Annotated in this window: 103 protein-coding genes and 2 pseudogenes (2 of these 105 running past the window's edge); 48 read left to right on the forward strand and 57 right to left on the reverse strand. The window is 61.5% G+C overall.

All coding sequences use genetic code 11. The features are described from left to right. The 4 genes from LB536_RS01895 to LB536_RS01910 form a co-directional block, all read left to right on the forward strand. Nucleotides 1-1,446, forward strand: the 3' portion of a protein-coding gene (locus tag LB536_RS01895; RefSeq protein ID WP_140756937.1) for an ABC transporter substrate-binding protein. The gene continues 165 nt to the left of window position 1, outside the view; only the last 1,446 of its 1,611 coding nucleotides appear in the window; its start codon lies beyond the left edge, outside the window; it ends in the stop codon at nucleotides 1,444-1,446. A gap of 86 nt (nucleotides 1,447-1,532) precedes the next feature. Next, a complete protein-coding gene (locus LB536_RS01900) occupies nucleotides 1,533-2,483 on the forward strand; it encodes an ABC transporter permease (RefSeq protein ID WP_224589916.1) in 951 nt (316 codons plus the stop codon). Further along, nucleotides 2,480-3,331 (forward strand): ABC transporter permease, encoded by an 852-nt coding sequence (locus LB536_RS01905; RefSeq protein WP_140808200.1) that lies wholly within the window; start codon nucleotides 2,480-2,482, stop codon nucleotides 3,329-3,331. Before LB536_RS01900 ends, LB536_RS01905 begins: the two co-directional genes overlap by 4 nt. Continuing rightward, entirely contained in the window at nucleotides 3,328-4,983 is a 1,656-nt protein-coding gene (locus LB536_RS01910) for an ABC transporter ATP-binding protein (protein WP_224589917.1), read from the forward strand. The genes LB536_RS01905 and LB536_RS01910 overlap by 4 nt, the downstream gene beginning before the upstream one ends. 63 nt (nucleotides 4,984-5,046) lie before the next feature. On the opposite strand, the gene LB536_RS01915 is transcribed toward LB536_RS01910, so the two are convergent. After that, a complete protein-coding gene (locus LB536_RS01915; protein ID WP_224589918.1) occupies nucleotides 5,047-7,101 on the reverse strand; it encodes an FAD-dependent oxidoreductase in 2,055 nt (684 codons plus the stop codon). A gap of 93 nt (nucleotides 7,102-7,194) precedes the next feature. Here LB536_RS01915 and LB536_RS01920 point away from each other — a divergent pair, with 93 nt between their 5' ends. Beyond that, on the forward strand, nucleotides 7,195-8,136 hold the full coding sequence (locus tag LB536_RS01920) for a LysR substrate-binding domain-containing protein (protein ID WP_224589919.1): 942 nt from the start codon (nucleotides 7,195-7,197) through the stop codon (nucleotides 8,134-8,136). 46 nt (nucleotides 8,137-8,182) lie between these two features. On the opposite strand, the gene LB536_RS01925 is transcribed toward LB536_RS01920, so the two are convergent. Beyond that, nucleotides 8,183-8,659 carry an Lrp/AsnC family transcriptional regulator gene (locus LB536_RS01925; RefSeq protein WP_140756925.1) on the reverse strand — a complete coding sequence of 159 codons (477 nt, stop codon included), beginning with the start codon at nucleotides 8,657-8,659 and terminating at the stop codon, nucleotides 8,183-8,185. 223 nt (nucleotides 8,660-8,882) lie between these two features. Between LB536_RS01925 and LB536_RS01930 the strand changes: the two genes are divergently transcribed. Beyond that, nucleotides 8,883-10,208 (forward strand): NAD(P)/FAD-dependent oxidoreductase, encoded by a 1,326-nt coding sequence (locus LB536_RS01930; protein WP_224589920.1) that lies wholly within the window; start codon nucleotides 8,883-8,885, stop codon nucleotides 10,206-10,208. A 16-nt stretch (nucleotides 10,209-10,224) separates the two neighbouring features. Here the strand turns inward: LB536_RS01930 and LB536_RS01935 are convergent, their stop codons facing one another. From LB536_RS01935 to LB536_RS01955, 5 genes are all read right to left on the reverse strand, one after another. Next, entirely contained in the window at nucleotides 10,225-11,592 is a 1,368-nt protein-coding gene (locus tag LB536_RS01935) for an NAD(P)/FAD-dependent oxidoreductase (protein WP_224589921.1), read from the reverse strand. After that, nucleotides 11,589-11,891 carry a (2Fe-2S)-binding protein gene (locus LB536_RS01940; protein ID WP_224589922.1) on the reverse strand — a complete coding sequence of 101 codons (303 nt, stop codon included), beginning with the start codon at nucleotides 11,889-11,891 and terminating at the stop codon, nucleotides 11,589-11,591. Before LB536_RS01940 ends, LB536_RS01935 begins: the two co-directional genes overlap by 4 nt. Then, nucleotides 11,888-13,873, reverse strand: a complete 1,986-nt coding sequence (locus LB536_RS01945) for a hydantoinase B/oxoprolinase family protein (RefSeq protein WP_224589923.1) — start codon at nucleotides 13,871-13,873, stop codon at nucleotides 11,888-11,890. The genes LB536_RS01940 and LB536_RS01945 overlap by 4 nt, the downstream gene beginning before the upstream one ends. A gap of 5 nt (nucleotides 13,874-13,878) precedes the next feature. Continuing rightward, entirely contained in the window at nucleotides 13,879-15,957 is a 2,079-nt protein-coding gene (locus tag LB536_RS01950; RefSeq protein WP_224589924.1) for a hydantoinase/oxoprolinase family protein, read from the reverse strand. A gap of 89 nt (nucleotides 15,958-16,046) precedes the next feature. Next, complete coding sequence (locus LB536_RS01955; RefSeq protein WP_224589925.1) at nucleotides 16,047-16,952, reverse strand: LysR family transcriptional regulator; 906 nt, start codon at nucleotides 16,950-16,952, stop codon at nucleotides 16,047-16,049. Nucleotides 16,953-17,054: 102 nt separating this feature from the next. Here LB536_RS01955 and LB536_RS01960 point away from each other — a divergent pair, with 102 nt between their 5' ends. Then, the gene (locus LB536_RS01960) at nucleotides 17,055-18,173 is read left to right on the forward strand and encodes an NAD(P)/FAD-dependent oxidoreductase (protein ID WP_224589926.1); all 1,119 of its coding nucleotides are present in this window, start codon (nucleotides 17,055-17,057) and stop codon (nucleotides 18,171-18,173) included. Between the two features lie 121 nt (nucleotides 18,174-18,294). Here LB536_RS01960 and uxuA read toward each other — a convergent pair whose 3' ends face one another. From uxuA to LB536_RS02010, 10 genes are all read right to left on the reverse strand, one after another. Further along, the gene (gene uxuA, locus LB536_RS01965) at nucleotides 18,295-19,488 is read right to left on the reverse strand and encodes a mannonate dehydratase (RefSeq protein ID WP_140808224.1); all 1,194 of its coding nucleotides are present in this window, start codon (nucleotides 19,486-19,488) and stop codon (nucleotides 18,295-18,297) included. 54 nt (nucleotides 19,489-19,542) lie between these two features. Beyond that, a complete protein-coding gene (locus LB536_RS01970; protein ID WP_224589927.1) occupies nucleotides 19,543-20,256 on the reverse strand; it encodes a GntR family transcriptional regulator in 714 nt (237 codons plus the stop codon). 10 nt (nucleotides 20,257-20,266) lie between these two features. Beyond that, the gene (locus LB536_RS01975; protein ID WP_140808226.1) at nucleotides 20,267-21,544 is read right to left on the reverse strand and encodes a TRAP transporter large permease; all 1,278 of its coding nucleotides are present in this window, start codon (nucleotides 21,542-21,544) and stop codon (nucleotides 20,267-20,269) included. Next, complete coding sequence (locus LB536_RS01980) at nucleotides 21,544-22,038, reverse strand: TRAP transporter small permease (RefSeq protein ID WP_140756907.1); 495 nt, start codon at nucleotides 22,036-22,038, stop codon at nucleotides 21,544-21,546. The genes LB536_RS01975 and LB536_RS01980 overlap by 1 nt, the downstream gene beginning before the upstream one ends. Before the next feature lie 108 nt (nucleotides 22,039-22,146). After that, nucleotides 22,147-23,136 carry a TRAP transporter substrate-binding protein gene (locus tag LB536_RS01985; RefSeq protein ID WP_224589928.1) on the reverse strand — a complete coding sequence of 330 codons (990 nt, stop codon included), beginning with the start codon at nucleotides 23,134-23,136 and terminating at the stop codon, nucleotides 22,147-22,149. Between the two features lie 28 nt (nucleotides 23,137-23,164). Beyond that, nucleotides 23,165-24,181: a Zn-dependent oxidoreductase gene (locus LB536_RS01990; protein WP_224589929.1), complete on the reverse strand. Its 1,017-nt coding sequence runs from the start codon at nucleotides 24,179-24,181 to the stop codon at nucleotides 23,165-23,167. Nucleotides 24,182-24,435: 254 nt separating this feature from the next. Continuing rightward, a complete protein-coding gene (locus LB536_RS01995) occupies nucleotides 24,436-25,500 on the reverse strand; it encodes a LacI family DNA-binding transcriptional regulator (RefSeq protein ID WP_224589930.1) in 1,065 nt (354 codons plus the stop codon). Between the two features lie 23 nt (nucleotides 25,501-25,523). Beyond that, complete coding sequence (locus LB536_RS02000; RefSeq protein WP_224590077.1) at nucleotides 25,524-27,041, reverse strand: tripartite tricarboxylate transporter permease; 1,518 nt, start codon at nucleotides 27,039-27,041, stop codon at nucleotides 25,524-25,526. Between the two features lie 26 nt (nucleotides 27,042-27,067). Next, nucleotides 27,068-27,487, reverse strand: coding sequence for a tripartite tricarboxylate transporter TctB family protein (locus LB536_RS02005; RefSeq protein WP_224589931.1), 420 nt, complete (start codon nucleotides 27,485-27,487; stop codon nucleotides 27,068-27,070). A 50-nt stretch (nucleotides 27,488-27,537) separates the two neighbouring features. Then, entirely contained in the window at nucleotides 27,538-28,581 is a 1,044-nt protein-coding gene (locus LB536_RS02010) for an ABC transporter substrate-binding protein (RefSeq protein WP_140808234.1), read from the reverse strand. Between the two features lie 211 nt (nucleotides 28,582-28,792). Between LB536_RS02010 and araD the strand changes: the two genes are divergently transcribed. From araD to LB536_RS02045, 7 genes are all read left to right on the forward strand, one after another. After that, on the forward strand, nucleotides 28,793-30,532 hold the full coding sequence (gene araD / locus LB536_RS02015) for an L-arabinonate dehydratase (protein ID WP_224589932.1): 1,740 nt from the start codon (nucleotides 28,793-28,795) through the stop codon (nucleotides 30,530-30,532). A gap of 17 nt (nucleotides 30,533-30,549) precedes the next feature. Then, entirely contained in the window at nucleotides 30,550-31,449 is a 900-nt protein-coding gene (locus LB536_RS02020; protein ID WP_224589933.1) for a dihydrodipicolinate synthase family protein, read from the forward strand. Nucleotides 31,450-31,473: 24 nt separating this feature from the next. Next, nucleotides 31,474-32,184 carry a ribonuclease activity regulator RraA gene (locus LB536_RS02025; protein WP_140808238.1) on the forward strand — a complete coding sequence of 237 codons (711 nt, stop codon included), beginning with the start codon at nucleotides 31,474-31,476 and terminating at the stop codon, nucleotides 32,182-32,184. A 389-nt stretch (nucleotides 32,185-32,573) separates the two neighbouring features. Further along, nucleotides 32,574-33,629 carry an ABC transporter ATP-binding protein gene (locus tag LB536_RS02030; RefSeq protein ID WP_140756891.1) on the forward strand — a complete coding sequence of 352 codons (1,056 nt, stop codon included), beginning with the start codon at nucleotides 32,574-32,576 and terminating at the stop codon, nucleotides 33,627-33,629. 42 nt (nucleotides 33,630-33,671) lie between these two features. Further along, nucleotides 33,672-35,000, forward strand: a complete 1,329-nt coding sequence (locus LB536_RS02035; protein WP_140506225.1) for an ABC transporter substrate-binding protein — start codon at nucleotides 33,672-33,674, stop codon at nucleotides 34,998-35,000. Between the two features lie 289 nt (nucleotides 35,001-35,289). Further along, entirely contained in the window at nucleotides 35,290-36,141 is an 852-nt protein-coding gene (locus LB536_RS02040; RefSeq protein WP_411908769.1) for a carbohydrate ABC transporter permease, read from the forward strand. A 1-nt stretch (nucleotide 36,142) separates the two neighbouring features. Continuing rightward, nucleotides 36,143-37,039 (forward strand): carbohydrate ABC transporter permease, encoded by an 897-nt coding sequence (locus tag LB536_RS02045; protein WP_140808246.1) that lies wholly within the window; start codon nucleotides 36,143-36,145, stop codon nucleotides 37,037-37,039. Nucleotides 37,040-37,141: 102 nt separating this feature from the next. Here LB536_RS02045 and LB536_RS02050 read toward each other — a convergent pair. The 5 genes and pseudogenes from LB536_RS02050 to LB536_RS02070 all read right to left on the reverse strand — a co-directional run. Continuing rightward, nucleotides 37,142-37,393: pseudogene (locus LB536_RS02050) on the reverse strand (Arm DNA-binding domain-containing protein); the annotation flags it as partial. A 493-nt stretch (nucleotides 37,394-37,886) separates the two neighbouring features. Next, nucleotides 37,887-38,759: an NmrA family NAD(P)-binding protein gene (locus LB536_RS02055; protein ID WP_224589935.1), complete on the reverse strand. Its 873-nt coding sequence runs from the start codon at nucleotides 38,757-38,759 to the stop codon at nucleotides 37,887-37,889. Between the two features lie 42 nt (nucleotides 38,760-38,801). Beyond that, nucleotides 38,802-39,185: a DoxX family protein gene (locus tag LB536_RS02060; protein WP_140756883.1), complete on the reverse strand. Its 384-nt coding sequence runs from the start codon at nucleotides 39,183-39,185 to the stop codon at nucleotides 38,802-38,804. A gap of 70 nt (nucleotides 39,186-39,255) precedes the next feature. Beyond that, entirely contained in the window at nucleotides 39,256-39,978 is a 723-nt protein-coding gene (locus LB536_RS02065; protein ID WP_140756881.1) for an SDR family oxidoreductase, read from the reverse strand. Between the two features lie 71 nt (nucleotides 39,979-40,049). After that, a complete protein-coding gene (locus LB536_RS02070) occupies nucleotides 40,050-40,625 on the reverse strand; it encodes a carboxymuconolactone decarboxylase family protein (RefSeq protein ID WP_224589936.1) in 576 nt (191 codons plus the stop codon). Between the two features lie 786 nt (nucleotides 40,626-41,411). On the opposite strand from LB536_RS02070, the gene LB536_RS02080 reads away from it, so the two are divergent. From LB536_RS02080 to LB536_RS02090, 3 genes are all read left to right on the forward strand, one after another. Then, the gene (locus tag LB536_RS02080) at nucleotides 41,412-42,320 is read left to right on the forward strand and encodes a LysR family transcriptional regulator (protein ID WP_140756877.1); all 909 of its coding nucleotides are present in this window, start codon (nucleotides 41,412-41,414) and stop codon (nucleotides 42,318-42,320) included. Between the two features lie 744 nt (nucleotides 42,321-43,064). After that, nucleotides 43,065-43,601, forward strand: a complete 537-nt coding sequence (locus LB536_RS02085) for a HupE/UreJ family protein (protein ID WP_140757061.1) — start codon at nucleotides 43,065-43,067, stop codon at nucleotides 43,599-43,601. Continuing rightward, nucleotides 43,591-44,376 (forward strand): hypothetical protein, encoded by a 786-nt coding sequence (locus LB536_RS02090; RefSeq protein WP_224589938.1) that lies wholly within the window; start codon nucleotides 43,591-43,593, stop codon nucleotides 44,374-44,376. The genes LB536_RS02085 and LB536_RS02090 overlap by 11 nt, the downstream gene beginning before the upstream one ends. Before the next feature lie 101 nt (nucleotides 44,377-44,477). Here the strand turns inward: LB536_RS02090 and LB536_RS02095 are convergent, their stop codons facing one another. From LB536_RS02095 to LB536_RS02105, 3 genes are read right to left on the reverse strand one after another with little or no spacing between them, the layout of a single operon-like run. Then, nucleotides 44,478-44,795, reverse strand: a complete 318-nt coding sequence (locus tag LB536_RS02095) for a nitrate reductase (protein ID WP_224589939.1) — start codon at nucleotides 44,793-44,795, stop codon at nucleotides 44,478-44,480. Next, a complete protein-coding gene (locus LB536_RS02100) occupies nucleotides 44,792-45,763 on the reverse strand; it encodes a CobW family GTP-binding protein (protein WP_140757059.1) in 972 nt (323 codons plus the stop codon). The genes LB536_RS02095 and LB536_RS02100 overlap by 4 nt, the downstream gene beginning before the upstream one ends. Before the next feature lie 55 nt (nucleotides 45,764-45,818). After that, nucleotides 45,819-46,265: a Fur family transcriptional regulator gene (locus LB536_RS02105; protein ID WP_224589940.1), complete on the reverse strand. Its 447-nt coding sequence runs from the start codon at nucleotides 46,263-46,265 to the stop codon at nucleotides 45,819-45,821. Between the two features lie 378 nt (nucleotides 46,266-46,643). Between LB536_RS02105 and LB536_RS02115 the strand changes: the two genes are divergently transcribed. Continuing rightward, the gene (locus tag LB536_RS02115) at nucleotides 46,644-47,117 is read left to right on the forward strand and encodes a hypothetical protein (protein WP_140756869.1); all 474 of its coding nucleotides are present in this window, start codon (nucleotides 46,644-46,646) and stop codon (nucleotides 47,115-47,117) included. 105 nt (nucleotides 47,118-47,222) lie between these two features. Continuing rightward, nucleotides 47,223-49,307, forward strand: coding sequence for a sigma-54-dependent Fis family transcriptional regulator (locus tag LB536_RS02120; protein ID WP_140756867.1), 2,085 nt, complete (start codon nucleotides 47,223-47,225; stop codon nucleotides 49,305-49,307). A gap of 101 nt (nucleotides 49,308-49,408) precedes the next feature. Here the strand turns inward: LB536_RS02120 and LB536_RS02125 are convergent, their stop codons facing one another. The 10 genes from LB536_RS02125 to LB536_RS02170 form a co-directional block, all read right to left on the reverse strand. Beyond that, complete coding sequence (locus LB536_RS02125) at nucleotides 49,409-49,906, reverse strand: DUF1097 domain-containing protein (RefSeq protein WP_181178378.1); 498 nt, start codon at nucleotides 49,904-49,906, stop codon at nucleotides 49,409-49,411. 139 nt (nucleotides 49,907-50,045) lie between these two features. Further along, nucleotides 50,046-50,735, reverse strand: a complete 690-nt coding sequence (locus LB536_RS02130) for an aquaporin (RefSeq protein ID WP_224589941.1) — start codon at nucleotides 50,733-50,735, stop codon at nucleotides 50,046-50,048. A gap of 74 nt (nucleotides 50,736-50,809) precedes the next feature. Beyond that, nucleotides 50,810-51,853, reverse strand: coding sequence for an NAD(P)-dependent alcohol dehydrogenase (locus LB536_RS02135; protein WP_224589942.1), 1,044 nt, complete (start codon nucleotides 51,851-51,853; stop codon nucleotides 50,810-50,812). A gap of 37 nt (nucleotides 51,854-51,890) precedes the next feature. After that, the gene (locus LB536_RS02140) at nucleotides 51,891-53,522 is read right to left on the reverse strand and encodes a molecular chaperone GroEL (RefSeq protein ID WP_224589943.1); all 1,632 of its coding nucleotides are present in this window, start codon (nucleotides 53,520-53,522) and stop codon (nucleotides 51,891-51,893) included. Between the two features lie 75 nt (nucleotides 53,523-53,597). Then, the gene (locus LB536_RS02145) at nucleotides 53,598-54,395 is read right to left on the reverse strand and encodes an iron-sulfur cluster assembly protein (RefSeq protein WP_224589944.1); all 798 of its coding nucleotides are present in this window, start codon (nucleotides 54,393-54,395) and stop codon (nucleotides 53,598-53,600) included. Between the two features lie 4 nt (nucleotides 54,396-54,399). Next, nucleotides 54,400-55,422, reverse strand: a complete 1,023-nt coding sequence (locus LB536_RS02150; RefSeq protein ID WP_224589945.1) for an amidohydrolase family protein — start codon at nucleotides 55,420-55,422, stop codon at nucleotides 54,400-54,402. 72 nt (nucleotides 55,423-55,494) lie between these two features. Next, the gene (locus tag LB536_RS02155) at nucleotides 55,495-55,866 is read right to left on the reverse strand and encodes an MmoB/DmpM family protein (protein ID WP_140756853.1); all 372 of its coding nucleotides are present in this window, start codon (nucleotides 55,864-55,866) and stop codon (nucleotides 55,495-55,497) included. 17 nt (nucleotides 55,867-55,883) lie between these two features. Continuing rightward, on the reverse strand, nucleotides 55,884-56,942 hold the full coding sequence (locus LB536_RS02160) for an aromatic/alkene monooxygenase hydroxylase subunit beta (RefSeq protein WP_224589946.1): 1,059 nt from the start codon (nucleotides 56,940-56,942) through the stop codon (nucleotides 55,884-55,886). Nucleotides 56,943-56,991: 49 nt separating this feature from the next. After that, nucleotides 56,992-58,053, reverse strand: a complete 1,062-nt coding sequence (locus LB536_RS02165; protein WP_224589947.1) for an NADH:ubiquinone reductase (Na(+)-transporting) subunit F — start codon at nucleotides 58,051-58,053, stop codon at nucleotides 56,992-56,994. Nucleotides 58,054-58,111: 58 nt separating this feature from the next. After that, complete coding sequence (locus LB536_RS02170; RefSeq protein WP_411966522.1) at nucleotides 58,112-59,785, reverse strand: aromatic/alkene/methane monooxygenase hydroxylase/oxygenase subunit alpha; 1,674 nt, start codon at nucleotides 59,783-59,785, stop codon at nucleotides 58,112-58,114. Nucleotides 59,786-60,350: 565 nt separating this feature from the next. Between LB536_RS02170 and LB536_RS02175 the strand changes: the two genes are divergently transcribed. The 4 genes from LB536_RS02175 to LB536_RS02190 are packed head-to-tail and all read left to right on the forward strand — an operon-like array spanning nucleotide 60,351 to nucleotide 62,502. After that, nucleotides 60,351-60,827 carry a hypothetical protein gene (locus LB536_RS02175; protein ID WP_224589949.1) on the forward strand — a complete coding sequence of 159 codons (477 nt, stop codon included), beginning with the start codon at nucleotides 60,351-60,353 and terminating at the stop codon, nucleotides 60,825-60,827. Continuing rightward, a complete protein-coding gene (locus LB536_RS02180) occupies nucleotides 60,824-61,156 on the forward strand; it encodes a hypothetical protein (RefSeq protein WP_224589950.1) in 333 nt (110 codons plus the stop codon). The genes LB536_RS02175 and LB536_RS02180 overlap by 4 nt, the downstream gene beginning before the upstream one ends. Nucleotides 61,157-61,169: 13 nt before the next feature. After that, nucleotides 61,170-62,297 (forward strand): WD40 repeat domain-containing protein, encoded by a 1,128-nt coding sequence (locus tag LB536_RS31210; RefSeq protein WP_224589951.1) that lies wholly within the window; start codon nucleotides 61,170-61,172, stop codon nucleotides 62,295-62,297. A 31-nt stretch (nucleotides 62,298-62,328) separates the two neighbouring features. Continuing rightward, on the forward strand, nucleotides 62,329-62,502 hold the full coding sequence (locus LB536_RS02190; protein ID WP_185970275.1) for a hypothetical protein: 174 nt from the start codon (nucleotides 62,329-62,331) through the stop codon (nucleotides 62,500-62,502). A 202-nt stretch (nucleotides 62,503-62,704) separates the two neighbouring features. On the opposite strand, the gene LB536_RS02195 is transcribed toward LB536_RS02190, so the two are convergent. The 5 genes from LB536_RS02195 to LB536_RS02215 form a co-directional block, all read right to left on the reverse strand. Continuing rightward, complete coding sequence (locus tag LB536_RS02195) at nucleotides 62,705-63,484, reverse strand: SDR family oxidoreductase (protein WP_140756839.1); 780 nt, start codon at nucleotides 63,482-63,484, stop codon at nucleotides 62,705-62,707. Then, a complete protein-coding gene (locus LB536_RS02200) occupies nucleotides 63,477-64,367 on the reverse strand; it encodes an aldose 1-epimerase (protein WP_224589952.1) in 891 nt (296 codons plus the stop codon). Before LB536_RS02200 ends, LB536_RS02195 begins: the two co-directional genes overlap by 8 nt. 6 nt (nucleotides 64,368-64,373) lie before the next feature. Beyond that, a complete protein-coding gene (gene araH / locus LB536_RS02205; RefSeq protein ID WP_140756835.1) occupies nucleotides 64,374-65,324 on the reverse strand; it encodes an L-arabinose ABC transporter permease AraH in 951 nt (316 codons plus the stop codon). A 10-nt stretch (nucleotides 65,325-65,334) separates the two neighbouring features. Continuing rightward, on the reverse strand, nucleotides 65,335-66,846 hold the full coding sequence (araG, locus tag LB536_RS02210) for an L-arabinose ABC transporter ATP-binding protein AraG (protein ID WP_224589953.1): 1,512 nt from the start codon (nucleotides 66,844-66,846) through the stop codon (nucleotides 65,335-65,337). Between the two features lie 70 nt (nucleotides 66,847-66,916). Continuing rightward, on the reverse strand, nucleotides 66,917-67,906 hold the full coding sequence (locus LB536_RS02215) for an arabinose ABC transporter substrate-binding protein (RefSeq protein WP_224589954.1): 990 nt from the start codon (nucleotides 67,904-67,906) through the stop codon (nucleotides 66,917-66,919). Nucleotides 67,907-68,164: 258 nt separating this feature from the next. Here LB536_RS02215 and LB536_RS02220 point away from each other — a divergent pair, with 258 nt between their 5' ends. Both LB536_RS02220 and dgoD read left to right on the forward strand, forming a co-directional pair. Next, complete coding sequence (locus LB536_RS02220; RefSeq protein WP_140757057.1) at nucleotides 68,165-68,854, forward strand: FadR/GntR family transcriptional regulator; 690 nt, start codon at nucleotides 68,165-68,167, stop codon at nucleotides 68,852-68,854. 16 nt (nucleotides 68,855-68,870) lie between these two features. Continuing rightward, on the forward strand, nucleotides 68,871-70,019 hold the full coding sequence (dgoD, locus tag LB536_RS02225; protein WP_224589955.1) for a galactonate dehydratase: 1,149 nt from the start codon (nucleotides 68,871-68,873) through the stop codon (nucleotides 70,017-70,019). Nucleotides 70,020-70,054: 35 nt separating this feature from the next. On the opposite strand, the gene LB536_RS02230 is transcribed toward dgoD, so the two are convergent. From LB536_RS02230 to LB536_RS02245, 4 genes are all read right to left on the reverse strand, one after another. Beyond that, nucleotides 70,055-70,321, reverse strand: a complete 267-nt coding sequence (locus tag LB536_RS02230) for a hypothetical protein (protein WP_210243032.1) — start codon at nucleotides 70,319-70,321, stop codon at nucleotides 70,055-70,057. Nucleotides 70,322-70,360: 39 nt separating this feature from the next. Further along, a complete protein-coding gene (locus LB536_RS02235; RefSeq protein ID WP_224589956.1) occupies nucleotides 70,361-71,902 on the reverse strand; it encodes a tripartite tricarboxylate transporter permease in 1,542 nt (513 codons plus the stop codon). Between the two features lie 38 nt (nucleotides 71,903-71,940). Beyond that, a complete protein-coding gene (locus LB536_RS02240; RefSeq protein WP_224589957.1) occupies nucleotides 71,941-72,399 on the reverse strand; it encodes a tripartite tricarboxylate transporter TctB family protein in 459 nt (152 codons plus the stop codon). Nucleotides 72,400-72,492: 93 nt separating this feature from the next. After that, nucleotides 72,493-73,467: a Bug family tripartite tricarboxylate transporter substrate binding protein gene (locus LB536_RS02245; RefSeq protein WP_140756822.1), complete on the reverse strand. Its 975-nt coding sequence runs from the start codon at nucleotides 73,465-73,467 to the stop codon at nucleotides 72,493-72,495. A 276-nt stretch (nucleotides 73,468-73,743) separates the two neighbouring features. On the opposite strand from LB536_RS02245, the gene LB536_RS02250 reads away from it, so the two are divergent. The 3 genes from LB536_RS02250 to LB536_RS02260 are packed head-to-tail and all read left to right on the forward strand — an operon-like array spanning nucleotide 73,744 to nucleotide 76,878. Then, nucleotides 73,744-74,418, forward strand: a complete 675-nt coding sequence (locus tag LB536_RS02250; RefSeq protein ID WP_224589958.1) for a response regulator transcription factor — start codon at nucleotides 73,744-73,746, stop codon at nucleotides 74,416-74,418. Then, nucleotides 74,405-75,796, forward strand: a complete 1,392-nt coding sequence (locus LB536_RS02255; RefSeq protein ID WP_224589959.1) for a sensor histidine kinase — start codon at nucleotides 74,405-74,407, stop codon at nucleotides 75,794-75,796. The genes LB536_RS02250 and LB536_RS02255 overlap by 14 nt, the downstream gene beginning before the upstream one ends. After that, nucleotides 75,793-76,878 (forward strand): ABC transporter substrate-binding protein, encoded by a 1,086-nt coding sequence (locus tag LB536_RS02260; protein ID WP_224589960.1) that lies wholly within the window; start codon nucleotides 75,793-75,795, stop codon nucleotides 76,876-76,878. Before LB536_RS02255 ends, LB536_RS02260 begins: the two co-directional genes overlap by 4 nt. A gap of 34 nt (nucleotides 76,879-76,912) precedes the next feature. Here the strand turns inward: LB536_RS02260 and LB536_RS02265 are convergent, their stop codons facing one another. The 7 genes from LB536_RS02265 to LB536_RS02295 form a co-directional block, all read right to left on the reverse strand. Then, nucleotides 76,913-78,613, reverse strand: a complete 1,701-nt coding sequence (locus tag LB536_RS02265) for an acyl-CoA dehydrogenase family protein (protein ID WP_224589961.1) — start codon at nucleotides 78,611-78,613, stop codon at nucleotides 76,913-76,915. Between the two features lie 8 nt (nucleotides 78,614-78,621). Next, complete coding sequence (locus LB536_RS02270; protein WP_224589962.1) at nucleotides 78,622-79,410, reverse strand: crotonase/enoyl-CoA hydratase family protein; 789 nt, start codon at nucleotides 79,408-79,410, stop codon at nucleotides 78,622-78,624. Next, complete coding sequence (locus LB536_RS02275) at nucleotides 79,407-81,023, reverse strand: AMP-binding protein (protein ID WP_224589963.1); 1,617 nt, start codon at nucleotides 81,021-81,023, stop codon at nucleotides 79,407-79,409. The genes LB536_RS02270 and LB536_RS02275 overlap by 4 nt, the downstream gene beginning before the upstream one ends. Then, the gene (locus LB536_RS02280; RefSeq protein ID WP_224589964.1) at nucleotides 81,020-82,123 is read right to left on the reverse strand and encodes a glycine cleavage T C-terminal barrel domain-containing protein; all 1,104 of its coding nucleotides are present in this window, start codon (nucleotides 82,121-82,123) and stop codon (nucleotides 81,020-81,022) included. The genes LB536_RS02275 and LB536_RS02280 overlap by 4 nt, the downstream gene beginning before the upstream one ends. 121 nt (nucleotides 82,124-82,244) lie before the next feature. Then, nucleotides 82,245-83,291: a glycine betaine/L-proline ABC transporter ATP-binding protein gene (locus tag LB536_RS02285; protein WP_224589965.1), complete on the reverse strand. Its 1,047-nt coding sequence runs from the start codon at nucleotides 83,289-83,291 to the stop codon at nucleotides 82,245-82,247. Beyond that, nucleotides 83,284-84,171 (reverse strand): ABC transporter permease, encoded by an 888-nt coding sequence (locus tag LB536_RS02290; protein WP_224589966.1) that lies wholly within the window; start codon nucleotides 84,169-84,171, stop codon nucleotides 83,284-83,286. Before LB536_RS02290 ends, LB536_RS02285 begins: the two co-directional genes overlap by 8 nt. 73 nt (nucleotides 84,172-84,244) lie before the next feature. Further along, complete coding sequence (locus LB536_RS02295) at nucleotides 84,245-85,198, reverse strand: ABC transporter substrate-binding protein (RefSeq protein WP_224590078.1); 954 nt, start codon at nucleotides 85,196-85,198, stop codon at nucleotides 84,245-84,247. A gap of 341 nt (nucleotides 85,199-85,539) precedes the next feature. Between LB536_RS02295 and LB536_RS02300 the strand changes: the two genes are divergently transcribed. Both LB536_RS02300 and LB536_RS02310 read left to right on the forward strand, forming a co-directional pair. Next, complete coding sequence (locus tag LB536_RS02300; RefSeq protein ID WP_224589967.1) at nucleotides 85,540-86,451, forward strand: LysR substrate-binding domain-containing protein; 912 nt, start codon at nucleotides 85,540-85,542, stop codon at nucleotides 86,449-86,451. A 394-nt stretch (nucleotides 86,452-86,845) separates the two neighbouring features. Beyond that, nucleotides 86,846-87,174: pseudogene (locus LB536_RS02310) on the forward strand (proline racemase family protein); the annotation flags it as partial. A 292-nt stretch (nucleotides 87,175-87,466) separates the two neighbouring features. On the opposite strand, the gene LB536_RS02315 reads toward LB536_RS02310, so the two are convergent. Continuing rightward, on the reverse strand, nucleotides 87,467-87,721 hold the full coding sequence (locus LB536_RS02315; RefSeq protein WP_140756800.1) for a hypothetical protein: 255 nt from the start codon (nucleotides 87,719-87,721) through the stop codon (nucleotides 87,467-87,469). 183 nt (nucleotides 87,722-87,904) lie between these two features. Then, entirely contained in the window at nucleotides 87,905-88,111 is a 207-nt protein-coding gene (locus LB536_RS02320) for a hypothetical protein (RefSeq protein ID WP_224589968.1), read from the reverse strand. Between the two features lie 522 nt (nucleotides 88,112-88,633). Between LB536_RS02320 and LB536_RS02325 the strand changes: the two genes are divergently transcribed. The 4 genes from LB536_RS02325 to LB536_RS02340 are packed head-to-tail and all read left to right on the forward strand — an operon-like array spanning nucleotide 88,634 to nucleotide 92,772. Next, on the forward strand, nucleotides 88,634-89,122 hold the full coding sequence (locus LB536_RS02325) for a hypothetical protein (RefSeq protein WP_224589969.1): 489 nt from the start codon (nucleotides 88,634-88,636) through the stop codon (nucleotides 89,120-89,122). Then, on the forward strand, nucleotides 89,119-90,333 hold the full coding sequence (locus LB536_RS02330; RefSeq protein WP_224589970.1) for a glycosyltransferase family protein: 1,215 nt from the start codon (nucleotides 89,119-89,121) through the stop codon (nucleotides 90,331-90,333). Before LB536_RS02325 ends, LB536_RS02330 begins: the two co-directional genes overlap by 4 nt. Before the next feature lies 1 nt (nucleotide 90,334). Beyond that, a complete protein-coding gene (locus tag LB536_RS02335) occupies nucleotides 90,335-91,579 on the forward strand; it encodes a glycosyltransferase (RefSeq protein ID WP_224589971.1) in 1,245 nt (414 codons plus the stop codon). After that, the gene (locus LB536_RS02340) at nucleotides 91,576-92,772 is read left to right on the forward strand and encodes a glycosyltransferase family protein (RefSeq protein ID WP_140756792.1); all 1,197 of its coding nucleotides are present in this window, start codon (nucleotides 91,576-91,578) and stop codon (nucleotides 92,770-92,772) included. Before LB536_RS02335 ends, LB536_RS02340 begins: the two co-directional genes overlap by 4 nt. A 119-nt stretch (nucleotides 92,773-92,891) precedes the next feature. Here LB536_RS02340 and LB536_RS02345 read toward each other — a convergent pair whose 3' ends face one another. Continuing rightward, nucleotides 92,892-93,563: a class I SAM-dependent methyltransferase gene (locus tag LB536_RS02345; protein WP_140808305.1), complete on the reverse strand. Its 672-nt coding sequence runs from the start codon at nucleotides 93,561-93,563 to the stop codon at nucleotides 92,892-92,894. Nucleotides 93,564-93,739: 176 nt separating this feature from the next. On the opposite strand from LB536_RS02345, the gene LB536_RS02350 reads away from it, so the two are divergent. From LB536_RS02350 to LB536_RS02360, 3 genes are read left to right on the forward strand one after another with little or no spacing between them, the layout of a single operon-like run. After that, nucleotides 93,740-96,454, forward strand: coding sequence for an ABC transporter transmembrane domain-containing protein (locus LB536_RS02350; RefSeq protein WP_224589972.1), 2,715 nt, complete (start codon nucleotides 93,740-93,742; stop codon nucleotides 96,452-96,454). Between the two features lie 34 nt (nucleotides 96,455-96,488). Next, nucleotides 96,489-96,935, forward strand: coding sequence for a cyclic nucleotide-binding domain-containing protein (locus tag LB536_RS02355; protein ID WP_140756786.1), 447 nt, complete (start codon nucleotides 96,489-96,491; stop codon nucleotides 96,933-96,935). Between the two features lie 23 nt (nucleotides 96,936-96,958). Next, the gene (locus LB536_RS02360; RefSeq protein ID WP_224589973.1) at nucleotides 96,959-97,813 is read left to right on the forward strand and encodes an MBL fold metallo-hydrolase; all 855 of its coding nucleotides are present in this window, start codon (nucleotides 96,959-96,961) and stop codon (nucleotides 97,811-97,813) included. Between the two features lies 1 nt (nucleotide 97,814). Here LB536_RS02360 and LB536_RS02365 read toward each other — a convergent pair whose 3' ends face one another. Together LB536_RS02365 and LB536_RS02370 are read right to left on the reverse strand one after the other, a co-directional pair. Beyond that, nucleotides 97,815-98,579 (reverse strand): polysaccharide deacetylase family protein, encoded by a 765-nt coding sequence (locus LB536_RS02365; RefSeq protein ID WP_224589974.1) that lies wholly within the window; start codon nucleotides 98,577-98,579, stop codon nucleotides 97,815-97,817. Beyond that, nucleotides 98,576-99,664: a glycosyltransferase family 4 protein gene (locus LB536_RS02370; protein ID WP_224589975.1), complete on the reverse strand. Its 1,089-nt coding sequence runs from the start codon at nucleotides 99,662-99,664 to the stop codon at nucleotides 98,576-98,578. Before LB536_RS02370 ends, LB536_RS02365 begins: the two co-directional genes overlap by 4 nt. A gap of 92 nt (nucleotides 99,665-99,756) precedes the next feature. On the opposite strand from LB536_RS02370, the gene LB536_RS02375 reads away from it, so the two are divergent. The 8 genes from LB536_RS02375 to LB536_RS02410 all read left to right on the forward strand — a co-directional run bounded on the left by LB536_RS02375 (nucleotide 99,757) and on the right by LB536_RS02410 (nucleotide 110,781). Beyond that, a complete protein-coding gene (locus tag LB536_RS02375) occupies nucleotides 99,757-100,917 on the forward strand; it encodes a DUF3095 domain-containing protein (protein WP_140757053.1) in 1,161 nt (386 codons plus the stop codon). Between the two features lie 114 nt (nucleotides 100,918-101,031). After that, entirely contained in the window at nucleotides 101,032-102,375 is a 1,344-nt protein-coding gene (locus LB536_RS02380; protein WP_224589976.1) for a nucleotide sugar dehydrogenase, read from the forward strand. Nucleotides 102,376-102,636: 261 nt separating this feature from the next. Beyond that, nucleotides 102,637-103,977, forward strand: coding sequence for an adenylate/guanylate cyclase domain-containing protein (locus tag LB536_RS02385; RefSeq protein ID WP_140808409.1), 1,341 nt, complete (start codon nucleotides 102,637-102,639; stop codon nucleotides 103,975-103,977). Nucleotides 103,978-104,125: 148 nt separating this feature from the next. Beyond that, nucleotides 104,126-106,021: an ABC transporter ATP-binding protein gene (locus LB536_RS02390; RefSeq protein WP_140757049.1), complete on the forward strand. Its 1,896-nt coding sequence runs from the start codon at nucleotides 104,126-104,128 to the stop codon at nucleotides 106,019-106,021. Between the two features lie 26 nt (nucleotides 106,022-106,047). Further along, entirely contained in the window at nucleotides 106,048-107,916 is a 1,869-nt protein-coding gene (locus LB536_RS02395; RefSeq protein ID WP_411908781.1) for an ABC transporter substrate-binding protein, read from the forward strand. Nucleotides 107,917-107,918: 2 nt separating this feature from the next. After that, nucleotides 107,919-108,917, forward strand: a complete 999-nt coding sequence (locus LB536_RS02400) for an ABC transporter permease (RefSeq protein ID WP_224589978.1) — start codon at nucleotides 107,919-107,921, stop codon at nucleotides 108,915-108,917. Next, on the forward strand, nucleotides 108,914-110,095 hold the full coding sequence (locus LB536_RS02405; RefSeq protein WP_224589979.1) for an ABC transporter permease: 1,182 nt from the start codon (nucleotides 108,914-108,916) through the stop codon (nucleotides 110,093-110,095). The genes LB536_RS02400 and LB536_RS02405 overlap by 4 nt, the downstream gene beginning before the upstream one ends. 206 nt (nucleotides 110,096-110,301) lie before the next feature. Continuing rightward, nucleotides 110,302-110,781 (forward strand): class I SAM-dependent methyltransferase, encoded by a 480-nt coding sequence (locus LB536_RS02410; RefSeq protein WP_224589980.1) that lies wholly within the window; start codon nucleotides 110,302-110,304, stop codon nucleotides 110,779-110,781. Nucleotides 110,782-110,871: 90 nt separating this feature from the next. Here LB536_RS02410 and LB536_RS02415 read toward each other — a convergent pair whose 3' ends face one another. Beyond that, nucleotides 110,872-112,287 (reverse strand): adenylate/guanylate cyclase domain-containing protein, encoded by a 1,416-nt coding sequence (locus LB536_RS02415; RefSeq protein WP_224589981.1) that lies wholly within the window; start codon nucleotides 112,285-112,287, stop codon nucleotides 110,872-110,874. Nucleotides 112,288-112,464: 177 nt separating this feature from the next. On the opposite strand from LB536_RS02415, the gene LB536_RS02420 reads away from it, so the two are divergent. The 3 genes from LB536_RS02420 to LB536_RS02430 form a co-directional block, all read left to right on the forward strand. Further along, on the forward strand, nucleotides 112,465-113,319 hold the full coding sequence (locus LB536_RS02420) for a hypothetical protein (protein WP_224589982.1): 855 nt from the start codon (nucleotides 112,465-112,467) through the stop codon (nucleotides 113,317-113,319). Between the two features lie 73 nt (nucleotides 113,320-113,392). Beyond that, entirely contained in the window at nucleotides 113,393-113,914 is a 522-nt protein-coding gene (locus tag LB536_RS02425) for a GNAT family N-acetyltransferase (RefSeq protein WP_224589983.1), read from the forward strand. Further along, on the forward strand, nucleotides 113,914-114,355 hold the start of the coding sequence (locus LB536_RS02430) for a hypothetical protein (RefSeq protein WP_224589984.1). Its footprint extends 932 nt past the window's final position; 442 of the gene's 1,374 nt are visible here — the first part of the coding sequence; the start codon lies at nucleotides 113,914-113,916; the stop codon falls past the right edge of the window. The genes LB536_RS02425 and LB536_RS02430 overlap by 1 nt, the downstream gene beginning before the upstream one ends.

The following is a 114,355-nucleotide window of genomic DNA, read 5'->3' on the forward strand; positions in this document are numbered from 1 at the left end:
GCCACGCCTGTTTCCGGCGGAAATTTGAAGGCGGCCGGCTGGTCGTCCTCGACCGCCGATACGCTCGACCCGGCAAAGGCGTCGCTCTCCACCGACTATGTCCGCTGCTGCTCGCTCTACAACCGCCTCACCTTCCTCGACAAGGACGGCGTCACGCAGATGGAACTGGCCGAGAGTTTCGACAGCAAGGACGCCAAGACCTGGACCGTGAAGCTACGCAAGGGCGTTACCTTTCACGACGGCAAGGACCTCACCGCCGACGACGTCGTCTTCTCGCTGAAGCGCCATCTCGACAAAGCGGTCGGCTCCAAGGTCGCCAAGATCGCCGCGCAGATGACCGGCTTCAAGGCGGTCGACAAATCGACCGTCGAGATCACGCTCGCCGACCCGAACGCCGACCTTCCGACCATCCTTTCGCTGCATCACTTCATGATCGTCGCCGACGGCACCACCGACTTCTCCAAGGGCAACGGCACCGGCGCCTTCGTGCTGCAGACGTTCGAACCGGGCGTGCGGTCCGTCGTCACCAAGAACAAGAACTACTGGAAGTCGGGCAAGCCCTATCTGGACTCCTTCGAGTTCATCGCCATCAGCGACGACAGTGCCCGCGTCAACGCCCTGCTTTCCGGTGACATCAATTTCGCGGCCTCGATCAATCCGCGCGCCATGAAGCTCATCGGGGGCCAGCCGGGCTTTGAACTCTCGAAGACGACTTCGGGCAACTATACGGATCTCAACATCCGGCTCGACATGGACCCGGGCAACAAGGCCGACTTCGTGGCCGGCATGAAGTATCTCGTCAACCGCGAGCAGATCGTCAAATCGGCACTGCGCGGCCTCGGTGAAATCGGCAACGACCAGCCTGTCTCGCCGGCGAACATCTTCCACAATGCCGACCTTAAGCCGAAGGCTTTCGACCCCGACAAGGCGAAGTTCCACTTCCAGAAGGCGGGCCTGCTCGGCCAGTCAATCCCGGTGGTCGCGTCCGACGCCGCGACCTCGTCGATCGACATGGCTGTCATCATCCAGGCCGCCGGCGCCGACATCGGCATGAAGCTCGACGTGCAGCGCGTCCCGGCAGACGGCTACTGGGACAATTACTGGCTCAAAGCGCCGGTCCATTTCGGCAATATCAATCCGCGCCCGACACCGGACATCCTGTTCTCGCTCCTTTATGCCTCCAACGCGCCCTGGAACGAGAGCCAGTACAAGTCCCCGAAGTTCGACAAGCTGCTGATCGAGGCGCGCGGCTCGCTCGACCAGGCCAAGCGCAAGGAAATCTACAACCAGATGCAGGCCATGGTCTCCGAGGAGGCGGGCACCATCATCCCGGCCTACATTTCCAACGTCGATGCCCTATCCAGCAAGGTGAAGGGTTTGGAGGCGAACCCGCTTGGTGGCATGATGGGCTACGCAATGGCCGAACACCTGTGGCTCGAAGCCTGAGAGGGTCCTGCCGGGGACCGGACAGCCGGTCCCCGGCACCTATTGCGCAACTTGGCTTGGCCGAACGCAACCGCAGGAGCGCTTCCATGACGTCTGGGGTTCTAAACCTCGTGTTGAAGCGGCTGGCGATCGCGGTCGTCACCCTTCTGATCGTCCTGTTCGCGGTTTTCTTCGCCACCAGCATGCTGCCTGGCGACACCGCGTCGATCCTGCTCGGCCAGGCGGCGACCCCCGAAGCGGTCGCCGGTCTGCGCGAGGCCATGCATCTCAACGATCCAGCGATCCTGCGCTTCCTGCTCTGGCTCGTGGGCCTGCTGCACGGCGACCTCGGCACGTCCTACGCCAACAATATGCCCGTCGCGGCACTGATTGGCGGACGCCTGCTCAACACAATGGAGCTCGCAGGCATCACCACGCTGCTCTCGGTGCCGCTGGCGCTGATGCTCGGCATCACCGCCGCGATGCTGCGGGGTTCCGTCTACGACCGCACCGTCACCATCCTTTCGATCGGCGTCATCTCCGTACCGGAATTCATGGTCGCGACTCTCGCGGTGCTGCTGTTCGCCGTCTATCTCAGATGGCTACCTGCGTTGTCCTCGGTCAACGAGGCTCATTCGCTGACCGACCTCTTGCGGATCTATGCGATGCCTGTGATCACGCTTACCTTCGTCATCTCCGCCCAGATGATCCGCATGACCCGCGCCGCGGTGATCGAAACGCTCTCCACGCCTTATGTCGAGATGGCGCTTCTCAAGGGTGCTTCGCGCAGCCGCATGGTGCTGAAGCACGCGCTTCCCAATGCGCTCGGGCCGATCGTCAACGCGGTCGCGCTGTCGCTGTCCTACCTGGTCGGCGGCGTCATCATCGTGGAGACGATCTTCAACTATCCCGGTATCGCCAAGCTGATGGTGGATGCGGTGGCGACCCGCGACCTGCCGCTGATCCAGAGCTGCGCAATGATCTTCTGCCTCGGCTATCTCCTGCTCATCACTGCCGCCGACATCGTCGCCATCATGTCCAACCCGAGGCTCAGATGATGGTGGCACGCGTCGCAGCCTCCCGACGGTCCTTCCTGGGCCACAGCTACAATCTCGTGGGCGTGATCGCGGCGCTGGTCATCCTGGCATGGACGCTGATTGCCATCTTCGCGCCCTACATCATTCCCCATTCGATCGGCGACATCGTCGACGACGATTATTTCGGCCCGATGCGCCAGGGGCTGTGGCTCGGCTCGGACTATCTGGGGCGCGACATGCTCTCGCGGGTGCTGATGGGCGCGCGCTATACCGTCGGCATATCGCTTGCCGCCGTCGTCATCGCCTGCTTTTCCGGTGTCGTGCTCGGCATGATCGCGGCCGTCACCGGCGGCTGGCTCGACACCTGCCTCAGCCGCTTCCTCGACGCCATGAACTCCATTCCCAGCAAGCTGTTCGGCCTTGTTGTCGTTGCGGCGGTCGGCTCGTCGATACCGGTGCTGATCCTAACGCTCGCCGTCATCTACACCCCGGGCGCCTACCGCTTCGCACGGGCGCTGGCCGTCAACATCAACACCATGGACTTCATGACCGTCGCCCGTGTCCGTGGCGAAAGCACCATCTATCTCATTGGCTCCGAGATCCTGCCCAACATCATCCGCCCGGTGCTGGCCGATTTCGGCCTGCGCTTCGTTTTCATCGTGCTGTTGCTCTCCGGCCTGTCCTTCCTCGGGCTTGGGCTGCAGCCGCCGCTCGCCGACTGGGGCGCGCTGGTGCGCGAGAATATCGGCGGCCTGCCGTTCGCGGCGCCCGCTGTCATCGTGCCCTCGCTGGCGATCGCCAGCCTCACTATCAGCGTCAACCTGCTGATCGACAATTTGCCGAAGAAGATCAGGGACAGGGACGCATGACCAATCTCGTTGAGGTCAGGAACCTGAAGATCGAGGCAACGACCGATGCCGGGCGGATTGTCGAGATCATCAAAGGCGTCAGCCTCGATATAGCCGACGGCGAGATTGTCGCCCTCATCGGCGAGAGCGGCTCCGGCAAGACGACAGTGGCGCTCTCGCTCATGGGACACGCCCGGCCAGGCTGCCGGATCACCGGCGGCGAGATCAACGTCAACGGCAAGAACATGGCAGCACTTTCCGAAAAGGAGCGCGCCAAATTACGCGGCACCGACATCGCCTATGTTCCGCAAAGTGCCGCCGCGTCCTTCAACCCCGCGTCCACGATCATGGAGCAGGTGATCGAGGTGACGCGGATCCACAGACTGATGCCTCCCGAACAGGCTCGAAAGCGCGCGGTCGCGCTGTTCAGGGCCTTGTCGCTGCCGGATCCCGATGGGATCGGCGCCCGTTATCCGCACCAGGTTTCGGGCGGGCAATTGCAGCGGCTGTCGGCGGCCATGGCACTCATCGGCGATCCCAAGCTGGTCATATTCGACGAGCCGACGACAGCCCTCGACGTGACGACGCAGATCGATGTGCTGAAGGCATTCAAGTCAGTGATGCGGGCGGGCGGCATAGCGGGCGTCTACGTTTCCCACGACCTCGCGGTCGTCGCCCAGATCGCCGACCATATCGTTGTGCTGAAGGGTGGCGAAGTGCAGGAGACCGGCACCACGGCTCAAATCCTCTCGGCTGCCCAGCACCCCTATACGCGCGAACTGCTGGCCGCGTTCGAACCGAAGCGGCGGCAAGCGCATGCGGACGCGAATGCGGCAACCAAGCTGCTGCTGCGCATCGACGATTTGACGGCCGGCTATGGCGCGGTTCGGGATGACGGACTGCCCCTCATCCGCGCAGTCAACTCCGTCAGCCTGGTCGTGGAGAAGGGGCGCAATCTCGGCATCATCGGCGAATCCGGTTGCGGAAAATCGACGCTGGCGCGGGTGATCGCCGGCATCCATCCGGCGGCCGCCGGCGAGATCGTCTTCGATGGCAAGGAACTGCAGCGCGCGGCGGGCAAACGAAGCCAGGACCAGTTGCGCGAGATGCAGATCGTGTTCCAGTACGCCGATACCGCGCTCAATCCAGCCAAGCCGGTGGAAGACATCATCGCCCGTCCGCTGGCCTTCTATCACGGGCTCGACAGGCAGACGCGGTCGAAGCGCGTCGACCAACTGCTCGACATGGTGCGCCTGCCCAAGGCGTTGCGCTACCGCCATCCATCGGAGCTCTCGGGCGGCCAGAAGCAGCGCGTGAACTTCGCGCGCGCTCTGGCGGCCGACCCCAAGCTGATCATCTGCGACGAAATCACCTCGGCACTCGACACGGTGGTGGCGTCCGCGGTGATCGAGCTGCTCAAGGAGTTGCAACGGGAGCTGGGGCTCTCCTATATCTTCATCAGCCATGACCTCTCCGTCGTCGAGGCCATCTGCGACGAGATCATGGTCATGTATAATGGGCAGCGCGTGGAACAGATCACGCCCGACAAGGTCAAGGCAGCTACCCACCCCTATTCCAAGCTTCTGTTCTCCTCGGTGCCGAAACTCGATCCCACATGGCTCGACGGCCTCGTCCGCGATCCCGAACTGGTCAGCCAGTACGGCCACCGCTGACTACCTCGGAAACAAACTGGGCAGCGGCATCGAGGCAAGCCAGCATGCCGGCTTTCACCCGTTCTACAATTGCGAACAGAGCCGGTAGGCTTCATAGATCGACGAGTAGATATCTCGGCTGGCAACGGCGTCTCCAATGCGGTGCAAGACGAACGATCCAGCAGCTTGGAGACCACCACCCGGCTTTGTCTTCGTTCCCGTCATGAGTGCGATGTCGGTGACGCCGTTGTTGGCGGAGCGCGCGCGCAATTCCTGGTAGGTATCTTCCATGGGCGCCGTGCCGCGCTCGACAATGAGTTGGCCTGCCGCCATTTCCGTCTCCGCGCCGGTGAGCTCATGCCGGAACCTGGCAGCGATCCCGTTGCCTTGGCCTACCGCCTTGACCAGGCGCACATCGCTGACGATCCGGATGCCGAGTTCCGAGGCAAGTTTGCGGAAACTCACCCTGTCCGGATAGGGCGTCTCGATCGCCAAGGTATCGTCCGCTATGGCCAGGCTGACCACGCGCCCCAGGCGGGCAAGATGCAGGGCGCAGGAAATGGCGGCCTGGCGTCCGGTCTCATCGTAGATGAGCACATCGTCCTTCGCCGGCACGACGCCGGTCAAGACATCCCAGACGCTGTCGCAATGTTCGGCGCCCTCCAGCCATTCCATGTCCGGAACGCCGCCGGTGGCAACGATCACCGCGTCCGGCTTCTCGGCCAGGACGATCTCTGCGTCCGCATAGGTGTTGAGACGGACGTTCACGCCGAGGCGGGCGAGTTCATCGACGCGCCAGTCGACTATGCCGATGAGATTCTTGCGGTCGACGGCGGAAGCCGCAACGAGCACCTGCCCACCGAGCCGCGCTCCGGCTTCAAGCAGGCAGACTTTGTGCCCACGTTCGGCGGCGACCCTTGCCGCTTCCATTCCACCCGGCCCCCCGCCGACCACGACCACACGTTTCGGCGTTTCGGCCCCGGCGATGGCATGGCTGATGATCGTTTCATGGCCGCTGGCCGGATTGTGAACGCACTGCACCTTCTTATACAGGCAGTAGGAAGCGCCAACGCACGGGCGAATGCGGTCTTCTTCTCCCCGCATCAGCTTGTTGACGATATGCGGGTCGGCGATATGCGCCCGCGTCATCCCAACCAGGTCGACAAGGTTCTCGCGGATGGCATGCCTGGCCGTGGCTACATCCCTGATGGCCGCGGCATGGATGACAGGCAGTCGGGTCTCTCGCTTGAACTGCCCGACCAGCGGCAGAAACGGCGCGCTCCGGGTGAACATGCCAGGCATGTTCTGCTCGGCCAGGGACAGGTCGGTGTCCATGCGGCCAAAGATGCAATTGAAGAAATCGACATGGCCTTCCCGCTCGAACAACCGGGCGAAAGCGAGGCATTCCTCGAAATCCGATCCGTCATCGACCGCCTCGTCGATGACGAACCGAATGCCGACCGCGAAATCGTCGCCAACCGCCTGGCGAATCGCCTCATGAACCATCAGGCCGAAGCGCGCGCGATTTTCGAGCGAGCCGCCAAAGCCGTCCATGCGTCTGTTGGTTCTGCGCGACAGGAATTGGCCGATCAGATGGCCGCCGGTGACAGTCTCGATGCCGTCCAGCCCACCGTCGCGGCAGCGCTTGGCGGCGCTTGCGTAATCCTTGACGATCCTGTCGATGTCGGCGGCGTCCATCTCCTTCGGGAAATTCCGGTTTCGCGTCTCGCGAACGCGTGACGGCGCAACCGGCGGGAGCCAGTTCCCGGCATAGGCGGTGGCGCGCCTGCCAAGATGCGAGACCTGGCACATGACAGCCGCGCCATGGCGATGGATTCGCTGCGACAGAGACTGAAGATGGGGGACGATGCGATCGCTCGAAAGGTCTAGCTGACCACCGCCCCAGCTCGAGTCGGGCGAGGTCATCGCCGAGCCGCCTGCCATGGTCATCGCCAGGCCGCCGCGCGCTTTCTCCTCGTGGTAGAGCTGGTAGCGCTCGAGCGGCAGGCCGCCTTCGTCCAGCATCGAGGCATGGCTGGTGCTGACGACGCGGTTGCGCAGCGTCAGACCCTTGAGCCGGAACGGCTGAAGCAGAGGATCGCCGGATGTGCTGTCTGCTTGAGATGCCGCTACGTTCACGTCCTGCTCCGTGCCATTCCTGAGAGTTATAGTCTGCCCTTTACGGGACTTCAGAAAGCTTGAAAATTGTTGGGGTGGCTATACGCTGAACGTATGGCTTATTTTGCAAAACTCGTTCCTTCCGCGCGCGGACTTCTCGTTTTCGAGGCTGCTGTCCGGTTGGGCAGCTTCACGGCCGCCGCGCGGGAGTTCAACGTCACTCAACCATCCGTTAGCCGCAGCATCGCCCAGCTCGAAGCCGATTTGGGCGCCGCTCTGTTCACCCGGGAGCCAACGGGATTGGCCGTGACCCCGGAAGGGCGCGCCCTTTATTCGGCTGTACGAGAGGGATTTGAAGGCATCGCGCAGGTGATCCGGGAGATCAGGCAGAACAGCGCTGCAAAGCCGCTGGTTACCCTTTCCCTTTCGAGTTCTCTGGCAACACACTGGTTTGTTCCCAGACTAGGAGCGTTCAACAACAGATTTCCTGATGTGGACCTGAGGTTCGAATTGATCGCCGGCGTTCTACGAGAGCCTGCCGAGAATGTAGACCTTGCCACGAGAATCCTGACCGACGACGATACGCAGTATCACCGCTGGGCGTTCTCGCCGGAAATCATCGTTCCCGTATGCAGTCCATCCTATCTGTTGGCCCACGGTCGGTTGATACATGCCGGAACCGGGGACGGTCACGTCCTGCTTCATCTCACCGACGCCAAGGAGCAGTGGCTGGACGCCTGGGGCACTATAGCGGACCGCAAGACTAGCAAGGCGAAGTGGCTCGAGTTCTCGGACTACGCGGTCGTCCTTCAGGCAGCGATGAACGGGGAAGGCGTGGCGCTCGGCTGGCTCAGCAATGTCTCAAGGGCGCTGCTTCAGGGAACGCTTGTTCCGGCCTCGGACAGGCAGATCAAGACGGGCCGGATTCATCAGCTGATTGCACCGCGCTCAAGGCCGGTACGGCCTGTCGTCTCTGACATCAGCGCCTGGATGATCGCCGAGATGCAAGCCGAATTGAAAGCATTGCACGCGATACTGCGGCTGGATATTCTGTAGCGGGCTGCGGGGCGACAGCCGTAGCGTGCGGCACGGCTACCGCTGACTACCTCGGAAACAGGCTGGGCAGCGGCATGTGCGCCTTGACGATGGGAGACTTCAGCACGACGAAGCTGAAATACTTGTCGATGCCGATATCCATGTCGGTGAGCCGCTCCATGATCGACTGATACTCGCCGATGCCGGAGGTCACGAATTTCATCAGATAGTCGTAGCCACCCGACACAAGGTGACATTCGATGACCTGCTCGATCTTGTCCACGACGGCGAGAAAACGGGCGAAGTCTACCTGGCGGTGGTTCTTCAAGGTGATCTCGGTGAAGACAGTCAATGTCTGGCCGAGCTTGGCAATATTGATTTGCGCGGAATAGCCTTCGATATACCCCTCCGATTGCAGCCTCTTGACCCGCATCAGGCATGGGCTCGGCGACAAATGCACCAGTTCGGCCAATTCCACATTGGTGATGCGGCCGTTCTTCTGCAGTTCGTGAAGAATCTTGATATCGATCCGATCGAGTTTCACGGATTGTCTCCGAGGAAGAGGGCTGCAGCACAAAATGCCGCCTTGCTGGTGACCATCGAGACTACCACAGCCCGCTGGGCTGTCCATCCGAGCGGATGCCGCTTGAAACGCACGGACTTTCGATTTCAACACGACTGCCGGAATAAAATTCTGCTCAGGTCACAACTGCAGCAGCGGCTGCCTGCACGACACGCTAGATTGGCGTTTCAAGGCAGAGGGAACCATGCGCGCGCCGCTGCAGCAAATCGAAACGTCTGGCGAACTGCCGCAATCCGCTGATGTGGTGGTGATCGGCGCAGGCATCGTAGGTGTCTTCGCGGCCTACTATCTGGCCAGGCGCGGCCTGAAGGTCGCGCTTGTCGAAAAGGGACGCATCGGCGCCGAGCAGTCCAGCAGAAACTGGGGATGGTGCCGCCAGCAGAACCGCGACGCCCGCGAGCTGCCGATGGCAACCCGAAGCCTCGACCTATGGGACAGCTTTGCGGCGGAAACCGACGAAAATACCGGCTTCAGCCGTTGCGGGCTGCTTTATCTCAGCAATGACGAGGCGGAACTTGCCGGCTGGGCGCGTTGGCGTGACTTCGCCAGAACCGCCGGCGTTACAACGTACATGCTCGACAGTGCCGCGGCCACCGAGCGGGGCCGTGCCACCGGCCGGAGCTGGAGGGGCGGCGTCTTCTCGCCGACCGACGGCACAGCCGATCCGTCGCGGGCGGCGCCCGCGGTCGCCCGCGCCATCCTCAAGCTTGGCAGCACCGTCCACCAGAATTGCGCGGCGCGCGGTGTCGAGACCGAGGCCGGGCGACTGAGCGGCGTGGTCACGGAAAGTGGAACGATCCGGACCAAAGCTGCGGTCATAGCCGGTGGCGCCTGGGCCTCCTCATTTTGCCACCAGTTCGGCTTCCGCTTCCCGCAGGCGTCGGTACGCTCGTCCATCCTGTCCGTCTCGCCCGGCGCGAAGGACCTGCCGGATGCGCTGCACACCGCGAAGATTTCGTCCACGCGGCGCGGCGACGGCGGCTATACGCTCGCCATAAGCGGACGCGGACGCGTGGACGTGACCGCGCAGCAGCTGCGTTTCTCGCCGCAGTTCCTTCCCATGTTCCTGAAGCGCTGGCGCAGCATCGGGCCTGGGGGGTTGCAAGGCATACGTTCGGGCCACGAAACGCTGCAACGCTGGCGGCTCGACCGGCCGACGCCGATGGAGCGGATGCGCATCCTCGACCCGGTTCCGGATCAGGGCACCATCCGGCTGACCCACGCCCGGGCGCTCGAGCTGCTGCCTGCACTTCGCCAGACCAGGATCAGCGCGGCCTGGGCCGGCTACATCGACAGCACGCCGGACGGCGTGCCCGCCATCGGCGAGGTCCATAGCGTTCCGGGTTTCTTCCTCGCCGCCGGGTTTTCGGGGCACGGCTTCGGCATTGGACCAGGCGCCGGGCACCTCGTTTCCGATCTGGTGACCGGGTCGGAACCGATCGTCGATCCGGCATCCTATGACCCGCGCCGCTTCGACGCTTCGGTATGGGGCAAGGTCGCCGACTTCTAGGGCCGACTAAACCGTATCAGTCTTCCCGGAGGAAGGCGCCGATGGGTGCTGGCCGGACAGGGGCTTGCGCGCGAAACCTACCGACGGCTTCGGGCATACAGCCGGTTTGCGCGGCGACCAGTTCGACGGCAGCCAACTGGCAATAGCGCCCCTGGCAGCGCCCCATGCCGGCGCGTGAAAGTGACTTCACCCTGTTGGCCTCGCCGCCGCCGAAATCCGTCCCCTCGCGCACGGCTGCGGCAGTGACGTTCTCGCAGCGGCAGACGATCGCCTCATCGGGCAGCGCCCGCACCATGGCCGCCGGCCAGGGAAAGGCGCGAGCCAGACCGCGGGCAAAGCGCTCGAGCCGCACGAGCTTGCGCAGATCGGCACTGACCGAGGGCGCCTGATATCCGATGTCGGCAAGGCACGCCGCCGCTGCAAGGCGCCCCGCAATCTCGGCGCCATCGGCACCGAGCAGGCGAACCCCATCGCCCGCAAGGTAGACGCCGTTGCCGGCCCGACCCATTTCGTCGGTCTTTGGCAGCCACTGCCGCCACTGCTCGTCATAGGTGAAGGCGCACCCCGCCAGATCGGCCAGATGGGTTTCGGCCCGCAGGTGCCAGCCCATGCCGATCATGTCGCAGGAAGTGAGCTGCTGCCGTCCGCCGGCATCGCGCCAATGCAAGGCTGCGACGCCCTGCTGGTCGGCCTCGATCCGCTCCAGTGTCACACCCGCATGATAGCGGCGGCCGAGCCGCGCCCGCAGCGCCAGGCCGCGCAACGCAACGACGGGCCGGGCGGCAAGGTCTGAGCATCCCTGCACCTGCTGATGCCAGGGAGACGTATCAAGCACCGCGGCCACATCCGCTCCAGCCTCGACGAGCTGGGCACCGACCAGCGTCAGCAAAGGCCCCGATCCCGCCAGGACGATCCGCCGCCCAAGCGCCACACCTTGCGCCTTGAGCGCGATTTGCGCCGCGCCAAGACTGTAGACGCCGGCATTCTGCCAACCGGGGATCGGCGCGACGCGGTCGGACGCGCCCGTGGCAAGGATCAAACGCTCATAGCCGACAACCTGAACGCCGTCCTCGCCCAGCACATGCAACTGGCCGCCATGCGCGGCAATGACAGAACTGCCCGCGCAATGGGTGAGTTGCCCATCCTTAGCCAGCCGGTCGAAGAGCGCATGCAGTGCGCGCGCCTTCGCCGCTTCCGACCCGTAGAGCTGCTTTGGCGTGCGGACGAACCCGGCAGGCGGACGGCGATAAATCTGCCCGCCCGCGCGATAGCCTTCGTCAATCACTGTTGGATGGAGCCCGGCCTCGACCAGCGTGGCGGCAGCCCTGATGCCGGCGGGACCCGCACCCACGATCACGATCCGTGGCGGTGAGGCCTCGTTCACGGCCAGTTCTCCGGTGGTGTCGTGCGTAGCCGCAGACCTTCGGCGACAAGGGTTGTGCACGCGCGCAGACGCGGTCCCTCCTCCTGCCATGTCCAGCAATCCTGACAGGCGCCCATCAGGCAGAACCCTGCACGCGGCTCGGGACCGAACTCGGATTTTCGCAAGACATGCCCCGACGCCAACATGGCGGTCAGCACGGTGTCGCCGGCCAGCGCGTGACGTATCTCGCCGTCGAGAAAGAACCGCACCTGTACCCGATCACGTTCGGCCAGCCGGACGATACGGCCGGCCGTGCTCATTCCGCTGCCTCTTGTATCTGGTGAGGACGGGGCAATTCGGGGAAGCGTTCGCAGACCGCATCGAAGGCCGCCCGGACGCCCTCCGGCCCGGAGCGTCCTTTCATACGGCGGAAGATCTCCGTCTTGGCGAAGAAGCGCCAATGGATCGGCAAGGCATCCAGAACCACATGAAGCTGGTCATAGGCGGCCGGCGTCCACTGCGCTTCGTAACCATCGCGCTCCGGACCGAAATGGAAATGACCGACTGATGGTTCCTTGCGTGAGCGCAGCAGCTTGGTCGCGTGTTCATCGATCTCGCCGCTGCAGATGACAACGCCATAGTCACGCTCGGCGGCTGTCGGCGAGACATAGCCGCGCCGCACGTCCTGAGCGACCCGCCATGGCTCGCGCTGATGCGGATCGCCGCGGCCGCCGCCGCCGGCGGAACGGATCTCGAGCATGTCGCCGGGCTGCAGGACCGCCGTGTCGATATTGCCCAGCCGCCGCTCGTGCTCGCCCCCCGGATTGACGACCATGTCGGACAGGCCGGCCGCCTTTCCGCCGAGTACGCCCCAGGGGCGGAAGAAACTGCGGTCGCGGTTGCGCGCCGTGATCCTGGAATCGGGGGCGAAGACACGGAAGGCCATCTCGGTCGCCAGCCCGCCGCGCCAGCGGCCCGCACCGCCGCTATCCCTGGCGAGTCCGTATTTCACGAACTCGACCGGCGTTTCGGTCTCGGTGATCTCGATCGGCGTGTTCTTGAGATAGGCGGCATCGGCGCCCGATCCGTTGGTGCCGTCGCGGTGCGGCATCGCGCCGCCACCCCCCACGACGGGGTTCACCGCCGCGATGACGCTCCGGCTGGTACGCTCATCCGTCGTCATGACGTTGATGATGCAGTTGTTGCCGGCAGGAGCCGCAGGCAGGCGCTCCGGCACTGCCTGCGAAAAGGCACCGAAGATGACCGAGCGCAGCCGGGCGCAGGTGAGCGAGCGCATGCCGACGGCGGCGGGGTGGACCGGGTTCAGCACCGAACCTTCAGGGGTGATGCAGGTGAAAGGCCTGGTGAGGCCGGTGTTGAGCAGGATCTTCGGGTTGAGCGTATAGAGAACGTAATAGACACCCACCAGCAGCATGGTGTGGCGCGGGTCGCCGCCCGAGGGCACATTGAGCGAGGAGCCGAGTTGCGGATCGGAGCCGGTGAAGTCGAGCACCGCCTCCCCGCCTTTGATCGTCAGCCTCAGCTTTAGCCGGCAGGGATTAGCCTCGACCGAATCCTCGTCGGCATAATCCGCGAATTCCCATGTGCCGTCAGGCATGGAGCGCAGCACGTCGCGCGCCTGCGCCTCCGCATGATCAAGAAGAGCGGCAACGCCTTCGATGAAGCCTGTCTTGCCGAACTTCCGCACCATTGCGTGGATCTTGCGCTCGCCGGTGTTGAGCGCGCCGACCAGCGCCTTGATGTCGCCGATGTTGAGATCCGGCTTGCGCACATTGGTGCTCATGATGCGCAGGATCATCTCGTCGAAGACGCCCTCATTCACGAGCTTCATCGGTGGAAAGCGGATGCCTTCCTGATGGATTTCGGTCAGCGCACGGCTGAGCGAAGCCGGCACCGCCCCACCCATGTCGGTGTTGTGGATGTGGCCTCCGGTCCACGCGACGATCTCGCCATCGACAAAGACCGGCTTCCACAGATGCGTGTCGGGTGCGTGGGTGGCGACATGGCCTGAATAAGGATCGTTGGTGAAGGCAACGTCGCCAGGCCGGTAGTCATCGACCATTGCGATCGCACGGCGATACGAAAGCCCGGGATACCAGGTGGCGCCGAGTTCCATGGGGACGGCGAAGGTTGCCCCGGAGCGGTCCATCAGCATCACCGTGAAGTCCTGCGTTTCCTTGACGAAGGCGGAATGCGCGGTGCGGTGTAGCGTGTGGGCCATGTTCTCGGCCGCGGCGCGGGCATGGTTCGCCAGAACCTGAAGGTTTGTCCGGTCAAACAAAGGCGTCACTCCGCGAAAGTCAGAAGAAGATTGAGGTGGCGATCGACCCGCGCCTGAACTCCGGCGGGAATGGCAAGGGTGGTGTCTTCCTGAACGACCACGGCAGGCCCTTGGAAGCTACTGCCAGGCACAAGAGTCTGCCGGTCGTGGAGGTCTACGGTCTCGACGCCCAGGCCTGTATAGACCGGAAGCCGGCGCGCCGGACCGGCGGAGACGTCGATCTCGTCGATCTCTGGAAAGGAGAGCGCCGGACCCGCGCCGACGGCGGACAGCCTGATATTCACAAGCTCGATCTCGCCATCCGGGTCGTGGAAATCGTAGAGCCGCTCATGGGTGCGGTGAAAGGCCTGCTCGATGGCCTCTGCGTCACTCTCCTCGAGCCATTCCGGCGAAAGGACGACCTCGATCTCATAGCTCTGACCGAGATAGCGCATATCGCAGGAGAAATTGAGCTCAGCGGCCGCGTCATGCCCCTGCGCCGCGAGCCAGTCGCGGCCCTCGCTTGCGAGCGCCTCGAAAGCCGCGCGGATAATTGGGAGCGACGCGGCCGACAGCGGCGAGAAAATGGTGCGAATGAAATCTCCGCGCAGATCCGCCACCAGTCCGCCCAGTGCCGACACCACGCCGGGGCGTCGTGGCGCCATGACGCGCTTCATGCCGAGTTCGCGGGCAAGGAAAGCGCCGAGCATGGGGCCGCCGCCGCCAAAGGGCATCAGCGTGAAATCGCGCAAGTCGACGCCGGCGCGCGATGCGAGTTTCTCGACCTCGACGAACATCTCCGACACCGCGATGTCGAGGATCGCCTGCGCGGTCTGCTCGACCGGGCGGCCGAGTCGCCTCGCAAGCTCGCCGACCGCGCGGTGCGCCAGCCCGGTATCGATGCTGAGTTGTCCATAGGCCATCTCGCTGTGGCCGAGCCATCCGCACACCACCATGGCGTCCGTCACCGTCGCCTGCTCGCCGCCGCGGCCGTAGCATGCCGGTCCCGGCGTCGAGCCGGCCGACTCCGGCCCGATGCGAAGCACACCCTGTGCGTCGACACTGGCGATCGAGCCGCCGCCGACGCCGATCGAACTCACCGACACGGAAGGAATATGGAGCGGAAATTCGCCGATCAGCTCGCCGGTGCCGAACTGTGGCTCGCCGTCGATGATAAGCGCGAAGTCGGCCGAGGTTCCGCCGATGTCGAGGGTAAGGATCCTGTCCTCGCCGGCCTGACGCGCCAGCCACGCAGCGCCGATGACCCCTGAAGCCGTACCCGAAAGCAGCATGTTGACGCAGGCCTGCTTGCCTTCGGCAGCGTTCATCAGCCCACCGTTCGACTTCGTCAGCATGGGACGGGCCGGCACGCCGCGGCTCTTCAACCGCTCTTCCAGCGCCGTCAGGTAGCCCGAAACACGCGGATGGACATAGCCGTTGAGGATGGCGGTGGAGCTGCGCTCGTATTCGCGAATGACCGGCCAGACCTCGGCCGAGGTGAAGACGAAGAGGTCGGGTGCGAGGCGCGCAATAGCAGACTTAACCGAGGCCTCCTGCGCGGCGTTGCGCCAGGAATGAAGGAAGGCCACGATGATACCTTGCGCCCCGTTCGCCTTCGCCGCCACCACCGCTCTTTCAACGGCTGCCACATCAGGTGCCTTGGTCTCGCTGCCATCGGCGCGCATGCGGGCCGGAATGCCGAAGACCATGTCGCGAGGGATCAGCGGGTCCGGCCGAGAGCAGAACAGCGAATACATGTCCGGCATTCGAAGCCGTGCGAGCTCGATCACGTCCTCGAAGCCGGCATTGGTGAACAGCGCGAGCGGCGCGCCCTTGCGTTGGATGATCGTGTTGATGCCGACCGTGGTGCCGTGCACGAAGCGCGTCATATGGGTGGGATCAAAGCCCTCGCGCTCGGCCAGAAGGCCAAGACCGGTCATCAGCTCGGCGCCCGGATCCTCCGGCGTCGTCAGCACCTTCAGCGAGGCGACGCGTCCGGAGTTTACTTCAAGCGCGCAGAAATCGATAAAGGTCCCGCCGATGTCGACGCCGACCTTCCAGTCGGCCTCGTTCCCTGCCCCGTTCGCCGTGATGGCGCCATCCATGATGCGTTCCTTCCTGTCTGACGACCAAAGCTGGCACGACCGGATGGTGCCGGTCCAAGATGGATGAGGAGCAAGGATATAAGTCGTGCTTATGCTTTGGCTCGATGCTCGCCGAGGACGGCGGAACAGGCCGCGCGAATTTCGTCGCGCATCATCTCATCGGCCCGAGAAAGGGCTCGGGCGCGTGAGGTGAGAAGCGCGATCGGGAATTCCGGCCCGGCCGCGAGCGGCCTGACCGCAAGCCCGGCAAACTGATGCCACGGCAGCAGTGCATCGACCAAGGCGATGCCCAGACCGGCCTGGACGAAGCCGACCGCGGAGATGGATGCGTCGATCTCGAGCGACGGCGAAAGCGCCACGCCTTGCGCCTGGGCCGCGTGGGCCAGTTCATCGGCAGGGCGGGTGTTGCCGCGATAGGATATCAACTCTTCCCCGACGAGGTCGGCGAGCGTCAGCTCGGTTTTCGTTTGCAGCGCGTGCCTGGCGGGCAGCAGGCATACGAAGCCGAGTCTGCCGACCGCCTCCGCCTCGATATCCGGAGGCAGCCGGTCGTCCATCGCCACGCCGAGGCTGGCATCGCCCGCACGCAGCATGTCGACGATTGCCGAGATGGGCGCGCTATGGGCACGCAGCATTATGTTGGGATGCTGCGTCCGGAATTTGGTGAACGCACGCGGCAATATCGCCATTGCCGGCGGCGGCGACGCCGCGACGCGCACCAGCCCTGCCCGACCCAGGCGCAGGTCGGTTGTCTTGCGGCGCAAGCCCTCAAGCCCCGCCGATAACCTCTCGGCATCGGGGAAGATCTCTAACGCCTCCGGGGTTGGTCGCAGCCGGCCCTTGACCCGCTCGAACAGGGTGAAACCGAGTTCGTCCTCGGCGTGGAGCAGGATCTGGCTGAGCGCAGGCTGGGAGATGTTCAGCATCCGCGCCGCGGCCGTCACGGTACCCGCGCGCATCACGGCGGTGAACACTTCGAGCTGCCGGGCCCGCATGGCTACTCCATAGGTAAAACTTATGGCTTCTGTCCAAACCCATCTTTGACGCAATAGCGCGGCGCGGACAAGATCGGCTGGGATTGATTGCTAGAGGGCGCTATGGATGTAGTCGTGCTGGGCGGCGGACTGATGGGGACGGCTTCGGCCTATTTCCTCGCCCGGCGCGGCGCACGCGTGACGCTGATCGAGCGGAGCCGGATCGGAACCGGGGCAACGGTCGCCTCCTTCGGCAACATCCGGCGCACAGGGCGTCATCTGTCCCAGCTTCCATTGGCCCATCGCTCGCTCAGGCTTTGGGGCGAGGCCGAGAAAATGCTTGGCCGCGACGTCGAATTCCGCGCCACCGGCCACATCCGGCTGATCTTCGATGAAGATGGTCTCGCCGACATGCGAACCTACGCCCAGACGGCGCGGCCCTGGGGACTTGAGCTGGAAGAACTCAGCCCGCGCGAGATTCACACACGCTTTCCCGGCCTCGGTCCCGATGCGATCGCGGCGTCGTTCTCGCCGCGTGATGGCAGCGGCAATCCGCGGCTGATTGCACCCGCCTTTGCCGAGGCCGCGCACCAGTTGGGCGCCCAACTTGTCGAAGAAGCGGAGGTCGAGACGATCAAGCACACGGCTTCCGGGTTTCTCGTTGTCAGTTCAAAGGGAAAATTCGCCGCCGAGTGTTTGCTCAACACTGCCGGAGCTTGGGGTGCACGCATCGCCGCACAGTTCGGCGAACAGGTTCCGCTCGACGCGCGTGGCCCACAAATGGGCGTGACCGAACCACTGCCGCACCGGATCCTGCCGGTGGTCGGAATCTGGACGCGTGACAAGAACCATGGCGCCTATCTGCGTCAGGTCGAGCGAGGCAACATAGTCTTCGGCGGCGCCGCCGAAAGAGTGTCGGTGGATATCGACCCAGGCCATGCGGCCGCCGACCCCATGCGCCTGCCCATGCAATTGCGTGCCGTCGTGCGGCTGCTGCCTGCAATCGCGCAGGCCACCGTCATCCGCACCTGGTCAGGCTGCGAGGGCTATGTCAGGGACATGCTGCCGGTCATGGGATGCTCGGCGACGACGCCGGGCCTGTTCCATGCCTTCGGCTTCAGCGGTCATGGCTTCCAGCTCGGCCCGGGCGTGGGAGACGCCATGGCCGAACTCATCATGACCGACCGATGCGAAACGCCGCTCGATGATTTCAGGGTCGATCGCTTCGGCCGCGCCGTCTGAAAGAGCAACTGTCGACATCCGCGCAACGGCGGCCCTCCGTACAAGTGCTCATGAGCAAGCATCTGAAGAAGAAGATGTTCGACCACGAGGCCGCAATGGCAGTCCACGCGGACCAAGGATTCTAAAGCGGCAAGCGCTCCAGCGCTGCTACCGCAGTCATGACCCCTCGCAGCTCGGCAAGACCCTTGAGGCGGCCGATCATCGGATAGCCGGGATGGGTCGGCTTGCCGACATCGTCGAGCAGCTCGTGACCGTGATCGGGTCGCATCGGGATGCGCCAGTCGCGCCGCCCTTCTTCGAGCCGCCGCTTTTGCTCGCGCAGCAATATCGTAATCAGGGCCACCATGTCGGTGTCGCCTCCCAAATGCTCGGCCTCCATGAAGGAGCCGTCCGGTTCGTTGGCGACATTGCGCAAATGGGCAAAATGGATGCGTTCGGCAAAGCGCGCCGCGATCGCGGGCACGTCGTTGTCCGGTCCCGCCCCCAGCGAACCGGAGCATAGCGTGAGACCATTCGAGCGCGACGGCACCGCATCAAGCGTGAAGGCGATGTCCTCGGCGTTGGACACGATGCGCGGCAGGCCGAACAACGGACGCGGCGGATCATCGGGGTGTACGCACATATTGATGCCGAGCTCCTCGGCGGTGGGGATGACGGCGGCAAGAAAGCGCACGAAGTTCTGCTGCAGTTCCGCCTTTGCCATGCCGTGGTAGCGAGCGAGCACGGCCTTCAGCCCCGGCACGTCATAGCGCTCGTAGGCGCCCGGCAGGCCGGCCATGATGTTGGCCAGCAGGCGCGCGCGGTCGCCTTCCGAAGAGGCGCCGAACCATGCTCTGGCCCGAGCCATGATTTCGGGCGTGTGCTCCTCTTCGGCACCGCGACGTTCGAGAATGAAGCAGTCGAAGGCAGCATATTCGTGCGCGTTGAAACGCAGCGCCGTACCGCCTCCCGGCAGCGGCGCGGCCAACTCGGTGCGGGTCCAGTCGAGCACCGGCATGAAATTGTAGCAAACGGTGGTGATGCCGCAACGGGCCAGGTTTCTGAGCGATTGCCGATAGTTGGCGAAGAGCGGCTCCAGATCGCCATCTCCGGATTTGATGGTCTCGTGAACCGGAAGGCTCTCCACGACGCGCCACTCCAGCCCGAGCTCCGTATCGGCAATCAGGCGCTTGCGCTTTTCGATCTCATCAACGCTCCACGCCACACCATAGGGGATGTGGTGCAGCGCCGTGACGATGCCTGTCGCTCCGGCTTGCCTGATATGGGAGAGCCGGACGGCGTCGTCCGGGCCGAACCAGCGGAAGGTCTGTTCCATCGCCTTGCGATCCTTGCGTATTTTCAATGGGAGGGAAGTTGCGGCCCGCAGCGGTCAGTCGTCGGCCTGGATCAGATCGGGCCGGCTGGCCGCCAGGCCGTGCGTGATCTTCAGCACCTCCGACAGATGCTCACGCATGCGGGCCTCCGCCGCCGCGATATCGCCATCGAGCACGGCCTTGAAGATCGCCTCGTGCTGGGCGATCAGTGTGTCGACCGGCGTGATCGCCGGCAGGCTGAGGAAGCGCAGACGGTCGAACTGCGCCTTTTCCCGCTCGATGACTCCCCAGACGCTGCTCTGGCCGATGCCGTCGGCCAAAGCAGCGTGAAAGTCGTCGTCGGCTTCGGTGAAGCGTGCCGCGTCACCGCCGGCGTCGCGCTGGCGGGCAAGCGCGGCACGCAGATTCCGCGCGGTTTCCTCGCTGATGCCGCTGGCAGCGGCACTCCGCGCCACGGCGACCTCCAGCGCCTCACGCACGAAGCGGGCACGCTCCACGGCCTTGAGCGAGATGCGGCGCACGAAGCTGCCGCGTTGCGGCAGCACCTCGATCATCTCTTCCTCGACCAGGCGGATCAGCGCCTCGCGCACCGGCGTGCGGCTGGTGCCGAAGCGCATGGCCAGTTCGTTCTCCGACAGCCGCTCGCCTGGGGTCAGGCGCAGCGAGACGATGTCTCGTCGCAGCGCGGCATGGATCTCGCGCACCGAAGCCGGCATGGTGCGAAAACCCGACGGGCTGGTCGGTCGGATCGCCGGTAGGCCCTTGGTCACGTCCATTCTCCTATTCAAAAAACAAGCTCGGCAGCCAGAGCGATATGGCCGGTATGTAGGATACCAGCATCAGAACGATAATATTGCAGATCAGGAAGGGCACGATGGCCTTGCTGACCTGGGCAAGCGAAACCTTGCCGATGTTGGCGGCAACGAACAGGCATACGCCGACCGGCGGCGTGGTCAGGCCGATCATCAAATTCAGGATGCAGAAGATCGCGAAATGGATCGGATCGATGCCTACCTGCGTGGCGACCGCCAGAAGCGGCGGAAACAGGATGATGAGAGCGGCTATCGTTTCCATGAAGGTGCCGACGATCAGCAGCAGGATGTTGATGAACAGGATGATGAGATACTTGTTCGTCGTCACCGCCAGCATCGCTGCCGCGATCGCCTGCGGAATCTGCTCGCTGGTCATGATCCAGCCGAAGACGTTGGCAAGCCCGACCAGCAGGATAAGCGCGCCCGAGCCGATGGCGCTTTCCAGGAGGATGCCCGGCAGGTCTTTCAGGCGGAACCCCTTATAGACGAAGAGGCCTATAGCGAAGGCGTACAGCGAGGCGACGATCGACGCCTCGGTGGGCGTGAACACGCCGCCCACGATGCCGACGAGGATGATGAGCGTCATAAGGATCGCCCAGATCGCTGCACGGCTGGAACGCAGCAACACACGGAAGCCGACCCATTCGCCCTTGGGGTAGCCGCGCTGGCGCGACAGGATATAGACAGTGATCAGCATGCCGAGGCCGAGCAGCAAGCCGGGGATCGCGCCGGCCACGAACATCTTGCCTACCGACAGGCCGGTGAGCGTTCCGGCGATGATCATCGGAACGCTTGGCGGAATGATCGGACCGACTGTGGAAGCAGCGGCGGTAAGAGCCGAAGCAAAGGGGGCGTCATATCCGGCCTTCTTCATCGCCGGGATCATGACGGCGCCGATCGAGGCGGTCTCCGCGACAGCCGTGCCGGATATCCCGGCGAAGATCATCGAACCGGTGACGTTGGCCAGGCCGAGGCCTCCGCGGATGTGGCCGACAAGCGCATTGCCGAAACGCACGATCTGGTCGGTGATACCGCCGCCGTTCATCAGGTTGCCGGCCAGCACGAAGCCGGGGATGCACAACAGCACGAAGCTGTCCATGCCTGAATACATGAACTGTGCCACGACCGTCAGGTCGATGTCGGCAAGGTAGAGATAAATGGCCGACGCAACACCAAGCGCGATCGCAACCGGCACACCGAGGATGAGGCAGATGGCGAAGCTGCCGAAAAGGGCCGCGACCAGCATCAGATCAGCTCCTCGTGACGCATTGGCTGTCCGAAGCCGAACAGCCGGGCCAGGGAGAAGATGGCAAGCGCAACCGGAATTATCAGCACGGTGACGTAAACGATGAGCATCGGCGCGTCGAGGGATCGTGCGCGCTCGCCGATGCTTCCCGAGACATAGGCGTAGGCACCGGGAATGACGGCGAGGCTGAACAGCATCGTGATGACATCTGCCACCCGCTCGACCTGGCGCCGGGCGCGGGCTGGCAGGGATGCCGTGAAGAGGTCGACATTGACCAGGTCGCCACGCAGGACGGCGAGGCCGCACGAAAAGGCGACCATGTGCAGCAACGCGAAACGCGCCACCTCCTCGGTCCAGGCCGGTGACGGGAAGCCCGGCAGACGGCCGAGCACCTGTATGGTCACGACGGCGATGAGAACGGCGAAAGCAATGATGGTTCCGGCTTTGCAGATCGCCTTCAGGCCAGCCAGCAGCATACCGACGGTTCGTTTCATGGGCTCCTCCCAGACGAGCGCCGGGTCGTTATCGCGGTCCGGCGTTCATGGTCCTTGTGGGGTCGACAAAAGTGGAGAAGCCGCCCAACGGGCGGTTTCCCGACTCGCCTATTTCGTGGCGAGAATGTCCTCGTAAAGCGGCTTCAGGTCGGCGCCGAGCGAGGCGGTGACCGCATCCTTGCCCCTGGTGGCGAACGCCTGCTTGTCCACATCGATGAACTCCATGCCTTTGGCCTTCAGTTCGTCGGCGATGCGAGCCTCGTCGGCCAGGAACAGCTTGCGCTCGAATTCCTGCGCCACGGCGGCCGCTTCCCGGATGGCTTTCTGCTGCTCATCTGGCAGCTTGCCGAGTTTCCGGCTGCCGCCGACGAGGTAGATCCAGCTCAGCACGTGGTCGGTCTTGTTCAGATATTTCTGCACCTCGAAGAAACTCGCCGACTGGATCAGGGCGAGCGGGTTCTCCTGCGCGTCGACGACATGGCTCTGCAGCGAGGTGAAGACCTCGGAGAAGGCCATCGGCGTCGGTTTGGCGCCGAGCGCCTGCCAGAACGAGACGAACAACGGCACATTCGGCACGCGCAGTTTGAGGCCGGCGAGTTCATCGGGCGTGCGGATCGCCTTGTTGGCGGTCAGTTCGCGCGGACCGCGCGCAAACCAGGTCAGCGGAACGAGCTTGGTCTTGTCCTCGATCTCGGCGGCGATCTTCTGGCCGACGGAGCCCCCGATCACGGCCTTCATGTGGTCGAGATCGCGGATGGCGTAAGGCACGGCGAGCAAGGCTGCGAGCGGTGCCCAGTTCTGCAGTGACTCGCCGGTGATCGTGAAATCGACGGTGCCGAGTTGGATGCCTTTGATGAGGTCGGTTTCCTTGCCTAGCTGCTCGTTCGGAAAGACCTTGATCTCGATCTCGCCATTGGTGCGATTGGCGACCTCCTCGGCGAACTTCAGGGAGGCCTTGTGCCAGCTGTTCTGTTCATTCGCGAGGTGGCCCAGTTTCAGCGTGGTCTTGGCTCGGGCGCGACCAACGATGGTGATGCTGGCGCCAGCACCGAGAGCGGTGGCCAGCACGCCGCGACGTGAAATCTTGGTATCGAACACAGTTTCTTCCTCCTTCAGTTGTTATGCATCAGTCAAAGGCGAGATGAACCTTGACGACCTGTCCCGGTTCGCTCTCGATCAGCGAAAACGCAGCCTTCGCCTCGGCGGCGGCAAAGGTGTGGGTAATCATGGCGGCCGGACGCAACCTCCCTTGCTCCAGCCACCTGATGACTTGCGGCAAGAGTCTACGGCTGAGCCGTGACCCGTGCAGCGACAGCTCCTTCCTGACGATCTCCTGCTGACTGACGTTGCACGGCGCGGGTGAAAAGCCGAGCAGGCCGATACGGCCGGCGGGACTTGCCAGCCCGCAGGCCTCGGCCAGGAGCGCCGGTACGCCTGCACCGTCGATGACCACTGACGGCCCGAGGCCTTCGTTCTCGTCAGCGACGGCGAGTGGCACAGACTCTCTGGTGGAATGGATGACGCGGTCGGCACCGAAGGCTTCTGCGCGCCGCAGGCGATTGGCGTCGAGATCAGCCACAATCACCCGTGCGCCATGGAGCTTCGCCACCTGAAGGACCGTGAGGCCCACGGTGCCAGCACCGTAGACGAGCACCACATCGTCTGCCGAGCAGCCAGTTCGCGAAAGGACGTTCGCCGCGATCGAAAACGGCTCGGCGAGCGCGGCTACCTCGACCGGCAGTGTGGGTGGCAGTTTCACCGCATTAGCAGCGGGCACGACAACCCGATCGCGGAAGCCGCCGTCCCGATGAACGCCCAGCACCTCCAGATTGGCGCAGACATTGGACCGGCCGACGCGACAGGCATAGCAATGGCCGCAGGAAACTACTGGATCGACGACGACGCGATCGCCCGGCGCCAATCCCGTCGCCTGCGGCCCGACAACCTCGACGACACCTGCAAATTCATGGCCGATGATGCGCGGATATTTTGCAAAGGGATTGGTGCCGTGGAGAATGTGGATATCTGAGCCGCAGATACCTGCGCGCTGCACGCGCACCATCACGTCGTCCGCTCCCAGCGCGGGCGGCTCGTTCTCCATCAGGACCAGGGTGCCCGGCCTTTCGACGGCGACGGCAACCATGCTTCCTCCCAACTTCCATACTAGTGTGCATCACCGGTATGGAAGTTTCTTCGGTCTGTCAATTAATGCATCGGACACCAACGCCTTCAGGTCTTCATTCGCATCGGAGACGACGAGCTTCACGCTCCTGAGGCCGCGCCGCGTCAGCTTGCGAAGCAATTGGCTGATTGACACGGGCACATGTCACAGCTCATCCGGCCCTTCCGATATCGGCACCGAGACCTTCAGGTGAAAGGAGACCGGTATTCCTTTGTTCAAGCGGATTGCCGGGCGATAATTTGGAAGCCAATGTCCTTGACCCGTCCAGCAGGCGGTTCGCCGTCAAAGCGCGCCAGGATCGCCTTTGCGGCAGTGAGCCCGAGCTCCGTTCGGTCGACCCGGACGGTGGTAAGCGGCGGCACGACATGGGCCGCGAAATCCTGATCCCCGAAGCCGATGACGGCGATCTCGTCGGGCACCCGCAGGCCGCGGACGTTGGCCTCGATAAGAACCCCGTGAGCGAGCAGATCGGAGCTGCAAAAAATGGCTCCACCCTTGAAATTCTGCTCGTCTACGAGAATTCGGAGAGCCTCGCGACCGCGTGCAAGGCTAGCGCCTCCCACGAAATTAATCTGCGTAACGTCGATGCCCGCGCGGCGGCCGATCTCCTTTACGAAAGCGTCCTTGCGCCTGAGCGCGCGTTCGTCGCCAGCGGAAACCGTCGCAGCGTTCTTGTAGCCGGCCTCCAATACGAATTCCGCCACTGCGCGGCCCGTCTCGACATGCGAAAAGCCGACGCAGAGATCGATCGGTGTCTCGGTCATGTCCCACAATTCCACTACCGGAATTCCGGCCGCCATCAGCATGCGGCGCGCCTCCAGCATATGGTGGATGCCGGTCAGGAGCATCGCGTCTGGCCGGCGGGAAAGAAGCGTCACGATCGCTCTTTCCTCTTCCTTCGGGTCGAAGCCCGTTTCGGACAGAAGGATCTGGTAGCCGTGCCCGGCGATGCCCTCACTGAAGGCCTGGATCATTGAGGAATAGACGATATTCGTGATGGAAGGCACCAGCGCCCCAATGAGGCGGCTACGGCGAGAGGCTAGCGCGCCGGCTATCGCATTCGGTACGAACCCGGTCATTTCGATGGCGTTGCGGATCTTCTCGAACGTTGCCGGAGAGACCTTCGACGGGTCGCTCAGCGCCCGCGAAACGGTGACCTGAGAAACACCGGCCAGGCGGCCGACCGTTGCCATGGTAACGGGACGGCTGGAGCCTTCTTTCGCCCGCTCGACGTTTCCGCCGTCGTACCTGTCTCGCCGGCCCGACCCGGTCTTGCTCATGCCGTTTCCGTTTCCCGCCGCGATCAAGCTTGCTCAAGAACAGCTTCACTTGTCTTGTGCTGTTTGCTGCGCCTTGCAAGAATGATTGATACCCAAATGGACCCGGCGATCAAGAACCACATCAGAACGGCAATCCAGCTCTTGGTGAAAAAGATCGTCAGGTCGCCGAACGATTCGAGGCTCTTCACGAAATAGATCTCGGCTGAAGGCCCGAGGATGAAGCCGATGATGAAAGGGGCGATCTCGATGCCAATCTTCAGCGCGAACCAACCGAAGACACCGAAGATCAGAAGCGTCCACACATCGAACATCACGCCGTAATTGGTGGTGTAGGCGCCGACCATGCACATCATCACGATGAGTGGAAAGAGAATGTGCTTCGGCACGGTGACGATCAGCGCCAGATAGCGAATGGCGAGATACATCATGGCGAACATCGCGAGATTGGCGATCAGCATCGCCACGATTATCGCGTCCCAGGTTCCGGAATTGTTGCCGATGAAAAGCGGCCCCACCTGCACACCTTGAAGAGTGAAGGCGCCGATGAGTAGCGCCGTCGTCGAATCGCCGGGAATGCCGAGCGAGAGCAGCGGGATCAGAGCGCCGCCGGTCAGCCCGTTGTTGCCGGATTCGGAGGCGATGACGCCTGCGGGCTCTCCCTTGCCGAAGCGTTCGGGATTTCGCGAGAAAGTCTTGGCGTTCGAATAGGCGAGGATCGAGGCCGCCGATCCGCCGACGCCGGGCAGGATGCCAACAAAGGTGCCGATGCCCGAGGAGCGAATCAGGTTCCATATCTGACCTCGGAACAGCGAAAACGAAAAAGTCGAATGCTTGCCGAGCTTGAGGTCGCCGATGTCCTGTCCTTCGGGAACGCCTTGTTGTGCTTCTTCAAGGACGGCCGCGATACCGAACAGGCCGATCAGGACGGGCAGCAGGGAAAAGCCGTTGTCCAGCCAGTATTCGAGACCCGGCGGCACCAACCGGATTTCGCCATTGCCGCCGTTCGATGTGGCGTAGGTGCCGATGAGGCTGATGAAGATGCCGAGAAAGCCGGAAAAAACACCCATCAGCATGTCGCTGCTGAGCGCGCCCATCACGGTGAGCGCGAAAAGAATGATCAGGAACTTCTCGACATAGGAGAAGCGGATCGCGAAGTCGGCGAGCGCCGGAGCGAACAGATAGAGGATGAGCAGGCTGAAGAGGCCGCCGAAAAGGGAGGAAATGATGCCGATGCGCAATGCTTTCTCCCCCTCTCCTTTCCGCGCCATCGGATAGCCGTCGAGCGTCGTGGTGATCGAGGAGGGAGTACCCGGTATGCCGATCAGGATGGCCGGCACCAGCCCGCCAGATATGCCGCCGACATAGAGACCGAGCAGCAGGGCGAGGCCGTTCGTGAGTCCCAGAGAATAAGTGAGCGGGAGGCAGACCGCGACCGCCATCGTTGCTGTCAGCCCCGGAATGGCCCCGAAGACGATGCCCACGAAGGTTCCGCCAACGATGAGCGACAGGAAAAGCGGGGTGACGAAATCGAAAAGTTCCATGGAGTTCAGGCCCGCGGACGGATTGATCAGGGAAGCGACAGGAAGAAGACGTCGTTGAACAGCCACCACGTCAGCACGGGCGCAATGGCGGCCATCATGACAACCGGCAAGACCGTTCTGAGGTTGCGCTGGTGCATGAAGAGCAGCGACGTCAACAAAACGAAGGGAATTGAGCAAGCCAGGAACCCGAAGCCGGTGTTCGGCATCAGTTCGCCGACGGGTTCGAGGAGCGCGAAATAGATGAAGCACAGCCCGATCGCGCCGAAGAACCGCATCTTGTCCATCTGTGAGACGATGCCGCGCCAATAGGCGCCCGATCCGGCAATGGAACGGCGCCGGGTGACGACGATCGCAAGGCCGAGGATCGCAAGGATCGCGCCGATCACTCCCGGGAAGACGAGGTGCGACGTTTCGAAGTTGATGGTGACGTGGGTAAGGCTGCTCATGCCGTCTCCTGTGCAAGAAGGAAAAGGGCCGGTTTCACCCGGCCCCGCCGTCACTTGCCGGAAATCTTCGCAATGATCCCGTTGTAGGCTGCGTTCTTCTCTTCGAGATGCGCGGCCGCTTCCTTCGAGGGCTTGAAATTCGGAATGAAGAAGGCCTGCTTCTGGCGTTCCTGGATCTTGCCTTCGGCGAAGACATCCTTGAGCGCCGCGTCGATCGCATCGACCATGCCCTGATCCATGTCCTTGTTGTAGAGGAAGAAGAATTCCTTGTCGAAGGTGAAGTCCTTCTTGCCGTCTTCAGTCACGCTCGTCTTCGGGCTGGTGTATTTCAACATATCGTCTCGAGTCGTCTTGCCCATGCCCGTTTCCGGGGCTTGCTCGATCGTTTCCGGCCGCGCCGTGATCCAGACAAAGCGCATCGCCTTCTGGTCCGATTCCGGCAATTGCGTGAACTGCTCGTTGGCCTGGATCGAGCCGTTGATGACGTCGGCAAGATCGTCGAACATCGCCTGGTTCTTGTCGGACTGGCTGCCCGTCTTCACCGAGACGATGTTGGCCTCCGAACCGGGCGACAGGATGCTTGCGGCATTCTTCATCGCGGAAAAGCCGATTTCGGAAACCCCGCCGGGCTCGATCGCCACGCGGATCTTGGTGCCGGCGGCGGCGGCCTTGAAGATGTCGTCCATCGATTTATAGGGCGAATCCTTGGCCACCAGATACGCATTGCCCGGATTGATCGCGACCGTCGGGCCGATCTTGTACTTCGTGAAGATGTCGTCGAAGCCGTGCACGCCGTAGAGGTGTGAGAGATAGGCAGAATCGTGGAAGATCATGATCGTAGTCCCGCGCCCGTCGCGTTCCAGCGCCTTGAACGCTTCATTGGCGCCGACTGCATCCACCTTCATGTTCACGCCAAGCTTTTGGGACAGCGCGTCGGCGACGATGGCGGAGTTCTGGTAGGTGTCGCCACCGGTCGATGACGAACCGATCACCATCCGGATATTGTGCGGCAAATCCCGAGCGGCCGCAGCCAACGGCTGCGTGAGAAACATTGCCGCGCCGACGACCACAATCATTCTACGGGTAATTTTCATCTTTCCTCCCATACCCAGCCCACTGGCGGGGTTCCTCATTTCATGGCATGCACAAGCCCGCAGTGAATGCGCATACATTATCTTGTTCGGTTCATTTGCGCCTGTCAACTCTCATAGTCTTCGTTGCGGATAACGAAATCTGGATGGGGCGGCTGCGGTTGACACGAAATGATGAAAGCGCATACATAATTGCTGTTTCAAGGAATAGTCGATGGTCCCAGGAAAAAAGAGCCCGGAAACGCTTCGCAGCGCACGCTGGTTCGCACCGGATGACCTGCGCAGTTTCGGACATCGGTCCCGTATGATGCAGATGGGGCTCGCGCCGGAGGACTGGGCCGGCAAACCAATCATCGGCATCCTGAACACATGGTCCGAGATGAACCCCTGTCACCTGCATTTCCGTGACAGGGCCGAGGACGTGAAAAAAGGCATCGTGCAGGCGGGCGGTCTCGGTGTCGAAATTCCGACGATTTCGATCGACGAGAGCTTCACCAAGCCGACATCCATGCTCTACCGCAACATGATTGCCATGGAGACGGAAGAGACGATCCGGTCCCATCCGCTCGACGGCGTGGTGCTGATGGGCGGTTGCGACAAGTCGACCCCGGGTCTGACCATGGGCGCGATCACCGCTGGCATTCCCTTCATTTATCTCCCCGCGGGTCCGATGCTGCGGGGCAACTATGCCGGCAAGGCGCTGGGCTCCGGTTCGGACGCCTGGAAGTACTGGGACGAGCGGCGGGCGGGCAATATTTCCGACGACGAATGGCTGGGTGTGGAAGGCGGCATCGCCCGTTCCTATGGTCACTGCATGACCATGGGCACGGCCTCGACCATGACAGCGATTGCCGAGGCCATGGGCCTCTGCCTGCCCGGTGCATCTTCCATTCCCGCCCCCGATGCCAACCACAAGCGCATGAGTGCGGCCTGCGGGCGCCGGATCGTCGACATGGTCTGGGAAGACCTGACCCCGGACAAAATCGTGACCGAAGCCGCCGTCCGCAACGCTGCCATCGTCGCCATGGCAACGGGCTGCTCCACCAATGCGGTCGTGCACCTTTTGGCGATGGCGCGGCGGGCCGGCGTGAAGCTGGCCCTCGACGACCTCGACGCTCTCGGACGGATAACGCCGCTGATCGCCAACATCCGGCCTTCGGGCAAGGACTACCTGATGGAGGATTTCTATTTCGCCGGCGGCTTGAGGGCGCTGATGAACGAGCTCGGAGACCGGCTGGACAGAAGCAGCATCACCTGCACCGGACGACCGCTCGGCGAAACGCTGGCAGGCGCGGAGGTCTACAACGATGACGTCATCCGCCCGCTTTCCAATCCGGTCTATTACGAAGGTTCGTTAGCCGTGCTCAGGGGCAACCTCTGTCCCGACGGCGCCGTGATGAAGCCGGCTGCCTGCGATCCGCGTTTTCATGTGCATGAAGGCCCGGCGCTCGTTTTCGACAGCTACCCGGAAATGAAGGCGGCCATCGACGACGAAGATCTCGACGTAACGCCGGACCATGTGCTGGTGCTGCGCAATGCAGGCCCACAGGGGGGCCCCGGCTTTCCCGAGTGGGGCATGCTGCCGATCCCCAAGGCGCTGGTCAAGAAGGGCCACCGCGACATGCTGCGCATTTCGGATGCCCGCATGTCCGGCACGTCCTACGGCGCCTGCATCCTGCATGTCGCCCCGGAATCCTTCATTGGCGGACCGCTGGCGCTCCTGAAGAGCGGCGATATCGTCCGGCTGGACCTGCCGAACCGCCGTCTGGACATGCTTGTCGGTGAAGAGGAGCTTGCCGCCCGCAGGGCTGCCTGGATACCGCCGGAACCGCGTTTCGAGCGCGGTTGGGGCTACATGTTCCAGCGCCATGTCGCCCAGGCGAACGAGGGCTGCGATTTCGACTTCCTGACCCGCGATTTCGGCCAGCCGGCCGGCGAGCCTGACATTTTCTGAACGGACGAGGAAAAGCCATGTCCCACGACCTCGACAAGGCCTTGACCGGTATTTCCGGCATTCTCGTCACGCCCTACGACACGGACGGGAATGTCGCACCCAAACGCCTTCAGCCGATCATCGACCACGCGTTGCAGGCCGGTGTCCACATCCCCGTCGTCAACGGCAACACGGGCGAGTTTTACGCCCTGACGACAGACGAAGCCTGCACCATGGTGCGTGAGGTGACGGCGATGGTTGCCGGTCGCGCACCGGTGCTGGCCGGCATCGGCCGGTCGATCCGCGACGCCTGCCGCCTCGCCACGGCTTCCGCCAATGCGGGCGCCGCCGCGCTGATGATCCACCAGCCGCCGGATCCCTTCGTTTCTCCGCGCGGAACGGTCGAATACGTCAAGGCGGTCAGCGAGGCTTCCGGCGGCCTTCCGGTCATGCTCTATCTGCGCAACGATGCGATCGGGACCAAGGCGATTGCCGACCTTTGCGCCCTTCCGGGTGTGAGGGGCGTGAAGTGGGCGACGCCGAACCCGATGAAGCTTGCCGAGGCGATAGCGGCCTGCGATCCGTCGATCGTCTGGGTCGGCGGCCTCGCGGAAGTCTGGGCTCCCACCTTCTACGCGGTCGGCGCGCGGGGCTTCACCTCCGGTCTGATCAATCTCTGGCCGGAACGTTCGATCGCGATCCATTCGGCGCTCGAGGCCGGCGACTATGCCACCGCCCGCGAACTGATCGCCGGCATGCGCGCCTTCGAGGAAGTGCGCGCCGAAGAGCTGAACGGAACCAATGTCACCGGCGTCAAGGCCGCTCTCCAGGCGGTCGGCAAGGATTGCGGCCCGACGCGGCCGCCGTCCGCCTGGCCTCTGACCGCCGGCCAGCAGGAAAAGATGTTCGCTTTCCTGAGATCCTCAGGACTCGTCTGAACCCACCCAGAGGAAAGCCCCGTCATGAAATCTGAAACCAGATCCAAACTCATGGGCGTGTCCGTCGCGACGCTGGCGACTGCCCTCTTTAAGCGCGGCCTGCGCAACCAGGTGATCCAGGGCGTCCATCCGGTGGCCTCCAAGGGCCGCAATATGGTCGGCCCTGCCTTCACGCTGCGCTACATGCCTGCCCGGGAGGACCGCAACCAGCTCAGCGAGTTCCGCAATCCGAAGCATCCCCAGCGCGTCGCGATCGAGACCTGTCCCGAAGGCCATGTCATGGTGATCGACAGCCGCAAGGATGCCCGGGCGGCAAGCGCGGGCGATATTCTGATCACCCGGCTCATGATGCGCGGTGGCGCCGGCATCGTGACCGACGGCGGCTTCCGCGACGCCGCAACGATCGGCGCGCTCGACATTCCGGCCTATCACGCCCGCCCCTCAAGCCCGACGAACCTGACGCTGCATGAAGCGATCGAGATCAATGGGCCGATCGGTTGCGGCGATGCGCCGGTCTTTCCCGACGACATCGTCGTCGGCGACGAAGACTGCGTGATCGTCATTCCCGCCCATCTGGCCGAGGAGGTGGCCGACGAAGCGGTGGAAATGTCGGCTTACGAGGATTTTGTGGTCGAGCAGGTGAAGAATGGCCAGACCATCATCGGTCTCTACCCTTGCACGAAGGAGGAACACCAGGCCGCTTTCGCCGAGTGGCGAAAGAGTAACGGCCGATAGACCGTTGCGCTACCAGAGGAGCAGGAAAGCCGTGGCATGAACCTGTCCGTTTAATGGAAGGCGACCCGGATTTGAGAACACATGTGTCAGAAGGAGGAGGAGGGACGCAAATGCAAGCACCGCAGGATCCAACGCGATCACTCCGGTCGCGGCAGGCACGTTTCGCGAGATGTGCTCGTGCGAGAGATGAGAGAAGCCATGAAATCGATTGGTCGCAGAAAGGGATGGCAAGGCGTGCCATTCGGAAATCCGCCAGCCTTCCGGCCGTGCTTTACATGCGCTGCTGGTAGCGCTACCAATTCAGATGGAGGACGCGGCAAGACTGCAAGCTGCGTATGTATGGAGTGGACGTCTCCCTCGCAGGCGTCGCATCGCTCGGGAGGGAATCGATGGCATCCGTTGCGATCCGCGATGTCTACAAATCCTTCGGCGCCGCCGAAATTCTCCATGGCGTCGGGATCGATATAGAAGACGGCGAGTTCGTGACGCTGGTCGGCCCGTCGGGCTGTGGGAAGTCGACACTGTTGCGCATGATCGCGGGCCTCGAAGGCATCACGCGCGGCGAGATCGCCATTGGCGGGCGCATTGTCAACACGGTCGCCCCCAAGGAGCGCGACATTGCCATGGTGTTCCAGAATTACGCGCTTTACCCACATATGACGGTGCGCGAGAACATGGCGTTCTCCCTGATGTTGAAGCGTGTCTCGAAGCAGGAGAGCGATGGCAAGGTCGAGCGTGCCGCGGAAATTCTCAACCTCACGCCGCTGCTGTCGCGCTATCCCCGGCAGCTTTCGGGCGGGCAGCGGCAGCGCGTGGCCATGGGCCGGGCGATCGTGCGCGACCCGCAGGTCTTTTTGTTTGACGAGCCGCTCTCCAATCTCGATGCCAAACTGCGCGTGCAGATGCGCGCGGAGATCAAGGAACTGCACCAGCGCCTGAAGACCACGACCGTCTATGTCACTCACGATCAGATCGAGGCGATGACGATGGCCGACAAGATCGTCGTCATGCATGACGGCAATGTGGAGCAGATCGGACGACCGCTCGATCTTTATGACCGGCCGGACAATCTTTTCGTGGCAATGTTCATCGGTTCTCCAGCAATGAACATGCTGACAGGCCGCATTGGCGCCGGCGGCTTCGAAGGCAGCGGCGGCGTCGCCATAGATTTGCCGCGGACGCCGCAAAACCTGAATAACGGTCCGGTGGTGCTTGGCATACGGCCCGAGCATCTGCGCCTTTCCGACCACGGCTTCCCCATCACCATTTCGGTCGTCGAACCGACCGGGTCGGAGTTGCAGATCATCGGCCGCGCGCCTGGCGGTGAAGAGATCGTCGCGAATTTCCGTGAACGCCACCCGTTCCAGCCCGGCGAAACCGTCAAGCTTGCCGCCGAGCCGAGCCTGATCCATCTTTTTGACGCAGATACGGGCCGCCGGCTTTGAACATGCCTAGGTCTCAGCCAATCAAAACAGGAGGAAATGGCAATGAGATTTACCAGACGCGACGTGATCCGAACCAGCGCCGGTGCGGCGGCTGCCGGAGCAATCGGCAACCGCCTGCTTGGCACGCCAGCCTTTGCCCAGGATGCGCCGAAATACACGCCCGAAAAAGGCGCCAAGCTCAGGCTCCTTCGCTGGTCGCCGTTTGTCCAGGGCGATGAGACCGCCTGGCTGGCGCTGACGAAGAAATTCACTGATGCCACCGGTGTCGAGGTGCGCGTCGACAAGGAGAGCTGGGAGGACATTCGTCCCAAGGCGGCGGTCGCGGCCAATGTCGGCTCGGGCCCCGACCTGATGTTCGTCTGGTTCGACGATCCCTTCCAATATCCCGACAAGCTCCTCGATGTGACCGATCTCGGAGATTATCTGGGCAAGAAGTATGGCGGCTGGCACGAGGGCCCGAAGAGCTACGCCACCAAGGACGGCAAGTTCATCGGCTTGCCGCTGGCCACCATAGGCAACGCCATCGTCTACCGCGAGAGCTGGGTCAAGGAGGCCGGTTTCTCCGAGTTCCCGAAAGACACCGACAGCTTCCTCGAATTGTGCAAGGCCGTGCAGGCTAAAGGCCATCCGGCCGGCTTCACCCATGGGCATGGCGTCGGTGACGGCAACAACTACGCTCATTGGCTGTTGTGGAGCCATGGTGGCAAGATGGTCGACGAGAACAGCAAGGTGGTGATCAACAGTCCCGAGACGATGAAGGCGATCGAATATGCTCAGGCGCTCTACAAGACCTTCATCCCCGGCACGGAAAGCTGGCTCGACGTGAACAACAACCGCGCCTTCCTGGCCGGAGAGTTGTCCGTCATCGCCAACGGTATCTCGGCCTATGAAACCGCCAGGATCAACAAGGACAAGGATCCTAAGTTGACTGAAATGGCCAAGGACATCCGCACCGCTAGCTTGCCGATCGGTCCGATCGGCAAGGCGGTGGAGCTTTACCAGGTCACCTCGGCGGTGATCTTCAACTACACGCCCTATCCGAACGCGGCCAAGGCCTATCTGCAGTTCATGTTCGAGGAACCGCAGATGTCGGAATGGATCAAGGGCTCTTCCGGCTATTGCTGCCAAACCTTGAAGGCCTACGACGACAATCCGATCTGGAAGGCCGATCCGAACTATGCGCCCTATGCCAAAGCGTCCGCAACGCTGCGCAACAACGGCTACGCCGGGCCGCTCGGCTACGCTTCGGCCGCCACCATGGCCGACTATGTGCTGGTCGACATGTTCGCCAAGGCGGTGACCGGTCGGGCGACGCCACAGGAGGCAATGGAAGAGGCCGAGAAGCGCGCCAACCGGTATTACCGGGTGTAGTCCGCACGTCTTCTTCCGTTCACGGAAGAAGACGCTTGTATTTTCGGGTCGGCCGCAGCGTGGGTCGAGACGTGCCGCCGAAATGCAAGCGCCCTATAAGGAGAGCGCGGGGCCGTGAGATCCGCACGCCAGCAGTCTTCTCCACGAAGGCGGAAAGACTGCTGGCTCCGGCCACTCGATACCCACCAGAGGAGCTTTTTTCATGGCCGTGACAACCACCGCTGCCCCGCCCCGCCCCTCCTTCTTGTCGCGCATTGCGGAAAGCCGCGGGCTGCTTAGCTTCGGCTTTATGCTGCCGACAGTGGTGCTACTGCTGGTCTTCCTGACCTATCCGCTGGGGCTCGGCGTCTGGCTCGGCTTCACCGACGCCCGCATCGGCAGGCCGGGCGTCTTCATCGGCCTGGAAAACTACGAATATCTCTGGGACGACAGCGTGTTCTGGCTGTCCGTGTTCAACACGCTTCTCTACACGGTGAGCGCGTCGATCCTGAAGTTCGCCCTCGGCCTATGGCTGGCGTTGCTGCTCAACGAGAACCTGCCGTTCAAATCCTTTTTCCGCGCGGTGGTGCTTCTTCCCTGGGTGGTGCCGACGGTGCTGTCGGCGATCGCTTTCTGGTGGATCTACGATTCGCAGTTCTCGATCATCTCCTGGGCTCTCAAGCAGATGGGCCTCATCGATCACAACATCAATTTCCTTGGCGATCCGCAAAACGCCCGCGCTTCGGTGATCGCCGCCAATGTCTGGCGCGGCATTCCCTTCGTCGCCATAACCCTGCTCGCCGGCCTGCAGACGATCCCGCAATCGCTCTACGAAGCTGCCACGCTGGACGGCGCCGGTCGCTGGCAGCTGTTTCGCTATGTCACCCTACCGCTGCTGACGCCGATCATCGCCATTACCATGACCTTTTCGGTTCTGTTCACCTTCACCGATTTCCAGCTCATCTATGTGCTGACGCGCGGCGGCCCGGTGAACGCCACACATCTCATGGCGACGCTTTCTTTCCAACGCGGCATTTCGGGCGGGCAACTCGGTGAAGGCGCAGCGATCGCGGTAGCGATGATCCCCTTCCTGCTAGGCGCGATCCTGTTCAGCTATTTCGGCTTGCAGCGGCGCAGATGGCAGCAAGGCGGCGGAGATTGAGATGGCTCTAATCAACGCTAAACCGAACCCCGCCGCCGGCGACGACGGTGGCATGACCTATTTGCAAAGCATGCCGCGCCGCGTGGTGACGGTCTACCTTCCGTTGGCGATTTTCGTCATCGTGCTGCTCTTTCCCTTCTACTGGATGACGATCACCGCCATCAAACCCAACGCGGAGATGACAAGCTACGATACATCGAGCCCGTTCTGGGTGGTCCACCCGACGTTGCAGAACATCCGTTACCTGCTGTTCGAGACCTCCTATCCGGGCTGGCTGCTCAACACGACGATCATCTCGGTCGCCGCTACCGTGCTTTCGCTCATCGCCGCGGTGTTGGCTGCCTATGCGATCGAGCGGCTGCGCTTTTCCGGGTCGCGCCAGGTCGGGCTCGCCGTCTTTCTCGCCTACCTAGTGCCGCCGTCCATCCTGTTCATTCCGCTGTCGGTCATGGTCTTCAATCTCGGGCTCTATGACACGCCCTTTGCCCTGATTTTGACTTATCCGACTTTCCTGGTGCCTTTCTGCACCTGGTTGCTGATGGGCTATTTTCGTTCCATTCCCTTCGAACTGGAAGAGTGCGCGCTCATCGATGGCGCCAGCCGCTGGCAGGTGCTGACCAAGATCGTGCTGCCGCTGTCGGTGCCGGGGCTGATCTCCGCCGGTATCTTCGCCTTCACGCTGTCGTGGAACGAGTTCATCTACGCTCTGACCTTCATTCAGTCGTCCGAAAACAAGACCGTGCCGGTGGGCGTGCTGACCGAGCTCGTCCGCTCCGACGTCTACGAATGGGGTTCGCTAATGGCCGGCGCCCTGATCGGGTCGCTGCCGGTGGTGATCCTTTATTCCTTCTTCGTCGAGCACTATGTTTCGTCAATGACCGGGGCGGTCAAAGAGTAGCCCAGCGCAATAGGGCAACTGACAGCAACGGCAATTTCCGGCGTTCCGCCATCGCAGCTGAGTCCACACGATACCCGGTGGCCGAACACGGCGTTAGCAGACGAATTCGCCAAAACTCTTGGCTTCCTTCAGGCGACGCTTCTCGATCGCTGGTAATCGTCCTTCGCCGATGGCGCGCCTCGCGTCGATGCACTTCTCCCGAGCCCGGGCGAGTGAAATCCCGTCGCGTCCGTACCCTCTCAGACAGATGGTCTCCCGGCGGCCGTTGAGCCTGTAATCCAGGCGAAAGGAGATCGCGCCACTTGGCATAACGCGGACATACATCCCGTCGTGGTCTGCAACTTTGTAGTACCGTCATGAGCCTGATTGGCCGCGACGGTACTTTTGAAAATTCGTGTGAGCAATATGCCGAAGGCCCGTCAGGCAGGCCGCCAAAGCCAAGCTCTGCGTACCGATAGTCACCGAGTGTCGGCGAACGGGTTCATTTTTGTTTTCAACGGCTTGCGTCGTATTACGGCATAGACTCGGCGGCGTTTGTGTAGGCCTGAATCACTCCCACTCGATTGTTCTAGGCCACGGTAACACATTGATCTAACAATTCTGCGCACGACGAAGATCCGTCTCACCGATCCGTCAGAAATTTTCGCTCTTGATTTCAAAGGGAAATTTCGGCGATCCAAAATCCCTCGGTTCCAGCGACTATCGGCATCGATTGGTCGATTTTCGACGTTCTTTAGCTGTGCCTTCACGATTAGCCCCGTCGGCAAAGAGGCCGTCACGGCTAGCAAGAGCCTCAACGATACACAGAAGGGGGCAGTCTCCGTCGCATGCCTGATCCGTCTCGGACTTACGCCTTGGCGCCGTTCTGAGCCGCCGCGAAGACGTCGCGAGCAGACGTCGTACCCGCTACGTGCTCCGTACCCTCGACTCCGAGGTCCATCCATCCCGCATTCACGGCTTCAAACATTTCTTCGGCAGGCCCGGTGCGGCCCTTCGGGATGCCGAATTGCTCGAACGCTTCCGCCCACCCTGCACGCGGGACTGCAAAGGCTTTCACGTCGAGATTCAGGACTTCACCCAATTGTTCGGCGACTTCATCCGCGCTGACCATCGAACCAAGCTCGACGACGCGCTGCCCTGACCAAGCTGGCTCGGTCAAAAGGGTTGCGACATCCGCGCCGATGTCGTTCGTCGCGACCATGGTCGATTTCCGGTTTGTCGGATTGTAGTAGACCGGTAGCGTTCCGCCCTGGGCAACCTGCAAACCGTAGAGGAAGTTTTCGAAAAATCCGCCTGCGCGCACAAAGGCGACCGGGGATTTTAGGTTTCGAAAGCCTTGCTCCAGAAGCGACAAGGCCGTGATCATCCCGAGCCCGTTGATTCTGTTAGCACCCATCGATGAAAGCGCAACCACTCGCGGCGGCGCTGCCTTGGTGAGCGCCTCGACATAGTTTGCAATCACGCCCTTTGCCTCTTGGTAATCGGGCGAGGGAGCCCAGACGGCCGGCAACATGACGAACGCGCCTTCGACGCCTTTGAGCGCTTGCTCGATGGCTGCCGAATCAGTCCAGTCGCCATCAACCAGCTCCACGCCCTGGTTCGCCCAGCTTGACGCCTTCTCGCGATTGCGGACCAGTGCGCGTACTTTCTTGCCATGCGCCAACAGATGTTCTGCCGTTGCGCCGCCCACCTTTCCTGTGATTCCCATGACTAAAAACATGTGTTTTCTCCTGATCTTGAGGGACGGAGCCGCCCAGTTGGTTCAACGGACGAGCGGCAGAAGGGACCGGATGCGGGGCGCGCGCAGGTAAAGGCCGCCCCATGTCATCGCACCCAGAAGCAGGGAAATAATTTCCGGCGGCGACCCCAACTCACCAATGCGGACATGTGCGCAGATCGCACCTCCCAAAAAGCCCGTCACTAGGATCGCGCCGAGGACTGCCGTGGCCGGGATGGCGTAAAGGATGGCGCAGGCGAGTATGATCGGACCCACGACACGGGTCAGGTCCATCGCGAAGCCGGTTTCCTGCAACATGCTCGCGATCTGTGCTGGCGCGAAAAGCTGAATAGTGCCGTCTGCCACCAGAGCGATCACGACAAACGCGCTCATTATCCGGCCGGCCCACAGGGCGCTTTGCAAGGTCATGGTTTCGGGCACCTAACGCAGGTTCATAGTTTGGGACATTGTCGTTCTCCGATGGGTCACGCCACCGGAGCTATTTCCGCAGCATCATGCCGCCGTCGATCTGCAAGACCTGTCCCGTTGTGTACGTATTGACCATTAGGAAGATATAGGCCGATGCCACTTCTTCTGGCGTCCCGAGACGCCCCAGTGGATTGATCTGAGAATAGGAGCGTATCCTGGCATCTATGTCCTCACGTGGCTTTGCGCGCCACAAGGCCGTGTCCATGAACGCCGGGGCGATGACGTTCACACGCACGCGCGGGCCGAGTTCAGAACCCAATCCTTGCGCCATGGCGGCGAGCGCCTCGTTCGCCACGTAGCTCGCCGCCGCCTCCTGCGCCCTAACACCGCTCCCCGAGGTGAACGTCATGCTGCCGCTCTCGCGGACGAGGGGTGCGGCAAAACGGGCGATCAGCAGATTGGTCCAGAACTTCGAATGCAGCACATGCCGCATCGAGTCGAGCGGTGTCTGCAGGAAACCGCCCGCCATGGTGTCGCCGATCATCGAGACAAGATGATCGAATTCTGGCAGGGCCGCGATGAAGCTCTCAAGGGCAGCGTGATCATGGGCATCACCCCCGATGGTCTGAACGTCGCCGCCGAGTTTTGACGCCGCATTCGAGAGCTTCATCGGATCCCGGCCGATGATGACCAGCGAAGCTCCTTGCGCCTGAGCTTGGCGGGCAATCGCCAAACCGATACCGGAGCTGCCGCCAATTACGACGACCTTTTTACCCTCAAGTAAAAGTGGCATGGCACAGTTCACTCCTTTGAAGCGAGCGCGGTCACCATTTCGATCGCGGGAATAACGGCGGTGCGGGTGGGTCAGACGGCCGGCTTGAGCTTGCCGGGTACCGTCCATTCTGCGCCCTTCATGAAGCTGTCATTGGGCGTCTGCGCGAGATGGTTCGTGTAGTTTGAGATGAGCTTGGTCGCTGCGAGCACGAGCACATCGAGCACGGCGCGGTTGTCATAGCCCCCAGCCTTCAGGGCTTCGACGTCGGCCTCGCTGACCGCGCCGCGCTGGCGCGTGACCTTGGCGGCGAATTGGCGCAGCGCCTCGAGCTTGGCATCGGCAATCGGCCGGCTCTCGCGGACCGCCGCGATCGCCTCGGGGGCCACCTTCGCCATCCGCGACAGGTTGGTGTGGCCCGCCATGCAGTAGGTGCACTCGTTCTCGTAGATGATGGCGAGATAGGCGATGTGGCGTTCCTGTGCGGTGAAGCTGGTCTTTTCGGCGATGCCCCAAAGGGTGTTGTAGGCCTCAAGCGCGGCCGGGCTCTCGGCCAGGACGCGGTGCAGATTGGGTACGAAGCCCCAGGCCTTCTGGACGCAGTTCAGGATCTCCGCCGAGGCTGCAGGAGCGGTCGCCGTCTCGTGAAGCTTGAAACCGTTAATCATGATCTCTCTCCTTGTTCTAAAGCTGCGTTCTAAGGAGAAGTATTGCTCATTCCGCAATCGGTGAGCAGATAGCATGGAGAAATACTTTCTATTCTGAATTGGAATATGGGCAGTGACGCGACTCCCGGTGCCGAGACATTGTCAGTAGTACGGCCAAGGATTTAATGCTTAAGACGAGGAATTCTTTGATGGCAGGTTCGCCAGGATCAGCACGAACACGCAGGACAGCGGACAAGAGCGTGATCATCCGGCGCACTCCGATGCAGCGCAGTGCCCAGAGCGCGCCGGTGAGGCGGTTGCCAGGGGCAACGTCGATCAGTGACAGCACGATCGCCGATGACAAAGGTAGCGGGCGCCGAAATTCCATAACGCCCCGCGACAACGCAGGCGTCGTACAGCACGGGAAGATCCTGGCCGAGTCGCTCCTCGGCATGACGGCAGACGAGATCGCCAGAAGTACCCCGCCCTCCGTTCCAATCTGCCCGCGCAGTTTGACAGGGCCGCGAGCTGAATGTCGACATCGCGTAGTTGCATAGAGGCCAAGAAGGAAAGCATGACCGGCCCCTTCTGAAGCTCAGCCGTCAGAGAAACGGGCTGTCCGCCATGGGTGGTGAGCGTGAAATCTGGCGCGCGATCGCCAGCGCGCACGCACGGCGCGCCGCTGATCTTTTTTGTCTCCGCGTATCCATAGCCACTCCGGCTCTGCCGGAAGAGAAAATAGCCATTCCAGGATATGTGTGGCAGAAAGCCCCGTGGCTATATGATCTATTCCAATGAGGCATGCGCATGGACCGGCTGTCGGCGATGGAGGCATTCGTGCTGGTGATCGATTCCGGCTCCTTCTCGGCCGCGGCGCGCCGTCTCAATGTTGGACAACCGGCGGTCTCGAAATCGGTCGCGCAGCTGGAGGACCGGCTCGGCGTCAAGTTGCTTCTTCGCTCGCCGCGCGGTCTGGCGCCGACCGAGGCCGGGCTCAATTTCTATGAACGGGCACGGCGCTCGATCGAGGAGGCAGAGGAGGCAGAGCTGGCGGCGCGCGGCGCCGGGCGCGGCCTCACCGGCAAGCTCAGAATCTGCGCTGCGGTCACTTTCGCGCGCATCCATCTGATTCCGCGTTTACCGGAATTCTTGGCACGCCATCCAGATCTTGAGATGGAGGTTGTGCTGGACGACCGGAATATCGACCTCGTGCAAGAGGGAATCGACGTGGCTTTACGCATGGGGCGGCTCGCCGACACGGCGCTGACCGCCCGCCGCATTGCCACAACTCGACATGCCGTGATCGGCACCGCCGCGTATTTCGCGCGGGCCGGCGAGCCTCGGTCACCCGGCGAACTGATTGCGCATGAGGCGGTGATCTACAGCCAGCGTGGCGGCGGCACGGTCTGGACCTTTCATCGCGACGGGGCAGAAGTGGCGGTCACGGTCAAAGGCCGGCTGCACGTTACGGCCGCCGAGGGGGTGCGCGCAGCCGTGCTGGCGGACGCCAGCATCGCCATCGCCTCGGATTGGATGTTCGCGCCCGAACTGACGGCTGGGACGGTCAAGGCGGTGCTCCAGGACTGGGACTTGCCATCAATGGATCTGTGGGCCGTCTATCCCACGGGGCGGGCGGCGACAACCAAGGCGCGCACGTTTATCGCCTTCGTCGAGGAGGTGATGCGACAGCCAGCGAGCTCGGGGAGCGCTGCATAGCTTCAACGATAGCCATGCACCGGGTTAAGCGGCGTCGGGGTATTCCTGATTGGAATGCATAATATCACCAAGCTGCGGCTACGCCGTTGATCTGGAATAGACGAAAGGACTGGAACACACCGAACGCCATGCGCTTGAAGACACGCTTCACGCAGGGTGTGGCGCAGTGGAGTCAGCCTTCGAGGTCGAGGACAGAGAGTTTCAATGTCCCTTCAATCAAACCGTGGCCAAGTGGCGCCAGCGGACAGCTCGGAGGCTCGGCGCTAGCTGGTTTATTTCCTATTTGTGACGCACAACGCCGACCCATCGACCGTCAAAAATCACACTTTTGATTTTGAAGGGAAAATCGTTGCAAAAAATATTTGAGGTTTCACCGACTATCGGGACCAATCGGAAGATTTCTCACATTTTGCTGCGTTCGATAGCGTGCCCCATGGTCTTGAAAGTACCGTCACCGCCCACCCAAGTAGCGCATTTTTTGTTCCAGAATCAGCGCTTCGCGATAGACCGGCGGGCACGACCCGCATCACGATGCCAACTGTTGAAATTGCCAATGCGTCTCGCACACTCTATCGCTAGAACCATCCAAAGAGTTCTGTCCGGAACGATTGATCATGGGTGGCGTGATTAGTGCGTAGTCAGCAGACCCTCGCGTCGCCTCAACCGAACCTTCCGCAAACCGATGCCTTTCGGCCAGGGCGTGTCTTCGTCTCTCGCTTGGTCGTCAGTTGTGTACTGATATCCATGCCAACGGCGGTCCAAGCTCACATAATTCAGTCTGGATCCGGGGGGTTCGGCAGCGGATTCGAACATCCGCTGACCGGCCCCGATCATTTTCTGGCGATGTTCGCCGTCGGCCTGTGGGGTGCTCAGATCGGCGGACGATCAATATGGACGCTGCCGGTTGCCTTCCCGCTGATCATGGTTCTCGGCGGCATCGCCGGCATTGCGGGGATCCCTCTACCCGGCGTGGAGATCGGAATCGCGCTTTCGATCATCGCGCTAGGACTGGCCATTGCATGCGCCTGGCGGCCGGCGGAATGGATGGCCTTGCTGTTGATCGCAGTGTTTGCGATCTGTCATGGATATGCTCACGGTGCGGAGCTTCCGAACGCGGCCGATCCAGCCGACTACGCAATCGGGTTTGTCATCGCCACCGGCTTGATCCATCTTCTTGGCATTGGGGTCGGGCTTGTTCTAGGCAAGCCGTTCGGCGGGCGGCTATCGCAAGTGCTGGGCGGGCTGATCGCGGTTGGAGGCGTCTATTTCCTTGTCACTTGAGAACGATACTGAGCGAACAGCGCCCGGGGCTCTGCGCTGGTCCGGCCCCCTGCTGGCATTCTTCGGGATTGCCTCGATCTGCGCTCTCATATTGGAGACGCGATCCGAACGGACAGTGACGACATGGTGGATTCTCAACAGTGGCCTTTCCGCAGAACGGGTCATGCCGCTTGCCGGATTGGGTGTGGCGATCGCACTAGCGCGCGGACGCCACGTGGCTGTCGCACTGGCAACATTCCTCCTGGGCGTCGTGCTCGGAATTGCCTTTCGTGATCAGTATCTCGCGATCATGGCGGACGTCCCCGGGGTGACGACGCACCTTTTCCTGACCGGGCCAGTTTCGGCGCTTACGGCCGGCCTGCTGTTGATCCTGCCTGCCCGCGTCAGACGATGGATTCTTCCCGTTGGCGCCATGTTGATCGGCGCGATGCTCGGTGTCGCCACAACGCTGACCGACCCCACCTTGCATGATCCCGCAATTTCGATGATCGCCACTCTCATCGGCTTGTGGATCTTGGCTGCCATTGGTCTCAGCGGGCACGCCTTCTGGCACGGCTGGTTTCCGATTGCCGCGCGCATCCTTGGCAGCTGGCTGATTGCGATCGGCCTTCTTCTTGGAGGCGCGGCAATTGCCTCCAAGCCTCCGGTGCTTGCGCCAACGCCTCCGCCGGCATCGTTGATCGAAGGCGGAGCAAACCGCTTTGAAACACCGTTTCCGGGCATCAATCGGCAAGGCGACCGTTCACGGAACGCTGCAAGGCCATCCCTTCCGTGAACAAGCGCTGTGAGGTTGCCGGGGAATTTCGGTCCGACCGTCTTTGCAGGGTACTTCTGAGGCTCCGCCGCCAACGGTTTGGCGGGATGAGCCCGAATATCTCACCCTCTCCTATCCGTTCGCTTTTCATCAACGGGCCGATAATGGCCCGGCATTTCCAGTGCATGAGCCACATCCGTCTCGCGCACATTCTCGATGGGCCTCAAAATGCGGATGGACCTGGTCGGCATGTTTGCCACCATGATGCCGATGACCGTCTCGACATCCGGGCATCCCTGATCGCGGCAAATGATTTCATTGACCGAAATGGTCACATCTTCGGACCAACCGATATGGGCTCTCACCCAATCCTTGATTCTCGACGAAGAGGGAGGGACCGTTCTGCTGCGAGGTGCCAGCGGATTGAAGAAGGGTATCATGCACGGCATGCCAGAAAGCCGTCATTGATGATGTCCTTGCGCAGGTTACGGCCAATGAACACCAGACGGCTGACGCGCTCCTCGTCGTCCTTCCAAGGCCGCTGATGATCGCCCTCCAGCAGCATATGGACAGCTTGCACGACGAAGCGATCATTGTCTCCCTTGAATGCAAGGATGCCCTTCATGCGCAGAATGTCCATTCCGAAGTGCTGCGTGATCATCCCGATCCATGGCATGAACCTTTGAGGGTCGAGCGGTTCCTTCGTCACCAGCGAAAAACTCGTCACGTGTTCGTCGTGTTCGTGCTCGTGAAACGCGTCGAGAAAGTCCGGCTCGACCTCGAGAATCCGATCGAGGTCAAAGGCGTTCCGATCTAGAATCTTTTCGAGACCGACACTGCAGCGCTCCGTCCCATGGATCGCTGCGGTGGGGTTGATGCGGCGGATGCGCTCCTCCACCTGTTTCTGCTCTTCGGCTGAAACGAGATCGGTCTTGTTAAGGAGAACGATATCGGCGAAGGCGAGTTGTTCCTGCGCCTCATGCGCTTTGCCTAGCTCGCCTAGAAGGTGCTTGGCATCGACAACGGTGATGATGGCGTCCAGCTTGGTCTTTGTGCGCACATCCTCATCGACGAAAAACGTCTGCGCGACTGGCGCGGGATCGGCCAGGCCGGTGGTTTCCACGAGGATCGCGTCGAACCGGTCGCGTCTGCGCATCAGACCTTCGATGATGCGGATCAGATCGCCACGAACCGTGCAGCAGATACATCCGTTGTTCATCTCAAAGACCTCCTCATCAGCATCGACGATCAGATCGTTGTCTATGCCGACTTCGCCGAATTCATTGACGATGACGGCGTATTTCTTGCCATGCTTCTCGGTCAGGATGCGGTTGAGCAACGTGGTTTTCCCAGATCCAAGATAACCGGTAAGCACGGTTACCGGGGTGCGCTCGACAGGCATTGGCATCAATCTTTCCTTCCAAATGATGATCTGGATTCTCAGAGAATTAGGTATCTGCCGTTCAAAGGGTTGCGTTCGCTTCGACAAGGCAGTCAGCGCATAGCCCGCTAAGTTCGAGGCTCACGGCCTCGATCTTAAAACTCTGGCGTCCCGCCCCTTCGGCAAGCCGGCGATCGATGATGTCGTCGCAGAACTCGGCGACCCGGCCGCATCGTTCGCAAATCGCCAGAATTGCTGCCCCCTGACCATGGGCATGCGGGCCGGCGCACAACACGAATGCATTCAGGCTCTCGATTTTGTGGACGGTACCATCCTGGATGAGTTTCTTGACCGCCCGATAGACCTGCACTGGCGATCGGATGCCTTGCGGCCTGATTTCATCGAGGATGTCATACGCGCTGACCAGCTTGCGGGCACGGGAGATGACCTCCAACACCAGCTTTTGGTTCCTCGTTAGCTCGGGTATCTGCCCCACCGTCGCAGTTTGCCCATATGATCGACGAAGCATAGCGGGTCACACTCGTTATAAGATAACATTACGATTCTTTGTTGGCGAACGTAATAACATAACCTATCCACCCGTCAACCACAACGTTCCGGAATGCAACGGCCATATCCCGAACTTTGCCTCCATGCTGCGCACCACGTGCGCACTCTACCTGCGCAACAGGCAATCACTTGACAGCGAACCCGCGGAATTGGCGAACAAGGCAACCTTAGGCGGGTGTTACTCAAAATCCCGTGTAGCAGCCGCCTGCTACCGGCGACCCGAATTTTGGCGCTATGGGATTAGAAATGGCGAACTTCACCGAGGCAGTGTAGAGTTCACCTCAAAAGAGGAGTAAGCCGTACTAACGGCGACGCCCAAGCGAATCTGGGAGGATTCATGGTTGAGATCATCTCCAAGCGGGATGGCCCGCGGCGCGAGGACGTGCAAGTCAAGAGACTGATCGAGCAAAACCGCTCGACCATCGTTCGCCTTGCCGACCAGATCAGCGGCGGCGGCTATTCGGCTTCCAGGAAGCCGCGCCAGCAACCGAAGGCGGAAGGACTGATCATCCATGTTGGCGCCAGTGCCCCGTCTGTAGCCGAAGCTAAGCCGTCCATCCGGGTCACCATGAACGGCCGCGTGATCTCGAAGGATCAGAACACGGGCCGCCAACTTCATCACATCGGCGATATCCGCAACCGAAGCGGGGACCAGATCTTCGTGCTGGCGACGAAACAGAATGGCTTTTTCTCGCCGGTGGACGAAACCGTCGCCGAAGCACTTGCCGAGTTGGACGGATCCCGCCTTGCGCCCACCTATACCGAAGAACAGCTTGCCGCCGATATCGGCGCGAAACTCGGCATCGACTGATGAGGCAGACGCCCGGGCGTGCTTGTGCACGTCCAATCCGCGTCAGCTTGCGAAACGCGACAGCATACAGAAATAGCATACCCCAATAGGTTCTGTGATGGCTGAATGAAACGCGAGATAGGCCCCAATCAGATGAAGATCGATGCTCTTCCGGCGCGTGCGTCAATGGCCGCCGGGCAAATGGTTCTGGGCAACATCGACTATGACGAGCGGGCCACCATGCGCGCCTGGGAAGATTTTCTGGCCGACGCGCCCAAATGCGCCCGCGACGCAGTCCAACCAAGCCACGTCCGCTCCCTCATCCACGATTCCTGGTATCGCAGCGTCACCGGCGGCATCAACGCCCAGGGGATTGAAGCGCCGCTGAGCAGTGATCGCGACGAGATCGAATATCTGACCCGGTCCAATGCAGAACTGCTTGCGGCGGCGCGGCGGTCGTTCGACTCCCTTGGCCAGTTGTTGCAAGGGACAGGCGCGATGCTTGTGCTTGCCGACAGTGACGGCGTGCTGATCGACGCGATCGGCGACAAGAAGACCCTGCACGACGGCATGGATATCCATCTGGGGATCGGCGGCAAATGGAACGAGGACGCCGTCGGCACCAACGGCATCGGCACGGCGCTGTGGACCGGTGAGCCGACTTTCGTTCATGCGGCAGAGCATTTCTGCGCGGGCATCAAATCCTGGACCTGCGCCGGCGCGCCGATCCGCGACCCGCTCGACGGCAAGATTATCGGGGTCGTCGACCTGTCAGGCTATTCGCCGATCTTCCGGCCGCACAACACCGCGCTCGTCGCCGCCACCGCCCGGCAGATCGAAAAAGCGCTCGCCGAACAGCAGCAGGAGCAGCGCACGCGCCTGCTCGAAGCCTTCATTTCCTCGGCCCCTAGCTACCGCCGAAAGGACGGGTTGGTGATCGTCGACCACCGTGGCCGGGCGATCTTCTGCAACAATGTGCCCAACGGCGATACGACGGATATGATGGACGGCCCGATGGAGCCGGGCCGCGGTCGTTGGCTTATGAACCTGCCGGCGTCCGGCTCCGACGCCGATCTTGCCAAGGCGTTGCCGGCGCATCTGCGATCCTGCCACGTTACGCCGCTGAAGCTCGACGGCGACCTTCGCGGCGCAGCTCTGGTGTTCCCCTCCATGCCGGCCGTCTCCAGCGCGATGACAGTAAGCCGGGAGGTTAACAAGCACCTGCAGACAGCCGCGGAGATGATCGTCGGCGAAAGCGAGAAGTTGCTCGCCGCCGTCGATGTCGCCTCCCGCGTGGCGCGGTCGAACGGCGTCACGTCACTGCTCATAGAGGGTGAAACCGGGGTTGGAAAAGAGCTGTTCGCGCGGCTTGTCCATGCCGGCAGCCGGCGCACCGAAAACGATCCGTTCATCGCCATGAATTGTGGGGCGATAACCAAGGAATTGTTCGGCAGCGAATTGTTCGGCCATGTGGCCGGGGCCTTCACCGGAGCCTCGCGTGAGGGCAAGCCGGGCATCTTCGAAATGGCCAATGGCGGCGTGCTGAGTCTTGACGAAATCGGCGAGTTGCCGCTGGAGATTCAGCCATTCCTGTTGCGCGTCCTGGAAGAGCGTGTGGTCCACCGCATCGGCGACTCAAGGGGCCGGCCGGTGGACGTGCGACTGGTTGCCTCGACCAACCGCGACCTCAAGCAGGAAGTGGCGGCCGGGCGCTTCCGCAGTGACCTCTACTACCGGATCGGCGCCGTCTCGATTCAAGTCCCGGCCTTGCGCGAGCGCGGCGACGACATACTTTTGCTGATCGAGCATTTCAACCGCCGAATCGCGGCGCTGGCCGGCAATGAGCCGTTGGAGTTTTCAAACGACGCATTCGACGCGCTGCTCGCCTATCGCTGGCCGGGCAATGTGCGCGAACTGAAGAACCTGGTGGAGCGCCTGCACATACTGGCGCGCGGCAGCACGATCGAGCTCCAGGATCTTCCCGGTGAAATCAATGCGGCCAGCAACAACGCGGCCATCCACAGCGACCATCCCGCAGCCATGCTCGAGGCACCGGTATGCACATTCGAGGATGCCGAACGCCAGGCGATCAAGAACGCGCTGGCGGCAGAGAGCGGCAATCTCAGCAAGGTCGCCGTCAGGCTCGGTATCTCGCGGCCGACGCTTTATCGCAAGCTCGGCCAATACGGCATTCGGCGCGGCTTCCTCTAGGGTCAGGCCTGCCACCGGCAAAAAATCCCGCGGCATTCGCGCCGCGGGATGGGGAATGTTCGGCGACTGGTTGCCCTGGAAGCAGCGGTCGCCAGGCATGATCAGGTCTTTACGACAGCCCCAGTCACTTTCTCTGAGACATAGCCGAGAACATTGCCGATGATCAGCGAGATCACCACAGCGGTTGCGACCTTGATTATGCCGCTGGCACCATCACCATAGGCGGCGGCACCGAGCAGAAAAAGCGCGGCGGTCGTTGCGTAACCATAGACCGCTGATGGAATGGCGCTGAGTAGCGGCAGCTTGGCGGCGAGAATCAGCACCACGATGGAAATACCGACGCAAATACCGGCCATGATCGCCGTAACCCCGATGGACGTCAGGGCTACCAATGCGGCGGCCGCGCAGATCGCCCCCCAGAGGTTTGCAACCGCCGAATTCCGGAACCCGGCTTCCTTGCCGCTACAGTGATAAAAGCTGCCCCAGCCGACAAATACCGCCCAGATCAGCAGATAGGGACTGCCGATCGTGATCGCCGCCCATGTTGCAATGCCACCCATAATGCCGATGACCACTGCCAGTCCTGTAATAAGATCCATGTTGTCCTCCCGTTTTTTCAAACCTCGAAGCAAAGACATTCGTTTCAGGATCGCGCTTCGCTGACGTCCCCGACACGCAAAACGCCATGGCAGCCGCCACGGGGTCCAAGAAGAAGAGCTGGCCGGGTCCGGCAAGGGATCAGGCCGGCTGCGCGGCCGTTTCGCCAGCACCGATCACACCAGCACGCAACGCGAGCCCCGCGGCTGTGGCGCCAAGGCACGGTGCCAGGATATAAAGCCAGAGCTGCGACACCGCCGCTCCGCCGACAAACAGAGCCGGACCGAGCGAGCGGGCCGGATTGACCGATGATCCGGACACTGCAATGCCGGCTAAATGGATCATGACCAGCGTCAGGCCGATCGCCAGACCAGCCAGAGGACCGGCGCCGCCTTCGGCGGTGGCACGCAGGATCACCAGCAGAAACAGGAACGTGGCGATCGCCTCGAACAGGAAGGCGGAAGTTGCCGAATAGGCCGACCAGCCGTTCTGGGCGAAGCCATTTGCCGCCACGTCGTAGCCGCCGCCCTTGCCTTGCACGATCACGTAGAGCACCGCCGATGCGATGATCGCCCCAACGCATTGCGCAATCACATAGCCGATGAGATCATTGGATTTCAGTCGGCCGGCGACGAAGAAACCAAGGCTTACCGCCGGATTGAGATGGGCGCCGGAAATGGGTCCAATCGAATAGGCCATCGCCACCACCGAAAGGCCGAATGCCATGGCCACACCCAGCAGACCGACCTCGGAGCGCATGAAAAGAACCGTAGCGCAACCAAAGAAGACCAGCGCGAAGGTCCCGACGAACTCACAGATGTATTTGTTCATTTTACTCTCCAGATTTGTGACGGTCAGGGACCGGACGCGGTACCCCGTTGCGCGAGCGTCCGGTCCAAAGGCTTTCAGGGAACGATGACGCCGCGGCCGGTGAATCGCCGATTCTTGAAATCGTCGAGCGCAGTGTTGATGCTGGCGAGGTTGTATTCGGTGTAGTGCATCTTCACCTTGCCGTCGGCGTTCAACTCCATCAGTTCGACAAGTTCGGTGAAGTTGCCGACCAGGCTGCCGCCGATGTTGATCTCCTCGATGACGAGGTGCGCGGTCGGCACGTTGATGTTGCCGCCATAACCGACGACGAACAGTTGTCCGCCCTTGCGCACCATCTTCCAGCAGATGTTCTCGACACCGAGTTCACCGACGAAGTCGATCACCACATGCGCGCCGCCGCCAGTGATCTGAATGACCTCCTCGACGACGTTGGGTCCGCCATCGAGCACGAAGTCGGCGCCCAGATCCTTGGCCAGCACTCGCGCCGCCGGTTCGCGGTCGACGGCGATGATGCGGCAGCCCGAGATCGCGTGCAGCGACTGCAACGCGATATGGCCAAGCCCGCCAATGCCGAGCAGGACGCAGTAGCTGCCTGGCCGCAACAGCTTCGCCGCTCGTTTGGCTGCCCGGTAGGCGGTGATGCCGGCATCGGCCAGCGGCGCCACTTCGATCGGAGTGATGTTGGCATTGAGCTTGATTAGCGAGCGCTCGCTGGTGATGAAATACTCGGCGAAGCCTCCATTCATGCCAAGGCCGGGGAATTGGCCGTTGTCACAATACATGTCCTCGCCATGGCGGCAATTGAGGCAGATGCCGCATGAGCGGAAGGGATGGCAGATCACCCCGTCGCCGCGCTTGACCGATCGGACGCCGCTGCCGACCTCCTCGACCCAGCCGGCATTCTCGTGACCCATGATGTAGGGCAACAACGTGCCTTCGGGGTCCATGGTCGGCTTCCACACGCCCTCGATGATGTGAAGGTCGGTGCGGCAGAGGCCGGCGGCGCCGACCCGCACGATGACCTCGTCGGGGGAAGTGATCGTCGGCGCGGCGACCTCCTCGATCTTGAGCTGGACGTTCATCTTCGGGTCGTATTCGTAAAGTCTGGCAGCTTTCATCGTCGTATCCTTTCAACGTCGAGATTGTTCGATTGCTTCAGGCGCGGCCGAGCTTTTCGGAGCCGCCGCCACGAGCCGGTCCGGCCGTCGGATCCTCGTCCTCGGCGAGATGGCCAATCAGCGTTTCGGTGGTCAGGATCAGCGTCGCCACGGAAGCTGCATTAGCCAGGGCGGTATAGGTGACGCGGACGGGATCGATGATCCCTGCCTCGAACATGTTCTGGTAGCTGCCGGCGGATGCGTTGTAACCGTAACCGCCATTGATGCGCGTGACTTCCGCCACGACTGCCTCGGGATCGGCGCCGGCATTAGCGGCGATGCGCCAGAGCGGCCGCGACAGCACCGAACGAACCAGGCGCACGCCTTCGGCGACATCGCCGCCGACACCGGCCGCCACCTTGTCGAGCAGCGGCGCGATCTGGGCAAGCGCGGAGCCACCGCCGGCGACCACGCCCTCTTCGGATGCGGCGCGCACCGCATTCAGCGAGTCCTCGATAAGCTGGATGGTTCGCTTCTGCTCAACCGGCGTGACGCCGCCGGCATAGAGGATTGCGGTGCCGCCGGAGAGCTTGGCAAGACGTTCGCGCAGCTTGTCCTGGTCGATGTTCGGCGGCGAGGCTTCATACTGTCTCTGCACCTGGGCGCGACGCGACGCGATTGCGGCATGGTCGCCGCCGCCGCGAATGATCGAGGTGTAGGACGAACTGGTTTTCACCCGGTCGGCCGTTCCGAGATCCTCGGCAGTGACATCCTCCAGCCGGCCACCGAGATCGCGCGCGATCACCTTGCCGCCGGTGATGATCGCCAGATCCTCCATCATCGCCTTGCGCCAATGGCCGTATTCCGGCGGATGGACGACGAGGTATTTTCCAGGCCCCTGCTTGCCGAGCAGCGTCACCACAACTTCCGGCGACATTTCCTCGGACACGATCAGCAGCGGTCGACCATCCTCGTCGGCAATACGGCGAACCGCATCCAGCGCTTCGGGCTCCTTGATCTTCAGATCGGTCATCAGGATGTAGGGTCGTTCGAGAACCGCCTCCATCTTCTCCTGGTCGGTCACCATGTGGTGCGAGAGATAGCCGCGGTCGAAGGACATGCCCTCGACCACATCGAGTGTGGTCTCGGTGGTGACGCTGAAGTCGGTGGTGATGACACCGTCGGCTCCTACGCGCTGATGGGCTTCCGCCACCAGGGCGCCAAGCTTCGTGTCGGTCGCAGCAATATTGGCGACCGAAGCTAGGATGCCGTTGCCTTTGGCGGGCTTCGCCGAAGCCTTGAGGGCGGCCACCACGGCTGCCACGGCAAGATCAATGCCCTTGCACAGATCGACGGATTTGGCGCCGCGCTCGTTCGCCTCGATGCCGCCCTGGATGAGCGCGTTGGCGAGCACGATGGCGGTCGTGGTGCCGTCGCCGGCGACCTCGTTGGTCTGCATCGACACTTCGCGGACGACCTGCGCACCCATATTTTCGAAACGGTCGTGCAACTCGATCTCGGAGGCAATGCTGACGCCGTCGCGGGTCACCATCGGTGTGCCGATCGGCCGGTCGATCATGGCGTTCATGCCTTTGGGGCCGAGCGTCGGCTCGACGGCTGCGGCCAACCGGAAGACGCCGCGGGCAAGTGCACGACGCGCGTCGGAATTGTGAAGCATAATTTTGGGCATAATTCCTCCTTCCGCCTTACGGGCGGGTTGTTGGTTAGGGGCCTCGTGCAGGGAGGCCGTTGTGTCAGGTCTGCATCAGGCGGTCGGCGCGGCTCGTGCCGGCACGCGATCCATGATGAAATCGACAAGCGTCGGTTCGCCGTCGACCACATCCAGTTCCTTGTATCTGGTCTGCTTGAGGCCACGGCATAGCGCGCCATTGAACTCCATATTGACGCGTACACCGCGCAGTTCGGCGAGATGCGCACCGAGCGCGCTAGGCGGTATGTGTTGCCCTTCCCATGTCACGAAGACGGGATCATCCGCCCGGCGGTCAGGAAAGCGCTCAAGCAGAGCCGCCCTGTATCTCGGCTTCTGTTTGGTTGCTTCGCCCGGTTCGAACCGCGCGACGTCATATGCCGGCAGTTCCATGCCGACAATTTCCCGATCCGTCAGGCCGCGCTGCCGCAACCCGCGCAGGACTGCCTCCTGGCGCCGCTTGAATGCCTTCATCCTGAAGGTTTCGCGCAAAGCGTCGAGATCCTGATCCCCGGCAAGATCAGCAAAAATGACGCTGAATGTCTTGCCGGCTTCCATGCCGCGATTGACCTCTTCCGCGAACATGTGGTCGTGCAGCTTGACGCGATAGGCCGGCGACCAGGAGAGCTGGTCGAGCGCCTTGCGGACGCCGTCCAGCATGAGGAAGGCAAAGTTGGGCGAGCACCAATAGGTCGGCAGGCGGAAATCTATCTCCACTCTGCCATCGCTCGTCACCTCGGCCCGCTCGACGAAGCCCATCTCGGTGATCGGTTCGTCGAGCTCGGGGTCGTTGACCTCACCAAGGCACCGCCAGAGTTCGTTCTCTCGGCTGCCGGAAACGCTGGCGGTTGCCATGGCCCTACTCCGCCGCGATGCTGAAGGGCGAGCCGGCTAGCGCCTTCTTCTTGGCTTCGATGTCGATGTTGTAGAGGCGCGCTGCGTTGAGGCCGAGGATCTTCTCCTTGATCTCGTCGGTCAGCTGCACACCACGTTCCGCGGCGATGTCCTCAGGGATCTGATAGGCCCAGAATTTCTCGACAAGCCAACGCGGCGTCCAAATCGCGTAGTCGGAACCGAACAGGATTTTCTCCGGCCCAATCCAGAACAGCAATTCGGCAATCACCTCGCCGAAATAGCGCGGGCGGGAGTGGATGAAGGGCAGCGCTACGGCCAGTCCGCCATAGACGTTGGTTTCCTGCGTCGCAATCCAGCAGAAATCGTCGAGGCGCGGCAGGCCGCAATGCTCGATGATCCAGTTGAGATTTTGGAAATCCGTCGCCGCGTAGTCGACATCATGCACGTCGAAGGCGTCCTTGCTGAGCGGGATGATGGTCGGACCCTTGTGGACGTGGATGTTCCTGATGCCGAGCTTGTCGCAGAGCTCGAAACATTTGTAGGCATCGGGGTCAGTGAGCTTCCAGCCTTTGGAGGCGCCGTTCCATTCGGCCGTGTACATTTTCACGCCCTTGACGTCGTAGGTCTCCTTGAGGAAGTGGATGTACTCAAGCGCCTTCTCACCGTCGCGCGGATCGAAGGCGCCATTGACGATGAAACGCTCCGGATAGCGCTTGGCCACCTCGGCGTTGCGATCGATCGTGTTGAAGCCGTTCTTGTAGAAGTCCTTGAGATAGGTCGACTGGACGATCGCCACATCATCGGGACCGTCGATGAACAGGTCGCGATAGAGGTCGTCAGCACTGTATTTCTCGAACTTCGACTTCTCCCACAACTGGTCTTTGGGGCTCAGGCCGGTGTGATAGGCATAGAAGCACTCGATGAACTGCTTGCCGTGGATGTTCTTCTGGTTCTCGGGGCTGCCGTCCCAGAAATGGGTGTGGCCGTCGACCACGAAAATATCCTTGCCTTCCGGTGTTCTAAACATTCGTTCCTCCGCAAGATGGCGTTGATCGGTTCGGCGCGCCGCAACCAGGGCGGCGCGCCCATTTTTTGGCGGCTATTCGATGTATTCGAACATCTCGTCCATGTTGCCGAACAGGATCACCGTGTTATCGTCGACACGAACCATGCGGCCGTAGTGGGTGGAGGTGTTGACCTCGAAGGTCTCGGCTGAAATCTCGCGGCCGAGGTATTCACCGATGGCGTCCATCTTGAAGATCAGCTTGCCGTCACCGTCGATGCGGATCAGCGCCGGCTGGTAGGTGATCGTCACCCCAGGCTTCTTGCCCATGAATTCGGCGATGGCCCTGGCTTCGACGGAGTCGTTCATGGTGACGCCGCACTGGTGCGAAATCGTCTGTTCGAAGGTGATGTCCTTCATCTCCTTGAAGATGTTGGAGTGCGTGGCATCGCGTGCTGATAGTGACATGACAATTTCCCCTTTTTTCAGCGCTTGAGGCCGAGTTCGCCAAGGATCTGGCCAATCCGTTCGTCGGATTTGGCGCGAACGTCCGCGAACGCGACCGGCTTGGAATGCGGCATAGACCAGATCGGCTGCAGGCCGATGGCTGCCTTGTCGGCGAGCGCGCCGTGCTTCTTGACCCAGCCCTGGAAGAGCTTCTTGTTTGCCGCGCCGTGTTTCTCGTCGTTGGCGAGCAAGTGCATGAGGTCGATCGTGTTGGCGAGGTTGCGCTCGTAGTCGGCCTCGGCTGCCGAGATCACCGCAGGCGTGATGAAGTCGTGGTTGGCGGCGGCGATCTGCATCAGGAAGCCGGAGCGGAATACTTCGCCGACCAACGGTTCGAAGATGATGTTGATGGCGAAATACTGTTCGAGATAGTCGGTCGCGCCCATGATGGTCTCGACCGCTTCGCGGGTGCCTTGCCAGTTCTTGTCCTCGAGCCAGGTCTTCTTGCCGAGTTCGTCGTCCCAGCCGGGCAAGTCCATGCCGATCTCGGCAAGGTAGAGCGTGATGTCCTGTGCAAGCCTGAGCTTGTAAGACGAGTTGGTCAGCGTCGCGTTGTTGATCATCTGGGTGTAGCCGTAACGCTGCGCCTGCATGAGCGAGGTGCCAAGTCCGAATTCGGCATGCTTCCAGGCGCCGAGCTGGGCCTGAAGGATCTTGACCCAGGCCTTGTCGAAGGTCTTCGGTGCACCGGACTTGCGCGCATTGTTGATGACGCTCTGCACCATCGTCTCGATCTTCGACTGGCGCTGGTAGTGCGTGCGCTCCCATTCCTGATCGGGGGCGCGGAAGGCATGCCAGTTGGAGCTCTGCGCGGCGGTGTTCTGCTTGACGTAGGCGCCCTTGCCGTCGGCGAAGGAAATGATCCAGTCCTGGATCAGGTAACGCTCGGGATCTGGCTGCACGTCGACCGTCATGTCCTCATAGTGAGTGGCACGCTGGCCCTTCGGGTCGAAATACCGGTACTTCCGGCTGTCGGAGTCGGCAAAGATCGCCGCGCCGGCGGCTCCGGATCCGACTGAACTCGAGGTTGCAGGCATAGTTCTCTCTCCCTTGTTGCAGTTGTGGTTGGCTTTGCGTAGCCGCCCCTCAATGGGCCGGCGTTGCACCTGCCGATGTGGTGAACTTGTCGAAGAAGATCCGCTCCGTCTCGAACCCGTTCATGAACAGGACCGGCTGCAGCGCATCGATCATCGGCGGCGGGCCGCAGGCATGGACATCGCCCTGCCCGTCGACCGCCAGTTGCTTGAGCGTGGCATCGACACTCAGGTGCACGAAGCCGCGTTCGCCTTGCCACTCGGCGTCATCGTTCGCGTGCGACAGCACCGGAATGAAGGTGACCTCCGAATGCTGGCCGACCAGCTCGGCGATCCTGTCGAGGTAAAACAGATCGTTGCGGGTGCGGGCGCCGTAGAAGAAATAGACCGGACGTTTCTCGCCGCTCTTCAGGTGGTCGTTGAGGATCGACCAGATCGGCGACATGCCCGAGCCGGCGCCGACCAGGATCAGGGGTCCTTGCCGTTCTTCCCGACGGAAACAGGTTCCATAGGGTCCGACGACGGTGACCTCGGCTCCGACCTTGATGCCTCCGGAATCGAGTTCTCCGGAGAATTTTCCCTCAGGGTATTTTTTGATGATGAAGCAGAGTTTTTCGGTTTGGTCCGGCGTATTTGCCATGGAGAACGAGCGCGTAATCGTCTCCCCTTTTTGCGTGGTAACCGTGATGTCGACATATTGCCCCGCCCAGAACTTTATCGGCGAGCCGAGTTCGATCTCGATGCCGCGAATGTCGTGGGTCAGATGCTCGATCAGAGCAATCCGGCCCTTGAACGTCTTTACGGCGATGGCTTTCGCCAGAATCTCCTCGTCGTAGTTGAGAAGCTCGACTTCCAGATCGGAGTAGGCGATGCAGCGGCACAAAAGGACGTGGCCGCTCTCCTTCTCCATGTCGTTCAGTGCGAAGGTCGAGTATTTCAGCATGTCAGCTTCGCCATCAAGCAACACGCTTTTGCAGGCCGAGCATTGCCCTTCCTTGCAACCGTGCGGCAGGGCGATGCCCTGGCGGAACGCGGCGTTGAGCACCGTTTCGCCATGCTCGACCTCAAAATCGACGCCGACCGGGCTAAGCCTGACCGTGTGGGTTTCCGACATACGGACCTCCAGATGGGATGAGCCGGGGGCGGGACGAACCCGCCCCCCTTTGGCCTGATCAGTTGCAGGGATTGATGGTGAAGCCGGCCCGGTAGTCCGCCAGGTGCTTCTCGCGATCCGCTGGCGACATGCCACGCAGGGCGTTCAGCGGCGATCCGAGCTTGTTGCCGCGCACGTCGTCGAGCGTCCACATTTCCTTGTCGTCGAAGCGCATATGCGGCTGCGGAACCAGCGTCTTGCCGTCGGAACGGACGAAGTTCAGGTCCTTGATCGCATCAGCCAGATCCCAGCCGTCATAGAGCGTCTCCCACTCGCGCTTGCCGCTGAAGCGGCCCATGGCGGGCGTCGGACGGCCCTGATACTCGTCGGCGAAGGCCACCGTAGCGGTCCACTTGTCGAGTTCGTGGGCGAAGGTGTGCAACTGCCCGTCGATCTCGCCTACCACCATGTCCTCGCGGATCAGGCAAGGCACGAGGCAGGACCAGCAGCGGTGCGGATAGACGTAGCCGACGTCGCTGTTGAACAGCAGCACCTTCTCGCCCTTGTGGCTGAGCTTGGCGTACCACTTCCAGAAATCGCCGAACTCGGCGTACCAACCCGGATACTTATGCTCGAACCACTCGAAATCCTTGTCAGTCTGGGCTTCGATGCGCCAGAAGTTGACCGGCCAGCCGACCGCGAAGAACTGCCCGACCTTGTGGACGTAGTTCTTCTTGGTGATGCGTTCCCAGGCCGCCTGGACGTCGTCGTGATGGACCTTGATGCCGTATTTCTCGAGCGGCAGCATGTAGGTGCGGTAGTAGTCCTCATAGATCCAGCGGTGCCACATTTCCGCGTAAGACTCCTTGTTCTTGTCGCGGTTGGTGGTGCCGTATTCGATGAAGGTGCCGATGGCGGCATCGACGATTGCGTGGTTCTGCCAGAAGGCGTAGCGCAGGTCGCGCTCGAGCAGCAGGTGGTTTTCCGGCTCCTTGAGCGCCGCCATCAGCAGCGAGTGGCCATTGCCGATATGCCGGCTCTCATCCGACTGCACCGACAGGAAAACCGTCGGCAGTGCGTAGTCGCCATTGCGGGCGGCTTCCGAAGGCATGGCGACGAACAGCGTGTTGGTGAAGGCGGTTTCGGCCACCACGGTCAGATACATGCAGGCGGCGGTCATGGTATCGCCGGTGATAAAGCCTTCGGCGAACTGGCGACCGATGGTGGTGGCGTAGCATTTCCCGAAGGCTTCCTCGGTGATGTCGAAGCCGGCCGGATCGATGTAGTTCTCCATGTACCATTTCTTCAGGTTCATCTGGATCGTCGAGTGACGGAACTCGTCGATCATCTGCATCGTGAAGCCGGTTCTGAGTTCCTCGCCGGGCGCGATGCGGGCGACCATCGCCATCGAGCGCGCGGCGGAGATTTCCGGGAAGGGAATGATGGCCAGGAAGAGTTTCATCCATTCGACCCAGCGCGGTTCCACATTGCGGAACATGTCGCCGCGTAGCGCCGCGTCCAGCGCGCCATAGACACGGTTGTCCTTCTCTTCCTGCATTGGGAAATAGGACCGCAGGACCTGCTTCATCGGGTCGCGCGGCGTCTTGTTGATCTTGTAGTCGGTCGGAAACGTCATCGCTTCCTGGACGTAGGAAGGATTCCAGCCGAGGTCGGCGATCTTCTTGGTTGCTTCGCCCACGGAGATGCCGCGTTGCGAGGTGATCTTGTTGAGCGTCAGAGACGTCATCGTCATAAGCCTCCACCAGGTTTGAGCCGCGGGTCCCTTGACCCCGGCATGAAGCGGCGCTCGGCACCGCCAGTGAGAGTGCGAACGGCACGACAAAGGGTTGCGCATTCAGGCGCGACTCATGGGTCCAGCCATTCAAGTGGATCGCGGCAAAGGTTTTCGAGGTGTCTGGCAGGGAGCCGCGAGACGCCAACCGCATTTTGCGAGGGCGTGCCGAAGCGGATGTACCCTGTCCCTGCTTCCTCCGGTCCTTCGTTCTTTTGGCACCGCGTCAAGCGCGATGGGCTTCTTATGCAAATAGGTAAAGCAATCGCCGTGCCAGTTTGAAAACTGGGGCCGTGAGCCACGCGCCGAGCGAAATCCCAGCCTGTTCCACTCGTAAACGCATAGGCAACTGTAACGATATTTTACACATGTATATTACGACCGTAACATTTATTCATGTTTGCACTGCAATATATTCGGTTAGCTTCCGCAATATAATCAAATTCTTTCGAGAATCTATTTATTTTAAGATCTTGCTCTACTATCTTAGGCAGGCATTGGACGAGCGCAGCGCCAGAGAAGGATGATGCCGAACGACAAAGACAACCGGGGCCCAGCCCCGCCAATGTCCAACCAGGCCGACGGGGTGACCGGCGATCTGGTCAGGCTGATGCCGCGCGACCTGGTTTTCGTCATGCGTTTCATGGGAGAAAGCCAGTACCGGCTGCAAAGGCATTTCCAGGACTTCATCCGGGCCGAGCTTGCTGCCGGCGGCGTCACCACTGAAACCCATCCGATGATCCATCTGTTCATCGAGAGCCATGCGATCCTGCTGCGCGACTTCGTGTTTTCCGGTGTTTCGCTGACGCGCCAGTTCCGCGTCGACGAGATCGAGCGCCTCACCGGCGACACCACATCGATGATCCGCGTCGATATCTGGGATCAGCTCAAGAGCCACATCGAAACGGCCGAGAAGCAGTTCCAATCGCAGGCTGACACTCTGCCTAAGCTGCTTTCGGCTTTCGAAAGTCCGGCCGGGCCGGCAGCCGGAGAGGAGAAATGACGACGGGTTCAGTGAAGAGGCAAGCCGCCGCGCGCAAGGGGCTGGTTGAGCGCCGGATGGCTCTTGTTGGCAACGTCTCGGCGCTCACCGCCGAGACATTGCGGCTCAATCAGAAACTAGCGGGTCTCGAGATGGATGTGCTGCGCGTGGAACTGGAGATCGGCAGGAACGGCGCCAGCGCGCAACTGGTGCAGGATTTGCATGAGGCGGAAGAGAGCGCCGAGGCGATCATGAACGCACGCTCGGCGTGCGAAGACCGCATCGCCGCTGCTGAAAGCGAGGTCGCGGATGTCGATCGCGAGCTCGCGGCGATAGTGAACGAGGACTGACCGGAGAGACACAGTGAACCAGCAGACGATGCAAAACCTGACCTTGTTCGACCTGCTGGCACGCAGTTGGCGGCGCCCGTCGGCGATCGCCGATCTGTGCTTCAGCGCCGATGGTTCGACCGTTGCTTTCACATCCGTGGACGGAACGCTCGCCCTAGCCGCGATCGCCGACCAGGAACCGCCGGAGTCGCGCATCAGGGTAAGCGGCGATCTCGGCCAGACGACGATCCGCCCGCGCGGGAAGCCGCCGGTGCCGTTGATCGCCTCGGCGGGGTTTGGCGACGGCGATGCTCCCCTCGCCGCCTATCTGGATTCCAGCTTTCTCATCGGAACGGCAGCCGGCAATGCAGTGCATCTGACGGCTGACGGCGAAGTTGCGGAGACACAGATCAAGATCGAAGGGCCGATAGTCGCGATCGACCATAGTGCCCCGACAGCGATGACGGCGGTCAGCGATGGGCGCGATGTTTTCCTCTCCAGCAACCTCGGCGATGTGACGAAGCTGGAAAGCGGTGCGACATCGTCGACGGACGCACTGGCCTTCTCCCCCGGCGGACGCCGCCTCGCCTGTGGCTTGGGCAATGGGCTGTCGATCTGGGCAGTCGAAGGGCCTGCCAGCCTGATACGAGACTTTGCCTTTCCAGCGCGCCCGACATCGATCCTTTGGAGCGGCGATGGCGCATGGCTGGCCAGCGGGCTCGAAACGGGCGGCTTTGCCCTGATCAACATCGCCGATGGTCTTAGCGGCGTCATCGCGGGATTCCCCTCGCCGGTCCGCACCGTGTGCTGGAGCCAGCAAGCGAACGCGCTGCTTGCCTCGGGTGCGTTCCGGATCGCCGGTTGGTCGATGACCGCGCCGCCGCTTGACGGCGAAAGCGCCGGAGCACTGGAGACCGGCCGCGCCGGTCTCGTTCTGGTCGAAACGTTGGCGGCGCATCCAGAGAAGAAACTCGTCGCGGCGGGCTACGCCAACGGCCGGATCACCGTCGCCCAGATCGGCGGACGCGACGAGCTTCTCGTCCGGCCCTTGGGCAGTGGGGTAACCGCGCTTGCCTGGTCCGGCGACGGACGGCATCTGGCTGCGGGCATGGTCGACGGCACTGCGGCGATCATCACCTTTCCGGCGCAGATGTTCAAATAGCGGAGCAATCCGCGCGAAACAGGAGGATAGAATGCAGACTGAAATCACCACAGAGGAAGAGAGCAAGGACGCCTTCTTCGAACAGCTCGCCAAATTGTCGGAAGAGATGGTCGCCAAGCACGGCAAGGATTTCAGCATGGGCGCGCTGGTGCTCGCCGCGCGCTGGATCGCCGAAAACCGGATTGGTCAACTGAAGACGAACTAGATCGACGAGACTGTTCCATTCCTCGGTGGCGAGGTAGGTGCGCACGGTCGGTGTCCAGTCTGTGCCGTCATGTCGAGCGCGACCGCCGTTGCCAGCTGGTCCGCCGTTTGGTGGGCGCGCGGCCTGCGCTCCCAAGGTTGCTTCATTTAACGCGCAATCCCGCTTCGCGCTTTTTTGATGTCTAATGCGTCTTCGGGATTGTTCAGGCGGGGTGCTGGAGCTGACTGAGACCGCCATCGACGACGAGGCAAGCTGCATTCATGAACGGGCATTCGTCGGAAATCATGAAGATCGCGGCAAGAGCGATCTCGCGCGGCGAGGCGATGCGGCCACTCGGATGCAACGCCATCGTCTTGGCGCGGGCGGCAACGGGGTCGGGGAACGAGTTCCAGTAATCGACGACCTTCTGCGTCTCGACATAGCCGGGCGCAAGCGCGTTAACCCGCACGCCCTGGCCTGCGTATTCGAGCGCCAAGGCCTTGGTCAGGCCGAGCAGTGCGTGCTTGGCGACTGGATAGGGGAAGGTGTGCGGGATGATGGTGAAGCTATGCGTCGAGGCTATGTTGAGGATAGCCCCGCCGCCACTTGCTATCATGCCCGGCAAGACAGCCTTGCCGCAGTTCCATGCGCCCTTCACGTTGACGTCGAAATTGCGGTTCCACTCGGCCTCAGTCGCATCGAGCGGTGTCGAGAACACGTTCATCCCCGCATTGTTGATCAGAGCGTTGATTGGGCCGATCTCAACGGCTGCATGGCGAACGGCAGCCGCAATCGCCGCCCCATCGCTGATATCGGCTGCGATATGCCCGACACGCCCTTGCGGTCCGGCCAGGCCGGCGACAGTCTCGTCCAGCAACGCACCGTCCTGGTCGACGAGGAACAGCTTTGCCCCTTCGGCAAGGCAGGCCTCGGCAATAGCCAGCCCGATGCCTTGGGCGGCGCCTGTGAGGAAGATGCGTTTGCCGGAAAGGCGTTCAGCCATTGTCGTCACTCCAATCGAAGACGGTCATTGTGAATCCGGCGCTCAGCGTTTCGCCGGGCGCCAGCAACTTGAGCCCCATCGTGTCAGCATCGACATGCCTCAGTGCATTCGGCGTGTGGCTCATCGGCTCGAAACAGAAGTAGCTCTTGTCCTGGTCTGGCGCGTAGAGCATGTAGCGGTCGAGCGCACTGTCCGCCTTGATGTGCACCCCGAGCCGCCGCTCCGGCCAGACGATGCGCGCGACGCCATTCCAGCTTTCGCAGCAATTGTTCAGCCAGCTGTCTGGCAATGGGCGCGCCGTGGAGAAGTCGACATCTTCAGCAATGGCGCCCCTGGAGGCCGGAAGATGCCCATCGCCCTCCGTCCACCACGCCTGGGCCTGGGCAAGCAGGGTCGTCAAAGGCGTGCGCGGAAAGAAGGGATGAAAGCCGAGGCCGAACGGCAGGGTGACGCCGCCAGTGTTCGTGACGGACATCAGTAACTCCAGTCGGGCACCCAAGAGCCTGAACGACTGTCGCACATGATAGGCATACGGCGAGACCGCGCTCTGCTGTTTGTCGAAGGCCAGTTCAACGTGATCGGCCCGGCATTCCTCCACTGTCCAGGCGCCAAGCCAGCCATCGCCATGAATATACAGCGGATCATCGGCATTGCGCGCGAACGCAACCGTTCGACCGCCGAAGGAGAACGCATTGTTCTCGACGCGATTGCCGAGCGGCACCAGCGGAAAGCACGCGCCATCGGCCACATCGAACTTGGCGTTGCCCTTGTAGGGGCGAAGGAACGGCATGCCTTCTACCGTACGACCCTCAACGATCGCACCCCCAAGTGGGCTGATCCAGACGTTCAGCCGATCGCTCTCTATGAGAATCCGGGACGACACGCCCGCTCAGCGCCGCCCCAGTGCCGACGAACGCAGATTGTCGAGCAGCACGGCCAGCAGCAGGATCACGCCACGCACGATGTATTGGTAGAAGGCCGGAATGTTGAGCAGGTTCATGGCGTTTTCCGCGATGCCCATGATCAGCACGCCGACGATGACGCCCGACATGGTGGCGCGTCCGCCGGCAAGCGAGACGCCGCCGAGCACGCAGGCCGAGATGACCGAAAGCTCGAGCCCGACCGCCGCGTTGGGCTGACCCGAGGTGATGCGCGATGCGAGCAGGATGCCGGCGACGCCGCAGACGACACCTTGCAGCGCGAAGATCCAGATGCGTGTCCTGTCGACATTGACGCCGGCCAGACGTGACGCCTCGGGGTTGCCGCCGATGGCGAGCGTGTTCTTGCCGAAGACCGTGCGGTTCAGCACGAAGCCGAATATGCCGAAGAGGACGGCCAATACCCAGATCGGCGTCGGAATGCCCAAAAATTTAGACAGCGAGAGCTGGTAGAAATCCGGGCTGTTGATGCCGACAGCGCGGCCATCGGACGCGATCAGCGCAAGGCCGCGCACGATCTGCATGGTCGCCAACGTCGTGATCAGCGCGTTGATGCGAAATTTGGCGATGACGACGCCGTTGACGAAACCGACGAAGGCGCCGCAGGCAATTGCCGCCAGAAGGCCAAGCAGGATCGAACCTGACGCGTTCGACGCCATCACCGCGACCATGCCGGCAAAGGCGACGATCGAACCGACCGACAGGTCAAAGTCGCGCGCCGCGAGGCAGAACATCATGGTGCAGGCGACGATGCCGACAGTGACCACCGACTGCAGCAGGCCGAGCATGTTGCGATCGGTGAGGAAGTTGGGCACCAGAGCCGACACCAGCGCGAAGGCAACGACGAAGATGACGACGAGCCCCTGTTCGCCGAGCAGGATCTTCTTCAAGGGTTGGGTCATGCCAGAGTCCTCAGGATGCGATCGCGTCGGGAGTTTTCTTGTCGGGAAGAGCGGCGGCCAGGATCGCCCTTTCGGCGAACTGGTCGCGGGTGAGTTCGGCACTGATACGCCCGCCGCACATCACCAGGACGCGGTCGCAGATGCCCATCACCTCCGGCAGTTCGGACGAGACGACGACGATCGCCATGCCGTCCTCGGCAAGCTGGTAGAGCAGTTCGTAGATTTCCGATTTCGCGCCGACATCGACGCCGCGCGTCGGCTCGTCGACGATGAGAACCCGTACGCCCTGCTCCGACAGCCAGCGGCCAAGGATGACCTTCTGCTGGTTGCCGCCGGAGAGGTTGATAATGTCCTGCCTGCGCGAGGGCGTGCGCACCTTGAGCTTCTTGATGAAGGTTTCGGCGGTCGCGATTTCGCTGGCGCGGTTCAAGATGCCGAAGCGCGTGTGATGGCGCCGTGACGAGATGTTGATGTTCTCCTCGATCGAGCGGCCCTGGATGATGCCGTCATGCTTGCGGTCTTCCGAACACAGCACGATGCCGGCGCGGATCGCGCCATGCGGGTCGGCGGCGTGGACCGCCTTGCCGTCGACGGTGATGGCGCCGCCCGAGCGCGGATCGGCGCCGAAGACCAGCCGCATCAGTTCCGAGCGGCCGGCACCGATCAGGCCGAAGAAGCCGACGATCTCGCCGGCGCGGGCCTCGAAACTGGCCGGCGTCCTGAGCTTTGCCCCGGACAGAGCGTCGACTTTCAGCCTGATATCGCCGGCCTTGCGCGGACGAAAACCCCAGATGTCAGAGATTTCACGGCCGACCATTTCGGCGACGACTTGGTCGCGGGTGACGTCCTTGACCGAAGCATGGTGCGCCGCGAGCTTGCCGTCGCGCAGCACGGTCAGGCTGTCGCAGAGCCGGAACACCTCGTCGAGCCTATGCGACACATAGATGATGACCTTGCCCTCGCCGCGCAGGCGATCGATCAGGGCAAACAGGATTTCGCTCTCGCGTGACGACAAGGAAGAGGTCGGCTCGTCCAGCGCGATGACGCGCGCATCGAGCATGATCGCCTTGGCGATCTCGACCATCTGGCGCTCGCCGATGGACAGCGTCTTGACCTTGCGGCGCATGTCGATGTCGATGCCGGCCGATTTCAGCTTGGCGCCGACGTCTTCCAGCATCTTAGTGCGCGCGATGATGCCGGCGCTGGCGGGAAAGCGGCCGAGGCTGAGATTTTCGGCAACAGTGAGCTCGGGAACGAGCTGCAATTCCTGGTGAATGACGATGACGCCATTGTCGAAGGCATCCCGGGTCGAGGCATAGGCCTGTACCTTGCCATCGATGCGGATTTCGCCCGCGTCGGCATGCTGGTCACCGGAAAGGATCTTGATCAGGGTGGATTTACCGGCGCCGTTCTCGCCCATCAGGCCGTGCACGGCGCCCTTGTCAACGCTGAACGAGACGTCCGACAACGCCTTGACGCCTGGATAGGTCTTGGTGATGTGCGAGAAATCGAGAAAGGACACGGGCAGCGATCCTTCTTGCCATTGAGAAACAGGCGGCGGGATGAGCCGCCGCCTGTTTGTACAGGGAGGATTATTCGATGCCGAGGCCCTGGCGGACCTTCTGATAGTCGTCACGCTTGGCCAGCGCACCGGAGGTCAGGATCAGCTTCTCCGGTTCCTTGTTGTTGGCAACCCAGTCATACATGTTGAGCGCCGTCTCGTAGCCATGGCGCTTCGGCGAGATGATCACGGTGCCGACAAAGCCGGTAGCGGTCGGCTTCTTGAATTCGTTGATCGCCGAATCCGCGCCACCAATGCCGACGCCGATCATGCCGTCCGCCGGAATGCCGACGCTTTCGGCGGCACGCACCGCACCCAGTACGGCTTCGTCATTGAGGCCGAAGGAAACCCATTTCTTGATGTCGGCATGGGCGTTGAGCACGACTGTCGCGGCATTGAGTGCGGCTTCCGTGTCGGTCTTGGCCTGCGGCGCGTCGAAGATGTTCTCGGTCTTGAAGCCATTTGCCTTCAGCACCGAGATGGCGCCTTCGACACGGTCGACGGCCGTGGGCAGCTGGTCATAGGAGACGCGAATGGCGCCGACCTCGTCGGCCTTCCAGCCGCGTGCCTTCATCTCGTCGACGATGGCCTTGCCGACGGCCTCGCCGATCTTGGTTGCCGAGATGCCCATATGCGGCACGTCTTCCAGCGCCTTGCCGTCGGCACCAACCAGACGGTCGTCGACGGTCATCAGCTTGAGATTGTTGGCGGTGGCCTTGGCGACGATGCCAGGCCCGAGCTTCACGTCCGGCGTGCAGACAATGAAGCCCTGGGCGCCCTGAGCGCCGAGATTGTCGATCGCCGACATCAGCTTCTCACCGTCCTCGGCGCCGATTTTGACAAGGGTGAACCCCTTTTCCTTGGCGGCCTGGTCGGCGAACTTCCATTCGTCCTGGAACCATGGCTCCTCGGGCTGTTTGACGATGAAACCGATCTTGGTGTCCTGAGCATATGCAGCGATGGTCGTGACGGACAGCATGGCAAGCGCGCCCGCGACGAGCGCGGTCTTCAAAAGTCGCATGATTACCTCCCAGCGATAGGCCGGGCGCTCAGCCCGGGTATCGGATTCTCTAGTCGCTTTTATCATACTCGTCAATTGATCTGGTATGATAATTAATGTACATGCTATGATCAACGATCGCTGGCGCAAGTCGTTTGTATCCGCTAATGCCGGGCCGGTTGCGCGAACATGGCAGGTTCGCCGCCTTGGAGGAGGGCTGAGGTGACCGAGATTTCAAACAAGGCCCCGGGGAACGCCACCGCTCGCCGCCCGCGCGTCATGCCGGATGTGACGAAGGCGATCGCCTCGGACATCTTTTCCGGACGCTATCCGGCCGGATCCTCATTGCCGACCGAAAACGAACTTGGCGTCGAATATGGCGTCAGCCGCACTGTCATCCGCGAGGCCCTGAAGGTGATTGCCGCCAAGGGCCTGGTGCTGTCACGGCCGCGCGTCGGCACTGTCGTCTGCGACGAGGACGACTGGAACATCATCGATCCGCAGGTGCTGGCCTGGCATGCGCCGCATGCGCTGGACGACAAGCTCTTCGACGCCATCCTGGAGACGCGCAGGGCCATCGAACCTCTGGTCGCCGAGCTGGCCGCGACGCGCGCGACATTGCAGGAGATCGCCGATCTCGAGGCGGCTTGGCAAGGTATGGCAAGCGCAGGCGAGGATCTCTCAGCGTTCTCGCGCTCCGATATTGTCTTCCATCAGATCGTCTATGCCGCCAGCCACAACCCGATCTTTCGCCAGATTGGCAATCTGATCGACACAGGGCTGAAATTCTCACTGGAGGCAACGGCGACGATTTCACTCGAGCGGCGCACCGAAGCGGTGTCGGCGCATCAAGAGGTGGTAGAAGCGCTGCGCATGCGCGACGCCAAGGCGGCGCGGGATGCAGCCAACCGGATCCTCGACCTTGCGGCGCGCGATCTCGCCAGCGCCAAGAAACTCAAGAGCAACTGAGACAAGTCCCGCCCGCATGAAGATCACCTCGCTCACCACCTACATCGTTCCGCCACGCTGGCTGTTTCTGAAGATCGAGACCGATGCAGGCGTTACCGGCTGGGGAGAGCCGGTGGTCGAAGGCAGGGCGCTGACCGTCGAGGCGGCGGTCAAGGAGCTTGGTGATTATCTCATCGGCAAAGACCCGCGCCTGATCGAGGATCACTGGACGGTGATGCATCGCGGCGGCTTCTACCGCGGCGGGCCGATCCTGATGAGCGCCATTGCCGGCATCGACCAGGCGCTGTGGGACATCAAGGGCAAGGCGCTCGGCGTGCCCGTGCATGAACTGCTCGGCGGCAAGTTGCGTGACACCATCAAGGTTTATTCCTGGATCGGCGGCGACCGGCCGGCCGAGGTTGCCGCCGGCGCCAGGGAAATGGTGGCGCGCGGCTTCCTGGCACTCAAAATGAACGGCACCGAGGAACTGCAGATCGTCGACAGCCACGACAAGATCGACGCGGCAGTGGAGCGCGTCGCCATGGTTCGTGAAGCCGTCGGATCCGGCATTGGCATTGCCGTCGATTTCCACGGCCGCGTGCACCGGCCGATGGCGCGCATCCTGGTCAAGGAGCTTGAGCCCTACAGGCTGATGTTCATCGAGGAGCCGGTGCTCAGCGAAAGCCGCGAGGCGCTGAAGGAGATCGCCGCCCTTGGCTCGACGCCGATCGCGCTCGGCGAGCGCCTCTACAGCCGCTGGGACTTCAAGTCCGTGTTCGAGGAAGCCATAGTCGACATTATCCAGCCCGACTTGTCGCATGCCGGCGGCATCACCGAATGCCGCAAGATCGCGGCCATGGCGGAGGCCTATGACGTGGCGGTGGCACCGCACTGCCCGCTCGGTCCGATCGCGCTGGCCGCATGCCTGCAACTTGATGCGGTCAGCTACAACTGCTTCATCCAGGAGCAAAGCCTCGGCATCCACTACAACGCCGCCAATGACCTGCTCGACTACGCCGCCAACAAGGATGTCTTCCGCTACGAGGATGGCTATGTCGCCATTCCCGATGGCCCGGGCCTCGGTGTCGAGATCGACGAAGACTACGTCAAGGAGCGCGCCAAGGAAGGACATCGCTGGCGTAACCCGATCTGGCGCCACAGGGACGGCTCCTTCGCCGAGTGGTGACTTGGCTGAGCGGCAGCCTTCACAGAATTCCTCCTTCAAATACGAGCTTGCCAAAACTGCCCGACCGGGAGGTCAAGTTCGACCGTCGAGTGGGTGATCTCCAACTCGGCCGTAATGGCTTTCGACGAAAAAAGACGCGTCAACACGACTTTCCCCAGCGTGTCGCTGCGCAAGGCATCCCTTGCCCGGCTGCCGATCAGAACTGCATCCGGCATGATCAGCCATGCGCCCGCCCGGGCGTAAAAACCGGCGAGCGGCGGATCACAGGTAAAGACACCGAAATCGATCCCGCTCTGTTCCATCCAGTGTGGCGGCGCAAGGTGCGCCGGCGGTGGGTCGGCTCAATCGAGTCGGGGGGCGCCGTCGATTGCCGGCATCCGAGTGGCGCGGGCCATCTTCAATCGCCGCGAACGCCAGGACAGCATCGTCGGCAGGACCGCCACCGCTGCCGCCATGACCCACAATACGATGCAGATGGTGCTGGAGAAGAGGATCGACAGCTCGCCGCCGCTGATCGCAAGCGCGTTGCGCAGATTGATTTCCATGACATGGCCGAGCACGAAGCCGAGGATGATCGGTGCCATGTCGAAGCCCGCCTTACGCAGCAGCCAGCCGACCATGCCGATGCCGAGCATCAGGAAGATCGCGAAGACGGAGGCGTGGGTCGAATAGACGCCGACGATCGACAGGACCAGAATGCCGGGAACCAGAAGCCAGTTCGGAACGGTCAGCACGCGGGCGAAGATATTGACCAGCGGAAGATTGAGCAGCAGCAGTAGAAAGTTGCCTATGAACAGCGAAGCGACCAGGCCACCGACGATCTCCGGCCGCTCTGTAAGCAGCATCGGCCCCGGCTGGATGTTATAGAGCATCAAGGCCCCAAGCATGACGGCAGTGGTGCCGGAGCCTGGAATCCCGAGGGTCAGCATCGGCACGAAGGCGCCGCAGGCGGTGGCGTTGTTGGCCGCTTCCGGCGCCGCCAACCCACGCACGTCACCCTTGCCGAAGGTGTCCTCTGTGTCCGACAGGCGCTTCTCGGTGGTGTAGGCGATGGCGCTGGAAACGGAAGCACCGGTGCCGGGCAGCACGCCGACGACGAAGCCGATGACCGAGCTGCGCAGCATGGTGCCCGTACATCTCGCGACATCGGCAGCGCGCACCGTCATGCGTCCGAGTTCGCGGATCACGGTGAAGCCGCGGCCCTGGTGCTCGAGGATGACCAGCGCTTCCGAGATCGAAAACAGGCCGATCACCAGCACCACGAATTCGATGCCGTCGCCGAGTTCGGGTTGATTGAAAGTGAAGCGGTAGGCGCCCGACGTGGCGTCGAGGCCGACGGTGGCGAGCATCAGGCCGAGCGTGCAGCCGATCAGCGTCTTGACCGGCTGGCTGCCGACCATCGAGCCGAGGGTGGCAAAAGCAAAGACCATCAGCACGAAATATTCGGCCGGGCCGAAGCCGATCGCCAGGCGGGCGAGAACCGGCGCGAACAGCGCAAGGCCGATGGAGCCGAAAATGCCGCCGACGAAGGACGAGATGCCGGACAGCGTCAAAGCCTCGCCGGCCCGTCCCTGCCGCGCCATCGGATAGCCGTCGAGCGCCGTCATCACGGCGCCGGCATCGCCTGGCACATTGAGCAGGATCGACGAAATGCGACCGCCATATTCGGCGCCGCAATAGATGGCCGACAAAAGGATCATCGTGCTTTCGGCGGGAAGGCCCATCGTGTAGGCGATCGGCAGCAACAGGGCGATGCCGTTGATAGGGCCGATGGCGGGAAGCGCACCGACAAGTGTGCCGATGAAACAGCCGATCAGGCCGACGAGAAGGTTCTGACCGGTCAGGGCGACGGCAAACCCATGCCAGAGATAATCGAGATTCATGATGTTTGCCTTTCCCGCAAGGAGCGGCCGATCCGCGATCAGCCGAACAGTGTGCCCGTGGGCAGATAGACTTGCAGCAGGTAGGAGAAGATGAACCACCACAGCGCGGCATGGCCGGCCGCGCCGGCCGCCGCGTAACCGAGCGGCGCGCCGAAGATCAGGCCCGTGCCGAGGGTCAGCAGGAAGATGGAGATCGCGAAGCCCGCCGTCTCGAAGACCGCGACGCAGACGACCAGCAACAGAGGGATGGCGAGCACCCGCCACAAAAGCCGTCCGGATGGAAACGCCTCGGCGGTGCCGGGCGAGCGCACATAGAACACGCACAGCAGTCCGAGAATGAGGGCCAGGGCCACCGGCACCACGCGAGGCCCGAGCGGGTCGGACGAGAAGGCGTATTCGATGCTGGCGCCGCCGACGCCATAGGTAACGGCCAGGCCGAACAGACACAATGCCGAAATTCGGCCGATCACAAGAGCAGTTCTGGCATTGTCGGACATTGCGGGCCTCCGTCAGTCCGTTTGAAACTCATTCGTCCAGAAGTCGGCAGCGGACCTTCCAATCCGGGGAGGGTCCGCTGCCTTTTGAGGGAATTACATCCCGGCTTCCTTGGCGAGTTGCTTGAAGCGCACGACGTCGGCCTTGACGCGCTCCTCGAACGGCTTGCCTACCATGGTGAATTCGAACAGGCCGCGCTCCTCACGCTCCTTGGCGAATTCAGGGGTCTTGCTGGCAGCCTCGAAGGCTTTCACCCACCAGTCGAAATCGGCGTCGGAGACATCCTTGCCGACGTAGTAACCGCGCCAGATCGGCCAATCGATGTCAAAGCCCTGTTCATGCGCGGTTGGAACGTCCGCCAATGCGCCCGTCAGCCGCTGCGGTGCCATGACGGCAAGGATGCGGATCTTGCCGGCGACATGATGCTTGACCATTTCGGCGGCATCGCCCGATCCGACCTGGACGTGCCCGCCTTCGAGCGCCGTCAGGACGGCGCCACCGCCTTCGAGGGCCGCGTAGTGCATCTGCTTGGGCTCCTGGCCCGCGGCCTTGGCGAGAAGTGAGGCCTTCATCCAGTCCTGCGAACCGACGGCGCCACCGCCGGCGATGGCAAAGGAAGACGGATCGGCCTTGTAGGCGTCGACGAGATCCTTGAGCGTCTTGTAGGGCGAGTCGGCATTCACGACGAGAACCCCGTAATCCGCGCCAAGCGCGCCGAGCCACCGTACGGCGTTCTCGTCATACTGGCCGAATTTGCCCTGGGCGATCAGCAGCGCCGAGCCCGACGAAGCGGCGGTGATGAGATTGCCGTCCTTGGCGCGCTTGGCAATGACATGGTTGTAGGCAACCGCGCCTACCCCGCCTTCCATGTAGGTCACGGCCATCGGCTGTGAAATCTGCTTGGTGGTGAGTAACGCGTTGGCGGCAAGCCGGCAGGTGAGATCGAAGCCGCCGCCGGGTTTGGCGCCGGCGAGGCATTCCGGCTTTGCCGGTTGGGCCAGGGCCATGCCGCCCGCGGCCACCGCCACAAGGGCGGCACCGGCCACCATTTTAGTCAGAAATCGGATCATCGTTTTCTCCTCATGGACCTGGAATACCGGGACCGGAAAACCGTCCCGCCAGCGGCGGGCGAGTGCACGAAGCCTCTGGTCGCCGCGGCACCGGCCGCGTTCGATCAAACGTCTCGTCTGTTTTCGGGGCTCTCCTCCCCCGCGCATGTCCGGACTCTCCTCGTGCCGCGGACAGACGCAGGTCTGATACACCTCAAAACTGTCACCATGCTGTCATGCCCGCCGGTAGCGGCTTTGGCGCTTGAACGTCGCCGGGTTCAGTGCAAGACGTTGCTGATGCGTATTCTGCTGGTCGAAGACACCCACGATGTCGGCGAGGCCATCGTCCGTCGCTTCGAAGCGGTCGGACACACCGTCGATTGGGAAACACACGGCGATGCAGCGTCGGAGATTCTCGACTTCACTGAATTCGACCTGGTCATTCTCGACGTCATGCTGCCGGGTCTCGACGGCTTCGAGATCCTGCGACGGCTCAGGCAAGGCAGCAATGCCGTACCGGTGCTGATGCTGACCGCGCGCTCGGAAGTCGACGACCGCGTCAGCGCACTGGATCTCGGTGCCGACGACTATCTGATCAAACCGTTCGATTTTCGCGAGCTCGAAGCGCGCGCAAGGGTGCTGATGCGCCGGCGTAGCGGCGAGGCGACGAACCTGGTCGTCTGCGGTGACATCGTGCTCGACCGGGCCAACCGGAGCGTGCGCGTCGGCAAGCGCGAGGTGCAGTTGAAGCGGCGCGAAATCAGCCTTCTCGAAATCCTGGCGGCAAAACCCGGCCGGGTTTTCGGCAAGGACGAATTGCTGGACCAATTGTTCGGTTTCGACGAGGCCGCCGGCGCCAACGCGATCGAGCTCTATATCGGTCGCCTGCGCAAGAAACTGGAAGGCGCCAAGGCGCACATCGTCACGGTGCGGCACATCGGCTACAAGCTCGTCTCCGATGCAGAGCATTGAGCGGTCCCTCTTCTCGCGGCTGGTGCTGCGCGTCGCGCTGGTGTTGGCGGTGGGTGCGGCCATTTTGGTCACCGCCGCCTGGTACTATGCGCGTGCCGCCGCCGACGATGCCTATGATCGCCTGCTGCAAGGCGCGGCGTTCCAGATGACCGAGAGCCTGACGGTCGAGGAGGGAACGCTTACCTTCGATCTGCCGCCGTCCGCATTCGAACTGCTCGGCCTGGCCGGGCGGGACCGCATCTTCTACCGGGTGATGGCGCCGTCGGGCCGGACGCTGACCGGCTATGACGATCTTCCGCCCGGGATCGATCTTGGCGCGGTGCGGTCGACCCCGGTGTTTCATTCGGCCGTCTATCGCGGCGTGCCGGTGCGCGTGGCGGTCACGGGCCGCGCACTGTCCGATCCGGCGGTTTCCGGATGGGCTCACATCATCATCGCCCAGACCACCGAAGCGCGGGCGGAGCTGGCGTCGCAACTGACGCTGCGGGCCAGCGTCCTGGTCGCCGTCATGAGCGTCCTGGCGCTTGCCGGCTCGGCCCTGGCGGTACGCTATTCGCTGCGTCCGGTCGCCGATCTGGGCGAGGAGCTGCGTTCGCGCGATCCCCAAGACCTGACGCCGCTTGCCGTGGCGGTGCCGCGCGAGCTATCGCCCTTCGTCGCCTCCATCAACCATTTCATGAACCGGCTCGACGACCGGATGAAGCTGCTGCAGCGCTTCGTCGCCGACAGTGCCCATCAGTTGCGCACACCGCTTACCGCCCTGTCGGCACAGGTGAGCCTGATCAATGACGAACGCCTGTCCGAAGGCGACCGCCGCCATCTGACAAGGGTGCGCGACCGCACGGCGGAGCTGTCGCGCTTCACCAATCAGCTGCTCAGCCACGCGATGGTCATACACCGGTTCGATTCGGCGCAACTGGCGCCGGTCGATCTGACCGAAGCGGCGCGCAAAGCCTTTCGTGCCGCCGTTCCGATCACCGTAGATCCGGACATCGTCGTTTCCTTCGAGGCCCCGGACGAGGAGGTGACCGTTCTCGGCGATGCGCTCAGCCTGCGCGAGGCGATCGTCAACGTCATCGACAATGCCTTGCGCCATGGGACCATCTCCCGGCTCGAAGTGCGCGTCGCCACCGGCAATGGGCTGGCGATGGTCGCCGTTGAGGATGACGGGCCAGGTCTGTCGGCGGCGGACTTCGACCATCTGACCAGGCGGTTTACCTCCACAAAAAGCGGCGAGGGCAGCGCGGGACTTGGCTTCGCCATCGCTTCCGAGGTCGCGGCCGTTCTCGGCGGCGCGCTTCGGTTTCGCGAGAAGACCGGTGCACACGGTTTCACCGTGGTGCTGGAATTGCCGCTTCACGCGCAGGAGAGGTCATGAGAGCGACCCTGGCCACGCTGTGCGCCCTGGCCCTGCTGCTGTTTGCCGGCGTCGCCAGCGCCGTCGAAGGCGACCGGGTGTTCTTCAAGTCGAAACAGGCGCAGTCGGCCGTGCTGACCATCCATGCGGCGACCGATCTCGACGCGATGCGGCCGCTCGTCCTCGACTTCCAGCAAATTGCGCCCGGCGTGTCGGTGGAGTTCTCCGACTACGTCACCAACGACCTGTTCCGCGAGGCGGAGCAGGCGTGCCGCCAGGGCAGCGGGCCGGGCGACATCCTTTTGTCGTCGTCGGTGGATCAATTGGTGAAACTGGCTAATGACGGCTGCGCCCTGCAGCATGTCTCGCCCGAAGCGCGATCGGCGCCGGCCTGGGCCGACTGGCGCGAGGAGGTGTACGGCTTCACCTTCGAGCCGGCCGTCATCGTCTACGATTCCACGAAAGTACCGCCCGGGGACGTCCCGCATACACATGACGAGCTCGCCGATCTTCTGCGCCGCAAGCCCGAGGTCTACCGCGGCCGCATCGGCACCTACGATGTCGCCGCCTCCGGCATCGGCTATCTGCTGGCCTTCAACGACGCGCGCCAGGCGCCGACGATCTACGGGCGGCTGCTGGAAAGCTTCAGCCGGGCGGAAGCGGTCAAACGTTGCTGCAACGCCGAGGTTCTCGGCGAAGTCGCCAGCGGCAACATTCGTATCGCCTACAACATTCTGGGGTCCTACGCCTATGCCGCCTACCGCAAGAACCCCAACCTGAAGATCGTCGTGCCGCGCGACTACGCGCTGATCCTGTCCAGGGGCGTGATGATCCCAACGACCACCGGCAACCGCGATCTCGCGGCGCGGTTTCTCGACTATCTGCTGTCCGAGCGCGGCCAGCGCGTCGCCCGCGAGCAGGCGTTTTTCTTCTCGGAGAAATCGCCCTTGCCCGACGGTGTCGACGGGCCGGCGGCACTGATGGAATCGGGCATAGGACGGCCCATCCGCATCGGCCCCGCCCTGCTTGCCGCTCAGGACAGGATTCTGCGTGAGCGCTTCATCGCCGACTGGGCGAGCTTGATCGCCAAGCCGTCACCCTGACTTCTATGCCAGTCGCGCGGCTCAGGTACACCGACTATTCAAGGTCATCCGAACCTGTCGCATCGGCGCCGGATAATGACGCTTTCGCCGCAGCAACTGCCGATACCAATTCAACGGCGATGAAAAACCTTGCGTTGACCGCAGCTTCTGTCTCAAGCGCGCCGCCTCGTGCAAGCGCTGCGGCTTCAGCCAGATGAGCACCGGCGACGACGCTGGCCAAGGCACGCTGGAATGGCACGGCGACCGCGAGTGCCAACGAGCCGCCGGGCGCATCGCAGAGCATTTTCGCCAAATCCACCGTGTCAGCTACAGCTTCCATGGCCGGCAAACAGCTGCCGAAGCCGGACAATGTCCTGCGACAAGATTCCAAAATCTGAGACAGCGTCTCACCGCCCCCAAGGAGCAGTTTGCGCGTGACGAGGTCGATAGCCTGGATGCCATTCGTGCCTTCGTAGATCGGAAGAATGCGCGCATCGCGGTAGTATTGCGCCACACCGGTCTCCTCGACGTAGCCCATGCCGCCGTGGACCTGGATTGCGGTCGAGGTCACTTCCACCGCGATATCCGTCGAGTACGCCTTGGCCAAAGGCGTCAGTATTGAAGCTCGCGCGTAGGCATGTCGCCTTTCGTTTTCTGTCCGCGCGTTCACGCTCGAGCCCATCGACAAGGCCGTCGCCATGCACAGCATGCGCGCCGCGGCCGTCCGGGTTCGCATCTCAAGCAGCATTCGCCTGACATCGGGATGGCGGATGATGGGGCTTGTATTTCCATCTCTGCCCGGGGTGCTGCCCTGGAGACGTTCTCTTGCATAGGCGAAGGCCGCCTGCGTCGCCCGCTCCGCGAGCGCGACACCCTGGGTCCCGACCAGGAGCCGCGCATTGTTCATCATCGTGAACATGCAATTGAGACCACGGTTCTCCTCGCCGATGAGCCAGCCCCTTGCGCCTCCGTTGTCGCCATAAGCCATGGCGCAGGTGGGCGAGCCGTGAATGCCGAGCTTGTGCTCAAGCGAAAGACACCGCAGATCGTTGTGTGAGCCGTCAGGAAGGATCTTCGGAACCAGGAACAGGGAAATGCCGCGCGTGCCCGCGGGCGCGTCCTCCAGCCGTGCAAGAACCAGATGTACGATATTCGGCGAGCAATCATGCTCGCCATAGGTGATGAAGATCTTGTTGCCGGTAATGCGGTAGCTGCCGTCGCCCGTCCGTTTGGCTTTGCAACGAAGATTTGAAAGATCGGAACCGGCCTGTGGCTCCGTCAGGTTCATGGTCCCGGTCCATTCACCGGACACAAGCTTGGGCAGGTAGCGGTCCTTGAGCTCCTGAGAGGCGTGCTCGGAGATGGCTTCGATGGCGCCAGCAGTCAAAAGCGGGCAGAGGGCGAAAGCCATGGAGGACGAATTCCAGAACTCGGTGCAGGCCACGGCCAGCGAGATCGGAAGCCCCTGGCCGCCATATTCGGTTGGTCCTGCCAGGCTGTTCCAGCCCGCCTCGCACCAGGCCTGGTAGGTTTCGCGCCAGCCCGGCGGCGTGGTCACCTTTCCGCTTTCGTCGAGGGTCGAAGGGGTTCGGTCACCAACCGGATTCAAGGGCGCGATGCGCTCGCTCGCAAAACGCCCTGCTTCGGAGAGGATGGCCTGGACGTCTTCGGGGGAAAGGTCCCCGCTCTGCGTGGCAAACCGATCGGCAGTCTGCATCGCCAGAAGGATTTGGGGGATGGGCGGATTGTAGGTCATCGCGAACGTCAACTCACGCCGGGTTCGAGGCGCTTGGTCTTCTTGGAAAAGAACGCCTCCAGCCGATCCCTGATCTCCGGATTGGTCTGAACCGCCATTGCGAGCAAGCCCTCCGCAAACAGGCCGTCCGTGGTGGACATGTCGTTGATGCGGGATATGCCGGTGACGATGGCGAAATTGGTGGTCGGCGGATTACGTGCGACCTGTGCGGCCAATTCTCTGGCACGTGACAATGCTTGCCCTGCCTCCACCACTTCATGGCACAGGCCAAGGTCCAGGCCACGCCGCGCATCGTATGTGCGGGCCGACAGCATCATATCGACCATGCGCGCCGGGGTAACGATCCGGGCCACGCGCACGGTCGCCCCGCCGCCAGTGAAAATGCCGCGCTGGCCTTCCGGGAGGGCAAAGAAGGTTCCTTCTTCGGCGATGCGTACATGGGCGGCCGCTGCCAGCTCAAGCCCTCCGCCGACGACCGCTCCCTTCAGGGCGGCAATCACCGGGATTCCGCTGAACTGAATGATATCGAAAGCACGGTGCCATTTCTGGCACATGGTCATGAACTCGATCGGAGACCGGTCCTTGTCATAGTGCTCGCGAAGATCCAGCCCAGCGCAGAAGTGGTCGCCCTTGGCCGCAAGCACGAAGGATCGCGTGCCCTCCGGCGGCGCACGAAACACGTTTTCGATTTCCAGCAGCATATCTTCGCTGATTGCGTTGCGCCGGTCCTCGCGCACCAGCGTTACGATCGTTACCGGGCCGTCCGTCTCGATGGTGATGTAGTTGGGTTTCGTCATGGTGTTGTCTTCACTTTTTCGCGCAGTTTGTATTTTTCGATCTTTCCCGTTGAGGTCTTGGGCAAGCTCCCGAAGACGTAGCTCTTGGGAACCTTGAAGCCGGAAAGATGCTGGCGGCAAAATTGGTTCAACTCGTCAGCGGTGACGCTCGCCCCCGGCTTCAATTCCACGAAGGCACAGGGAGTTTCGCCCCACTTGGCATCCGGCTTGGCCACGACAGCGGCGGCGCTGACGGCGGGGTGGCGATACAAGGCGGATTCCACTTCGATCGAGGAAATGTTCTCCCCGCCGGAGATAATGATGTCCTTGTAGCGGTCGCGTATTTCGAGGAAGCCGTCGGGATGTTGCACGGCGACGTCGCCGCTATGAAACACGCCGCCGGCAAAGGCTGCTTCCGTAGCGGCTTCATCCTTGTGATAGCCTTTCATGATCGTGTTGCCACGCAACACGATCTCACCCATCGCGGTCCCGTCCTTCGGCAGACGTTTTCCCGATTCGACATCCCGGATCTCGGCAGTCTCCATCATCGGGAAACGCACGCCCTGGCGTGCCTTGATCGTCGCGCGCTGCGCGACATCCATTTCGTTCCACTCTTCCTCCCAAATGGACTGAACGACATGGCCGTATGTTTCCGTGAGGCCGTAGACCTGCATGACGTCGAAGCCCAATGCCTCGACTTTCTCGAGGATCGCCGCCGGCGGAGGCGCCCCCGCCGTCATCACCCGCACCTTGTGCGGAAGCACCGGCCGTTCTGCTTCCGCGGCCTCGACCAGCATGCCCAGCACGATCGGCGCACCGCCGAAATGCGTGACGCCGAAGGAACCGATGGCATTGTAAACGGCCTTGGCCGATATCTGCCGGCAGCAGACGATCGTCGCGGCGAGCGCGGTCATGGTCCACGCATGGCCCCAGCCATTGCAGTGGAACATGGGCACTGTGTAGAGATAGGTCGGATGACCCGCCAGACCCCAGCCGGCAATGGTACCGAGCGCCATCAGGTAGGCGCCACGGTGATGGTAGAGCACCCCCTTCGGCCTGCCACTGGTACCGGACGTATAGTTGAGGCATAGGGTCTGCCACTCGTCGGTCGGGAACACCGGGTGGAAGTCGGCGGGCGCGGATCGAACCAGATCCGAATGGAGCTGGCTGCCTGGCAGGGCGTCCCCTGGCCCGCCGAGATCGATGATGACGGGTCGGCCGCCCTTGGTGCGCTGCAACGCCTCCTCAGCCGTCGATGCGAACTGCCTGTCCAGCATCAGGACCCGGGTTTCCGCATGGTCCAGGATATAGGCCACCGTGTCGGCATCAAGGCGGATGTTGATGGTGTTAAGAACGGCGCCGGCCATTGCGACAGCAAACTGCGCCTCGAACATCTCCGCCGTATTCGGAGCAAGCACGGAAACCACGTCACCCGGCTTGACACCGATATCCATGAGGGCGGCGGCCAGAGCTTCGCAGCGTTGGCGCACCTCCTGCCAGGTGAAGCGTCGATCCTCATCGATAAGCGCCAATCGGTCTGGATAGAGTTCGGCCGTTCGCCTCAGAAATGAAAGGGGCGTCAGCGGGACATAATTGGCGGGCCTTGGTCGGAGATAGGGTGCATCGGTATTCATAGGAATGGGAGCTCCACAAGCCGCGCAGCGGTCGGACCGCCAGGGCGGTGAACGATGACAGTCTCGCCCGCCTTCATGCCGGCTGAGATAAGGGCGTATCCGATGTTCGCCTTCATGCGAGGCGACCATGTGCAATTGGTCATTACACCGACCATGGAGCCGTCGCGCGTGATATCCTCGCGTTTTGTGCCGAGCGGCGCAGGCGTTGCGCCATCGAGCACGAGACCCAGTTGGTGCCGCTTCGGCCCCTCGGCCTTGATCCTGCGTAGCGCCTCAATGCCGACGACATCGTCCGGAACATCGAGGTCCACATATTTGCCCAGCCGCACTTCGAAGGGATTGGTGTCCTCGTCGGTGTCACCGCCGACGGAAACCAGCCCGCTCTCCGTGCGCTCGGCCGTTGCGGGCGCTCCCGGTCCGATCCCCCAGGGTTTGCCTGCCTCCTTGAAGATGTTCCAGAGCTTCGTGCCCTTCCTGCCATCCTTCAGGTAGATCTCAAACCCGCCCTGCTTGGACCACCCCGACCGCTGCACTGCGACTGGAATGCCTTCAATCTCGGTTTCCTTGAACCAGAAGTACTTGAGCGTGCGTACCCAATCGCCGACGACGTGGGCCACCACGTCTTCGGCCCTGGGTCCCTGAAGAGCCATCGGAGAGACGTCGGGTTCGCTGATATCGACCTTTAGACCACGCTCCGCCGCGACGGCGCTTGCCCACAGCCACATGTCGCAGTCCGCGATTGAAAACCAGAAGAGATCGTCGGCGTGCTTTAACAGGATAGGGTCATTGATGATCGTGCCGCGATGATTACACAGCGGCACATATTTGCCCTGGCCGACCTTGCAAGTGGAGAGATCGCGCGGCGACAGGATCTGCGCAAGCCGGCCGGCGTCCTGTCCCTTGAGTTGCACTTGGCGTTCCACGCCCACATCCCATTGTGAAACCCCGTTGATGAGGCGCCAGTATTCGCCCTCGGGATCGCCGTAGGACGTCGGCATGATCATGCGGTTGTAGACGTTCGCGGCCACCATGCCGTCCGCCACCGCGGCCTCGAAAAAGGGGGACGGTCGAACACGTGCCGTCGGTGAAAATGAAAACATCGAGGTCTCCTGTTGCGTCCCGACGGGCACGGGAATTCCGATTGCCGGTTCTTGCGGTTACGCTGCCCTCGCGGCCGCGATATCTTGACAGAAATGTGCCGCCCAGAGAACGGCCGTCAGTTCAACCGATGTCATCAGCCGGAGTCACGATCGCGCGCAAAAGCTGTCGCAGGCTGATCTGGCCGACCGGCGTTCCGGCTTCGTCCATCACGGTGAGATGCTCACAGCAATGCTGCATCAGCACATTCGCGGCGGCATCAAGCGTCGTTTGCCTTGGCACGGTAGCCAATGACCGATCCTCCGGATTGAACGGCGCCATGACTGCCTCGACATAGACGACGCGGCCCCGGCTGACCTCCTTGACGAACGCCTTGACGTAGTCGTCTGCGGGTCGCAGGACGATGTCTTGGCTGGTGCCCTGTTGCACCACTTCCCCGTCGCGCAGAATGGCGATTCGGTCGCCTAGCCGAAGGGCCTCGTCGAGATCGTGGGTGATGAAGACGATGGTTTTCCTGATTTCCTTCTGGATATCGAGCAGCACCGTCTGCATGTCCGTGCGAATGAGGGGATCGAGCGCCGAAAACGCCTCGTCCATCAGCAGGATCGGAGCATCATTTGCGAGCGCCCGAGCAAGCCCAACACGCTGCTGCATGCCCCCGGACAATTGGTTGGGATAGTGCTTTTCGAAACCGGCAAGACCCACACGGTCGACCCAGCGGGTGGCCGCCTCGACTTGCCGGCGTCGCGGCACACCTTGTATCTCCAGGCCGTAGACAACGTTTTCCAGGACGTTGCGGTGCGGTAGCAGCGCAAACTTCTGAAACACCATCGCCGTCTTATGCCGCCTGAACTCGCGCAGTTCATGAGCCCCCATTTGCACGACGTCTTCGTCGCCAACCAAGATCTCGCCCGCCGTCGGGTCGACCAGTCTGTTGATGTGGCGGATCAACGTCGATTTGCCGGAGCCGGAAAGGCCCATGATGACCTGTATCGCTCCGGCCGGCATGGTGATGTTGACGTTCTTGAGACCAAGGACGTGGCCGTGGCGCCCGTTCAGTTCGGCTTTGGAAGTCCCCTGCTCCAGCAACGGAACCATGGCTTTGGCATTCGGTCCGAAAACCTTCCAGAGGTTCCTGATGTCGATCCCGGGCTGGTTCGCTTCAGCCATGGACGATCTCTCGGTGTTTTTGCAGGCGGCTGCCGTACGCCTGGCTGATGCGGTCGAAGATGATGGCGATACCGACAATGGCGAGGCCGTTGAAGACGCCCAGAGTGAAGTATTGGTTGGCGATTGCCTTGAGCACCGGTTGGCCGAGCCCCTGCACGCCGATCATCGAAGCGATCACCACCATGGAAAGCGCCATCATGATCGTTTGGTTGACGCCTGCCATGATCGTGGGCAGCGCAAGCGGGAGCTGGACATTGCGCAGCTTCTGCCAGCTCGATGAGCCGAAGGCATCCGCCGCCTCCAGCACATCCTTGTCGACCATACGGATTCCGAGATTGGTAAGACGTATCATCGGCGGAACAGCGTAGATAACGACCGCAATGACGCCGGGCACGCGGCCGATCCCCAGCAACATGACGACGGGGATCAGATAAACGAAGCTGGGCATTGTCTGCATGACGTCGAGTACCGGATTGACGATGCGCTGCAACCGGTTCGAACGGGCCATTCCAATCCCGATCGGTATTCCGATCACGATTGCAAGCACGGTGCAGACGAAGATCATCGACACCGTCTTCATCGTGTCGTCCCACATATCGAACCAGCCGATGACCAGAAGCGTCACGACACAGCCTGCGACAATCTTCATGCTGCGACTTGTGATCCAGGCAATGACCGCGACCGCCGCAATCACGACCGGCCATGGGGTTGCGAGGAGCAGGCGTTCAGCCCAGATGAGGAAGCTCTGAAGCGGGTTGAAAAGGCTCTCTATGCTGTCGCCGTAGGCGCGTGTGAATGCACGGAAGCCTTCATCGATATTCTTCTTCAAGAGACGCAGCGTATCTGCGTCCATCGTCGGAAATTTCCAGAACGAATCCATTCCCAGTTTCCCCGTGGAAAAGGCGGGGCGGCGCCAGCTCAGCGATGCCGCCCTCGACCGCTTGCGCGGGCAGTTAGAGGGAGGCCTTGATCTTTTCGGCCACCTCGGGAGAAACCCAGGCTTTCCAGATGTCCTCATCGTTTTTGAGGAAATGCTTGGCGCCGTCCTCGCCGGTCGCCTGATTGTCCGTCATCCAGGCGATCAGCTTGTTGACGGTATCGTTCGACCATGCGCGCTTGTTCAAATAGTCCATGATTGCCGGACCGGCGCGATCGGCGAAAGTCTTGCTGACAAGCGTCTGCACGTCGTCTGCGGGCCATGCATTCGGCTTTGGGTCGGGGCAGTCGCCGATCGATGTGCAGCGCTTCCATTCAGCTGCATCATAGTCGACCCCATACCCGAGCTTGACCATCGGGTACTTGCCGAGGAGCGAGGTCGGAGCCCAATAGTAGCCGACCCAGGGCTGCTTGGCCTCGTAGGCTTTCGCGATCGAGCCATCGAGCCCGGCCGCGGATCCGGTGTCGATCAGCGTGAAACCGGCTTTCTCTCCACCGAACGCCTTGAAGAGCTGCGTGGTTACGACCGTACCGCCCCAGCCTTGCGGACCATTGTAGACGGCACCCTTGCTCTTGTCCTCCGGAGCGGGAAAGAGTTCGGGATGCTTGAAAAGGTCGGGGATCGTCTTGATGTCAGGATGTGCCTCGGCGACGTATTGCGGAATCCACCAACCTTGGATCGCCCCGTCGGAAAGGATTTTCGATGCAGCTATCGCCTTGCCTCCGTCCAGAGCGCTTTTGACCAGTTCCGGCTGCAGGCTGACCCAGGCCTCGGGAACGATATCCGGTTGCCCCTTGCCGGCGAGCGAGGTCAGGGTTGGCACAGTGTCGCCGGAAACGATTTCAGCGGAACAGCCGTAGCCCTTCTCCAAGATGAATTTGTCGAGACTGGCCGCCACGTCAGCGGATTGCCAGTTCATCGTGGCGATTGTCACTTCGCCGCATCCGGCCGCAAACGATGCCGATGCCATCGACAGAAGGCCGAGGGTTGTCCCGGCGAGGCATGCAACAATGTGTCTGTATTTCATTTCTTCCTCCCAAGCGGTTGATGCAGGCTTCGCTGTTTGACGACCACCGCCTCCTCAAACAGCTATCGAGAACAGAGCCAGCTTTCGTCTATGAAAGCTTTCCTCCAAGCCGGCGATGGCCGAGGCCGGGCCGACTCCCATTCCCGTTCTCCCAGACTGTTTTTCTCACCCGGCTTGAGGCATGGACAGGCAGATAAGATTCATCGGTGCATTACTTTTTTTGATGATGGCTGCTAATCTTAACATTGCCGTTCGGCATCGACAGGCAAAATGGCTGCTCCAGAATGCATGATTTACCTCCTTTGAAATCGTTGCGGGTTTTCGAGGCCTGTATCCGGCTCGGGAACTTTACCCGGGCGGCAAGAGAACTGAATGTCGGCCAACCCGCCATCAGTCACCAGATTCATGCTCTGGAAAGAGACCTCAACGTCCAGCTGTTCGAAAGGAAGGGCTCGCTCACGGTGCCAACTGCCGAGGCGCTGTCGTACTACCAGACGATAGCGAACGGCCTCTCGGATATGGCCAGGGCGAGCGCCAAGCTCCGAAGAAATAATCGACAGGATGCCCTGACGCTCGCGACCTATCCGGGCATTGCCATGTTCTGGCTTATGGCGCGTCTGGAGAGAGTCAGGCGCCTCTATCCCGATCTGGCTGTCAGGGTAACGACGGCGGAACGCGATCAAGACATTCCGTTGGAGGAGGTGGACTGCGCTATTCTTTTTGGCAGCGGCGATTGGTCAGGGTACGAAAGCCGCTTGCTGATGCAGGAAATTGTGGTTCCGGTGGCAGCGCCCGCTCTCGCTTCGCGCCTTGCCGGCGTTTCTCGCGCCGAAATGCTCGCTCAGGGGCCTTTGATCCACCTTGAGGATCGAGAACAGCGCTGGTTCACTTGGTCGGACTGGCGGGACCTAAGGTCGCCGGACAGTCAGAGTATCAATGCCGGCATCACAGTGACCAACCATGGCATTGCCATTCATCAGACTTTGATGGGGTACGGAATTGGGCTGGGCTGGAGCGGCGTGATCGACGAGATGATCGCGAATGGGCTTCTGATTGCAATGGATCCAGAGCCGATCTCATCCGAACGAGGGTATTTCTTGGTCGCACGGCAGGATTTTCTGGATAGCAAGATCGGAAGGCTTGTGATCCAGTCCTTGGTCGATAAGAGGACGACATCGCAGGGCAACTCATTGTGAAGTTCGTGTCTGTTTGTAAGCTGCCATCGCCGCTTTTCACTTGGCGGCGTAATGGTATCGAGCCGCCTGTTCGATGACCTTCGCCGATCAAACCATCCGAGTGCGGCGTTCATTCACGGGCATATCCAAGCCATCCAATCGGTTGCGCAGTAGCGATCCGCAATATTGAGCTATTGGAAGACGGATTGCTTGAGCGCGCGCGAGATCGCGCCCTATTTTCAGATTGCGAACCCTTGAAGATATCCCGTCAGTCGGAGAGTTCCGCGGCGCCTACAGCATGTCGCGGCGAATAGGATTCGCCCGACCTGCTGTAAGCTTCTGATTTTATGCATGTCGTTATCCAAGAACCGAGGACATGCATTAACAAGCGTAGGGAGCAGGGCCCCGTTAGCGGGGTGATTACTACGCTGTAGTCGAGCCGCATGCCTCGTGGCAGGGCTTGGATGGGATGTCGGCCAGTGACATCGTGGAGTTCAGTCGCAGTCTCTTCGACGCGCTCGAACCGTCTGCAATCCAGTTCATCCTGAAGACGAGAGGATACGCGGCGTGCACCACGTCATCTGGTGCGACAGGCCCTCGAGTAGCAAGGCCGACGGCCGCGGCGCGGCATCTTACGGCGACAAGGCGATCGACCGTTCGTCAGGCGGCACCGGCACTTCGGCTCGCATGGCGCAACTTCATGGGAAAGGCCGACTGAAGGTCGGCGACACCTTCCGCCAGGAAAAACGTCCCGAAACTTCTGCATTCCCCGGCCCTGTAGCCATGCTGTCGGTCTCATCCCCAGCCTCCTTTTGCTGGCGATAAAACCGGACAACTCATGTGCTACCTAATCCGGACAACTCATGTGCTTACGACATGTGGCCACGGGACGACTTGACGGACTCACCGGTAGGTTTAATTTGGTGATCGTTCTCATGTGCCTAGCCGTCCTTCCCTGTGGCTTGGTTGCATCAACGGCGGTGATTCGGGAAAATCACCGCCGTTTGCATTCAGATAGAAAACCCAGCTAGCAACCCTAAATTTCCTTTGGTGCGCGGTTCCGTTCCACTACCGCCAGCAGATTGTACAGATGGTTTTCAATGAGCAGCAGGGTTGCGGGCTTCCCGCATACCACAGCAGCCATAGCGAAGCCGCCCATCAGTCCCAAGACGGTTCCAAAAATAGTTCCTGGTGCCGCAATGTGACAGGCTGGCGTGCCGCTTTGAATGGCACCTGGGCCATGACCATGCTGGAAGACAAACCGATCCGCCAGAGATAGTCTCAACTCCATACTGCGACACTCGCGCCCGCGATTGCTACCAACCACGATTTAATCAGCTTGCGCTAAAGTGGCTCCGAGGCATGGCTGTTTTCGCTCCCGTTTGGATCAAACCGTACGTTGAATACCGTTGAGGCCCTCGCTCGGAAGGAGCTGTTTAGTCCCGGCATCGGCAAGCGCTCCACGCCATCCTTTCTACTTTGGAGCAAATGGCAGACCAACTATTTCGTTGATGCGCTTTTGCATCGGAGTGGACGACGGGTCGATGCCTTTGCCGAGCCTGTCGAACTGCTGGCCTAAGTCGCCCATCGGCTGCTTAAGATTGCGCTTTATGGTGGAGAGGTCGGTGCTTATCGAGATTAAGAGGTTGTCTGTCTTATCCCCCATCACCTCAACGGCCATCCTGCTCGAGCAGGCCGGTCCATGCCGCTTTGTTCGACATGGCGCGGATAGGCCTTCGTGCGGCAAGCAGGCTGGCGCGACGTAAGGATCCGAGAAGTCGTAGCGCGCCGCGTACCGCGGCCCCGCAATCCTGCTAACGAAACTTCGCATTTCCGGACACTTCAAATAGTCAGCGATACGCCGCCGCCCAGCCGCGGGCACGGCACGGGCGAGAGCTTAGGCCATGATGCGCGCGCTGATGGTTGTGACCGCGTTGATAACAGCTGCTGGTTGGCGGCCACCACGGCGCCCATCTCGACACTGCCGGCAGACGCTCGGCGTGGTGCAAGGATGTCCCCATCCACTTCTTCGTCGGCGGCGCCGAGGACTGCTTTCGGCACCATGGTCGATCTGCCGGCCCAACTAGAAGGCCACAGCGATCGACAAGCAACTGGTCTTGCACACGCCCTCCTGCGGGCGGTGCGTTGTGAGCGCTGGCATCCACTCGATTCTTGCTGAAATTCCGGCTAGCTTGGGCGACAGATGGCTCAGTTCTGGTCGGTGAATCACCATAAGACCGCCAGTCAAGAGATTGATAGGCAGCACCTTTGGTCCCCCAAGACCAAGAGCAATGGCGCGCGAAATGAGGTCTACAACAATATGGGCCATGCGACGCCCGGCGACCGATCAATTGGCTATATGGGCAGGATAGCGGAATTCGCCTTCACCGCTCCGAAACCAATGGAGTTCGGAGACACCGGAACTTTTTGGAATCACGAGGGTGATTTCTGCCGACCTTTTGGATACCACATTCCTTCGATCCTTCCCAAATCGACAACAGCGAGTCTCGGCCCGCTCCTGCCGAGGCGATATTCGCCAACTCAACAATCAGAAAGCCTATCTGACAAGCTTTCCACGGAAGAAATACACATTGAAAATGGCGGCCTCATTTTTCAAAATCAGGATGATTTCGAAGCCGGCGCGTCGCTCACGGTCCTCAAGGCGAGAATTCTAAGAGACGTTCAACAATGACCCAGCACGCAGAAAACGCTCGAATTCTCATGTACAGCCACGACACGTTCGGGCTCGGCCACTTGCAGCGCTGCCGGACTATCGCGCATTCGCTGGTCGAGGATTTCCGCGGACTTCAGGTGCTTATCATTTCGGGTGCGACTATCGCTGGCGCCTTCGACTACCGCGCCCGTGTCGATTTCGTGAAGATCCCCAGCGTCATCAAGTTGCGCAACGGCGAATACACCTCGCTGGAAAAGGATATCGATCTGCATGAGACGCTGAGGCTGCGCCAGTCGATCATCCGCCACACAGCCGAGACCTTCCGGCCGGATATCTTCATCGTCGACAAGGAACCGCTCGGCCTGCGCGGTGAAATTGAGGATACGCTGTCCTACCTCAAGACGCGGGGCACCACGCTGGTGCTTGGCCTGCGCGAGGTGATGGATGCGCCGCACCTGCTTGAAGCAGAGTGGGCGCGCAGGGATGTGATGCGCAAGATAGGCCTGTTCTACGACAAGGTCTGGGCCTATGGGCCGCCGGATTTCTACGATCCGTTGACCGGCTTGGATGTGCCGCCGGCTGTCAGGGCAAAGATGAGTTTCGTCGGTTTCCTGCAACGGAGCCTGCAGCGGAACGAGTTGCCCGGTCACCGGCCCGAGGGCGACTATATCCTCATTACCACCGGTGGCGGCGGCGACGGTGCCGAATTGATTCACGACGTCATCGATGCCTATCAGCAGGATCCGCGATTGCAGCACAGGGCGCTGATCGTGCTTGGGCCTTACATGCCGGCGCGCAAGCGCAACAAGCTGCTCAAGAAGGGGTCCAAGATCCCCTACATCAAGATCATCGAGTTCGACAACCGCATGGAAGACCTGATTGCCGGCGCCAAGGCGGTAGTGGCGATGGGCGGTTACAACACCTATTGCGAGATATTATCTTTCGACAAGCCGGCGCTGATCGTGCCGCGCATCGAGCCCCGCCAGGAACAACTGATCCGCGCTCGGCGCGCAGCCGAACTCGGCCTCATCGAGATGCTTTTGCCGGAGGAAGCCAAGGACTCCCAGCGGTTTGCCAATGCACTAGTGGCGCTGCCGGGCCGGTCCCGCCCCTCACAGAGTAATCCGCATCTGACGCTGGAAGGGCTGCCTCATATTTCCGAGATTGTCGCGGAACTGCTCGCCCGGCGGGCCGGCCATCACCTTTCGGTCATTGAAGGCATGAGCTGAGTTGCAACATCGCAAGATCGTCGTGGTTCTGAAGGGCTATCCGCGGCTGTCGGAAACCTTCATCGCGCAGGAACTGCTCGGTCTAGAGCGTTCGGGGTTCGACCTGATACTTGTCGCGCTCAGGCGGCCGACCGACGCAAGACGCCACCCCGTGCATGACGAGATCAAAGCGCCCGTCCATTATCTGCCGGAATATCTGCATCAAGAGCCGCTGCGCGTGGTCCGCTCGCTGTTTGCTTATCTGCCGCGGCCGGGCTTCTGGCGCGCGCTCGGATCGCTAGCTGCCGATATCCCCCGCGACTTTACGCGCAGTCGCGTCCGCCGCTTCGGGCAAGCGCTCGTGCTGGCGGCCGAATGGCCGGAAGACGCGGGGTGGTTGCATGCACATTTCGCGCACACGCCGGCATCGGTGACGCGCTATGCCAGCCAGCTTCGTGGCCTGCCCTGGAGCTGCTCGGCCCATGCCAAGGACATCTGGACTTCGGCAGACTGGGATCTGGCTGGCAAGCTTTCCTCGGCGCGCTGGACGGTCACTTGCACGAAAACCGGGTTCGATCGTCTGAAACAACTCGCCAACGGCAACGCGCGTGTGCATCTTAGTTATCATGGGCTCGACCTTGATCGCTTCGGCAGTTTCGGCGAGGTGCGAAAACAGCATGACGGCTCGGCGCCGGACAAACCAGTTATCGTTCTGAGTGTCGGGCGCGCCGTCGAAAAGAAAGGTTACGATACCTTGCTGGAGGCCCTTGCCCTCTTGCCTGGCGATTTGGCCTGGCGTTTCGAGCATATCGGCGACGGCGAGGAACTGGAACGGCTCAAGGCGCTGGCGCAAAAGCTCGGCCTCGATGATCGCGTCTCTTGGAAAGGCGCGCTTGCGCAGGAGCAGGTGCTTGAGCACTACCGCTGCGCCGACATCTTCGCCCTGGCCTGCAGGATCACGGCAAATGGCGACCGGGACGGTCTGCCAAATGTTCTTGTGGAGGCAGCTAGCCAGCGGCTTGCCTGCGTGTCCACCGATGTTTCTGGTGTGCCGGAGCTTATATCGCCGGATGAAACCGGGCTGCTGGTACCGACCGGTAGCCCAATTGCCCTGGCACAAGCGCTGGAGCGCCTGATCCGTGATCCCGTGCTGCGCGCCCGCCTCGGCGACGCCGCAGAGCGGCATGTGCGCGGCAATTTCGATCATATGGCGAGCATTGGACAGCTCAAGGAACTGTTCGAGCGCGAGTGGCGGGCCGCCGATTGAAGCAGCTGCGTGCCTTCCTCTATGTCCAGCACCTGCTCGGTATCGGCCATCTCGCACGCACCAGCCGCGTTGCGGCGGCTCTGGTCGATGACGGGTTTGACGTAACCGTCGTGACCGGCGGAGCTCCGGTCGCGGGGTTTCCGGGACTGGGAGTAAAATCTGTCACCCTGCCACCTGTTACCTCCGGCGATGAAGTATTTTCCGGACTTGTCGACCTGCAGGGCAAACCCATCGACGATGATTTCAAGAAACGGCGTTCGGAGATGCTGCTGCAGGCATTCCGGGATTGCGGGCCTGATATCGTCATTGTCGAGGCGTTTCCATTTGGACGTCGGCAGATGCGTTTCGAACTCTTGCCGCTGATCGAGGCCATCGACGCAATGTCGCCCAGACCGCTGCTGGCGACGTCCGTCCGTGATATCCTTCAGGAGCGCGTCAAGCCGGGCCGAAATGAGGAAACGGTTGATCTTGTCAATAGGCATTTCGATCTGGTTATGGTCCACGGCGACCCGGCTTTCGCAACCATCGACAAGACATTTCCCCTGGCCGGGGCGATCAAGGCCGAGGTCACCTACACGGGGCTCGTTGCCGCGCCGTCGTCGCCCGCGGCCTCCGAGCGCTTCGACGTTCTGGTGTCAGTTGGCGGCGGAGCTGCCGGAAAGAGCCTTGTCAGCTCCACCATCGCAGCGGCGCGGAGTGCCAACAACGGTTGGAAATGGTGTTTGATCACCGGCCCAAACCTGCCGAAAGACGAGTTTGACGCGATCGCACGCGATGTCACGCCGGGCCTGTCTATCTTCCGGTTCCGCGAAGATTTCGCCAGCCTGCTGACCGGCGCCCGCCTGTCAGTCTCGCAGGCTGGTTACAACACGGTCTGCGATGTCCTGCGCGCGGGTTGTCGCTCCCTGCTCGTCCCATTTGCAACCGGCGGGGAAACAGAACAAACGGTTCGCGCCCTGAGGCTAGAAGAACTCGGTCTTGCGACGGTTGTGATGGAAAGGGACCTAACGCCTGAAGGCTTGGCGCAAGCGATCAAAGAGGCGCTTGTGGCACCGAGACCATCCGCGCATCGTCTCGATCTGGAAGGCGCCCGCCACTCGGCGCAAATCCTGCGCGAGCGGTATCGAACATGGCCCGTAAAAAGGGGACCGGATTTCGGAAAAGTACATGATCAAACGGACGATGCATCCTAGAACGGTTTATCGTTTCACGGAAACGCAGAACCGCTCTATCTCGTGCGACGCGGTTCAAGCCGTTGTTTTTATGTATGTCGTAGTCCCAAAACCGCTACGCAATTTTTGGGCGAAATGCATTAGACAGTTCCGATCAGCATGAAGCGCGTATAATTTTTTGTCGGCAGTTCGCCGGAGAACCGCACCTCCCGTAGCGCCGCCATTGCTTCGAAGGCTGCCAGCGAAGCCACGCAGTTGACGTGCGTCGGCTCGCTGAAATAATCGTTCGATTGCAGCAGAACATTCGTGCCCAGCGGAAGCAGAGCAAGCCAGGCGCGCAGATCGGCTATATGTTCGCAGCTCGTATTGACCGTCAGGTCGGGCCGCTCGGCCGCATAGTCGAGTGCATACATATCTGCCGTCAGCGCCCGGAACCGGTCGCCGGCTTCCCGATTGAGGGTCCGGGCGACGGGCGCGACTTCGGGATCGATGTCGATGCTATCGACCGCCGCGATGTCGAAGCGGGCATCGTTGAAAAGCATTGCCGGCAACACGCCATACCAACCACCCAGAACCCATATGCGCCCGAACCGGCCGCCGCAGCTTTCGAACAGCCTATCGAGCGCCCACATCTTGCAGGCGACCTGTTTGTGATTGAAGGCGTTGGCGATATCGGCGTTCGGGTGCTTGGCGATGACGCGCGCCAGCCCTGCCACGAGAGGGTTTTTGACATAGGCCGCAATTCCTCGGGTGAGGTCCAAGGCTTGCTCGTGCCCGTCCATGCCGGCATTGCGCGGTTGCGTGACATCCATCATATTCGCCTTGTATGTTGGGATTTCGGGCGACACAACGCAATCTTGCTGAGCGCAGCACTACTTCCGTGCACTGCAGCTTCGAGCTTGTCATTGGCGACGAAGAAATTGCCGATACGCCATTCGCCAGCAGGTGCTTTTGCATCCATCCTTCCAACTGAGGTCCACAGTCGCATATGGAACCCAGCCTAGCCCGCTATATCTGGACGCACACCAAGAAGCAGCAGGTCTGGATATTGCTGATCGTCGTGCTCTCGATGATCCCGTATTTCATGTCCTTCAACTTGCCGAAGCTGATCGTCAACGGCCCGATCCAAGGCCGCGGCTTCGAGCAACCCGGCGCGACCCTGCCTTTCATGAGGTTGCACTATAACCTGCCGTTGATTGGCGAGGTCCTGTTCTTCTCCGGTTTTCAGCTCGGCCGCAAGGCGACGCTGCTTGCCCTGAGCATCGTGTTCCTCTTGCTGGTCGTCATCAACGGCCTGTTCAAACTCTACATCAACACCTACAAGGGCCGTCTCGGCGAACGCATGCTGCGGCGTATCCGCTTCGATCTGGTCGATCGTGTGCTGCGGTTTCCGCCGATTTACTTCAAGCGGGTGAAATCCGCCGAAGTGGCGACCATGGTGAAGGACGAGGTGGAGCCCTTGGGCGGCTTCATCGGCGATGCCTTCCTGCAGCCGGTGCTGCTCGGCGGCCAGGCGCTGACGGCCATGCTGTTCATCATGGTCCAGAACGTCTGGCTCGGAATGATAGCGGTCGTGATCGTGGTGATCCAGATCGTGCTCATCCCGCGAATGCGGCGGCGGCTACTCGTGCTCGGGCGCCAACGACAATTGACGGCGCGCGCGCTTTCGGGCCGGGTTGGCGAAATCGTCGACGGCATCGGCGCGGTTCACGTCCACGATACGTCAAACTACGAGCGCGCCGACATAGCTGCCCGGCTCGGGCTCATCTTCAAGATCCGCTTCGATCTTTACCAATGGAAATTCATGGTAAAGTTCCTCAACAATTTTCTCGCGCAGCTCACGCCCTTTCTGTTCTACATGATCGGCGGGTATCTGGTCATCGGGGGCCGGCTGGACGTCGGCCAACTCGTGGCCGTGATCGGCGCCTACAAGGACTTGCCCGGACCGATGAAGGAACTGATCGACTGGGATCAGGATCGGCAGGATGTCCAGGTCAAATATCAACAGGTCGTTGAACAGTTTACCGTCGATGACATCATTGCGCCGGGAATCGGAGCACTGACGATCGACGATCCCGGTCCGATGACAAACCCGCTGTCGGCGGTCGGTCTGTCCATGGCAGACGATGGCGGTTCAATGCTCCTCAACCGTATCTCCATGCAGGTCAAGCCGGCTGAGACGGTGGCGCTGGTAAGCACCCCAACAGGTGGAGCGGAGGCGCTAGCAGAAGCCTTCGCGCGGCTGAACTGGCCGGACAGTGGAAGGGTCACTTCGGGCACCGACGACCTGCTTGAACTCCCGGAAGCAGTGACCGGCCGGCGCATGTCCTATGCCTCGTCGGATGTTTTCCTGTTCCAGGCAAGCCTCCGCGATAACCTGCTCTACGGGTTGAAACATGCGCCGCTGACACAGGTGACTTATGACGGTGCCGCGGCAGACCAGCACCGCTGGAACATTGACGAGGCGCGTCGGTCGGGCAATCCGGATCTCGACATCCACAGCGACTGGATCAACTATGCTTCCGCCGGGGCTACCGGACCGCACGACCTCTTTGAAGCCGTGCGCCGGGTGCTCGACGCGGTTCTTCTGTCGCGCGACATTCTGGATCTTGGCTTGCGCTCTTCGGCCGACCTCACGCGTCACACGAAGCTTGCCGGGCGGATCGTCGAACTGCGTGCAGCGCTGCGAACCCGGCTGGAACAGGAAGGGCTGCGCGAACTGGTGGTTCCTTTCGAGCCGGGCGCTTACAACACGGAAGCGACGATCGGCCAGAACCTGCTTTTCGGCGCGGCCGCCGGCCCCGAACTGGCCGACAAGGCTCTGGCGGCCAATCCCTATTTTGCTTCCGTGCTGAAGCAAGCCGGCCTTGACCGCACGCTCTACGAAATGGGCATGGAGATCGCCGAACAGGCGATCGAGCTGTTTGCCGACCTGCCGCCCGATCACCAGTTCCTTCAGCAGCTCGCCTTCATGAGCGCCGAAGAGATCCCCACCTACGAGACCTTGCTGCAGCGGCTCAAGAACCGTCCCTACGAGGCGGTTTCGGAGGCCGACCGCGCCATGATTATCACCTTGAGCTTTGCCTATATCGAGCCCCGGCACCGCTTCGGCCTGCTGACCGGCGAGCTGATGAGCAAGATCGTCGCCGCACGCAACCAGTTCTATGAAAACCTGCCGTCCGAGCTGCAAAACGCGATCGAACGGTATGATCCTGCCAAATACATTGCCGCGGCCACCGTCATGGACAATGTCCTGTTCGGGCGTGTGGGTAACAACCATCCCGACGCGCCGGACCGCATACGCTCCATCGTCTATGAAATTCTTGACGAGCTGGGGCTTTATGCCGAGCTTCTGGATGTCGGCCTGGATTTCAACGTCGGCGCCGGCGGCAGGCGGCTGACCGCTGGACAGCGACAGAAGCTCGATGTTGCCCGGGCCCTGCTCAAACGTCCCGATTTTCTCATTCTCAACCGGCCGCTGTCGGCGCTCGATCAGCGCATTCAGGACAAGGTGCTGCGAAACGTGCTCGAGGAGGCCAGACGCGACAGCCATTCGCCGGCAATTGTGTGGGTCGTGACGAGTCCGGCAATGGCGATAGGGTTCGATCGCGTTATCGTCTTTGACTCGGGTCAATTGGTGGAAGACGGTACACACGAGACACTTTTGGCAGGGAACGGTATTTTCAAGGAACTTCTGTCATAGTCTGGCAGACGCGAATTTAGGAAGGTTTGCGACAATGCTGCTCAAGGATGAAGTTGGAATGCTGCAACGCGTTCCCTTGTTCTCTGGCATTGAGCCGGCAAAGCTCAAGCTGCTCGCGTTCACATCCGATCGCGTGAACTACGGCGCCGGCCAGATTCTTTTCCGGCAGGGCGACGAGGCAGACGCCGCCTATGTCATCCTTTCAGGCAGGGCGGATATTCTGGTCGATTCCGACAGCGGGCCGATAAAAGTTGCCGAACTGCTGCCAAATTCGATCGTCGGCGAGATCGCCATATTGTGCAACAGCTCCCGCACTGCCACCGTCAGAGCGGCAAGTGATCTGGAGGCTTTGAGAATCCGCAAGGATCATTTCCTGAGGCTTATGAAGGAGTTCCCGGAAATGACGATCGAGATATTGCGGGTTCTTGCCGATCGGCTGAGCCATACGACCGCGGATCTGATCGACGCACGAACCGCCTAGAGCCACGATGGGCGAAAAATAGTATGGACGACGATTTTTTCCTGGTCAGATTCTGGGGCGTGCGCGGCAGCATGGCGGTATCCGGGCCAGAATTCGCTCGCTATGGCGGCAACACAAGCTGCATTGAGATGCGATGCGGCAAGCATACGCTTCTGTTCGACGCGGGGTCTGGCCTGCGGCCTGCCGGCAGGTCGTTTCAGGCGGCGGACGTGACCGATTTCGACCTGCTTTTCACCCATTGCCATTACGATCACATCATCGGGCTGCCGGCCTTTGCGCCGATCTTTGACCCGAGCGTCAAGCTTACCGTTTGGTCCGGGCATCTTGCAGGACGCATGACGACCCGGCAGATGATCGATGAGTTCATACGGCCGCCGTGGTTTCCGGTGAAAATGGACGTCTGCAAGGCAAAGCTCGACTGCCGCGATTTCGTGTCCGGAGACGTGCTTCGGCCGCGCGAAGGGGTGGTGGTTCGGACCGGCAGCCTTACCCATCCGGGCGGCTGCATAGGCTACCGAGTCGAATGGGGCGGCCGCGTCGTGGCCGTGATCACGGACACCGAGCACGAGACGGGCAAGCTCGATCAGTCGGTGCTCGACCTGATCGACGATGCAGACCTCGTCGTTTACGATTGCACCTATACCGAGAAGGAAATGGAACGCCGCCGCGGTAACGGCCACTCGACATGGCAACAGGGCGTCAAGCTCTGTGAGGCGGCCGGTGCGCGGGGGCTCGCGCTGTTTCACCACGATCCAGCACGCACCGACGAGCAACTGGACGAGATGGAGAAACTGGCCGAGGACAGGTTTGCCGGCGCGTTTGCCGCGCGGGATGGCCAGACGCTCAAATTTCCAGTCTCATCGCATAAAAAGCGCTGAGCTATTTTCTTCTACCGGCGCTGCGCGCGATCAATGTCCTGATCGGAAGCCATGCGCAGGCTTCAGTCCGTGCGGTGACCGCGAACAGCCGTTCGAGGAAAAGCCATGCCGATTCATCATGTACGAGATGGTGAGTGAGCAGGCCGACCGGTTCGTCGTCGAATGCATGCTGCAAGTGCGCGATGATTGCCTGGACCAATAGGCCGTGATCGCGGCAGGCGCGCGTGCCAGGCCAATCCATGATGTCGACATTGCTGTTGATGACCGCCAGCGAAGCCTGCTTCGGCGGCCCATAGACCGACAATGCCGCAAATCCTATCAATCCAAGGTCGGATACCAGGCCGGCGTCGATCCTGTTCCAGGGGGGCACCAGCATCGGAACGGTGCGCGCGCCGTGCAGGCCGGTTACGTGCGACAGCCCGCCAGCCAGTTCATCGAGCACCGCCTCGCGTGGCCGATGGGCGCCGAGTTCCTGCTTTTTCTGACCCTCGGGCGCATGATTTCGATGCACCCATCCATGGATGGCGACCGTGGCATGCGGCGCCTCGTCAAGCCGGGCGACCAGCTTCTCATCAGTGAGGGCCGGAATGACGGCCAGAGTGACTGGAACCGCGAATTCACCGGTGAGGTCGAGCAGCCGATCAAGCGCAGGCGTCGGATCCACGGCATCATCGTCGCGCAGCCAGAACTCTGCCTTACGACCCGCCCGTTGCCGGCCCGCCAGTTCTTCCACCAAGGGCTGCCAGATCCGATCGGACGATGTCATGAAACCGGGACCTTCGGAAGAAGTTCGGCCAGATGCGCCGCTGCAACGCCGAGGGAACGTTCTTCAAGGATGAAACGTCTGGCTTCTGCAGCCATGGTGGTTCTTTCATCGTTACGGGCCAGAAGCCTTTCAATGGCAGAAGCGAACGCCGCCACATCGCGCGGCGGGGTGAGAAACCCGGTCTGGCCATCTCGCACGACTTCCGGCACGCCGGCGATGTGCTGAGCCACCACCGGAAGGCCGGCGGCCTGTGCTTCAAGATAGGCAACGCCATAGGCCTCGCCGTAACCCGGCCAGACGTAAATTCCTCCGCCATAAAGGATATCCGGCACTGCGGCTGGCTCAATCGCGCCAAGCCATTCGATACGGTCGGCGGCAAAGCCGGCGAATTGCGCCTTGACCTCGTCACGGGCAGGCCCGTCGCCGACGACCGACATGGTCCAGGGCAGGTGGCCGATCAGACCGAGCGCTTGCGCCAGCATGCGATAGCTTTCGACTTTGTCGCCCGGGCGCATCATGGCAACGGCAACGAGGCGCGTTGGACAACCTCGTGCCGGCATTTCCTGGAATACCGATGTGTCGATAAAGGGCGACAGCATATCAACAGCGACCCCGGGTATCGCATCTGCCAGGCCCTGACGATCCCGTTGCGTGAAGCAGATGTTCAGCGCCGCCTGTTCGACGGCTCGCACCACCAACGCCTGCGTATCGGCCCACAAACCGGCATTGCGCCGCCTCGAATAGGAGGCTTCCGCCGTCACGTATGGGACAGCAAAGGTCGACGCCAGCTCGGGCCCGATCAGGTCGGGCGCTTTGTAATAGGGATGATAGCAGAACCATAGATCGGGCTTGCCGTCACGATCCCAAAGCCTGGTCAGCCGCGCGGCTTCCTCTCGGGCCTCTATCTTGAGCGCATCGAAACTTTTCGGCTCCGGTTCGCGTAGATAGAAGCGCAATTCGGATGCCAGTTCGACGCTGTGTCCTCCATGCTCCAGCGCCTTGACCAGCGTGCGTGCCATCTGGCGGTCGCCGGAGGCAACGGAATGATTGGGCGACTTCAGCGGTGCGTAGAAGGCAATTCGCATTGCGCGACCCTATCATCGGAAAGCATGCGCAAGTCAATTTCGAAGCATCATCGACTTCACCTTCAAGCAGTGGAATGTGCTATCTGATGCTCATGGAAACAGCTGCCGCGTCGGACCCGTTTGTCGCTTCTCTGCCGGTCTTCGCAAAGTTCGAAAGCGTTGCCGATATCGACAACTATCGGCCTCTCCCCGATGGCTGGGCGCTGGCCACCGCCGACATTGTCGGCTCGACAAAGGCGATCGAGACTGGACGCTATAAGACAGTCAATATGGCTGGCGCCAGTGTCATTTCGGCCCTGCTCAATGCGCTGGGTCGGCAAGATCTTCCCTTTGTCTTCGGCGGCGACGGGGCGCTCGTCGCATTTCCCGGCTCGGCGGTGGAGACCACCCGCAACGCGCTGGCGGCTGTCCAGAGATGGGTGGCGGACGAACTGGACCTAACCCTGCGTGCCGCAATCGTGCCGATAAAGGATATTCGAGCGCAAGGCCTCGACGTTCGCGTGGCAAGGTTCCAAGCATCCGATGCGGTCTTCTATGCCATGTTCGCCGGCGGTGGCGGCAGTTGGGCGGAAGCCGAGATGAAAGCGGGGCGCTACCGCGTCGATCCTGCGCCGGCCGGCGCACGGCCGGATCTGACCGGCCTCTCCTGCCGCTGGAACCCGATCGAAACCCGGCATGGCGAAATCGTCTCGATCATAGCCATACCGGGGGCGTCGCGCGACCTGCGCGGTTTTCAGTTTCTGGCATCCGACATCATCGCCCTTGCCGGCAGGCAGGAACGCGATGGCCACCCTGTGCCGGTGAACGGGCCGGACTACAGCTTGCTGCCCGCCGGCCTCGATATTGAGGCGCGGGCCACGGCGCCGGCAGGACGGCGGTGGCTGTCGAAGCTGTGGATAGTGTTCCTGATGACGCTTACGGCCGTCACCGACAGATATGGCTGGACGATCGGCAGTTTCGATCCGAAGATCTACAAACGCGACGTGGCCAGCAATTCGGATTTCCGGAAATTCGACGACGGCTTGAAGATGACCATCGACGTTGACGCTGATGTGTTGCAACGGATCGAGAACCGGCTGAAACAGGCGGAAGAGGCGGGCATCTGCAACTATGGCCTGCACCGCCAGAAATCGGCCTTGATGACATGCCTGGTCGCCTCGCCGCTGCAGCGCGATCACGTTCATTTCATAGATGGTGCCGCCGGCGGCTATGCGATGGCTGCCGCAAGCTTGAAGGCAAAGTTGCCGGTCTGATGGCGGCTTGCGAGAATCCATTTTCCGCAATATGCCCCGGCCATGGTTCCTGGGACCGTGGTAAGCCGCGCCTGGCAGCGGCCAGCCTATCCGAATTAACGGGAAAGCAGATTTTTGGACGCTTCACGATCGGCATATGACCGTCTGCTGAACCGTATCTCGACGCACGCCGCGCGAGTCGGCGTGATCGGATTGGGCTATGTCGGGTTGCCGCTGGCAATTGCGGTCGCACGGGCCGGCTTCCCGGTTTTCGGCTTCGACATCGAAGCCCAGAAGGTCGAGAGCCTGAACAACGGCCAATCCTACATTGAGGCGGTGACGTCGACAGCCCTTGCCGGCCACGTGGCGAGTGGACGGTTCCGCGCCACGGCGGATTTTGCCGAACTGTCCGTCTGCGATATCATCATCATCTGCGTTCCGACGCCGCTGACGAAAAACCGTGAGCCGGACCTCTGCTTTGTCAGGAACACGACTGGCGTCATCGCAAAGCATCTGCGTCTCGGCCACCTCATCGTGCTGGAATCTACCACCTATCCCGGCACCACCGACGACGTGATCAAGCCCATACTGGAAGAAACCGGTTTGCAGTCGAAGATAGACTTCTTCCTCGGCTTCTCGCCCGAACGCGAGGATCCCGGCAACCGCAACTTTGAAGTCGCGACGATCCCCAAGGTCGTGGCAGGTGACGGCATCGAAGCTGCGACGCTCGTGCAGACTTTCTACCAAGGCGTGGTCAAAACCGTCGTTCCGGTTTCCAGCACGGCGACCGCCGAGGCAGTCAAGCTGACGGAAAACATCTTCCGTTCGGTCAACATAGCCCTCGTCAACGAATTGAAGGTCGTGCTCGGGGCGATGGGCATCGACATCTGGGAGGTGATCGAGGCGGCCAAGAGCAAGCCCTTCGGCTACATGCCTTTCTATCCTGGCCCCGGATTGGGCGGGCACTGCGTTCCGATCGATCCCTTCTACCTGACGTGGAAGGCGCGCGAATACGAACTGCCGACCCGCTTCATCGAGCTGGCGGCAGAGATCAACACTGCTATGCCGCGTCATGTGGTCGATGAACTGGCGAAAGCACTGGACCGGCGCTGCGGCAAGGCGCTCAGCCGCTCGCGCATTCTCATCATCGGGCTCGCCTACAAGAAGAATGTGCCCGACATCCGCGAAAGCCCCTCATTGCGGCTCATTGAACTCATCGAGGAATGGGGCGGCAAGGCGGAATTCCACGATCCGCATGTTCCCGAGATCCCGGCCACAAGAGAGCATATGGCGATCAAGGGGCGCCGCTCGGTCGAATTGACCGAGGCGGCCTTGAAGGATTTCGATGCCGTCGTCGTTGCAACCGACCATGACGCGATCGACTATCAGACAATCGCTGATCACGCCCTTCTGATCGTCGACACACGCAATGTTTTTGGCCGTCTCGGGCTACTCCGAGAGACGGTGGTGAAGGCCTGACGGCGTCCCAGCCGGCAAATTTTTTGCCCGATGCCAGGATCGTGATTGCACTCCGGCCGCGGCTTCGCCACATAACGCCACAAGACATGAATGCAGTTAAGCCTGTCCCTTGGTTGCAAGGACAGTCATTCGGGAAATTCCTTCGCCGTTCTGCCGTCGAAGCCGACGTCGTTGACTTTGGGGTATCTTTGGGTCGCCGGCGGACTGTATTATGGCGGATCGACGGATAATGGCTCCGTCTTCGACGGGTTTCGAGGTGGTATGAGCACGGCGCAAGCAGAAATTTCCACAATTCTCATGGATAAGGTTGCCGACTGGCTGACTCAGTCGGCGCTGGCGGGCAATGAGCTGGAAACATTGGTAAAGGGGTTTTGCGAACGGCTGGCTGCTGCCGGCCTGCCGCTGAAGCGGGTGCATTTGAGCTTTTCGATGCTTCATCCGCTTTATGACGCGCTTGGCTTCACCTGGATTCGCGGCCAAGGCATGGAAGTGGAAGGCTTCCGCAAAAAGGACGGCGTTCATTCTGACAGGTTCCTGACCAGCCCATACTACTATCTGCTCAGCAACAAGCTCGACCATCTGCGGCGCCGGCTCGACCCGTCGGTCCCGACGGAATTTCCTGTTTTCGATGAACTCAGGCTTATGGGCGTGACCGATTACATGGCTTTCGTCCATCCCTTCAACGGCAATACCAGTCAGGGCATGATCGGGTCCTGGTCCACCGACAGTGCTTCAGGTTTCAGCGAGAGCATGATTTCGGCGCTGCTGCGTATCCAAAACCATCTCGCCATCGCAACCAAAATGGCGGTGCTCACCAAGTTGGCCGACAACATGATGACCACTTATCTCGGCGGCGACGCCGGCAGACGCGTGCTGGACGGCCAGATCAAGCGCGGCGAGGGCGACACAATCCGGGCCGCACTGGTCATGGCCGATATGCGCGGGTCAACAAGGCTTGCCGAAACTTCCGGCCGCGAAATCTACATCGATACGCTGAACCAGTTTTTCGATGCCATTGCTACACCTTTCAATCGCAAAGGCGGGCAGATCATGAGTTTCATAGGTGATGGCTTCATTGCCGTCTACCCTTGCGAAAGACATCGCTCGCATTCCGAGACCGCCTGCCAGTCTGCTCTGGCGGCAGCGCACAAGGCCACTGCGCGCATGGTGGATCTCAATCTGCGAAGGAAGGAAAAGGGGTTGTCCGACATAAAATTTGGCATCGGCCTGCATGTCGGCAACGTGATGTTCGGCAATGTCGGGCTTACCGACCGGCTCACATTCTCTGTCTTCGGCTCGGCTGTAAACGAGGTCCAGCGCCTCCAGACCCTGACCAAGAAATATCCGCACCGCGTTCTCGCCACCAAAGACTTCGCCAGCTATTGCGGCGCCAGCAGCTGGCTGACGCTCGGCAGCGAGGAACTGGCGGGGATCAAGCAGAAGCTGACGGTGCTTTCACCCGATCTGTCGGGCGCTCTCGCACTCGATGAAGACGGTGCGCTGGAGCCGATTTACGACCGGAGATCGGAGGCCGAGCAGGTCATGCTGCTTCATCGCGATGCCGCACGGCAGTCGGCGGGCGACCCGAGGAAGCTCCAGTAGCCCACCCCAATCTGATCCGAACGCCTTTGGTAAGCAGTCCGGTCGCCGGTTCCGCCGCTGGCGACCGTGTCGAATCCAAGTTGCTCTAGACTGGCAATGCGCTAGTCTCTCGCTTTCTGCACGTTGCCAGAGTGGGGCTGGTGTGAGAATGAATTCGGGCGTTGATCTACTACGGGTCGAAGATCTTGGCATCTCTTTTGCCATTATCGGGGGACCGTTGCACGCCGTCAGGCGTGCAAATCTTCGCGTCCTTCCCGGCAAGGTCACCGCGCTTGTGGGCGAGTCCGGTTCCGGAAAATCGGTTCTTAGCCAGGCAGTGATGGGCATTTTGCCGAACACCGCCCATGTTCGTGGCCGTATCCTGTTTTCCGATCCTGAAAAGCCCGGCACGACACAGGATATCCTGCAGATGCCGCGTGATGGACCCGAAATCCGGGCGTTGAGAGGCAGCCGCATCGGCAAGATCTTTCAGGAGCCGATGATATCGCTTTCGCCGCTGCACACGATCGGCAACCAGGTCAGCGAATCCCTGCAGATTCATACGCCCATGGCTCGGGCGGAGCGCAAGGCGCGGACCGAGGAAATGCTCAGCCTTGTCGGCTTTCCCAATCCCAAACGCGCCTATGACATGTATCCGTTTGAACTTTCGGGGGGATTGCGTCAGCGCGCCATGATCGCCATGGCGCTTATCTGCCGGCCCGCACTGTTGATTGCCGACGAGCCGACGACGGCGTTGGATGTCACCATCCAGGCGCAGATCCTGCAATTGCTGCGCGGGCTTCAGAGCAAGCTGAATATGGCGATGCTGCTGATCACGCACGACCTCGGCGTTGTCGCCAATGTCGCCGACGAGGTGGTGGTCATGTACCATGGCGAGATCATGGAAGCGGGACCTGTCGAGGCGATATTCCGCCGGCCAGGTCACCCTTACCTAAAGGGCCTGATGGCGGCCGTTCCGCATTTCGACCTGAAGCCGGGCGAGAGGCTAAAGGCGCTCCGCGAGGTGCCGGTGAACGTCGGCACCCTGCTGGGCAAGCAGACGGCGCCGGCATCGAAAGGGCCGGACGACATCCTGTTGTCGGTCAGGGATCTGACAAAGGTTTTTACCATCCGCAAGTCCGGATGGTTCGGCGGGGATCGTCAAACCTCTGTTCGCGCCGTGGACGGCGTGAGCTTCGATATCAGGCGGGGCGAGTGCCTGGGCCTGGTCGGCGAAAGTGGTTGCGGCAAAACCACCGTCAGCAAGATGCTCATGCGGGCTGTCACGCCTAGCGGCGGCTCTGTGATCTTCAATGGCCGCGATGGACCGATCGACGTATTGGGAGGCGACAGAGACGCCCTGCGCCTGCTGCGCGCGAAAATCCAGATGGTCTTTCAGGATCCGGTTTCGTCGCTTTCACCTCGCATGACGGTGGAAAATATCTTGAGCGAGCCGCTGGAAATCCATCAACGTGGCAATGCCGCGTCCAGACTAGCCACCGTCAAGAGCCTGATGCAGGCAATCGGGCTCGATCCGCGCTTCATCAAGCGTTATCCCCACAGTTTCTCCGGCGGGCAGCGTCAGCGTATCGGCATTGCGCGCGCGTTAGCCCTGGGGCCAGAACTCCTGATCTGCGACGAGCCGGTTTCGGCGCTCGATGTCTCTGTCCAGGCGCAGATCCTAAACCTCCTGAAGGACCTGCAGAAGGAACTGGGCCTGACCTACCTGTTCATATCCCACAATCTGGCGGTGGTGGACTACATGGCGGACCGCATCGCGGTGATGTGCGGCGGGCGTATCGTCGAGCTTGCGCCGCGCGAAATTCTGCTCAGGAAACCGGTCCACCCCTACACACGCTCACTGGTCGCCGCAGTCCCTTTCCCCGATCTCGACCGGCCGATGGATTTCAAGACGCTGAAGCTCGGCGGCGCTTCCGACGCCAGCGCATGGGGACCGCAATTCCACGACGAGGGCGAAGAGGATACGCTGTCGCCGATCGATCTTGGCGGCGGCCACCTCGTGCTGGCCCGACGTTTGGCCGATGTCAGTGAGTTGCGCCATTGATCACCCGTCGCACCCTCCTTGGACTCATGGCTTCGGCACTTCTGCCGGGCACGTCGCGCGCTGGCGATTTGGAGCCGGATTTTCTTCAGCCGGAGCTGAAGGCCAGGGCTCTGCCGGCACTCGCAGAGCGCCTGCCCAAGAGCCCGCGCGTATTGAACCTCGCTGCGATGGGCCGGCAACCCGGCCAGTATGGCGGCACGCTGCGCACGATCATCGGCAGCCAGAAAGATATCCGGATGATGACGATCTACGGATATGCCCGCCTGGTCGGCTATGACGAAAAGCTCAACTTGCAAGCCGACATTCTCGAAAGCTTCGACGTAGCGGATGATCGCGTCTTCACGTTCAAGATTCGGGAAGGGCATAAATGGTCCGACGGCAGCCTGCTGACGCCGGAGGATTTTCGCTATTGCTGGGAAGATGTCTGGCTGAACGATGAGCTTTCGGAAGGCGGGCTCGCCCCTGCCCTGCTGGCGGACGGCAAGCCGCCACGTTTCGAGATCGTCGATCCGTTGACTGTCCGCTACAGTTGGGATGCGCCAAATCCCGACTTCCTGCCCAAGCTTGCCGCTGCCTCGCCGACACCGCTTGTTTTGCCGGCCGCCTATCTCAAGCAGTTCCACAAGAAATACCAGGATCCATTCCGGCTCGCCGGCCTGATGAAGGAGAACCGGGTCGCGAAATGGACGCTCCTGCATATCCGCATGTCGCGGCAGTATCGCCCGGAGAATCCGGAGCTGCCCACGCTCGATCCCTGGCAGAACCGGACCAAGCCGCCGGCTGAGCAGTTCATCTTCGAGCGCAACCCGTTCTTTCATCGAATAGACGAGAATGGCCGGCAACTGCCCTATGTCGACCGGATTGTCATGAATGTCAGCTCGTCGGCGATCATTTCCGCCAAGACCGGTGCGGGGGAGAGCGACCTGCAATGCATGGGAATTGACTTCAGCGATTACTCCTTCCTGAAGGATGCGGAGAAGCGTTACCCCGTGAAGATGCATCTCTGGAAACGCACACAGGGTTCGCGGCTGGCGCTGCTGCCCAATCTGAATTGTGCCGACCAGGTGTGGCGTGGCCTTTTGCGTGACGTGCGCGTGCGCCGCGCACTTTCGCTCGCCGTGGACCGGCGCGAGATCAATATGGCCGTGTTCTACGGATTGGCGCAGGAAAGCGCCGATACGGTCCTGCCGGAGAGCCCGCTCTACCGGCCGGAATTCGCGAAGGCCTGGGTTGCCCATGATCCCGACCAGGCCAATGCCCTGCTAGACCAGGTCGGGCTTCAGACACGTGACGATGACGGCCTGCGGCTACTTCCCGATGGGCGCCCGGCGCAGATCATCGTGGAAACTGCCGGCGAAAGCACGCTGGAAACCGACGCGCTCGAACTCGTCACCGATCACTGGCGCAAGATCGGCATCGCCCTGTTCATCCGGACTTCGCAGCGCGACATCTTCCGCAGCCGCGCGCTTGGCGGCGAGATCATGATGTCGATGTCGTCGGGCATCGACAATGGCGTGCCGACCGCAGACATGAACCCATACCAGCTGGCCCCCACCATCGACGACCAGCTGCAATGGCCGCTCTGGGGCGCTTACTATCTGTCCCATGGCAAGATGGGTGAGGCGCCCGATCTTCCTGAAGTGGTCGAGTTGATGGCTTTGCTCAAGCGCTGGAACGCATCGACCAAAGCCACGGAGCGCGCCGAAATCTGGAATTCAATGCTGTCGATCTACACTGATCAGGTGTTCTCGATCGGTACGGTGAACGAAACACTTCAGCCCATTCTGGTGTCCTCGCGGCTGCGCAATCTGCCTGACAAGGCACTCTTCGGCTATGACCCGACCGCCTATTTCGGTGTCTACATGCCGGATACATTCTGGCTTGGAGGCTCCTGAGCGTGCTTCGATATATTGTCTGGCGCATCGCTGTGATGGTTCCAACGCTGCTGGTCATATCGGCGCTGGTGTTCACCATCATCGAACTTCCACCGGGTGACTATTTCGACAGCTATGTCGCCGAGCTTCGGGCCCAGGGCGAAGCGGTGGATTCCGATCGCATCCAAATGATGCGGAAGGAATATGGTTTCGACCAGCCGCCCGTCATTCGCTACTTCTACTGGGTCGGCGGGATGCTGCACGGCGATTTCGGCTATTCCTTCGAGTATGAGCTGCCGGTTCGCGACGTCGTCGGGGACCGAATGTGGCTGACCGTGCTGGTTTCCTTCGTCACGATCATCTTCACCTGGCTCATCGCCTTTCCTATCGGCATGTACTCCGCCACGCATCAATACAGTTGGGGCGACTACGGCCTTACTCTCTTCGGCCTTCTCGGCCTTGCCATTCCGAATTTCATGCTGGCGCTGATCCTGATGTATTTCGCCAATATCTGGTTCGGCACCTCCATCGGCCATCTCATGGACCCGCAATATCTCAGTGAGCCGATGACCTGGGCCAAGGCGAAGTCGATCCTCGCCCATCTCTGGATCCCGGTCTTGATCATCGGCACCGGGGGCACGGCAAGCATGATCCGGCGGCTGCGCGCCAATCTACTCGATGAGCTTCACAAGCAATATGTCGTGACCGCGCGCGCCAAAGGCCTTCATCCCTTCAAGGCGCTCGTCAAATATCCGCTGCGCATGGCGCTCAATTTCTTCATTTCCGACATCGGCTCCATCCTGCCGGCCATCATATCCGGTGCCGAAATCACTGCGATAGTGCTGTCTTTGGAAACGACGGGGCCGATGCTGATCAGAGCGCTGCAAAGCCAGGACATGTATCTGGCAGGGTCTTTCCTGATGTTCCTCGCCTTCCTGACGGTGATCGGTGTCCTGATTTCCGACCTGGCGCTGGCGCTGCTTGATCCACGAATTCGTTTGCAGGGCGGCAGCACCAAATGAACACGCAATCGCCCCTGCCCGCTCCGGGTGCCCCGCTGCAACACTACGTTTCCATCGCGCCTTTTGACCTGCAATCCGTCGAGGCGATGACGGCGGAGCAGTCGAAGGTCTTTCAGGCGTCGCAGTTGCGGCTGATGTGGTGGAAATTCCGACGGCACCGGCTTGCCCTTGTGTCCGGCATATTTCTGGCAGCGCTCTATTTCGGGATACTGATCTGCGAGTTCCTGGCGCCCTACAATCTGCACACGCGCAACATGGACTACATCTATTCGCCGCCGCAGCGGGTGCACCTGTTCCATAACGGCCAGCTTGTCGGGCCCTTCGTCTATGGTCGCCAGATGACGCTGGATATGGACACACTCAAGCGGAACTACATCGACAACCAGGATGATGTTCAGCGGATTCGTTTCTTCTGCAAGGGCGACAGTTACCGGTTCTGGGGCCTGGTCGAAGGTGACTGGCATTTTGTCTGTCCTGCCGAAAACGGCCAGCTCTTTCTGGCCGGCACCGACAGGCTGGGGCGCGATGTGCTCTCGCGTATCATCTATGGCGCACGCATTTCACTGACAATCGGCCTTGTCGGCATCAGTTTCAGCTTCCTGCTCGGCATTGTCATAGGCGGACTGGCTGGCTATCACGGCGGTATCTTCGACCTGATCGTTCAACGGATAATCGAAGTTCTGCAATCGATCCCCAGCATTCCGCTATGGCTGGCTCTGGCGGCGATCATGCCGATAACCTGGAGTCCAATCCTGATCTATTTCGGCATCACCGTTATCCTCGGGCTGCTCCACTGGACCGGACTGGCGCGGGCCGTGCGTTCAAAGCTTCTGGCCTTGCGCGAGGAGGATTACGTTCTGGCCGCGCAATTGATGGGCGCCAGCAGCAGCCGCATTATCCGGCGGCACCTCATTCCCGGTTTCATGTCGCATCTGATCGCGACGGCGACGATCTCCATACCCGGCATGATCCTGGGCGAGACGGCGCTGAGCTTCCTTGGGCTGGGCCTGAGGCCACCGACAACCAGCTGGGGCATCCTGCTAACCGAGGCGCGCAGCGTCAGCGTGATCGCGTTCTATCCATGGCTGCTTTTGCCGATGCTCCCCGTCGTTCTCGTCATCTTGGCGTTCAACTTCCTCGGCGACGGCTTGCGGGACGCCGCAGACCCCTACAAGTGAGATCGCTATTCCGTCGCGCCGGGCCGCCGGCTCCACCCGGTATGGTCCCTGCCGGCCGCCCGTACGGTTATTGCAGTGTTCATCGTCCGCCCGTATATGTGCCGACACGCAATCGAGATTAGCGCCTCGCCTTCGGGATGCACTCGTGAACCGTTCTTCGCGGGCATTGCCGATCTCTTGATCTGGTTCAGGACACACAAAAGCATATGAGTCGTCTCGAGAATTTCATCAGCAGGATGACCGCACAGCGTGACATTCTCGATCACGTCTGCCCCGAGGTGGCGAAGATGGAGGGGCTTGTGCTCGAGCTCGGCCTCGGCAATGGCCGGACGTTCCACCATCTGCGCGAGCGCCTGCCCGGGCGTCGGATCGTGGTGTTCGACCGCGAAGTCGGCGCACACGCCAGCTCAATTCCCGAAGCTGAAAACCTCGTGCTCGGCGAAATACGCGAGACGGCCCGCAAGTTCATTGGCATCGAAGCCGCCCTTGTTCATGCCGACATCGGCACCGGCTATGATGATCGCGATGCAGTGACCGCTACCTGGCTTCCCGATCTGATTGCGAGCATGCTTCGCGTCGGCGGCTTCGCGGTCAGTGGCACGCCGCTCGATCACCCGCTGCTGCAACGCCTCCCGACGCCGACGTCCGAGCCCGCCGATCGTTATTTCCTCTGCAAGCGCGTGTGAGCGGCCGAGAGCGCTTCACGGAAACGCTGCTCCAACGCAATTCCCAAGAGAAAGCGTTTCACGCTTTTCCTGGAATTGCTCTGGAATTCCTCAGGTGATTGTATACACCGCGATCTCCCGCTCGATGCCGCGCAGCGAGACCTCGTGAGGCACGGGCGTCAGCGCGTTCCTGCGCAACAGATCGGCGGTGAGACTGTCGTCGACCACCGCACGGGTGGCGAAGATTGCCTGTGGGTTGGCCAGGTTCTGGACCCGTGATGCAATGTTGACCGTCTGGCCAAAATAGTCCTGCCGCTCGTTCATGGACACTGCGATGCAAGGGCCGGCATGGACTCCGATCTTGAGCAGCAGATCCTCGCGCCCGCTTTTTTCATTGAGCGCACGCATGGCCTCGCGCATCCTGAGGGCCGCGGCAATCGCACGATCAGGCGTCGCGAAGGTCGCCATCACCGCATCACCGATCGTCTTCACAACCGCGCCCGCCTCCGCCGCGACAATCTCGTGCAGCACCTGGAAATGCTCGCGCACGAGATCGAAGGCTGAAAGATCGCCCACCCGCTCGTAAAGCTCGGTCGATCCGCGCAGGTCGGTGAACAGGAAGGTCAGGCTGGTGATCTTCAGCCGCTGGTTGATGTCGAGCGTGTCTGTGCGATAGAGATCGCGGAACGTCTGGTTGGTTAGCAGGCGCTTGGCGGTCAGGAAGGGCCGGCGCTTGCCCAGGAAATCATGCAATGCGTGGCCGGCGATGAAGACCGTCGGCAGCACGCGGGTGTCGGTCCTGTTTTCCAGCGAAATGCGCAACGGGCCGGGTTGCATCTCCAGCGTCTGGCTCTGGACATGGTCGCGGTCGAAAACCAAGGAGAGGCTTCGGCGCTCCTTTGTTGGTTCGCCCTTAGCGTCAATGAACTGCGCTGAATGCGTGACCGGCTCAAAGATGATGACGAATTCAGACGGAAGCTGTATGGGCAGAACCGCCTTTTCACCGGGCGCAAGCTCGATATCCTCGAGCGAGAACGCTTCCACCTTCTCCGCGAAATCCTCTTCCGGCAGATCGGCGCCGGACGCCCAGTAGATCTGGCGGAAGTATTCTATCAACGGCAGTTCGTGCGGATTGTGGGCGGCAATCCTGCGTATGCGGGGACTGACGGTGAATGTCACCTCGACCATCTCGTCGAGGGTCGGCGAATAGCCCTGGGAGCACAGCGCGCAGGTGTATTCGTCCTTCTGCATTGTTTTCAGCGTGGCGTTGGTGTCGAGCACGCCGCCGCAGCCGGGGCACAGAACATTCCAGGAGATGTCGAAGATGCCCACCCGCGCCGCATGGAGAAAGGCGCTGATGGTGCGTTCCTCGTCGAGGCCATTCTTGCTGGCGAAGGCCAGCGCATTGATGCGGCAAAGTTCGTGGTCCTTGCCCTCGGCGATGGTTCGCCGGATCGCGTCGATTGCCTGCGGATCGACATCGGTCGATTGCCGCAGAAGCGAGAACAGATCCTGAGCTTCGGTCATCGTGCAGGCTCCGGAAAATGCGCCTCCCAGGCGTGGTTCGCCGGACCGGTCTTCGGTCCGCGCACACCATCTTACGTCGAAAGGGATCAAACGGCCATTCGAATGGATAGATCTGGTGACACCTCAATTTGAATTCGGCGGATTTTCACCGGCCGCAAGCGGCACTATGATGGGTACATGGCGCATTCATCTTTGGGGCTTTCTCCCGTGCCGACATCCGACAACCCGCCATTTCCCGCGGCATTGCGGCTTTTCTCGGCAGGGGTCATTATCGTCTTGATCGTCGGCGCCGGCCTGTTTTTCGCGCCTGCGTTGGTCAAGCCGCGCTGGCCCTGGCCCGTCACGCCATTCAGTGCCCGCTTTCTCGGCGGCTTCTACACCGCCGAAATGGCAGTGATGGCGGCGCTCTTGTTCTGGAATCGCTGGTCGCCGGGCAGGCTCGTGCTGGTCATGGCTCTCATCTTCACCGTAATCGTGTCGGCGGTTTCGTTGATCAATCTCGGCTATTTCAACTTTGGGCGCAAAGCGACCTGGCTCTGGTTTCTGGTCTATCTTGGTTCGGTCGCGGTATCCGGGTTGTTCCTGTGGCGGGCAAGGGCCCGTCCGTCAGCAAATGGCGTGACCCTAAGCCCCGCATGGCGCAGCTACATGTTGGCGGAAACGGCGGTCCTTGGGGTCTATGGCTTCGGCATGTTGCTGTTTCCCCTGATGGTCAGCAGCACCTGGCCATGGCCGGTCGATCCCTTCCACGCCCAGGTCTACAGCGCCATTTTCTTTGCCGGCGCTGGCGGCACTTATCTCGTCTGGAAAAGTGCGCCGCGCGAAGAATTGCTGGTGCTAGGCCTGGCGCAATTTCTGGTCGGCTTGCTTTCCATTCTTGGCCTCGTTATCACCAACGCCGCGGTGCACCGGATCGACTGGACGGCGGCCGCTACATTGGGCTGGCTCGCCCTTTTCGGCTGGATCGGCATCAGCGGCGGCTTCAAACTCTACACGGCCTCCCGGTGTTTTGGTTCGCAATCGGCAGCATAGGCTGCAGAGACGGCTGGATTTTCAGGTGACGTCCGGTGCATCGTGCCGGCCGATTGCCTTCGCCGGGAAAGTCATGACCAGCACGACATCGCCATCCGAGAAAATCCAGCCGCAGCTCCGGGCCGTCCGGGCAAGCGATGCGGAGGCGCTTTGCGCTATCTTCAACATGCCGGGCTTCCGCTGGGGGACGCTCAGGATGCCCTTCGAGACGGTGGATCAGGTGGAGCGGCGCATCGCCAAGTCCGGCCAGGAAACCACCTGGATCGTCGCCGAATTGGACGGCAAGGTCGTCGGCCATGGCAGCCTGGTCGTGCAAAGCTCGCCACGCCGTTCGCATATCGGCGAGATCAATATCGGCCTAGATGATGGCTTTGTCGGCAAAGGTATCGGCTCTGCCATCCTTGGCGCTCTGCTTGACGTGGCCGACAACTGGCGCGCCCTGAAGCGGGTCGAATTGACCGTCTATGCCGACAACGAGCCGGCCATCCGTCTCTACACCAGCCACGGCTTCGAGGTTGAAGGCCGGCATGTGAAGGCCGGTTTTACCAACGGGCAGTATCACGACCTCCTGAGCATGGCCCGGTTGCGGTTCTGATGACCGCCGTCTTCGCCCCAGTCCCCCCCGTGGAAATTCTGGCTGTGCTGTCGCTGCTCTGCCCGGAAGTCGCGCGTGACATCGAGCAGAACTGGAATGCTCCAGTTTCCGACTACGCCCGCCATCTGTGGCGGCCGGTGGCAAGGCCTGCATCCGGCCCGGCGATCGCTGCCCGCTCGATCCTGCGCGAGGTCCTGCACCAACGCCTCGGCGTGATCATGCAGCCTGAGGAAATCGGCAAGGCCCTCGACGAGTTCGAGCACAGACCGGTGATTCAGTCCGGTCTGCACTGCCTGCTTCTGATGGACCGGATCACCTTCGATGCCCTCCTGCTTGCCTGGCTCGGCGCGGTCGAAAACGAGCTGTCAGCCTTCGTCGGCTTCATGGGAACGACGATGACCATGGAGACAATTGGCCGGGAGGGGCCTGGATGGCTTGATC

The sequence above is a fragment of the Mesorhizobium sp. ES1-3 genome, from assembly GCF_020164795.1.
GTDB lineage: Bacteria > Pseudomonadota > Alphaproteobacteria > Rhizobiales > Rhizobiaceae > Mesorhizobium.

Excerpts from the sequence above, each read along its gene's own strand:
- LB536_RS01900 (WP_224589916.1), top strand. The coding sequence starts at position 1,533 with ATGACGTCTGGGGTTCTAAACCTCGTGTTGAAGCGGCTGGCGATCGCG.
- LB536_RS01905 (WP_140808200.1), top strand. The coding sequence starts at position 2,480 with ATGATGGTGGCACGCGTCGCAGCCTCCCGACGGTCCTTCCTGGGCCAC.
- LB536_RS01910 (WP_224589917.1), top strand. The coding sequence starts at position 3,328 with ATGACCAATCTCGTTGAGGTCAGGAACCTGAAGATCGAGGCAACGACC.
- LB536_RS01920 (WP_224589919.1), top strand. The coding sequence starts at position 7,195 with ATGGCTTATTTTGCAAAACTCGTTCCTTCCGCGCGCGGACTTCTCGTT.
- LB536_RS01930 (WP_224589920.1), top strand. The coding sequence starts at position 8,883 with ATGCGCGCGCCGCTGCAGCAAATCGAAACGTCTGGCGAACTGCCGCAA.
- LB536_RS01940 (WP_224589922.1), bottom strand. The coding sequence starts at position 11,891 with ATGAGCACGGCCGGCCGTATCGTCCGGCTGGCCGAACGTGATCGGGTA.
- LB536_RS01950 (WP_224589924.1), bottom strand. The coding sequence starts at position 15,957 with ATGGATGGCGCCATCACGGCGAACGGGGCAGGGAACGAGGCCGACTGG.
- LB536_RS01955 (WP_224589925.1), bottom strand. The coding sequence starts at position 16,952 with ATGCGGGCCCGGCAGCTCGAAGTGTTCACCGCCGTGATGCGCGCGGGT.
- LB536_RS01960 (WP_224589926.1), top strand. The coding sequence starts at position 17,055 with ATGGATGTAGTCGTGCTGGGCGGCGGACTGATGGGGACGGCTTCGGCC.
- uxuA (WP_140808224.1), bottom strand. The coding sequence starts at position 19,488 with ATGGAACAGACCTTCCGCTGGTTCGGCCCGGACGACGCCGTCCGGCTC.
- LB536_RS01975 (WP_140808226.1), bottom strand. The coding sequence starts at position 21,544 with ATGCTGGTCGCGGCCCTTTTCGGCAGCTTCGCCATCTGCCTCATCCTC.
- LB536_RS01980 (WP_140756907.1), bottom strand. The coding sequence starts at position 22,038 with ATGAAACGAACCGTCGGTATGCTGCTGGCTGGCCTGAAGGCGATCTGC.
- LB536_RS01990 (WP_224589929.1), bottom strand. The coding sequence starts at position 24,181 with ATGGTTGCCGTCGCCGTCGAAAGGCCGGGCACCCTGGTCCTGATGGAG.
- LB536_RS01995 (WP_224589930.1), bottom strand. The coding sequence starts at position 25,500 with ATGAGCAAGACCGGGTCGGGCCGGCGAGACAGGTACGACGGCGGAAAC.
- LB536_RS02000 (WP_224590077.1), bottom strand. The coding sequence starts at position 27,041 with ATGGAACTTTTCGATTTCGTCACCCCGCTTTTCCTGTCGCTCATCGTT.
- LB536_RS02005 (WP_224589931.1), bottom strand. The coding sequence starts at position 27,487 with ATGAGCAGCCTTACCCACGTCACCATCAACTTCGAAACGTCGCACCTC.
- LB536_RS02010 (WP_140808234.1), bottom strand. The coding sequence starts at position 28,581 with ATGAAAATTACCCGTAGAATGATTGTGGTCGTCGGCGCGGCAATGTTT.
- araD (WP_224589932.1), top strand. The coding sequence starts at position 28,793 with ATGGTCCCAGGAAAAAAGAGCCCGGAAACGCTTCGCAGCGCACGCTGG.
- LB536_RS02020 (WP_224589933.1), top strand. The coding sequence starts at position 30,550 with ATGTCCCACGACCTCGACAAGGCCTTGACCGGTATTTCCGGCATTCTC.
- LB536_RS02025 (WP_140808238.1), top strand. The coding sequence starts at position 31,474 with ATGAAATCTGAAACCAGATCCAAACTCATGGGCGTGTCCGTCGCGACG.
- LB536_RS02030 (WP_140756891.1), top strand. The coding sequence starts at position 32,574 with ATGGCATCCGTTGCGATCCGCGATGTCTACAAATCCTTCGGCGCCGCC.
- LB536_RS02035 (WP_140506225.1), top strand. The coding sequence starts at position 33,672 with ATGAGATTTACCAGACGCGACGTGATCCGAACCAGCGCCGGTGCGGCG.
- LB536_RS02040 (WP_411908769.1), top strand. The coding sequence starts at position 35,290 with ATGCTGCCGACAGTGGTGCTACTGCTGGTCTTCCTGACCTATCCGCTG.
- LB536_RS02045 (WP_140808246.1), top strand. The coding sequence starts at position 36,143 with ATGGCTCTAATCAACGCTAAACCGAACCCCGCCGCCGGCGACGACGGT.
- LB536_RS02055 (WP_224589935.1), bottom strand. The coding sequence starts at position 38,759 with ATGTTTTTAGTCATGGGAATCACAGGAAAGGTGGGCGGCGCAACGGCA.
- LB536_RS02060 (WP_140756883.1), bottom strand. The coding sequence starts at position 39,185 with ATGACCTTGCAAAGCGCCCTGTGGGCCGGCCGGATAATGAGCGCGTTT.
- LB536_RS02065 (WP_140756881.1), bottom strand. The coding sequence starts at position 39,978 with ATGCCACTTTTACTTGAGGGTAAAAAGGTCGTCGTAATTGGCGGCAGC.
- LB536_RS02070 (WP_224589936.1), bottom strand. The coding sequence starts at position 40,625 with ATGATTAACGGTTTCAAGCTTCACGAGACGGCGACCGCTCCTGCAGCC.
- LB536_RS02080 (WP_140756877.1), top strand. The coding sequence starts at position 41,412 with ATGGACCGGCTGTCGGCGATGGAGGCATTCGTGCTGGTGATCGATTCC.
- LB536_RS02085 (WP_140757061.1), top strand. The coding sequence starts at position 43,065 with ATGCCAACGGCGGTCCAAGCTCACATAATTCAGTCTGGATCCGGGGGG.
- LB536_RS02095 (WP_224589939.1), bottom strand. The coding sequence starts at position 44,795 with ATGATACCCTTCTTCAATCCGCTGGCACCTCGCAGCAGAACGGTCCCT.
- LB536_RS02100 (WP_140757059.1), bottom strand. The coding sequence starts at position 45,763 with ATGCCAATGCCTGTCGAGCGCACCCCGGTAACCGTGCTTACCGGTTAT.
- LB536_RS02105 (WP_224589940.1), bottom strand. The coding sequence starts at position 46,265 with ATGCTTCGTCGATCATATGGGCAAACTGCGACGGTGGGGCAGATACCC.
- LB536_RS02115 (WP_140756869.1), top strand. The coding sequence starts at position 46,644 with ATGGTTGAGATCATCTCCAAGCGGGATGGCCCGCGGCGCGAGGACGTG.
- LB536_RS02120 (WP_140756867.1), top strand. The coding sequence starts at position 47,223 with ATGAAACGCGAGATAGGCCCCAATCAGATGAAGATCGATGCTCTTCCG.
- LB536_RS02125 (WP_181178378.1), bottom strand. The coding sequence starts at position 49,906 with ATGGATCTTATTACAGGACTGGCAGTGGTCATCGGCATTATGGGTGGC.
- LB536_RS02130 (WP_224589941.1), bottom strand. The coding sequence starts at position 50,735 with ATGAACAAATACATCTGTGAGTTCGTCGGGACCTTCGCGCTGGTCTTC.
- LB536_RS02135 (WP_224589942.1), bottom strand. The coding sequence starts at position 51,853 with ATGAAAGCTGCCAGACTTTACGAATACGACCCGAAGATGAACGTCCAG.
- LB536_RS02140 (WP_224589943.1), bottom strand. The coding sequence starts at position 53,522 with ATGCCCAAAATTATGCTTCACAATTCCGACGCGCGTCGTGCACTTGCC.
- LB536_RS02145 (WP_224589944.1), bottom strand. The coding sequence starts at position 54,395 with ATGGCAACCGCCAGCGTTTCCGGCAGCCGAGAGAACGAACTCTGGCGG.
- LB536_RS02150 (WP_224589945.1), bottom strand. The coding sequence starts at position 55,422 with ATGTTTAGAACACCGGAAGGCAAGGATATTTTCGTGGTCGACGGCCAC.
- LB536_RS02155 (WP_140756853.1), bottom strand. The coding sequence starts at position 55,866 with ATGTCACTATCAGCACGCGATGCCACGCACTCCAACATCTTCAAGGAG.
- LB536_RS02160 (WP_224589946.1), bottom strand. The coding sequence starts at position 56,942 with ATGCCTGCAACCTCGAGTTCAGTCGGATCCGGAGCCGCCGGCGCGGCG.
- LB536_RS02165 (WP_224589947.1), bottom strand. The coding sequence starts at position 58,053 with ATGTCGGAAACCCACACGGTCAGGCTTAGCCCGGTCGGCGTCGATTTT.
- LB536_RS02170 (WP_411966522.1), bottom strand. The coding sequence starts at position 59,785 with ATGACGATGACGTCTCTGACGCTCAACAAGATCACCTCGCAACGCGGC.
- LB536_RS02175 (WP_224589949.1), top strand. The coding sequence starts at position 60,351 with ATGCCGAACGACAAAGACAACCGGGGCCCAGCCCCGCCAATGTCCAAC.
- LB536_RS02180 (WP_224589950.1), top strand. The coding sequence starts at position 60,824 with ATGACGACGGGTTCAGTGAAGAGGCAAGCCGCCGCGCGCAAGGGGCTG.
- LB536_RS02190 (WP_185970275.1), top strand. The coding sequence starts at position 62,329 with ATGCAGACTGAAATCACCACAGAGGAAGAGAGCAAGGACGCCTTCTTC.
- LB536_RS02195 (WP_140756839.1), bottom strand. The coding sequence starts at position 63,484 with ATGGCTGAACGCCTTTCCGGCAAACGCATCTTCCTCACAGGCGCCGCC.
- araH (WP_140756835.1), bottom strand. The coding sequence starts at position 65,324 with ATGACCCAACCCTTGAAGAAGATCCTGCTCGGCGAACAGGGGCTCGTC.
- LB536_RS02215 (WP_224589954.1), bottom strand. The coding sequence starts at position 67,906 with ATGCGACTTTTGAAGACCGCGCTCGTCGCGGGCGCGCTTGCCATGCTG.
- LB536_RS02220 (WP_140757057.1), top strand. The coding sequence starts at position 68,165 with ATGCCGGATGTGACGAAGGCGATCGCCTCGGACATCTTTTCCGGACGC.
- dgoD (WP_224589955.1), top strand. The coding sequence starts at position 68,871 with ATGAAGATCACCTCGCTCACCACCTACATCGTTCCGCCACGCTGGCTG.
- LB536_RS02230 (WP_210243032.1), bottom strand. The coding sequence starts at position 70,321 with ATGGAACAGAGCGGGATCGATTTCGGTGTCTTTACCTGTGATCCGCCG.
- LB536_RS02235 (WP_224589956.1), bottom strand. The coding sequence starts at position 71,902 with ATGAATCTCGATTATCTCTGGCATGGGTTTGCCGTCGCCCTGACCGGT.
- LB536_RS02240 (WP_224589957.1), bottom strand. The coding sequence starts at position 72,399 with ATGTCCGACAATGCCAGAACTGCTCTTGTGATCGGCCGAATTTCGGCA.
- LB536_RS02245 (WP_140756822.1), bottom strand. The coding sequence starts at position 73,467 with ATGATCCGATTTCTGACTAAAATGGTGGCCGGTGCCGCCCTTGTGGCG.
- LB536_RS02250 (WP_224589958.1), top strand. The coding sequence starts at position 73,744 with ATGCGTATTCTGCTGGTCGAAGACACCCACGATGTCGGCGAGGCCATC.
- LB536_RS02255 (WP_224589959.1), top strand. The coding sequence starts at position 74,405 with ATGCAGAGCATTGAGCGGTCCCTCTTCTCGCGGCTGGTGCTGCGCGTC.
- LB536_RS02260 (WP_224589960.1), top strand. The coding sequence starts at position 75,793 with ATGAGAGCGACCCTGGCCACGCTGTGCGCCCTGGCCCTGCTGCTGTTT.
- LB536_RS02265 (WP_224589961.1), bottom strand. The coding sequence starts at position 78,613 with ATGACCTACAATCCGCCCATCCCCCAAATCCTTCTGGCGATGCAGACT.
- LB536_RS02270 (WP_224589962.1), bottom strand. The coding sequence starts at position 79,410 with ATGACGAAACCCAACTACATCACCATCGAGACGGACGGCCCGGTAACG.
- LB536_RS02275 (WP_224589963.1), bottom strand. The coding sequence starts at position 81,023 with ATGAATACCGATGCACCCTATCTCCGACCAAGGCCCGCCAATTATGTC.
- LB536_RS02280 (WP_224589964.1), bottom strand. The coding sequence starts at position 82,123 with ATGTTTTCATTTTCACCGACGGCACGTGTTCGACCGTCCCCCTTTTTC.
- LB536_RS02285 (WP_224589965.1), bottom strand. The coding sequence starts at position 83,291 with ATGGCTGAAGCGAACCAGCCCGGGATCGACATCAGGAACCTCTGGAAG.
- LB536_RS02290 (WP_224589966.1), bottom strand. The coding sequence starts at position 84,171 with ATGGATTCGTTCTGGAAATTTCCGACGATGGACGCAGATACGCTGCGT.
- LB536_RS02295 (WP_224590078.1), bottom strand. The coding sequence starts at position 85,198 with ATGGCATCGGCATCGTTTGCGGCCGGATGCGGCGAAGTGACAATCGCC.
- LB536_RS02300 (WP_224589967.1), top strand. The coding sequence starts at position 85,540 with ATGCATGATTTACCTCCTTTGAAATCGTTGCGGGTTTTCGAGGCCTGT.
- LB536_RS02315 (WP_140756800.1), bottom strand. The coding sequence starts at position 87,721 with ATGGAGTTGAGACTATCTCTGGCGGATCGGTTTGTCTTCCAGCATGGT.
- LB536_RS02320 (WP_224589968.1), bottom strand. The coding sequence starts at position 88,111 with ATGGCCGTTGAGGTGATGGGGGATAAGACAGACAACCTCTTAATCTCG.
- LB536_RS02325 (WP_224589969.1), top strand. The coding sequence starts at position 88,634 with ATGGCTCAGTTCTGGTCGGTGAATCACCATAAGACCGCCAGTCAAGAG.
- LB536_RS02330 (WP_224589970.1), top strand. The coding sequence starts at position 89,119 with ATGACCCAGCACGCAGAAAACGCTCGAATTCTCATGTACAGCCACGAC.
- LB536_RS02345 (WP_140808305.1), bottom strand. The coding sequence starts at position 93,563 with ATGGATGTCACGCAACCGCGCAATGCCGGCATGGACGGGCACGAGCAA.
- LB536_RS02350 (WP_224589972.1), top strand. The coding sequence starts at position 93,740 with ATGGAACCCAGCCTAGCCCGCTATATCTGGACGCACACCAAGAAGCAG.
- LB536_RS02355 (WP_140756786.1), top strand. The coding sequence starts at position 96,489 with ATGCTGCTCAAGGATGAAGTTGGAATGCTGCAACGCGTTCCCTTGTTC.
- LB536_RS02360 (WP_224589973.1), top strand. The coding sequence starts at position 96,959 with ATGGACGACGATTTTTTCCTGGTCAGATTCTGGGGCGTGCGCGGCAGC.
- LB536_RS02365 (WP_224589974.1), bottom strand. The coding sequence starts at position 98,579 with ATGACATCGTCCGATCGGATCTGGCAGCCCTTGGTGGAAGAACTGGCG.
- LB536_RS02370 (WP_224589975.1), bottom strand. The coding sequence starts at position 99,664 with ATGCGAATTGCCTTCTACGCACCGCTGAAGTCGCCCAATCATTCCGTT.
- LB536_RS02375 (WP_140757053.1), top strand. The coding sequence starts at position 99,757 with ATGGAAACAGCTGCCGCGTCGGACCCGTTTGTCGCTTCTCTGCCGGTC.
- LB536_RS02385 (WP_140808409.1), top strand. The coding sequence starts at position 102,637 with ATGAGCACGGCGCAAGCAGAAATTTCCACAATTCTCATGGATAAGGTT.
- LB536_RS02390 (WP_140757049.1), top strand. The coding sequence starts at position 104,126 with ATGAATTCGGGCGTTGATCTACTACGGGTCGAAGATCTTGGCATCTCT.
- LB536_RS02395 (WP_411908781.1), top strand. The coding sequence starts at position 106,048 with ATGGCTTCGGCACTTCTGCCGGGCACGTCGCGCGCTGGCGATTTGGAG.
- LB536_RS02405 (WP_224589979.1), top strand. The coding sequence starts at position 108,914 with ATGAACACGCAATCGCCCCTGCCCGCTCCGGGTGCCCCGCTGCAACAC.
- LB536_RS02410 (WP_224589980.1), top strand. The coding sequence starts at position 110,302 with ATGAGTCGTCTCGAGAATTTCATCAGCAGGATGACCGCACAGCGTGAC.
- LB536_RS02415 (WP_224589981.1), bottom strand. The coding sequence starts at position 112,287 with ATGACCGAAGCTCAGGATCTGTTCTCGCTTCTGCGGCAATCGACCGAT.
- LB536_RS02420 (WP_224589982.1), top strand. The coding sequence starts at position 112,465 with ATGGCGCATTCATCTTTGGGGCTTTCTCCCGTGCCGACATCCGACAAC.
- LB536_RS02425 (WP_224589983.1), top strand. The coding sequence starts at position 113,393 with ATGACCAGCACGACATCGCCATCCGAGAAAATCCAGCCGCAGCTCCGG.